General features: G+C 69.7%; 106 protein-coding genes and 4 tRNA genes (1 of these 110 cut by a window edge). 91 read left to right on the top strand and 19 right to left on the bottom strand.

Annotation, left to right across the window (positions count from 1 at the left end; genetic code table 11):
- Positions 1-165 precede the first annotated feature (165 nt).
- From BL254_RS09040 to BL254_RS08985, 12 genes are all read left to right on the top strand, one after another.
- Entirely contained in the window at positions 166-1,665 is a 1,500-nt protein-coding gene (locus BL254_RS09040) for an NADH-quinone oxidoreductase subunit D (protein ID WP_076843053.1), read from the top strand.
- Positions 1,665-2,462 carry an NADH-quinone oxidoreductase subunit NuoE gene (gene nuoE, locus BL254_RS09035; RefSeq protein ID WP_076843052.1) on the top strand — a complete coding sequence of 266 codons (798 nt, stop codon included), beginning with the start codon at positions 1,665-1,667 and terminating at the stop codon, positions 2,460-2,462. Before BL254_RS09040 ends, nuoE begins: the two co-directional genes overlap by 1 nt.
- Before the next feature lie 2 nt (positions 2,463-2,464).
- Complete coding sequence (gene nuoF / locus BL254_RS09030; protein ID WP_047221545.1) at positions 2,465-3,775, top strand: NADH-quinone oxidoreductase subunit NuoF; 1,311 nt, start codon at positions 2,465-2,467, stop codon at positions 3,773-3,775.
- Positions 3,776-3,780: 5 nt separating this feature from the next.
- Positions 3,781-6,303, top strand: a complete 2,523-nt coding sequence (locus BL254_RS09025; protein WP_047221546.1) for an NADH-quinone oxidoreductase subunit G — start codon at positions 3,781-3,783, stop codon at positions 6,301-6,303.
- Positions 6,300-7,655 carry an NADH-quinone oxidoreductase subunit NuoH gene (gene nuoH / locus BL254_RS09020; protein WP_076843051.1) on the top strand — a complete coding sequence of 452 codons (1,356 nt, stop codon included), beginning with the start codon at positions 6,300-6,302 and terminating at the stop codon, positions 7,653-7,655. Before BL254_RS09025 ends, nuoH begins: the two co-directional genes overlap by 4 nt.
- A 3-nt stretch (positions 7,656-7,658) precedes the next feature.
- Positions 7,659-8,273, top strand: a complete 615-nt coding sequence (gene nuoI, locus BL254_RS09015; protein WP_047221547.1) for an NADH-quinone oxidoreductase subunit NuoI — start codon at positions 7,659-7,661, stop codon at positions 8,271-8,273.
- A complete protein-coding gene (locus BL254_RS09010) occupies positions 8,270-9,103 on the top strand; it encodes an NADH-quinone oxidoreductase subunit J (RefSeq protein WP_047221548.1) in 834 nt (277 codons plus the stop codon). Before nuoI ends, BL254_RS09010 begins: the two co-directional genes overlap by 4 nt.
- Complete coding sequence (nuoK, locus tag BL254_RS09005) at positions 9,100-9,399, top strand: NADH-quinone oxidoreductase subunit NuoK (RefSeq protein WP_013875148.1); 300 nt, start codon at positions 9,100-9,102, stop codon at positions 9,397-9,399. Before BL254_RS09010 ends, nuoK begins: the two co-directional genes overlap by 4 nt.
- A gap of 320 nt (positions 9,400-9,719) precedes the next feature.
- Entirely contained in the window at positions 9,720-11,681 is a 1,962-nt protein-coding gene (gene nuoL, locus BL254_RS09000) for an NADH-quinone oxidoreductase subunit L (RefSeq protein ID WP_305775648.1), read from the top strand.
- Position 11,682: 1 nt separating this feature from the next.
- Entirely contained in the window at positions 11,683-13,269 is a 1,587-nt protein-coding gene (locus tag BL254_RS08995; protein WP_076843050.1) for an NADH-quinone oxidoreductase subunit M, read from the top strand.
- A gap of 17 nt (positions 13,270-13,286) precedes the next feature.
- Positions 13,287-14,861 (top strand): NADH-quinone oxidoreductase subunit NuoN, encoded by a 1,575-nt coding sequence (gene nuoN, locus BL254_RS08990; protein WP_047221682.1) that lies wholly within the window; start codon positions 13,287-13,289, stop codon positions 14,859-14,861.
- 19 nt (positions 14,862-14,880) lie between these two features.
- On the top strand, positions 14,881-15,882 hold the full coding sequence (locus tag BL254_RS08985) for a polyprenyl synthetase family protein (RefSeq protein WP_047221550.1): 1,002 nt from the start codon (positions 14,881-14,883) through the stop codon (positions 15,880-15,882).
- A 216-nt stretch (positions 15,883-16,098) separates the two neighbouring features.
- On the opposite strand, the gene BL254_RS08980 is transcribed toward BL254_RS08985, so the two are convergent.
- The 3 genes from BL254_RS08980 to BL254_RS08970 form a co-directional block, all read right to left on the bottom strand.
- Positions 16,099-17,394, bottom strand: coding sequence for a hypothetical protein (locus tag BL254_RS08980; protein ID WP_076843049.1), 1,296 nt, complete (start codon positions 17,392-17,394; stop codon positions 16,099-16,101).
- A gap of 638 nt (positions 17,395-18,032) precedes the next feature.
- Positions 18,033-19,094: a 2-oxoacid:ferredoxin oxidoreductase subunit beta gene (locus BL254_RS08975; protein WP_076843048.1), complete on the bottom strand. Its 1,062-nt coding sequence runs from the start codon at positions 19,092-19,094 to the stop codon at positions 18,033-18,035.
- Positions 19,091-20,977 carry a 2-oxoacid:acceptor oxidoreductase subunit alpha gene (locus BL254_RS08970; protein WP_076843047.1) on the bottom strand — a complete coding sequence of 629 codons (1,887 nt, stop codon included), beginning with the start codon at positions 20,975-20,977 and terminating at the stop codon, positions 19,091-19,093. Before BL254_RS08970 ends, BL254_RS08975 begins: the two co-directional genes overlap by 4 nt.
- Positions 20,978-21,568: 591 nt before the next feature.
- Between BL254_RS08970 and BL254_RS08965 the strand changes: the two genes are divergently transcribed.
- On the top strand, positions 21,569-22,669 hold the full coding sequence (locus BL254_RS08965) for a Rossmann-like and DUF2520 domain-containing protein (protein ID WP_076843046.1): 1,101 nt from the start codon (positions 21,569-21,571) through the stop codon (positions 22,667-22,669).
- Between the two features lie 130 nt (positions 22,670-22,799).
- On the top strand, positions 22,800-23,678 hold the full coding sequence (gene htpX, locus BL254_RS08960; protein ID WP_076843045.1) for a zinc metalloprotease HtpX: 879 nt from the start codon (positions 22,800-22,802) through the stop codon (positions 23,676-23,678).
- A 241-nt stretch (positions 23,679-23,919) separates the two neighbouring features.
- Here the strand turns inward: htpX and BL254_RS08955 are convergent, their stop codons facing one another.
- Positions 23,920-24,408: a YajQ family cyclic di-GMP-binding protein gene (locus tag BL254_RS08955; protein ID WP_047221554.1), complete on the bottom strand. Its 489-nt coding sequence runs from the start codon at positions 24,406-24,408 to the stop codon at positions 23,920-23,922.
- Between the two features lie 403 nt (positions 24,409-24,811).
- Here BL254_RS08955 and BL254_RS08950 point away from each other — a divergent pair.
- From BL254_RS08950 to BL254_RS08935, 4 genes are all read left to right on the top strand, one after another.
- Positions 24,812-24,896 (top strand) — tRNA-Tyr (locus tag BL254_RS08950).
- Positions 24,897-25,143: 247 nt separating this feature from the next.
- Positions 25,144-25,455 carry a guanosine polyphosphate pyrophosphohydrolase gene (locus tag BL254_RS08945; protein WP_047221555.1) on the top strand — a complete coding sequence of 104 codons (312 nt, stop codon included), beginning with the start codon at positions 25,144-25,146 and terminating at the stop codon, positions 25,453-25,455.
- Positions 25,456-25,605: 150 nt separating this feature from the next.
- Positions 25,606-26,133, top strand: coding sequence for an orotate phosphoribosyltransferase (pyrE, locus tag BL254_RS08940; protein WP_076843044.1), 528 nt, complete (start codon positions 25,606-25,608; stop codon positions 26,131-26,133).
- A 144-nt stretch (positions 26,134-26,277) separates the two neighbouring features.
- Positions 26,278-26,679 carry a gamma-glutamylcyclotransferase family protein gene (locus BL254_RS08935; RefSeq protein ID WP_047221556.1) on the top strand — a complete coding sequence of 134 codons (402 nt, stop codon included), beginning with the start codon at positions 26,278-26,280 and terminating at the stop codon, positions 26,677-26,679.
- A gap of 401 nt (positions 26,680-27,080) precedes the next feature.
- On the opposite strand, the gene BL254_RS08930 is transcribed toward BL254_RS08935, so the two are convergent.
- The 3 genes from BL254_RS08930 to BL254_RS26925 form a co-directional block, all read right to left on the bottom strand.
- Entirely contained in the window at positions 27,081-27,617 is a 537-nt protein-coding gene (locus BL254_RS08930) for a hypothetical protein (protein WP_076843043.1), read from the bottom strand.
- Positions 27,618-27,971: 354 nt separating this feature from the next.
- The gene (locus BL254_RS08925) at positions 27,972-29,162 is read right to left on the bottom strand and encodes a GH25 family lysozyme (RefSeq protein WP_254857925.1); all 1,191 of its coding nucleotides are present in this window, start codon (positions 29,160-29,162) and stop codon (positions 27,972-27,974) included.
- A 519-nt stretch (positions 29,163-29,681) separates the two neighbouring features.
- Positions 29,682-29,840: a hypothetical protein gene (locus BL254_RS26925; RefSeq protein WP_157180365.1), complete on the bottom strand. Its 159-nt coding sequence runs from the start codon at positions 29,838-29,840 to the stop codon at positions 29,682-29,684.
- A 217-nt stretch (positions 29,841-30,057) separates the two neighbouring features.
- On the opposite strand from BL254_RS26925, the gene BL254_RS08920 reads away from it, so the two are divergent.
- From BL254_RS08920 to BL254_RS08900, 5 genes are all read left to right on the top strand, one after another.
- Positions 30,058-30,130 (top strand) — tRNA-Thr (locus BL254_RS08920).
- An 83-nt stretch (positions 30,131-30,213) separates the two neighbouring features.
- A tRNA-Met gene (locus tag BL254_RS08915) sits at positions 30,214-30,287 on the top strand.
- Between the two features lie 99 nt (positions 30,288-30,386).
- Positions 30,387-30,551, top strand: a complete 165-nt coding sequence (rpmG, locus tag BL254_RS08910; protein ID WP_076843041.1) for a 50S ribosomal protein L33 — start codon at positions 30,387-30,389, stop codon at positions 30,549-30,551.
- 311 nt (positions 30,552-30,862) lie between these two features.
- Positions 30,863-31,312: a MaoC family dehydratase N-terminal domain-containing protein gene (locus BL254_RS08905; RefSeq protein ID WP_013875131.1), complete on the top strand. Its 450-nt coding sequence runs from the start codon at positions 30,863-30,865 to the stop codon at positions 31,310-31,312.
- 187 nt (positions 31,313-31,499) lie between these two features.
- Positions 31,500-31,928: a MaoC family dehydratase gene (locus BL254_RS08900; protein WP_043604055.1), complete on the top strand. Its 429-nt coding sequence runs from the start codon at positions 31,500-31,502 to the stop codon at positions 31,926-31,928.
- A 240-nt stretch (positions 31,929-32,168) separates the two neighbouring features.
- Here the strand turns inward: BL254_RS08900 and BL254_RS08895 are convergent, their stop codons facing one another.
- Complete coding sequence (locus BL254_RS08895) at positions 32,169-33,377, bottom strand: pyridoxal phosphate-dependent aminotransferase (RefSeq protein WP_076843040.1); 1,209 nt, start codon at positions 33,375-33,377, stop codon at positions 32,169-32,171.
- A 476-nt stretch (positions 33,378-33,853) separates the two neighbouring features.
- Here BL254_RS08895 and BL254_RS08890 point away from each other — a divergent pair.
- From BL254_RS08890 to rplL, 7 genes are all read left to right on the top strand, one after another.
- Positions 33,854-33,926 (top strand) — tRNA-Trp (locus tag BL254_RS08890).
- Between the two features lie 30 nt (positions 33,927-33,956).
- On the top strand, positions 33,957-34,205 hold the full coding sequence (gene secE, locus BL254_RS08885; RefSeq protein WP_047221559.1) for a preprotein translocase subunit SecE: 249 nt from the start codon (positions 33,957-33,959) through the stop codon (positions 34,203-34,205).
- Between the two features lie 82 nt (positions 34,206-34,287).
- Positions 34,288-35,097, top strand: a complete 810-nt coding sequence (nusG, locus tag BL254_RS08880; protein ID WP_076843039.1) for a transcription termination/antitermination protein NusG — start codon at positions 34,288-34,290, stop codon at positions 35,095-35,097.
- A gap of 39 nt (positions 35,098-35,136) precedes the next feature.
- Positions 35,137-35,568 carry a 50S ribosomal protein L11 gene (rplK, locus tag BL254_RS08875; RefSeq protein WP_076843038.1) on the top strand — a complete coding sequence of 144 codons (432 nt, stop codon included), beginning with the start codon at positions 35,137-35,139 and terminating at the stop codon, positions 35,566-35,568.
- 152 nt (positions 35,569-35,720) lie between these two features.
- Positions 35,721-36,437, top strand: coding sequence for a 50S ribosomal protein L1 (gene rplA, locus BL254_RS08870; protein WP_013875125.1), 717 nt, complete (start codon positions 35,721-35,723; stop codon positions 36,435-36,437).
- A gap of 401 nt (positions 36,438-36,838) precedes the next feature.
- A complete protein-coding gene (gene rplJ, locus BL254_RS08865; protein ID WP_047221560.1) occupies positions 36,839-37,411 on the top strand; it encodes a 50S ribosomal protein L10 in 573 nt (190 codons plus the stop codon).
- Positions 37,412-37,651: 240 nt separating this feature from the next.
- A complete protein-coding gene (gene rplL / locus BL254_RS08860) occupies positions 37,652-38,041 on the top strand; it encodes a 50S ribosomal protein L7/L12 (protein ID WP_047221561.1) in 390 nt (129 codons plus the stop codon).
- Between the two features lie 86 nt (positions 38,042-38,127).
- Here rplL and BL254_RS25845 read toward each other — a convergent pair whose 3' ends face one another.
- Positions 38,128-38,427: a hypothetical protein gene (locus tag BL254_RS25845; protein WP_139342223.1), complete on the bottom strand. Its 300-nt coding sequence runs from the start codon at positions 38,425-38,427 to the stop codon at positions 38,128-38,130.
- A 672-nt stretch (positions 38,428-39,099) separates the two neighbouring features.
- Between BL254_RS25845 and rpoB the strand changes: the two genes are divergently transcribed.
- The 3 genes from rpoB (at position 39,100) to BL254_RS08845 (ending at position 47,614) form a co-directional block, all read left to right on the top strand.
- On the top strand, positions 39,100-42,522 hold the full coding sequence (gene rpoB, locus BL254_RS08855) for a DNA-directed RNA polymerase subunit beta (protein ID WP_076843064.1): 3,423 nt from the start codon (positions 39,100-39,102) through the stop codon (positions 42,520-42,522).
- Between the two features lie 281 nt (positions 42,523-42,803).
- Positions 42,804-46,697: a DNA-directed RNA polymerase subunit beta' gene (locus tag BL254_RS08850; RefSeq protein WP_076843037.1), complete on the top strand. Its 3,894-nt coding sequence runs from the start codon at positions 42,804-42,806 to the stop codon at positions 46,695-46,697.
- A 287-nt stretch (positions 46,698-46,984) separates the two neighbouring features.
- On the top strand, positions 46,985-47,614 hold the full coding sequence (locus BL254_RS08845; RefSeq protein WP_047221684.1) for a Uma2 family endonuclease: 630 nt from the start codon (positions 46,985-46,987) through the stop codon (positions 47,612-47,614).
- 15 nt (positions 47,615-47,629) lie between these two features.
- Here BL254_RS08845 and BL254_RS08840 read toward each other — a convergent pair whose 3' ends face one another.
- Positions 47,630-49,639, bottom strand: a complete 2,010-nt coding sequence (locus BL254_RS08840) for an ABC transporter ATP-binding protein (RefSeq protein ID WP_083730933.1) — start codon at positions 49,637-49,639, stop codon at positions 47,630-47,632.
- A 32-nt stretch (positions 49,640-49,671) separates the two neighbouring features.
- Entirely contained in the window at positions 49,672-49,959 is a 288-nt protein-coding gene (locus BL254_RS08835; protein WP_076843035.1) for a hypothetical protein, read from the bottom strand.
- A 452-nt stretch (positions 49,960-50,411) separates the two neighbouring features.
- Between BL254_RS08835 and BL254_RS08830 the strand changes: the two genes are divergently transcribed.
- The 37 genes from BL254_RS08830 to truA all read left to right on the top strand — a co-directional run bounded on the left by BL254_RS08830 (position 50,412) and on the right by truA (position 76,949).
- Positions 50,412-51,461: an RsmB/NOP family class I SAM-dependent RNA methyltransferase gene (locus BL254_RS08830; RefSeq protein ID WP_047221563.1), complete on the top strand. Its 1,050-nt coding sequence runs from the start codon at positions 50,412-50,414 to the stop codon at positions 51,459-51,461.
- Positions 51,462-51,966: 505 nt separating this feature from the next.
- Positions 51,967-52,341: a 30S ribosomal protein S12 gene (gene rpsL, locus BL254_RS08825; protein ID WP_047221564.1), complete on the top strand. Its 375-nt coding sequence runs from the start codon at positions 51,967-51,969 to the stop codon at positions 52,339-52,341.
- A complete protein-coding gene (gene rpsG / locus BL254_RS08820) occupies positions 52,341-52,811 on the top strand; it encodes a 30S ribosomal protein S7 (protein ID WP_076843034.1) in 471 nt (156 codons plus the stop codon). The genes rpsL and rpsG overlap by 1 nt, the downstream gene beginning before the upstream one ends.
- Positions 52,812-52,817: 6 nt before the next feature.
- Positions 52,818-54,914, top strand: coding sequence for an elongation factor G (fusA, locus tag BL254_RS08815; protein WP_076843033.1), 2,097 nt, complete (start codon positions 52,818-52,820; stop codon positions 54,912-54,914).
- 173 nt (positions 54,915-55,087) lie between these two features.
- Entirely contained in the window at positions 55,088-56,281 is a 1,194-nt protein-coding gene (gene tuf, locus BL254_RS08810) for an elongation factor Tu (protein ID WP_076843032.1), read from the top strand.
- Positions 56,282-56,449: 168 nt separating this feature from the next.
- Entirely contained in the window at positions 56,450-56,758 is a 309-nt protein-coding gene (gene rpsJ / locus BL254_RS08805) for a 30S ribosomal protein S10 (RefSeq protein ID WP_013875113.1), read from the top strand.
- A gap of 16 nt (positions 56,759-56,774) precedes the next feature.
- Positions 56,775-57,509 carry a 50S ribosomal protein L3 gene (gene rplC / locus BL254_RS08800; RefSeq protein WP_047221567.1) on the top strand — a complete coding sequence of 245 codons (735 nt, stop codon included), beginning with the start codon at positions 56,775-56,777 and terminating at the stop codon, positions 57,507-57,509.
- Positions 57,506-58,297 (top strand): 50S ribosomal protein L4, encoded by a 792-nt coding sequence (rplD, locus tag BL254_RS08795; protein WP_076843031.1) that lies wholly within the window; start codon positions 57,506-57,508, stop codon positions 58,295-58,297. Before rplC ends, rplD begins: the two co-directional genes overlap by 4 nt.
- On the top strand, positions 58,294-58,590 hold the full coding sequence (gene rplW / locus BL254_RS08790; protein ID WP_013875110.1) for a 50S ribosomal protein L23: 297 nt from the start codon (positions 58,294-58,296) through the stop codon (positions 58,588-58,590). The genes rplD and rplW overlap by 4 nt, the downstream gene beginning before the upstream one ends.
- Before the next feature lie 84 nt (positions 58,591-58,674).
- The gene (rplB, locus tag BL254_RS08785) at positions 58,675-59,508 is read left to right on the top strand and encodes a 50S ribosomal protein L2 (protein WP_076843030.1); all 834 of its coding nucleotides are present in this window, start codon (positions 58,675-58,677) and stop codon (positions 59,506-59,508) included.
- A gap of 73 nt (positions 59,509-59,581) precedes the next feature.
- Positions 59,582-59,863: a 30S ribosomal protein S19 gene (gene rpsS / locus BL254_RS08780; RefSeq protein ID WP_013875108.1), complete on the top strand. Its 282-nt coding sequence runs from the start codon at positions 59,582-59,584 to the stop codon at positions 59,861-59,863.
- Positions 59,856-60,278 carry a 50S ribosomal protein L22 gene (gene rplV / locus BL254_RS08775; RefSeq protein WP_047221569.1) on the top strand — a complete coding sequence of 141 codons (423 nt, stop codon included), beginning with the start codon at positions 59,856-59,858 and terminating at the stop codon, positions 60,276-60,278. The genes rpsS and rplV overlap by 8 nt, the downstream gene beginning before the upstream one ends.
- Positions 60,278-61,228: a 30S ribosomal protein S3 gene (gene rpsC / locus BL254_RS08770; RefSeq protein ID WP_076843029.1), complete on the top strand. Its 951-nt coding sequence runs from the start codon at positions 60,278-60,280 to the stop codon at positions 61,226-61,228. The genes rplV and rpsC overlap by 1 nt, the downstream gene beginning before the upstream one ends.
- A 4-nt stretch (positions 61,229-61,232) precedes the next feature.
- On the top strand, positions 61,233-61,649 hold the full coding sequence (gene rplP / locus BL254_RS08765) for a 50S ribosomal protein L16 (RefSeq protein ID WP_047221571.1): 417 nt from the start codon (positions 61,233-61,235) through the stop codon (positions 61,647-61,649).
- Positions 61,649-61,960: a 50S ribosomal protein L29 gene (gene rpmC / locus BL254_RS08760; protein ID WP_076843028.1), complete on the top strand. Its 312-nt coding sequence runs from the start codon at positions 61,649-61,651 to the stop codon at positions 61,958-61,960. Before rplP ends, rpmC begins: the two co-directional genes overlap by 1 nt.
- Positions 61,961-61,965: 5 nt before the next feature.
- A complete protein-coding gene (gene rpsQ / locus BL254_RS28960; protein ID WP_043604042.1) occupies positions 61,966-62,292 on the top strand; it encodes a 30S ribosomal protein S17 in 327 nt (108 codons plus the stop codon).
- A 174-nt stretch (positions 62,293-62,466) separates the two neighbouring features.
- Positions 62,467-62,835, top strand: coding sequence for a 50S ribosomal protein L14 (gene rplN, locus BL254_RS08750; RefSeq protein ID WP_013875102.1), 369 nt, complete (start codon positions 62,467-62,469; stop codon positions 62,833-62,835).
- A gap of 11 nt (positions 62,836-62,846) precedes the next feature.
- On the top strand, positions 62,847-63,164 hold the full coding sequence (rplX, locus tag BL254_RS08745; protein WP_076843063.1) for a 50S ribosomal protein L24: 318 nt from the start codon (positions 62,847-62,849) through the stop codon (positions 63,162-63,164).
- Positions 63,165-63,331: 167 nt separating this feature from the next.
- The gene (gene rplE / locus BL254_RS08740; RefSeq protein WP_047221573.1) at positions 63,332-63,901 is read left to right on the top strand and encodes a 50S ribosomal protein L5; all 570 of its coding nucleotides are present in this window, start codon (positions 63,332-63,334) and stop codon (positions 63,899-63,901) included.
- 197 nt (positions 63,902-64,098) lie between these two features.
- Positions 64,099-64,284 (top strand): type Z 30S ribosomal protein S14, encoded by a 186-nt coding sequence (locus BL254_RS08735; protein WP_013875099.1) that lies wholly within the window; start codon positions 64,099-64,101, stop codon positions 64,282-64,284.
- A gap of 188 nt (positions 64,285-64,472) precedes the next feature.
- Positions 64,473-64,880 carry a 30S ribosomal protein S8 gene (gene rpsH / locus BL254_RS08730; protein WP_013875098.1) on the top strand — a complete coding sequence of 136 codons (408 nt, stop codon included), beginning with the start codon at positions 64,473-64,475 and terminating at the stop codon, positions 64,878-64,880.
- Positions 64,881-64,891: 11 nt separating this feature from the next.
- Positions 64,892-65,428: a 50S ribosomal protein L6 gene (rplF, locus tag BL254_RS08725; RefSeq protein ID WP_047221574.1), complete on the top strand. Its 537-nt coding sequence runs from the start codon at positions 64,892-64,894 to the stop codon at positions 65,426-65,428.
- A gap of 11 nt (positions 65,429-65,439) precedes the next feature.
- Positions 65,440-65,808 (top strand): 50S ribosomal protein L18, encoded by a 369-nt coding sequence (gene rplR / locus BL254_RS08720; protein ID WP_076843027.1) that lies wholly within the window; start codon positions 65,440-65,442, stop codon positions 65,806-65,808.
- 49 nt (positions 65,809-65,857) lie between these two features.
- Positions 65,858-66,466: a 30S ribosomal protein S5 gene (gene rpsE / locus BL254_RS08715; RefSeq protein WP_013875095.1), complete on the top strand. Its 609-nt coding sequence runs from the start codon at positions 65,858-65,860 to the stop codon at positions 66,464-66,466.
- On the top strand, positions 66,466-66,651 hold the full coding sequence (gene rpmD, locus BL254_RS08710) for a 50S ribosomal protein L30 (RefSeq protein WP_047221576.1): 186 nt from the start codon (positions 66,466-66,468) through the stop codon (positions 66,649-66,651). The genes rpsE and rpmD overlap by 1 nt, the downstream gene beginning before the upstream one ends.
- Complete coding sequence (rplO, locus tag BL254_RS08705; protein ID WP_047221577.1) at positions 66,648-67,142, top strand: 50S ribosomal protein L15; 495 nt, start codon at positions 66,648-66,650, stop codon at positions 67,140-67,142. Before rpmD ends, rplO begins: the two co-directional genes overlap by 4 nt.
- A 484-nt stretch (positions 67,143-67,626) precedes the next feature.
- Complete coding sequence (secY, locus tag BL254_RS08700; RefSeq protein WP_047221578.1) at positions 67,627-68,919, top strand: preprotein translocase subunit SecY; 1,293 nt, start codon at positions 67,627-67,629, stop codon at positions 68,917-68,919.
- The gene (locus BL254_RS08695) at positions 68,919-69,572 is read left to right on the top strand and encodes an adenylate kinase (RefSeq protein WP_076843026.1); all 654 of its coding nucleotides are present in this window, start codon (positions 68,919-68,921) and stop codon (positions 69,570-69,572) included. Before secY ends, BL254_RS08695 begins: the two co-directional genes overlap by 1 nt.
- Before the next feature lie 361 nt (positions 69,573-69,933).
- Positions 69,934-70,773, top strand: coding sequence for a type I methionyl aminopeptidase (gene map / locus BL254_RS08690; protein ID WP_076843025.1), 840 nt, complete (start codon positions 69,934-69,936; stop codon positions 70,771-70,773).
- Positions 70,774-71,053: 280 nt separating this feature from the next.
- Complete coding sequence (infA, locus tag BL254_RS08685) at positions 71,054-71,275, top strand: translation initiation factor IF-1 (protein ID WP_006541558.1); 222 nt, start codon at positions 71,054-71,056, stop codon at positions 71,273-71,275.
- Between the two features lie 114 nt (positions 71,276-71,389).
- The gene (rpmJ, locus tag BL254_RS08680; protein WP_003956441.1) at positions 71,390-71,503 is read left to right on the top strand and encodes a 50S ribosomal protein L36; all 114 of its coding nucleotides are present in this window, start codon (positions 71,390-71,392) and stop codon (positions 71,501-71,503) included.
- A 196-nt stretch (positions 71,504-71,699) separates the two neighbouring features.
- Complete coding sequence (gene rpsM, locus BL254_RS08675) at positions 71,700-72,080, top strand: 30S ribosomal protein S13 (RefSeq protein ID WP_047221580.1); 381 nt, start codon at positions 71,700-71,702, stop codon at positions 72,078-72,080.
- A 92-nt stretch (positions 72,081-72,172) separates the two neighbouring features.
- Positions 72,173-72,577 carry a 30S ribosomal protein S11 gene (gene rpsK, locus BL254_RS08670; protein ID WP_013875088.1) on the top strand — a complete coding sequence of 135 codons (405 nt, stop codon included), beginning with the start codon at positions 72,173-72,175 and terminating at the stop codon, positions 72,575-72,577.
- A 189-nt stretch (positions 72,578-72,766) separates the two neighbouring features.
- Positions 72,767-73,393, top strand: a complete 627-nt coding sequence (gene rpsD / locus BL254_RS08665; protein WP_047221581.1) for a 30S ribosomal protein S4 — start codon at positions 72,767-72,769, stop codon at positions 73,391-73,393.
- A 177-nt stretch (positions 73,394-73,570) separates the two neighbouring features.
- On the top strand, positions 73,571-74,623 hold the full coding sequence (locus tag BL254_RS08660; RefSeq protein ID WP_047221582.1) for a DNA-directed RNA polymerase subunit alpha: 1,053 nt from the start codon (positions 73,571-73,573) through the stop codon (positions 74,621-74,623).
- A 247-nt stretch (positions 74,624-74,870) separates the two neighbouring features.
- Complete coding sequence (gene rplQ, locus BL254_RS08655; protein WP_047221583.1) at positions 74,871-75,515, top strand: 50S ribosomal protein L17; 645 nt, start codon at positions 74,871-74,873, stop codon at positions 75,513-75,515.
- A gap of 594 nt (positions 75,516-76,109) precedes the next feature.
- Positions 76,110-76,949, top strand: a complete 840-nt coding sequence (truA, locus tag BL254_RS08650; RefSeq protein ID WP_013875084.1) for a tRNA pseudouridine(38-40) synthase TruA — start codon at positions 76,110-76,112, stop codon at positions 76,947-76,949.
- A gap of 92 nt (positions 76,950-77,041) precedes the next feature.
- Here truA and BL254_RS08645 read toward each other — a convergent pair whose 3' ends face one another.
- Positions 77,042-78,580, bottom strand: a complete 1,539-nt coding sequence (locus tag BL254_RS08645) for a hypothetical protein (RefSeq protein WP_139342222.1) — start codon at positions 78,578-78,580, stop codon at positions 77,042-77,044.
- A 343-nt stretch (positions 78,581-78,923) separates the two neighbouring features.
- Between BL254_RS08645 and rplM the strand changes: the two genes are divergently transcribed.
- The 4 genes from rplM (at position 78,924) to glmS (ending at position 83,662) form a co-directional block, all read left to right on the top strand.
- The gene (gene rplM, locus BL254_RS08640; protein ID WP_076843022.1) at positions 78,924-79,367 is read left to right on the top strand and encodes a 50S ribosomal protein L13; all 444 of its coding nucleotides are present in this window, start codon (positions 78,924-78,926) and stop codon (positions 79,365-79,367) included.
- 34 nt (positions 79,368-79,401) lie between these two features.
- Positions 79,402-79,809 carry a 30S ribosomal protein S9 gene (rpsI, locus tag BL254_RS08635; protein ID WP_047221584.1) on the top strand — a complete coding sequence of 136 codons (408 nt, stop codon included), beginning with the start codon at positions 79,402-79,404 and terminating at the stop codon, positions 79,807-79,809.
- A gap of 404 nt (positions 79,810-80,213) precedes the next feature.
- Positions 80,214-81,560, top strand: coding sequence for a phosphoglucosamine mutase (glmM, locus tag BL254_RS08630; RefSeq protein WP_076843021.1), 1,347 nt, complete (start codon positions 80,214-80,216; stop codon positions 81,558-81,560).
- A 173-nt stretch (positions 81,561-81,733) separates the two neighbouring features.
- Positions 81,734-83,662 carry a glutamine--fructose-6-phosphate transaminase (isomerizing) gene (gene glmS / locus BL254_RS08625; protein ID WP_076843020.1) on the top strand — a complete coding sequence of 643 codons (1,929 nt, stop codon included), beginning with the start codon at positions 81,734-81,736 and terminating at the stop codon, positions 83,660-83,662.
- 1,094 nt (positions 83,663-84,756) lie between these two features.
- Here glmS and BL254_RS08620 read toward each other — a convergent pair.
- Positions 84,757-85,296, bottom strand: coding sequence for an SWIM zinc finger domain-containing protein (locus BL254_RS08620; protein ID WP_047221587.1), 540 nt, complete (start codon positions 85,294-85,296; stop codon positions 84,757-84,759).
- A 371-nt stretch (positions 85,297-85,667) separates the two neighbouring features.
- On the opposite strand from BL254_RS08620, the gene BL254_RS08615 reads away from it, so the two are divergent.
- The 11 genes from BL254_RS08615 (at position 85,668) to groL (ending at position 98,368) form a co-directional block, all read left to right on the top strand.
- On the top strand, positions 85,668-87,191 hold the full coding sequence (locus tag BL254_RS08615; RefSeq protein ID WP_076843019.1) for an NAD(P)H-hydrate dehydratase: 1,524 nt from the start codon (positions 85,668-85,670) through the stop codon (positions 87,189-87,191).
- A gap of 572 nt (positions 87,192-87,763) precedes the next feature.
- Positions 87,764-89,107, top strand: coding sequence for an alanine racemase (gene alr, locus BL254_RS08610; protein WP_076843018.1), 1,344 nt, complete (start codon positions 87,764-87,766; stop codon positions 89,105-89,107).
- Positions 89,104-90,330 (top strand): alpha/beta fold hydrolase, encoded by a 1,227-nt coding sequence (locus BL254_RS08605; RefSeq protein WP_047221590.1) that lies wholly within the window; start codon positions 89,104-89,106, stop codon positions 90,328-90,330. The genes alr and BL254_RS08605 overlap by 4 nt, the downstream gene beginning before the upstream one ends.
- Before the next feature lie 320 nt (positions 90,331-90,650).
- Positions 90,651-91,349, top strand: coding sequence for a tRNA (adenosine(37)-N6)-threonylcarbamoyltransferase complex ATPase subunit type 1 TsaE (tsaE, locus tag BL254_RS29315; protein WP_371390261.1), 699 nt, complete (start codon positions 90,651-90,653; stop codon positions 91,347-91,349).
- A gap of 119 nt (positions 91,350-91,468) precedes the next feature.
- The gene (tsaB, locus tag BL254_RS08595) at positions 91,469-92,380 is read left to right on the top strand and encodes a tRNA (adenosine(37)-N6)-threonylcarbamoyltransferase complex dimerization subunit type 1 TsaB (protein WP_047221592.1); all 912 of its coding nucleotides are present in this window, start codon (positions 91,469-91,471) and stop codon (positions 92,378-92,380) included.
- A 406-nt stretch (positions 92,381-92,786) separates the two neighbouring features.
- The gene (gene rimI, locus BL254_RS08590) at positions 92,787-93,281 is read left to right on the top strand and encodes a ribosomal protein S18-alanine N-acetyltransferase (RefSeq protein WP_047221690.1); all 495 of its coding nucleotides are present in this window, start codon (positions 92,787-92,789) and stop codon (positions 93,279-93,281) included.
- Between the two features lie 79 nt (positions 93,282-93,360).
- Positions 93,361-94,392, top strand: coding sequence for a tRNA (adenosine(37)-N6)-threonylcarbamoyltransferase complex transferase subunit TsaD (gene tsaD / locus BL254_RS08585; protein WP_076843017.1), 1,032 nt, complete (start codon positions 93,361-93,363; stop codon positions 94,390-94,392).
- Between the two features lie 168 nt (positions 94,393-94,560).
- The gene (locus tag BL254_RS08580) at positions 94,561-94,893 is read left to right on the top strand and encodes a hypothetical protein (protein WP_235433264.1); all 333 of its coding nucleotides are present in this window, start codon (positions 94,561-94,563) and stop codon (positions 94,891-94,893) included.
- Positions 94,890-95,855: a UDP-glucuronic acid decarboxylase family protein gene (locus BL254_RS08575; protein ID WP_076843016.1), complete on the top strand. Its 966-nt coding sequence runs from the start codon at positions 94,890-94,892 to the stop codon at positions 95,853-95,855. Before BL254_RS08580 ends, BL254_RS08575 begins: the two co-directional genes overlap by 4 nt.
- A gap of 218 nt (positions 95,856-96,073) precedes the next feature.
- Positions 96,074-96,382: a co-chaperone GroES gene (gene groES / locus BL254_RS08570; RefSeq protein WP_076843015.1), complete on the top strand. Its 309-nt coding sequence runs from the start codon at positions 96,074-96,076 to the stop codon at positions 96,380-96,382.
- 342 nt (positions 96,383-96,724) lie between these two features.
- A complete protein-coding gene (gene groL, locus BL254_RS08565) occupies positions 96,725-98,368 on the top strand; it encodes a chaperonin GroEL (RefSeq protein WP_076843014.1) in 1,644 nt (547 codons plus the stop codon).
- Between the two features lie 525 nt (positions 98,369-98,893).
- Here groL and BL254_RS08560 read toward each other — a convergent pair.
- On the bottom strand, positions 98,894-99,226 hold the full coding sequence (locus BL254_RS08560) for a WhiB family transcriptional regulator (protein WP_047221597.1): 333 nt from the start codon (positions 99,224-99,226) through the stop codon (positions 98,894-98,896).
- A 153-nt stretch (positions 99,227-99,379) separates the two neighbouring features.
- Between BL254_RS08560 and BL254_RS27635 the strand changes: the two genes are divergently transcribed.
- Positions 99,380-100,585, top strand: a complete 1,206-nt coding sequence (locus tag BL254_RS27635; RefSeq protein ID WP_047221598.1) for a MerR family transcriptional regulator — start codon at positions 99,380-99,382, stop codon at positions 100,583-100,585.
- A 289-nt stretch (positions 100,586-100,874) separates the two neighbouring features.
- Here the strand turns inward: BL254_RS27635 and BL254_RS08550 are convergent, their stop codons facing one another.
- The gene (locus BL254_RS08550) at positions 100,875-101,291 is read right to left on the bottom strand and encodes a DUF5319 domain-containing protein (RefSeq protein ID WP_076843013.1); all 417 of its coding nucleotides are present in this window, start codon (positions 101,289-101,291) and stop codon (positions 100,875-100,877) included.
- Positions 101,292-101,937: 646 nt separating this feature from the next.
- Between BL254_RS08550 and guaB the strand changes: the two genes are divergently transcribed.
- The 5 genes from guaB (at position 101,938) to BL254_RS08525 (ending at position 111,279) form a co-directional block, all read left to right on the top strand.
- On the top strand, positions 101,938-103,488 hold the full coding sequence (gene guaB, locus BL254_RS08545; RefSeq protein ID WP_047221599.1) for an IMP dehydrogenase: 1,551 nt from the start codon (positions 101,938-101,940) through the stop codon (positions 103,486-103,488).
- A gap of 186 nt (positions 103,489-103,674) precedes the next feature.
- On the top strand, positions 103,675-104,793 hold the full coding sequence (locus tag BL254_RS08540) for a GuaB3 family IMP dehydrogenase-related protein (protein WP_047221600.1): 1,119 nt from the start codon (positions 103,675-103,677) through the stop codon (positions 104,791-104,793).
- Between the two features lie 221 nt (positions 104,794-105,014).
- Positions 105,015-106,220 carry a hypothetical protein gene (locus BL254_RS08535; RefSeq protein WP_047221601.1) on the top strand — a complete coding sequence of 402 codons (1,206 nt, stop codon included), beginning with the start codon at positions 105,015-105,017 and terminating at the stop codon, positions 106,218-106,220.
- A 362-nt stretch (positions 106,221-106,582) separates the two neighbouring features.
- Positions 106,583-109,438, top strand: a complete 2,856-nt coding sequence (locus BL254_RS08530; RefSeq protein ID WP_076843012.1) for a hypothetical protein — start codon at positions 106,583-106,585, stop codon at positions 109,436-109,438.
- A 554-nt stretch (positions 109,439-109,992) separates the two neighbouring features.
- Positions 109,993-111,279 carry an ABC transporter substrate-binding protein gene (locus tag BL254_RS08525; RefSeq protein WP_371390300.1) on the top strand — a complete coding sequence of 429 codons (1,287 nt, stop codon included), beginning with the start codon at positions 109,993-109,995 and terminating at the stop codon, positions 111,277-111,279.
- A 149-nt stretch (positions 111,280-111,428) separates the two neighbouring features.
- Here the strand turns inward: BL254_RS08525 and BL254_RS08520 are convergent, their stop codons facing one another.
- The 4 genes in view from BL254_RS08520 to BL254_RS08505 are tightly spaced (at most 25 nt apart) and all read right to left on the bottom strand, a layout consistent with a single transcriptional unit that may run on beyond the window.
- Positions 111,429-112,025, bottom strand: coding sequence for an ATP/GTP-binding protein (locus BL254_RS08520; protein WP_076843011.1), 597 nt, complete (start codon positions 112,023-112,025; stop codon positions 111,429-111,431).
- Positions 112,006-112,365, bottom strand: a complete 360-nt coding sequence (locus BL254_RS08515; RefSeq protein WP_013875056.1) for a DUF742 domain-containing protein — start codon at positions 112,363-112,365, stop codon at positions 112,006-112,008. Before BL254_RS08515 ends, BL254_RS08520 begins: the two co-directional genes overlap by 20 nt.
- A gap of 25 nt (positions 112,366-112,390) precedes the next feature.
- On the bottom strand, positions 112,391-112,813 hold the full coding sequence (locus tag BL254_RS08510; RefSeq protein WP_013875055.1) for a roadblock/LC7 domain-containing protein: 423 nt from the start codon (positions 112,811-112,813) through the stop codon (positions 112,391-112,393).
- A protein-coding gene (locus BL254_RS08505; RefSeq protein WP_076843010.1) for a nitrate- and nitrite sensing domain-containing protein crosses the window boundary here: on the bottom strand, positions 112,810-114,443 show its 3' portion. It continues 2,110 nt past the right edge of the window; only the last 1,634 of its 3,744 coding nucleotides appear in the window; its start codon lies beyond the right edge, outside the window; the stop codon is at positions 112,810-112,812. The genes BL254_RS08510 and BL254_RS08505 overlap by 4 nt, the downstream gene beginning before the upstream one ends.

Here is a 114,443-nt window from a genome sequence, read left to right as displayed (position 1 = left end):
CGGTACGGCAGATCTGTTCGGTACGGCAGATCTGTTCGGTACGGCAGATCTGTTCGGTGCAGCAGATATGGCCGGTACGAGTGCGCTGTCCGGCACGAGCGCCGTGGCCGGTGGCTCGCGGCGGCGTCGTTCCACCCCGTGTCGTCTTTGTCTACGAGGTTCGTTATGACCCACACGTTCGACACGTCAGCCGCGTTCACCTCCGCGGCCGGCTCCACCACATCCGCCGGACCGCCCGTCGACGACGCTCCCGGATACGACAGCACTTCCGGGCGCGACAGCGCCTCTGAGCGCGGGGGCGCTCCTGGACAGAACAACGCTCCTGGGTACGACGACGCTCCCGGATACGGCGACGCCTACGAGGCCGGCTTCACCGAGTCGGCGGGGGAGCGGGTCTACACCGTCACCGGCGGTGACTGGGAGCAGGTGATCGGCGGCGAGGACTACTCCGAGCGCCTCACCGTCAACATGGGTCCCCAGCACCCGTCCACGCACGGGGTGCTGCGGCTCGTCCTGGAGATCGAGGGCGAGACGGTCACCCGGACCCAGGTCGTCATCGGCTACCTGCACACCGGGATCGAGAAGAGCTGCGAGTTCCGCACCTGGACGCAGGCGGTCACCTTCCTCACCCGCGCCGACTATCTCGCGCCGCTGTTCAACGAGACGGCCTACTGCCTGGCGGTGGAGAAGCTGCTCGRCATCACCGACGAGGTCCCCGAGCGGGCCACGGTCATCCGGGTGCTGGTGATGGAGCTGCAGCGGATCGCCTCGCATCTGGTGTGGCTGGCCACCGGCGCCATGGAGATTGGGGCCACCACTGGGATGATCTTTGGTTTCCGGGAGCGGGAGAAGATCCTCGACCTCCTGGAGACGATCACCGGGCTGCGGATGAACCACGCCTACGTCCGTCCCGGCGGGCTGGCCCAGGATCTTCCAAACGACGTCGTGCGCGACATCCAGGCCTTCCTCGTCGACATGCCCAAGCGGATCAAGGAATRTCACGCCCTGCTGTCGGGGCAGCCGATCTGGAAGGGCCGCATGGTCGACGTCAACTACATCGACGCGGCCAGCTGCATCGCGCTCGGCGTGACCGGCCCGGTGCTGCGTGCCGCCGGGCTGGAGTGGGACCTGCGCAAGACCATCCCGTACTGCGGCTACGAGACCTACGAATTCGACGTCCCCACCTCGCTGGATGGCGACTCCTACGCCCGCTACCTGTTGCGGCTGGAGGAGATGGGCGAGTCGTTGAAGATCGTTGAGCAGTGCCTCGACCGGCTGAAGCCCGGTCCGGTGATGGTCGCGGACAAGAAGATCGCCTGGCCGGCCCAGCTGTCGATCGGCACCGACGGGATGGGTAACTCCCTCGACCACATCCGCACGATCATGGGTACCTCGATGGAAGCCCTGATCCACCACTTCAAGCTGGTCACCGAGGGTTTCCGGGTGCCGGCCGGGCAGGTGTACACGGCCGTGGAGTCGCCTCGCGGCGAACTGGGCTACCACGTGGTCAGCGACGGCGGCACCAGGCCGTACCGCGTCCACGTCCGGGAACCAAGCTTCGTCAACCTGCAGGCRGTCCCGGCGATGACCGAAGGCGGACAGGTCGSGGACGTGATCGTCGGCGTGGCCTCCGTCGACCCAGTCCTGGGGGGAGTTGACCGGTAGTGCCGCTCACCGAAGAAACCCGCGCCGCGGCAGCGGACATCATCGCACGGTACCCGTCCGGGCACTCCCGGTCGGCACTGCTGCCCCTGCTGCACCTCGTGCAGGCCGAGGACGGCTGTGTCACCTCCGAGGGGGTGGAGTTCTGCGCCTCCCTGCTCGGCATCACCCAGGCCGAGGTGAGCGCGGTCGCCACCTTCTACACGATGTACAAGCGCCGGCCCGTCGGCGACTGGCTGGTGTCGGTGTGCACCAACCTCTCCTGCGCGCTRCTCGGCGGCGAGGAGGTCTACGCCCGTCTCTCGCAGGAGCTCGGGGTCGGGCACGACCAGACCACCGCGGACGGCACGATCACCCTTGAGCACGCCGAGTGCCTGGCCGCGTGCGACTACGCGCCGGTGCTGACCGTCAACTACGAGTTCTTCGACCAGGTCGACCCGCAGTCCGCGAGCGAGATCGTGGAGGCGCTGCGACGCGGCGAGCGGCCGGCCCCGACCCGGGGCGCGCCGCTGTGCACGTTCGCCGAAGCGTCCCGGCAGCTCGCAGGCCTCCCCGACCCGCGGCCCGAGGCGGTCGCCGGTCCGGGCGTGGGCGAGCCGTCCGTGGCCGGGCTGTTGGTCACGGGCACCGCCGACGCCACGGCCGCCGGCCTGGCCGGCAGCACCGCTGCCAGGGGCGCTCCGGCCAACGGCACCCCCGCCAAGGCTGCCCCGGCCAGAGCCGCCGCGACCAAGGCCGCTTCGGGTAAGGCCACGCCGGCCGGCGCCGCGCGGACCGACGATTCGACGAAGGGGAGCTGACCATGCCGGTCACCCCGGTCCTCACCGGACGCTGGAACACCCCCGAGTCCTGGACGCTGGCCGTCTACGAGAGCACCGACGGCTACCAGGCGCTGCGGCAGGCCCTGGAGCTCGGCCCGGACGACATCATCAAGATTGTCAAGGACTCCGGACTGCGCGGCCGCGGCGGCGCGGGCTTCCCCACCGGGATGAAGTGGAGCTTCATCCCGCAGGGCGACGACAGGCCGCACTACCTGGTCATCAACGCGGACGAGGGCGAGCCCGGCACCTGCAAGGACGCGCCGCTGATGACGGCCGACCCGCACTCGCTGGTGGAGGGCATCATCATCGCCGCCTATGCGGTGCGGGCCCACCGCGCCTTCATCTACCTGCGCGGGGAGCTGGTGCACTGCGGACGCCGGCTGCGCGCCGCGGTCGCCGAGGCGTACCGGGCCGGCTATCTCGGCCGCGACATCCTCGGCAGCGGCTTCGACCTGGACCTGGTCGTCCACTCCGGGGCCGGCGCCTACATCTGCGGTGAGGAGACCGCGCTGCTCGACTCGCTGGAGGGCCGCCGCGGCCAGCCCCGGCTGCGCCCGCCGTTCCCGGCGACCCACGGGCTGTACGCGTCCCCGACCGTGGTCAACAATGTGGAGACCATCGCCACCGTTCCGTTCGTCATCCGGCGCGGGGTGGAGTGGTTCCGCTCGATGGGCCGGGAGCGCTCGCCGGGGCCGAAGATCTACAGCCTGTCCGGGCACGTGACCCGCCCGGGCCAGTACGAGGCGCCGATGGGGACCACTCTCGCCGAGCTGCTGGAGCTCGCCGGCGGCATCCGCGGTGGACGGCGGCTGAAGGCGTGGACGCCCGGCGGTTCCTCGACGCCGATGCTCACCGCGGACCATCTCGACGTCCCACTGGACTTCGAGGGGGTCGTCGAGGCCGGCTCCCTGCTCGGCACCGCCGCCATCATGATCATGGATGAGACCGTGGACATGCTGAAGGTCGTCCGGCGGCTCACCCAGTTCTACGCGCACGAGTCCTGCGGCAAGTGCACGCCGTGCCGCGAGGGCACCACCTGGATGGTCCAGATCCTCTCCCGGCTCGAACGTGGCCAGGGCGACGCCGAGGACGTCGACACCCTCGTCGACGCCTGCGACAACATCTTCGGCCGGGCCTTCTGCGCGCTCGCCGACGGCGCCACCTCGCCGATCGTCTCCGGGATCAAGTTCTTCCGGGACGAGTTCGTCCCGGCCACCCCCACCGGCGCCACCGGACCCACCGCCACCGACCGCGTCGCCGGCACACCGGACGCCCTCGCGGGAGCTCACTGATCACTATGACAACCGTGTCGAAGAGCAGCGCCTCGCAGCCGCCGGCCGAGCCCGCGCCGCCGGATCTCGTCACCCTGACCATCGACGGCATCGCGGTCAGCGTCCCGAAGGGGACACTGATCATCCGGGCGGCCGAACTGCTCGGGATCGAGATCCCGCGGTTCTGCGACCATCCGCTGCTCGACCCCGTCGGCGCCTGCCGGCAGTGCATCGTCGAGGTCGAGGGTCAGCGCAAGCCGGTCGCCTCCTGCACGACCACGGTCGCGGCCGACATGGTCGTGCGCACCCAGCTCACCTCGCCGGTGGCGCAGAAGGCGCAGGCGGGGACGCTGGAGTTCCTGCTGCTCAACCATCCGCTGGACTGCCCGGTCTGTGACAAGGGCGGCGAGTGCCCGCTGCAGAACCAGTCGATGGCGGGCGGCGGCGCCGTCTCACGGTTCCGGGAGGCCAAGCGGACCTACCCGAAGCCGGTCGCCATCTCCAGCGAGATCCTGCTCGACCGGGAGCGCTGCGTGCTGTGCGCGCGCTGCACCCGGTTCTCCGCGCAGATCGCCGGCGACCCCTTCATCGAGCTGTTCGAGCGGGGCGCCAACGAACAGGTCGCGATCAGCGAGGACGAGCCGTTCCAGTCCTACTTCTCCGGCAACACCGTGCAGATCTGCCCGGTGGGCGCGCTGACCAGCGCGGCCTACCGGTTCCGGGCCCGGCCGTTCGACCTGGTGTCCACCCCGACCGCGTGTGAGCACTGCGCGGCCGGCTGCGCGCTGCGCACCGACCACCGCCGCGGCAAGGTCCGGCGCCGGCTCGCCGCCGACGACCCGGCCGTCAACGAGGAGTGGAACTGCGACAAGGGCCGGTTCGCCTTCACCTACGCCGACGGCGCCGACCGGCTGCGCACCCCGCTGGTCCGTGACGACGCCACCGGGGAGCTGGTCGAGGCGTCGTGGAGCGAGGCGCTGGCCTTCGCCGCCCGCGGGCTGGCCGAGTGCCGGGACCGCCACGGCGTCGGCGTGCTCGCCGGCGGCCGGCTCACCCGTGAGGACGCCTACGCCTACGCCAAGTTCGCCCGCGTCGCCCTGCGCACCAACGACGTGGACTTCCGGGCCCGGCCGCACTCGGCCGAGGAGGAGGCGTTCCTCGCCCACGCGGTCGCCGGCACCGGCATCGGGGTCACCCACGCCGACCTGGAAGCCGCGCCCGGCGTCCTGCTGGTCGCGCTCGAGCCCGAGGAGGAGGCGCCGACGATCTTCCTGCGGCTGCGCAAGGCCGCGCGGAAGCAGACCGCGGCGATCTTCTCGCTGGCCCCGCTGGCCACCCGCGGGCTGTCGAAGATCTCCGGGACGCTGCTGCCGGTCGTCCCCGGAGCCGAAGCCGCCGCCCTGGCCGCCCTGGCCGGGCCGGTCAACAGGATTCAGGACGGGACCCAGTCCGCGGCGGCCGCCGCGCTGCGCGCCGACGGGGCGGTGATCCTGGTGGGGGAGCGTGCCGCGCAGGCCCCCGGGACGCTGACCGCGGCGCTGCGGCTGGCCGAGGCGACCGGTGCGCGGCTGGCCTGGGTGCCGCGCCGGGCCGGGGAGCGCGGCGCGCTCGCCGCCGGCGCCCTGCCGTCGCTGCTGCCCGGCGGGCGCCCGGTGGCGGATCCGGTGGCCCGCGCCGAGGCCGAGGAGATCTGGGGCGCCGCCGTCCCGGCTGGGCCCGGCCGGGACACTGCGGCGATCCTCGCCGCCGCTGCCGCCGGTGCGCTCGACGGGCTCGTCGTCGCCGGGGTGGACGTCCACGACCTGCCCGACCCGGCCGCAGCCCTGGAGGTGATCGCCTCCGTGCCGTTCTGCGTGTCCCTGGAGGTGCGCGCGTCCGCGGTGACCGAGGTCGCCGACGTGGTCCTGCCGGTCGCGCCGGTGGCGGAGAAGGCGGGCTCGTTCGTCAACTGGGAGGGACGCCTGCGCGCGTTCCAGCGGGCCCTGGACACCACCGCGCTGCCGGACCTGCGGGTGCTGCACATCCTGGCCGCCCGGATGGGGATCGCCCTCGGTGTGGACGACCCCGGGGTGGCCGCGCGCGAGCTGGCGAGGTTCGGCCGTGCCGGCGCCGGGATCAACCGCGTTCCAGCGCCGGCGGCCGAGCAGCCCGCGCTGCCCGAGCCGGCACCGGGCCAGGCGGTGCTCGCCAGCTGGCACCATCTGATCGACGACGGCCGGCTGCTCGACGGCGAGCCCTACCTCGCCGGGACGGCCCGCCCGCCGCGGGTCAGGCTGTCCGCGGTGACGGCCGGTGCGATCGGCGCGGTCGACGGCGCGTCCGTCAGTGTCAGCACCGGCCGCGGCACCATCACCCTCCCCCTGGAGATCACTTCGATGCCCGACCGGGTGGTGTGGCTGCCGGCCTTCTCGCCGGGCTCCCACGTCCGTGCCTCGCTCGCCGGGCGCGCCGGCGAAGTGGTGAACATCAGTGTGGCCGCCGGCGCCCCGGACGACGGCCATGATCTTGTCGACGCCGTCGCGGGCAGCGGCGCGGAAGGCCGGTCATGAGCTACTCACCCTCGTTCGCGCCGGTGCTGGCGGCCGGTGCCACCGACCCGGACCTGGCCGTCTTCGGCGACGACCCGTTCTGGCTGATCCTGCTCAAGGCCGTGGCGGTCTTCGCCTTCCTGCTGCTGACAACGCTGTTCGCGATCGTGTTCGAGCGCAAGGTCGTGGCCCGGATGCAGCAGCGTGTCGGCCCCAACCGGCACGGCCCCAAGGGCTGGCTGCAGAGCCTCGCCGACGGCGTGAAGCTCATGCTCAAAGAGGACATCATCCCGGTCCTCGCCGACCGGCCGGTCTTCATCCTCGCCCCGATCGTCTCGGCGATCCCGGCGTTCCTCGCGTTCGCGGTGATCCCGTTCGGGCCCGAGGTGTCGATCTTCGGTGAGCACACCAACCTGCAGCTCGCGGACCTGCCGGTGGCCGTCCTGTTCGTGCTGGCCGCCTCGTCGCTGGGCGTGTACGGGCTGATCCTCTCCGGCTGGGCGAGCGGGTCGACCTACCCGCTGCTGGGGTCGCTGCGCTCGGCGGCACAGATCATCTCCTACGAGGTCGCGATGGGGCTGTCCTTCGTCGCGGTCTTCCTCAACTCCGGGACGCTGTCCACCTCGGGCATCGTGGAGGGCCAGAGCCACTGGTGGAACGTGGTGCTGGTGCCGTCCTTCATCATCTACTGCATCGCGATGGTGGGTGAGACGAACCGGACGCCGTTCGACCTGCCCGAGGCCGAAGGCGRGCTGGTCGGCGGTTTCCACACCGAATACAGCTCGATCAAGTTCGCGTTCTTCTTCCTCGCCGAGTACATCAACACCGTGACCGTGTCCGCGGTGGCGACGACGCTGTTCCTCGGCGGGTGGCAGCCGCCGCCGATCCCGTACTTCTCGCACTTCGACACCGGCTGGTTCCCGGTGATCTGGTTCGTGCTGAAGCTGCTGGCGTTCCTGTTCCTGTTCATCTGGCTGCGCGGCACGCTGCCCCGGCTGCGCTACGACCAGTTCATGGCGTTCGGCTGGAAGGTCCTGATCCCGGTCGGGCTGGTGTGGCTGCTCGCCGTGGCGACCTTCAAGGTCTACCGGGAGAACGTCACTGACCGGACGCCGTGGCTGATCGGCTTCGGGATCGCCACCGGCATCCTGCTCATCATCACGATCATCGATCCCGGTGCGCGCAAACACCGGGAACGCCTTGAGGCCGCCGAACAGGAGCGCATCCGTAACGCGCCCAGTCTGGACCGGATCCCGTGGCCGCCGCCCGCCGGTACGGCCGGCGCGGCCGGCCGGCCGCCGTCCGTCACCGGTCCGGACCGATCGTCGTCCGCCACCGTCATCGTCGCGGGTGGACCGCGGCAGGAGAGCTGAGCCATGGGGATCCTCGACCCGTACAAGGGATTCGGCGTCACCTTCTCGACCATGTTCAAGAAGCCGACGACCGAGCAGTATCCGGAGGAGAAGAAGCCGACCGCGCCTCGTTTCCACGGCCGCCACCAGCTCAACCGGCATCCCGACGGGCTGGAGAAGTGTGTCGGCTGCGAGCTGTGCGCGTGGGCCTGCCCGGCCGACGCGATCTACGTGGAGGGCGCGGACAACACCGACGAGGAGCGTTACTCCCCCGGGGAGCGGTACGGGCGCGTCTACCAGATCAACTATCTGCGCTGCATCCTGTGCGGTCTGTGCATCGAGGCGTGCCCGACCCGGGCGCTGACCATGACCAACGACTACGAGCTCGCCGACGACAGCCGGTCGGATCTCATCTTCACCAAGGAGCAACTGCTCGCCCCGCTGGGCGAGGGGATGACAGCGCCGCCGCATCCGATGTACCTCGGTGACAGCGAGACGGACTACTACCGGTTCGACCCGAACCGCAGCGGCCCCTTCGACGCATCCGGCCTTGCCGCTACGGGTGCCGGCAAGGCTGCGGGCAAGGCCGCCGACGCCGACGTGGCCGGTCGGGACAGCGAACCGGAGCCGGTCCGATGAGCGCGCAGATCCTGGCGCAGGCGGCGGGGGAGATCACCCGGACGTCCACCGGCGAGGCCGCGACGTTCTGGGTGCTCGCCCCGGTGGCGGTGCTCGCGGCACTGGGCATGGTGCTCGCCCGCAACGCCGTGCACGGGGCGTTGCTGCTGGTGACGAACTTCTTCTGTCTGGCCGTCTTCTACCTGTTGCAGGACGCCCCGTTCCTCGGCTTCGTGCAGATCGTCGTGTACACCGGGGCGATCATGGTGCTGTTCCTGTTCGTGCTGATGCTGGTCGGGGTGGACTCCTCCGACTCCCTGGTGGAGACCCTGCGCGGTCAGCGGGTGGCCGCGATCGTCCTGGGAGTCGGGTTCGCCGGGCTGCTGGTGTTCCCGATCGGCGGAGTGATCAACAACGGCACCACCGCGGCCGGGCTCACGGCCGCCAACGACGGCGGCAACATCCAGGCGATCGCCCGCCTGCTGTTCACCGACTACGTGCTCGCGTTCGAGATCGTTTCCGCGCTGCTCATCATCGCCGCGGTCGGCGCCATGATCCTCGGGCACCGGGAACGGGTCGACGGCAAGGTGACGCAGCGGGAGATGCTGCGGCGTCGGTTCGCCGAGGGAGGCCGAGTCACGCCGATTCCCGGACCGGCCGTCTATGCCCGGCCCGAGGGCACCCGGCTGCCGGCGGGCCTGCCCGGCGGTGGCACCGATCCCGGCGCGGGCCAGGGCGCCAGGGAGGGCTGCGGGGACATCGAGGGCAACGGCGACGGCGACAACGGCGCCGGGGCACACGCCCGCGGGAATCCACGTCCGGTYGGGGCCGGGAAAGGGACGGACCGGTGAACCCCTCGAACTATCTGATCCTCGCCGCACTGCTGTTCACCATTGGCGCGGTCGGCGTCCTGCTGCGCCGTAACGCGATCGTCGTCTTCATGTGCGTCGAGCTGATGCTGAACGCGGCGAACCTGACCCTGGTCACCTTCTCCAGGATCAACGGCACCCTGGACGGCCAGATCATGGCGTTCTTCGTGATGGTGGTGGCCGCGGCCGAGGTGGTCATCGGCCTGGCAATCATCCTCACGATCTTCCGAACCCGCCGGTCCGCCTCGGTGGACGACGTGAACCTGCTCAAGTACTAGCCAGTTCCCCAGGTGTGCCACCGGTGACGACCTCACCAGGCGCCGGTGGGACGTGGTGGCCGGAACCCCGGTCACGGCAGAACGGACGATGAGTGCAGTGACGCATACACCCCACGGCTATACGCACCGTGTCGTCACATGTGGTGTCACATGTGGTGCCGGCGCGTCTGGCGGCAGGGCATCCGATGGCCGTGCATCCGACGGCCACCTGCCAGACGAGCACCTTCCTGGTGGCCACCTGCCTGACGGCCGCCTCTTCGATGAGTATCTCTCCGCTGACCACCTCCTCAGTGACCACCTCTCCGATGACGAGGTACGCCATGCCGCATGAGGTGGGACACGAGGTGGGCTACGCGGCGGCCAGCGGCGTGTTCTCGGCGACGTGGCTGCTGCTGGTGCTGCCGCTGGCGGGGGCGCTGATCCTGCTGCTCGGCGGGCGGAGGACCGACCGCTGGGGACATCTGCTGGGCACCGCGGCCTCCGCGGCGAGCTTTGTCGTGGGGCTGGTGCTGTTCTTCGAGCTGCGCGGCCGTGGCGCCGAGGACCGGCAGGTCGCCCAGCACCTGTTCTCCTGGATTCCGGTCAACGGCTTCCAGGTGGACGCCGGTCTGCTCTTCGACCAGCTGTCCGCGGTCTTCGTGCTGCTGATCACCGGCGTGGGGACGCTGATCCACGTCTACTCGATCGGTTACATGGCGCACGATCCCGGGCGGCGCAGGTTCTTCGCCTACATGAACCTGTTCCTGGCGTCCATGCTGCTGCTCGTCCTCGGGGACAACTTCCTCGTCCTGTACGCGGGCTGGGAACTGGTCGGCCTGTCGTCCTTCCTGCTGATCAAGTTCTGGGAGTACAAGCCGGCCGCGGCGACCGCGGCCAACAAGGCCTTCTACATGAACCGGGTCGGCGACGTGGGGCTCGCCCTGGCCATCATGCTGATGTTCGCCACGGTGGGCAGCACGAACTACGACTCGGTGCTCGGCGCCGCCGCGGCCGACATCATCGGGTACGGCACACTGACCGCGATCGCCCTGCTGCTGCTGCTCGGCGCCTGCGGGAAGTCCGGCCAGTTCCCGTTGCAGGCATGGCTGCCGGACGCGATGGAGGGCCCGACCCCGATCTCCGCGCTCATCCACGCCGCCACCATGGTGACCGCCGGGGTCTACCTCATCGCCCGCGCCAGTCCGATCTTCACCGAGACCCAGGCCGCCCGGACGGTGGTCGTCATCATCGGCGCCGTAACGATCGTCATCGGCTGCGTCATCGGCTGCGCCTACGACGACATCAAGAAGGTGCTCGCCTACTCGACGGTGAGCCAGATCGGGTACATGTTCCTCGCCGTGGGGCTGGGCCCGGCCGGTTACGCGCTCGGCATCGCGCACCTGCTGGCACACGGCTTCTTCAAGGCCGGCCTGTTCCTCGGATCCGGCTCGGTGATCCACGCGATGGACGACGAGCAGGACATGCGGAAATACGGTGGCCTGTGGCGGCTGATGCCGGTCACCTGGGTCACCTTCGGTCTCGGCTACCTGGCCATCATCGGCCTTCCCCCGCTGTCCGGGTTCTTCACCAAGGACAAGATCATTGAGGCCGCCTTCGACAAGGGCGGCACCAGCGGGTACCTGCTCGGCCTGACCGCGCTGCTCGGCGCGGGCATCACCGCCTTCTACATGACCCGGCTGTTCCTGCTGACCTTCCACGGGGAGCGCCGCTGGTCGTCCTCGGGCGAGCGGGCCAAGCATCCCCACGAGTCCCCCACGGTGATGACCGGGCCGATGGCGCTGCTGGCCGTGGGCTCGGTGTTCGCCGGTGGGCTGTTCATCGTCGGCGGCACCCTGCAGGACTGGCTGGCACCGGTGCTCGGCGAGAGCCACGAGGAGGGCGCGCACACGCTCTCCCCGGCGGTGGTCACGGCGCTGACCCTGCTGGTCGCCGCCGGTGGCTTCGCCGGGGCCTACCTGCGATACCAGGTACGTCCGGTGGAGGCCGTTGCCCGCCCCGACTCCGAGGTTGGGCTGGTCACCGTGGCCGCCCGGCACGATCTTTACGCCAACACGTTCAACGAGACCGTGTTCATGCGCCCGGGGCAGTACCTCACCCGTTTCCTGGTCTGGCTGGACACGGTCGGGGTGGACGGGCTGGTCCGGGGCACCGCCGCCGGGATCGGCGGCCTGTCCGGGCGGCTGCGCCGCACCCAGACCGGGTTCGTCCGCTCCTACGCGCTGTCGATGTTGGGAGGTGCTGTCCTCGTGGTCGTGGCAGCGCTGCTGGTAAGGACCGGATGACGTGAACAGTTTCCCGTGGTTGACCCTCCTGCTGATCATCCCGGCCGCCGCGGCGGTCGTCGTCGCGGTCGTCCCGCGGCGGCTGGGCACGCTGGCCAAGCAGATCACCCTGGCGGTCACGCTGGTGGAGTTCGTGCTGGCGCTGCTGGCGACCATCGCGTACGAGCCGGCGCGGGCCGGCTTCCAGTTCGCCCAGAAGTACTCCTGGATCAAGCAGTTCGGCATCTCCTACTCGGTGGGTGCCGACGGGATCTCGCTGGTGCTGATCCTGCTCGCGACGCTGCTGGTGCCGATTGTCGTCCTCGCCTCCTGGGACGAGGTCGACGCCGCATCCCCGGACGGCACGCCCGTGGTGGGCAGGCGCAGCGTCCCGGCGTTCTTCGCGCTGTTGCTCGCGCTCGAGGCGGGGATGGTCGGGGTGTTCGCCGCCACCGACGTCTTCCTGTTCTACGTCTTCTTCGAGGCGATGCTGATCCCGATGTACTTCCTGATCGGGAGCTACGGGCCGGTCAAAGAGCAGGCGCAGCGGTCCTACGCGGCGGTGAAGTTCCTGCTGTACAGCCTGCTCGGCGGGCTGCTCATGCTCGCCGCGGTGATCGGCCTCTACGTCGTCTCGGCCGACCAGCTCGGCACCGGCACCTTCGACTTCGCCACCCTGCGCCAACTGGACATCACCCCTGGTGTGCAGAAGCTGCTCTTCCTGGGCTTCTTCGTAGCCTTCGCCATCAAGGCGCCGTTGTTCCCCTTCCACACCTGGCTGCCGGACGCGGGCGCGCAGTCGCCGACCGGCGGCGCGATCCTGCTGGTGGGCGTCCTGGACAAGGTCGGGACCTTCGGGCTGATCCGCTACTGCATCCCGCTGTTCCCGGAGGCGTCGTCCTACTTCGCGCCCATGGTGCTCGCGCTGGCGGTGATCGGGATCTTCTACGGGGCGTTGCTCGCCATCGGCCAGCGGGACATGAAACGCCTGGTGGCGTATACCTCGCTGGCCCACTTCGGCTTCATCGCGATGGGTACCTTCGCGCTGACGTCGCAGGCGGGCACCGGCGCCGTCCTCTACATGGTCAACCACGGGCTGTCGACGGGCCTGYTCTTCCTCGTCGTCGGCTTCCTGGTGGCCCGGCGCGGCAGCCGGGACGTGGGGGCCTACCGTGGCATGGCGCAGGTCACACCGACGCTGGCCGGCGTCTTCCTCATCGCGGGGCTGTCGTCGCTGGCGCTGCCCGGCCTGAACAGCTTCGTCAGCGAGTTCCTGGTGCTGGCCGGGACGTTCACCCGGTACCGGGCGCTGGCCATCGTGGCCACTGTCGGCATCGTGCTCGCCGCGATCTACATCCTCTATCTCTACCAACGGACGATGACAGGACCGTTGGTATCCGAGGATGCTCGTGGAGTGCTCGATCTCAGTGTCCGGGAGAAGATCGTGGTCGCGCCGGTGGTCGCCCTGATCATCGCCCTCGGCATCTACCCGAAGCCGCTCATCGACATCRTCCGGCCGACCGTCACGGCGACGTTCGAGGACGCCGGGCACACCGATCCCGCACCAACCGCCCCCGTGAACGCAAGCCAGACCGGAGGCCACTCGTGAGTGCCACAGCATCCGCCATCGCCGGCCCGCAGGTGCTGGCCCAGGGCGCGCAGGGGACGATCGACGTCCCGGCGATCCAGTACAGCGCGCTGAGCCCGATCCTCATCGTCTTCGGGGTGGCGCTGGCGGGTGTGCTCGTCGACGCGTTCGTGCCGGCGAAGGCCCGCCGGGTCATCCAGCCGTTGCTGGCCGCGGCCGGGTTCGTGGCCGCGTTCGTGGCGGTCGTCCTGCTGCACGCTCGGCGGCAGGTGCTCGCGGCCGGGGCGCTGGCCATCGACGGCCCGACCCTCTTCCTGGAAGGCGCCATCCTGCTCTTCGCCCTGCTGGCGGTGCTGCTGGTCGCCGAGCGGCGGCTGGACTCCTCCGGCGGGGCGATCGTGGCGTCGGCGGCGATCACACCGGGGTCACCGGGCGCGACCGCCCAGCGTTCCTCCGCGGAGGTGCAGACCGAGGCGTACCCGCTGATGGCGTTCTCGGCGGCCGGGATGCTGCTGTTCGTCTCCTCCAACACGCTTCTGATCATGTTCGTCGCGTTGGAGATCCTCTCCCTGCCGCTGTACCTGCTCACCGGCCTGGCCCGCCGCCGTCGTCTGCTCTCCCAGGAGGCGGCGATGAAGTACTTCCTGCTCGGCGCCTTCTCCTCGGCGTTCTTCATCTACGGCCTGGCCTTCGTCTACGGCTACGCCGGCAGCGTCAACCTCGGCCGGATCGCCGATGCCGCGGGCACGGTCGGCGCGAACGACACCTACCTCTACCTGGGGATGGCCCTGCTCGGCATCGGCCTGTTCTTCAAGATCGGCGCCGTGCCGTTCCACTCCTGGACACCGGATGTCTACCAGGGGGCCCCGACCCCGATCACGGCCTTCATGGCCGCGGGCACAAAAGTGGCGGCGTTCGGCGCGCTGCTGCGGCTGTTCTACGTCTCCTTCGGCGGGCTGCGCTGGGACTGGCGGCCGATAGTCTGGATCATCGCGATCCTGACCATGGTTGTCGGTGCGGTGTTGGCACTGACCCAGCGTGACATCAAGCGGATGCTCGCCTACTCGGCGATCGCCCACGCCGGCTTCCTGCTCACCGGGCTTGCCGCGGCCAACAGCGACGGGCTGAGCGGCTCCCTGTTCTACCTGGTCGCCTACGGCTTCACCACGATCGCCGCTTTCGGTCTGGTCACCCTGGTGCGGACGGGGGACGGCGAGGCGAGCGACCTGTCCCAGTGGCAGGGGCTCGGGCGGCGCTCCCCGGTGCTCGCGGGGATCTTCGCCTTCCTGCTCCTCGCCCTGGCCGGCATCCCGCTCACCAGCGGATTCACCGGGAAGTTCGCCGTCTTCGAGGCCGCGATCGCCGGTGACGCGACACCGTTGGTGGTCGTTGCCCTGGTCACCAGCGCGATCGCCGCGTTCTTCTACGTCCGAGTGATCGTTCTGATGTTCTTCCAGGAACCGGGTGCGGACGGCCCCATAATTGTCACTCGTCCGACACTMACCTACGCGGCCGTCGGCATCGGCGCGGTCGTGACGCTCCTGCTGGGAGTCGCACCACAGCCCCTGCTCGATCTCGCCGGCACCGCGGCCACTTCCGGCTTCGTACGCTGAGGCCCCAGGGAACCTACATATGAGCGCAACGGGGTTGGATCTTGTAGGGATCAGGGCTGACCCTGATCTGGAGCAGGCTGTCCGTCGCGGCCTCTACGAGGTCGAACGGATGCTGCGCGACGCCGTTCGCAGCGACGTGCCGTTCGTCACCGAGACGTCCCGGCATCTGGTGGACGCCGGTGGCAAGCGTTTCCGGCCGATGGTCGTGCTGCTCGCGGCCCACTTCGGTGACCCGGACGCCATCGGTGTGCTGCCGGCCGCGGTGGCCATCGAGCTCACCCACCTGTCGACGCTGTATCACGACGACGTCATGGACGAGGCGCCGCTGCGGCGGGGAGCGGCGTCGGCGAACGTCCGCTGGACCAACACGATCGCGATCCTCACCGGCGACTTCCTCTTCGCCCGGGCCTCGGACATCACCGCCGACCTGGGGCCGGAGGCCACCCGCATCCTGGCCCGCACGATCGCGACCCTGTGCGAGGGGCAGATCCGGGAAACCGTCGGGTCGCTACCGGGGCAGGATCCAGTCGAGCACTACCTGCGCGTGATCAGGGAGAAGACCGCGTCACTGATCGCCACCTCCGGCCGGCTCGGCGCGATGCTCGCCGGGGCCGATCCGATCACCGTGGATGCTCTGGCCGCTTTCGGTGACTACTTCGGGGTGGCCTTTCAGCTTTCCGACGATCTCATCGATGTCGCCTCTGACCAGGCCGCATCCGGTAAGACACCCGGGACGGATCTGCGGGAGGGGATTCCCACGCTGCCGGTGCTCTACGCGCTGGAGGATGACGATGCCGCCGCGGCCCGGCTGCGCAGCCTGATGAAGGACGGCTTCGCCGTGGAAGGCGCGCTCGCCGAGGCGCTGGACCTGCTGCGCGGYCATCCGGCCATGGGACGTGCCCGCCGTGAGGTGGCGCGCTGGGCAGGCCAGGCACGTGACTGCCTGGCCGTGTTGGAGAAGGGGCCGGCCAGAACCGCGTTGGAGACGCTCGCCGACTACGTGATCGACCGCACTGGCTGACCCGTCCACAATCGTGCCTGAACCGCACTCGAACCGCACCGGGCGGTCTGCACGCGTCGGGTGTGAGCGGCGGGCGCGCCCGGATGACCTCGGGTGTAGCGGATGCTCCTCGGGCGTGCCGGACGGTCCTCGGGTGTACCGGATGGTCGTTGTGGGAGCCGCGCGGGCGCTGCGGCCCCCACTCCGTGGGATCTGATCGTTTCTGCTTTATCTGCTTTATCTGCTCAGTGGCGAGAACGGCGGAGGATCGTAGAACTCGATCAGTTTGGTGGCCTTGTCGCGCAGTGACCCGTTCTCCCCGGCCGAGGATGGCTGCGGGGCTGCCTGGGCAGCCGGCGCCGCGGCGCCCGTTACCGCGGCGGAGGATGCCGGCGGCTGGCTGGCCGCGGCGCTGCTCCCGGTGGTTGCCGGCAGCGCCGTCGGGGACAGAGCCGCCGACGGGGCGGGTGTGGGGGAGACGCCCGCCGAGGTGGCTGTCGGGATGGGTGTCCCAGCCAGCGGCGTCTGACCTGTTTCGAAACCGCGCAGTGTGGTCGTGGTCGGCTGGCCAGTTGGTTCGCTGCTCCCGCCGACGTCGATCGGACCTGTTACCGCCCCGCTCGGGAAGGCCGGCTGCTCGGTGGCGGACTGTGCTGTTGGCGCGGGCGTCCCGGCCAGCAGGCCGGACCCGTCGKGGATGGCGCCGGAATAGTACGAATACGTGGGATACGGGGACTCGGGATAGGTGGCGACAGCCTGTGGGAGATCCGCACCAGCGGAGCTGGGAGCACCGGCTGCCAACAGCGAGTCGTGCCCGGTGGAGCCTGTGCCAGGTAGGCCAGGGCCAGGGGTGGTGACGGTCTGCGGTGGCGGGGCAACCGGCCRTGCCACCGGCCTGTGCACACTGCGAGGAGTTCTGTCCGCCGTCCTCTGCAGGACCGATGGTGAGCTTCCCAGCCCGACCGATGGTGCTGTGGCGGCTGCCCCGAGATCGACGACCTGTTCGTCCTGGGCGCCGGCCAGGGCTATACCGGTGAGCAGGGCGGAGATCCCGGCAAGAGAAGCGGTACCGGTGGCGACCAGCCGGTTGCGGCTCAGCCTGGGCTGCCCGGCTGCGGGCTGTCTGACGGGGACATCCCGGTGCGCGCCGCGACGTGTGCCGCGTGCCTGCCTGTCAGCCGGCCGTGCCCTGCCCGCGCCGAACGGGGACGGCCCGCTCAGCGTGTCCGGTTCGCCGGAGCCCGTCAGTTGCTGGCGGGGGATGAACATCGCTCCCGGGCGTGCCGGCAACACCGTGGGGAACACCGGTGCGCCCGGTTGCGGCCGAGCGCCCAGGCCGGCGTCGCGTTTCCGGAAGATCCGTGGTGATCTGACGGGTTCGGCTGCGCCCAGGCCGTCGGTGACGGTCGCGCTGACAGCGGTCTTCGTGTCGCTCGACGTGCCGGTGGCCGCGGGCGTACGGGTGGAACCGGCCCGGTGAGGGGCGTCCGCTGCCTGCTTCCGTGAGTGTCGGGCAGCGGAGTGGTTACCCACGGCTCACCTCGCCCGCCACGGGAAGCGATACCCGAGGAGAACGAGGAGAACGCTGTCGGGCCTGCCGGCAACGGGACGATCTGTCCTGCACTGTTCCTCCGGATCGGTAGCTTACCGTAGCCCCCCGAGCTGTAGCCCCCGAGCCCCACCACCCGCCAACTGTTATGAAGATCCAGAAAAGCGGATTCGGGATGCCGAACGGATCACAATGCTAGCCGACGGATCGCGGATGTTTCGACGCCATATGAACAACGGTCCATCAAAGGTGTTATTTGCTCCGTTGAGCGACCTGCCGGTGACCGGCAACCCGAAGCGGTCCAACGTCCGAGGTGGCTCAGGGGAGCCAGCCCGGTTCGGCCGGGACCTCGGAGGTGAAAATCGTAGCCGCGTTCTTCGGCGGCCCAGGTTTTTCAGGACTGGCTGGTACGTAAAAAATCGCACCACAAAAACCACACAAAAAGAAGATTTTACGTTCTGCCAGTCGGCCGGTACACGCCAGGCCCGGCGAGTGTGCGCAGAACCTGTGGCCGGGTGCCCTTCGACGCCTGTCGTCAGGAGCCGACCGGCCGGACCGCTCCCCGGTGGATCCCGGTCTGACACGACCGCGGACCCACCGGAGACGATCCCAGGAACGATCGCTAGGAAACCGTCCAGGTGTCGCCGCTGCCCAGCAGCTGTATCAGGTCGCCCTCGCCCTGGCGGGCCCGGGCATCGGAGATCTGGCCGTTGAGCTGCTCATCGTAGGTGGGCAGGTCGATGTCCCGGAAGACCCCGATCGGCGTGACCCCGGCCGAATCGCCCGTCAGCCGGGACAGCTCGAACGCCAAGCCCGGCTCGGCCGCGTGGGCGTCGTGGACCAGCACGCCGTCGTCGGTCGCGGCRCACACCTCCAGCTCGCCGCCAGGAGCACGGCGGATGCCCTTGTCGCGCTCCACGCCGAACACCAGCGGCTCGCCGTGAACCAGCCGCAGGGTCGCGTCGTCCTTGGACGAGCGGTCCTTCAGAGTGTCGAACGCCCCGTCGTTGAAGATGTTGCAGTTCTGGAAGATCTCCACGAAGGCCGAGCCGGGGTGGGTGGCGGCCGCGCGCAGCACCGAGGTCAGGTGCGCGCGTTCGGAGTCGATCGACCGGGCCACGAAGGACGCCTCGGCGCCGAGCACCAGCGAGATCGGGTTGTAGGGCCGGTCCAGCGAGCCGTACGGAGTCGACTTCGTGATCTTCCCTACTTCTGACGTGGGCGAGTACTGGCCCTTGGTCAGCCCGTAGATCCGGTTGTTGAACATCAGGATCTTGATGTTGACGTTGCGGCGCAGCGCGTGGAGCAGGTGGTTGCCACCGATGGACAGCGCGTCGCCGTCACCGGTGACGACCCAGACCGACAGGTCCGGCCGCGAGACCGCGAGACCGGTCGCGATGGCCGGCGCCCGGCCGTGGATGGAGTGCATCCCGTAGGTCTTCAGGTAGTACGGGAAGCGCGAGGAGCAGCCGATGCCGGAGATGAACGCGATGTTCWCGCGGGCGATCCCGAGTTCCGGCAGGAAGCCCTGGACAGTGGCCAGGATGGCGTAGTCACCGCAGCCGGGGCACCAGCGGACCTCCTGGTCGGAGGTGTAGTCCTTGCGGGTCTGCGGCTGGCTGGCGGCGGGTATGAGGTCGAGCAGCCGGTTGGTGATACCGGTCTGGTTCGTCGTGACGGTCACTGCTTGATCACGTCCTCCAGGACACCCGCCAGTTCGGCGGCCTTGAACGGAAGCCCACGGACCTGGTTGTAGCCGATGGCGTCGACCAGGAACTCCGCTCGGATCATGGCCCTGAGCTGGCCGAGGTTCATCTCGGGGACGAGGATCCGGTCGTAGGCGCGCACCACGTCGCCGGTGTTCTCGGGGAACGGGAACAGGTGGCGCAGGTGGGCGTGGGCGACCTGGAGCCCGTTCGCGCGGACCCGCCGGCACGCGGCCGCGATCGGCCCGTAGGTCGAGCCCCAGCCGAGGACGAGCACCCGGGCCTGGCCGGAGGGGTCGTCCACATCGAGGGCGGGGATGTCGCGCGCGATACCGTCGATCTTCGCCTGGCGCAGGCGCACCATGCGGTCGTGGTTCGCCGGGTCGTAGGAGATCCCACCGGAGCCGTCGGCCTTCTCCAGGCCGCCGATGCGGTGCTCCAGCCCGGGGGTGCCGGGCACGGCCCACGGCCGGGCGAGCGTCTCGTTGTCGCGAAGGTACGGCCAGAACTCCGGGCCGTTGTCGCCGGTGTGGTTCGGCCCGGTCGTGAACGTCACCCGCAGGTCGGGCAGGTCGGCCCGGTCGGGCAGCAGCCACGGCTCCGAGCCGTTGGCGAGGTAGCCGTCCGAGAGCAGGATGACGGGCGTGCGGTACTTCGTCGCCAGCCGGGCGGCCTCGATGGCGGCGTCGAAGCAGTCCGCCGGGGAGCGCGGGGCGATCACCGGCAGCGGCGCCTCGCCATTGCGGCCGTGTACGGCCATGCTGAGGTCGGCCTGCTCGGTCTTGGTGGGCAGCCCGGTGGACGGCCCGCCCCGCTGGATGTCGACGACGAGCAGCGGGAGCTCGAGGGTCACCGCGAGGCCGATGGTCTCGGTCTTCAGGGCCAGGCCGGGCCCGGACGTCGTGGTGACGCCGAGCGAGCCGCCGAAGGACGCACCGAGAGCGGCACCGACACCGGCGATCTCGTCCTCGGCCTGGAAGGTCCGTATCCCGAACCGCTTGTGCCTGCTCAGCTCGTGCAGGATGTCGGAGGCCGGGGTGATCGGGTAGGAGCCCAGGAACAGCGGCAGCCCGGTGAGCTCGGCGGCGGCGATCAGCCCGTAGGACAGCGCGAGGTTCCCGGAGACGCGGCGGTAACGGCCGGGCTTCATCCGGGCCGGGGCGACCTCGTAGACGACGGCGAAGGCCTCGGTCGTCTCACCGTAGTTGTAGCCGGCACGCAGCGCCGCGATGTTCGCGGCGGCRATCTCGGGGCGTTTCGCGAATTTTTTCTCAAGAAACGCGACGACACCGTCGGTGGGCCGTTGGTAGAGCCAGCTCATCAGACCGAGCGCGAACATGTTCTTCGCCCGCTCGGCCTCTTTCTTGTTGACGGTGCCGGTRCTGCTTTCCAACGCGTTCACCGCGTCGATGGTCATCGACGACAGGGGTACCCGGTGCACCCGGTATCCATCGAGGGTGCCGTCGGTGAGCGGGTCGGAGGAGTATCCGGCCTTCTTCAGGTTGGCGCTGGTGAAGGCGTCGGTGTTGACGACGAGGTCGGCGCCGGCCGGCAGGTCCTTCAGATTCGATTTCAGCGCCGCGGGGTTCATCGCCACCAGCATGTTCGGGGCGTCCCCGGGCGTCAGAATGWCGTGATCGGAAAAATGAAGCTGAAATCCTGACACGCCGGCCGGGGTGCCGGCTGGGGCGCGAATTTCGGCCGGGAAGTCCGGTAGGGTGGACAAGTCGTTGCCGAACGCCGCCGTCTCACTGGTGAACTGTTCTCCAGTGAGCTGCATCCCGTCGCCCGAGTCGCCCGCGAAGCGGATGACGACCCGGTCGAGTCGATGGATTTGACGATCCCTGACCTGGCCTGACACGTTGTGTAACCTCCTCGGGTACCACTTGAGCGTACCGGTCGGACTATTGGCGTGGGGCGCAACGTCCCGACGGGGTCAGGTCCGTGTGATGAATATGACACATCCCGATGGGAGCGGCGCGTCGGCCAACTGGCGGGATGTCTGCAATGAAATAATCTGCGGCTTTCTGGCACGAATGACAAAAATTTGAATTTTGTCAGAATATCCGCAAATTTTGTGTAAAAATTGTGTGATTAGACGTGCCGACTAGTCTCCTCCATGCTAACAGGCAACCGCCTCGTACCTGTGTCGGTACCTGTGTCGGTACCTGTGTCGCACCTGCTTGTGAGGAGACGCGGGGAACGCGCGGGTGAGCGAACCCCGTGTCCGGCGAGGTGGGCCCGACGGGGTTGGTGGAGCCGTGCCAGCCGTGCCGCCCGCGGCATCACTCCCTATGGCGCCCGATGGGGCCTACGGCCCCATACACTCCTTTTACGGGGCCTACGGCCCCACGCGCGGGACCCACGGCCAGCGGGGCGCGCGGCCGTGCCGCGGACGGGAATCCCCTGGCCCGGTGCGCCCGGGCGCGGTATCCGGTGGGAGCATGACCAGGTGAGCGGGCAGGCGGATGCCGCCAGCGGCGATGTTGTCAGCAGCGGTGCCGCCAGCAGCCGTGCCGCCAGCGGCGTCGACACCGCCGCGCGGCCCGCGGGCCGGCCGGTGCCCACCGCGGCGGGGCCGCGGGTCGGGATCGTCGGCCTCGGCCGGGCAGGCAGCGCGCTCGGGACGGCGCTGTCGGGCGCCAACTGGCCGGTGGTCGCGGTGCACGCGCGTTCCGCGGCGGCCCTGGAACGGGCCCGGCTCCGCTTTCCGACGGCGTCGATCGGGACGCCGGCATCGGTGGTCGAGGCGTCAGATGTGGTTATTCTCACAGTCTCTGACGACGCCATCGAAGATGTCGCCAGAAGCGTCGCCGCCGCCGGTGTCCTGCGGGCCGGGCAGGTCGTCGCGCACGCCAGCGGACGGCACGGCACGGGCATCCTGCACCCCGTGCTCGCCCACGGGGCGTTCCGCGCGGCGGTRCATCCGATCATGACTTTGAGCGGCGCCGACGACGACGCGGGCCGGCTGGTGGGCGCCGGGTTCGGGGTGACCGCGGACCCGGGTGCCCAGTCGGTCGCGAACGCGCTGGTGACCGCTGTCGGCGGCCGGGTCGTCCCGGTGCCCGAGCGGGCCCGCACGGCCTACCACGCCGCCATCGTCCTGGGCGCCAACTACCTGGCGACGCTGGTCACAGCCACGCTGGAGCTACTGGCGGCCCTCGGCGTCGACCAACCGGCGGGCGCTGTCGCGCCGCTGCTGGAGCAGTCGCTGCGCGGCGCCGTCGAGCGTGGCCCGGCGGCGCTGACCGGCCCGGTCCGGCGTGGGGACGCCGGGACGGTGCGGGCGCACCTGGACGCCCTCGCGGCGCATGACCAGGCGGTGGCATCGGTGTACGCGGCCCTGGCCGCCCTCACCGTGGACCAGCTCGAGCGGGCGGGGCTGGCCGGTGGCGAACCGGCCAGCGGCATCCGCGACGTCCTCCGCGCGGCCGGCGGACAGGGCCCCGCCGCACCGGGCCCAGGCACACCGGGCCCAGGCACACCGAGCCCAGGCACACCGGGCCCGGTCACACAGGACATGGATTCGGGTCGCCAGTTGGACAATCAGTGAATCGTTGGCGCTTGATTGTTCTCTCGGTGAGAGTAGTGTTGCGATTGGTGACCACGTGTGGCGGGAACGCTCCTGGTCGATCCGGGCGTTGCTATGGACGCAACCCTCGAGACGACAGGACACCGACGCCATGTCCCACCGCCACTTCAACGGGCTGAAGACCGCCGTCCTGCTGGGCGTACTGTCCGCGGTGATTCTGCTTGTCGGTTCCCTGTTCGGGAACCGTGGCCTGCTGATCGCTCTCATTTTCGCCCTCGGCGTCAACGGCGTCTCGTACTTCTTTTCGGACAAGCTGGCCCTGCGCGCGATGCGGGCCCAYCCCGTCAGCCAGATCCAGCAGCCACGCCTGTAYGCGATCGTCCACGAGCTCGCGACCAGGGCGCGGATGCCCATGCCGCGGCTCTACATCAGCCCGACTGCGGCGCCCAACGCATTCKCGACCGGCCGTAACCCACGCAACGCAGCGGTCTGCTGCACCACGGGAATCCTGGAAATCATGGACGACCGCGAGCTGCGCGGGGTCCTGGGCCACGARCTCAGCCACGTCCACAACCGGGACATCCTCATCGCCTCCGTCGCCGGGGCGCTCGCGAGCGTCATCGTCTACCTGGCGCATTTCGCGCAGTTCGCGGCACTCTTCGGGCTGGGTCGTGGGGACGACGAGGACGGTCCGGGCATCCTGGAGATCATGCTGTTCATCGTGCTGGGGCCGATCGCGGCGGCGGTCATCCAGCTCGCGATCGGCCGGGCTCGGGAATATCAGGCCGATGCCTCCGGCGCAACGTTGACCGGTGATCCGCTGGGCCTCGCGCTCGCGCTGCGCAAACTGCAGGTCGCAGCGGCCGCCCGGCCGCTGCCGCAGAGCTCGGAGCTGGCGCCGGTGTCCTCGCTCATGATTGCCAACCCGTTCCGGGGTGGTGGCCTCGRCCAGATGTTCAGCACGCACCCGCCGATGGAGCGCCGGATCGAGCGGCTGGAGGAGATGGCCCGGATCGACCCTTACCGTTGAATCCGCGCGAGGAGGGGTCGTATTCTGAAAAGGCCTGAGCCACAGGTCCGGAACCTCTCTGGGCTACCRGTCAGGAACCTCAGGGTCCAGACCCCGTAGGCGCGCAACCGCGGACTCGCGGCGAGGCAAACCCCCAGGCCTCGCCGTGCGGCACCCCGCCCGAAACCCCCCATCGGGCGGGGTGCATCCTTATTTGCGAAATATGCTCAGCTATCGATCATCCGGCCGGTGTTTCAGCAGGCTAGCGGTAGTTGACGAACTGGAGCGGCACTCCGAAGTCGGTCTCCTTGAGCAACTGGATAACCCGCTGAAGGTCATCCCGCTTCTTGCCGGTGACGCGGAGCTGGTCACCCTGGATCTGGGCCTGTACCCCCTTCGGGCCGTCGGTCCGGATCTTCTTGGAGATCGCCTTGGCCTTGTCGTCGGCGATGCCCTGCTGGACGGTCACGACCAGCCTGTGCTCCTTGCCGGACTGCGTGGGCTCGCCGTGCTCCAGGGCCTTGAGCGAGATGCCGCGCTTCACCCACTTCTCCTGCAGGACGTCCAGCACCGCCTTGACCCGTTCCTCGGTGGTCGCGGTGAGCAGGATGGACTCACCCGACCACGCCGCCGACGCGGCCGTGTCGCGGAAGTCGAAACGGGTCCGCACCTCCTTGGCGGTCTGGTTGATCGCGTTGTCGATCTCCTGACGGTCGACCTTGCTCACGATGTCGAACGACGGGTCCGCCACGACGAAGCGCCTCCTCGGTGTCTGCGGTTGTCTGCCACTGTCTGGCACTGTCTGCCGTTGCCTGCTCTGCCAGATTGCCTGCTCTGCCAGGCCGCCTGCTTGTCCGGCCGTGTCGGTTGCCGGCACGGATCCTCGTACCCGGGTGCCGCGCGGGCACGAGGCACACGGGCACGGGCACGAGGCATCCGACACGAGTCTRCCCAGACTCCAGCATGGCGGGACGGCCGCGGTCGGYGGGAGTCAGAGCCGGCCTGCTCATGCTTTGTCGCGGCTTCGTTGCGCAGGCCCGGCRCTGGCCTCGTGACGGGCTTGGCGCGTCCGGGCGTCGGACGACCGGGGGCGGCGTCCGCGGCCGGAGGGGGGCGTCGAACCGCCTGCCGCATCCCGTATGCTGTCCACCAACGGCAGGTTGCCCGAGTGGCCAAAGGGAGCGGTCTGTAAAACCGCCGGCTCAGCCTACGTTGGTTCGAACCCAACACCTGCCACCAACACCCCCAGCGGTACCCAGAACGTGCTGTACTCCAGGCCCTGGAGAGGTCTCCGGGGCCTTTCCCGTGTCCGCGGCCGATTGTCCGCGGCCGATCCCGACTGATCATGGCTGTTGCCGGTAGCTCGGGCACGGTACGTGTACACGATCAACATTCCTCTTCCAGGCGGCGCGCCGCTTCGATCCGCTCGCGGGCCGCGATGCCGTCGCCGCCGGCGTGCGGCGTCGCTCGGGCCGAAAATGCGGCGATGGCGACGTTTGCGATCAGCCTTCTGGTGATCTATACCGCTGACCTGGCTGCCTGCGAGGAGTTCTACCGTGGGCTCGGGCTGTGTCTGGTGCGGGAACGCCACGGCTCGGGGCCCGAGCATCTGGCCGCGACCCTCGCGGACGGCACCGTGCTGGAGCTGTACCCCGCTCGGTCGGGGCTGCCGACCGGCCGGCTGCGGCTGGGCCTCACGGTGGACGCGGATACGGCCGATCTCCCGCTGCCGCCCGGCCGCCATCTCCTGCGGGACCCTGACGGGCGCACGGTTGACCTCCAGGTGGGCGTTCGGTAGTCGATCAAATCCTTATCGCGACATTTCTGCGCTGTCCCTGCATGGTCGCTGTCCCGGCGTGGCCGTCGTCCCGGGGCAGGCGTTCTTCCGGCGCGGAGCGCCGAGTTTCCATCCCTGCTGYCGGCGCCGGGATGGATAGAGTCCGCAGGCATGGGTGATACCGGCACGCTTGCCGCCCGCGTCCGGGCCGCGTCCCATCTGACCGGGCAGTTCCGGCTGCGCTCCGGCCGGACCAGCGGGGAGTACTTCGACAAGTACCTGTTCGAGGCCGACCCGGTGCTGCTCGCCGACGTCGTCGACGCGATGCGTCCGCTGCTGCCCGCGGCCACCGACGTGCTGGCCGGCCTCGAGCTCGGTGGGATTCCGCTGGTCACGTTGCTGTCCCAGYGCACGGGGCTGCCGGCCCGGTTCGTCCGCAAGAAGGCCAAGGAGTACGGCACCTGCCGCACCGCCGAGGGCGGTGACGTCGCGGGCCTGCGGGTCGTCCTGGTGGAGGACGTGGTGACCAGCGGTGGCGCCGTCGTGGAGGCCGCCCGGGTGCTGCGGGAGCAGGGCGCTCTCGTCGAGGACGTCCTGTGCGTGATCGACCGTCAGGAGGGTGGCCGGGACGGCCTCGCCGCGCTCGGCCTCACCCTGCGCCCGGTCCTCACCCGCGCCGAACTGGACGCGGTCGCCTGAGCGGGACGCGGGGCCGCCCGAGCCCGGCCTCGCCGCCGTCCTCGCGGTCGTCATCAGGCACTGCGTCTCGCGGCTGCCCGCTCTCCGGCAGGGCTCTGGGAAAGCCCGGGCCCCTGGCGGTCTGCCGTGGGATCCTGAGCCGTCATGTCGTCGCTGTTCGTTTACGGCACCCTGTGCTTTCCGGAGGTTGCCCTGGCCCTGCTCGGCCGGCTGCCGCGCTCGCGGCCGGCAGCGGTCGCCGGGTGGCGGGCGGCGGCGCTGCCCGGTCGGGTCTACCCGGGTCTGGTGCCGGCCGCCGTGCCGACGGCGTTGGTGGCCGGCCGCGTACTGTCCGGCCTCAGCCCGCGGGAGCGGGCCGTCCTCGACGCGTTCGAGGGTGACGAGTACGAGGCGCGGCGTGTCGTACTCGTCGACGGCCGGTCGGCATCGGTCTATGTCTGGCGTGACGTCACGGCCGCCCTGGACCAGACGTGGGACGCCGACGCGTTCGCCGCCGCCCAGCTGCCGGCGTTCGTGTCGCGTATATCGCGCCGCCCCCGTTCCTGACCCCCGTTTCTGACCCCCGCTGCTGGCTGCCGCGGTCGCGGGTGGCCGCCGTTCCTGACCGCTGTCGGCCGCGGACTGCCGTCGCCGCGAGCCGGACATGAGGGCCCGGCCCATGCGGTGTGGTGCCTCCTGCCGGCTCGTCCTTCTGGCGTCATCCCGTTCGGGCTCGTTTCTTTCTGAATCTCTTTATTTCTTTGTTTCTTTTTCCGGAAATTTTCGGATGGTACGCGTTCCCGGTCGACGTGGACTCCGGGTTCAGCGGCGGCCGGTGGGACGCACGGCCGCGGGGCGAACGGCTTTTCCGGGGCCCGGGCGCACACGCTCGACGCCGACGTTCCACGGCCCGCGGGAGGGCTGGAACGCCGGCGTCGAGCGGGTTCCCGCTGTTCGCTGCCGGGTGTTCAGCGGGTGGGTGTATCAGGACCGGACCGGCTGCCTCGCGTGGTGGAGCGGGACGGTTCGGTGTACTCCCGGCGGCCTGTGCCGTATTCCCCGCGGCCTGTGCGGGCCTCCACCCGGTCGGCTTCGGGGTAGGGCTCGTAGGACCCGCGCGGCTGTGTGTCAGGCCTGGTCACCRCATAGATCACGAGTACGTCGAGCGCGATGAGGATGACTGCCCACACCGGGAAGACCGCGAGGAAGGCAAGGTGCGCGATCACGTTGACCGCGCAGATCGCGATTGCCGCCCAGCGGGCCCACCGCTGGCCCGTCAGCAGGCCCGCCGCGACGACGACCTCGACGATGCCCATGGCTATCAGCAGCCAGCCCCAGAAGTTCAGATCCTGGTAGATGATCGTACCGCTGTCACTGACGAGATAGGTATATCTGTCGAGAGCGGCAACTCCATAGATGATGTTGTGAAATCCTGCGATGAAGATGATGACCGTGGCAAATACCAGCCATCCGGTGGTGCGTGCCGCTGACCGTGCCGGTTGCATGGAATCCTCCCTGGAGCGTGGCGGGACGCCTGGCGACCCGGGGCCCGGTGGCCGCTGGYGGCGCGGAAGGGCCGTGGCCGCGTCACCTTCGGTGTCACTTTCGGGTCGGTTTGACGGCCCCGGGGCCGCGAGGTCTCCGGCGGCGCGGAAAGAGCATGACAGCGTCACCGGCGGCCGGCTGGCCCACATGGCCATGCCCTCCGTGTGCCCTCCGGGCGCCCTGCGCATGCCTGCGCATGCCTGCGCATGCCCCGGACATGCCCGGTTGCCCGACATTCCGGTCTGGAGACCCGTCGCGCGCAGTCATGTCCGGGTGATCGAAAATCCGTGTGGCGTGGTCTGGCCAGGCACGGCCTACGGGCGGGTGACGGCGACCGTGCCAGAGTCCGCGTCCCAACGCAGCCAGCCGTACTGGAAGGCGCTCTGGTGTCCTCCCCCGACCGGGTACTCGTCGCTGATCGGCAGCCCGAGGTCCGAACCGGCGCCACCGAGTGACAGGTAGTGGTTGAGGATCGCTCCGTGGACCTCGTGGGCGTCCGTGGCGGCGCTCCAGTAGATCCGGCCGCCCTGGAACACCGACTGCCTGCTGCCTGTCGTCTCCGCGTCCACCTCGTCGCTGGTCGGCCGTCCCAGGAAGCTGTTGCTGCCGCCCAGGTTCAGATATTTCGCGCCGATCCCACCGTGCGCCTCGTGGACGCCGGTCGCCACCGACCAGAAGAGCAGCCCCTGCTCGAACTGCCGCCACCGTCCGCCGCCACCGGCGGGTTCCTCGTCGCGGATGGCGGTCCCCAGCGCCGAGCGCACGCGGGAGTCGGAGCCGTACCGCCGGTCGATCTCGCTGATCCGCCCGTCGGCACTGGCGGCCAGCGCGTCGACGCCACAGCAGACGGCGTTCATGTCGACGTTCCCGGTGATGCCGGGAACGCTCCCGGAGGAGGTGAACTGCCACATCGCCCACTTCTGCCAGCCGCCGGGCAGGGAACCCGATGACGAGCTCCCGTTGTAAATGGCGAACCACAGTGGGTAGCGGGAGAATGACGTGGTGTTCTTCATCGTGTCGGTCCAGAACGACCGGTAGGTGTACAGGATGGGAGTGCGTCCGGTTCTCGTCTCGATCTCCTCCAGGAAGGCGCGGGTCCAGGCGGTGAGCTGGTCGGCCGACAGGCTTCCGTCGGCCTCGAGATCGAGGATGGGGGCCAGATGACCGTTGGACCGGGTGAGACCGGTGGTGGCGAGGAATCGGTCGGCCTGTTCGACCGCGGTCGTGATCGGCAGGACGGGCCGGGCGTAGTGGTACGCGCCGACGACCAGGCCCGTCTGGAGGGCACGCAGGCGGTCGAGGGCGAAATACGGATTGGTGTAGGTCATGCCCTCGGTCGCCTTGACGATGGCGAAGGTGACGCCGGCCGAGCGGACCGCGTTCCAGTCGATCTGTGCGCCAGCGGGATGTTGCCATGACGAGATGTCGATACCTCGCGGCCACTCAGCCGGGATTGTCTGCGCGGACTGGTCCGCGATGGGTACGGCCGCACCGGATACGGCCACGGCTGTGTCCGCCGTCCTGGGGGCGGCGGCCGTGGTCCCCGCCGCCAGGACAGGCAGGTCGAATGTGGCGGCCACGTTACGAATAGCCTGTACGTCACGAACAGCCTGATCATGAATGCTGGACGCCGCTACAGGCTGGCTCGCCCGAAGGCTGCCCGCGGTCATGGCTGTGACGGTGGTGGCTGTGATGAACGCTACTGCCGCTACGACGACGGCCCCGCGTGTGCCGCCCCGTCGGTGGCGGGCTGTCCGGCGCCGGTGGGGCCGGACAGCCCGGCCTGGCCCGGCGCCGGTCTGGCAGGCGGGCGTGAGTGCGATGCGCATGGGAGCTCCCTGGCGTGTTCGGGGGGGCTGGCCGACGGGTGATCCCAGAGGCAGGTTTGCTCGACCAACTACTACGCTAAGCAAAGTAACAACTACTTACAGCTATGTAAGCAGTGCGTGAGTCGACTTTGTCGTTACTCACAGTTGCGATCTTTGCGATCGGGCCCATTTTCGTGACATGGAGTGGTGTCTGTGTCAGGGCAGATCGCGCCGGGCGACGAAGATCCGTTCACCCCGGGTCGCGGGCTCCCGAGCGCCGTCGCGCACGCGCCCCGGGACGTCAGGTGACCGGGCGTCCGCGGTGGCCGTGGTCGTCGCGGTGGCCGCAGCGGCCGTGGATGCCACGCGGGTCATGGGGGCAGCAGCCGTGGACGGGYGCGGCTGGGATCGTGCGCCTGGGCCAGGCGGGCCGTGGGAGATCCGGGCGGAGCCACCGGGTGGCTGTGTCGACGCCGGGTGGGTGGGGCGCCCGCGGGCGCCGAGCGTCGGCGACGGCCGCGGACGGCGTCACTGCGATCGGGCCCGCGACACGCACTGCCCCGTCGTCGTGTAACCTAAGGCCCGCGTACTCGCCCCTTTAGCTCAGTCGGCAGAGCGTCTCCATGGTAAGGAGAAGGTCTACGGTTCGATTCCGTAAAGGGGCTCTGTGGAACCGGTCGGTAGCCAGGTGAGCGGTTGCCGGCCATCACCCCGTCGGCTGGGCCAGTTGACGGGGTGGGTCCACCCAGGCGGTGTAGCTCAGCCAGGCAGAGCAAGCGGCTCATAATCGCTGTGTCGCCGGTTCAAATCCGGCCACCGCTACCGGTCGGGTCGCGTCCCGCCATGGACGGCGCCGTAGTCGTCCGGCACGTCCAAGCTCTGGTTCGTTCTTGTCCCACCTGCAGGAAGAGGCACAGCACCGTGGCCGCCACCGACGTCCGTCCGAAGATCACCCTGGCGTGTCAGGTGTGCAAGCACCGCAACTACATCACGCGCAAGAACCGCCGCAACGATCCGGACCGTCTGGAGCTGCGCAAGTTCTGCTCGAACTGCCGGCATCACACCGAGCACCGAGAGACCCRCTGACCCGGTCGCGGACATCCTCCGGATGCTCGCCGGCCTCCAGGTGACGTCGTCTTCCAGGTTGCCTTCCGAAGGTTCTTCCAGGGGCCCGCGGGTTCCCCCACGATGATGTCGGGCCGCCACGGCCTGTCGGTACGGTGGCCGGGGGGCGCGGGGCTAGTGTTCAGTCCGTTGGATTGATCTCTTCACTGTTGGTGATCGCCGCGTCGTGTCCTGGAACCGTCTGTCCTCGCTGGCTGTCGCGTGGGAGTGTTGTAGTTCCCCGGTGCTGCGGGGTGGTTCCAACCGCGGGGACGGCGAGATCGGAGCATGCGGTGCCGCTCAATCGGGACTTTGTCGGACGCAGGTTTGTCGCGGACACTCCCTTCCTGGTCGGTCGCGAACACATCCGGCAGTTCGCGACCGCGATCCAGGATGACAGTCCGCTCTCGCACGATCTTGAGGCCGCCAAGGCGGCCGGCTATATCGATCTTGTAGCGCCGCCCACCTTCCTGACGGCGGTGGCCCTCTGGCGGCCCGTGGTGCCGGTGCACGACCCGCAGCTCGGTCTCGACTACTCGCTGGTGGTGCACGTCGAGCAGCGCTACTCGCTGCGCCGGCCGGTCGTCGCCGGTGACGAGCTCGTCGTCTCCGCCACCATCGCCGACATCCGCAAGGCCGGGCGCAACGAGCTGCTGATCAGCGAGTACGAGTTCGTCACGACCGGCGGCGAGCCGGTCGCGACCGCCCGGACGGCGCTGGCCTCGCGCGGCACCGCGGCCTGACGCCCCCAAACGCGCCGCACTGCCGGTAGGCCGATCCCCAGGGCACACTGCCAGCCTGTTGGCTTCAAGGGGACAACGGGGACGCTGCCGGGCTACCGGCTTCAAGGGGGACGCTACCGGCCTGCCGGCCCCCAGGACACCGCCGGCCTGACGGCCTCAAGGATCAGGAAGGGTGCTGAGCGCTCACATGCCTGCCATCATCGACTACGACGACGTCGAGGTCGGTACCCGGATTCCCGAGCGGGAGTTCCGGATCCGCCGGGAGGACCTTGTCCGCTACTGCGGGGCCTCCGGCGACTTCAACGTGATCCACTGGAACGAGCGGGCGGCGCAGGGCGTCGGCCTGCCCGGTGTGATCGCGCATGGGATGTACACCATGGCCACGGCCGCCCGGCTCGTCACCGACTGGGCGGGGGACCCCGGCAGCGTGGTCGACTACGGCGTCCGGTTCTCCTCCCCGGTGCCGGTGCCGGACGACGACGCCGGTGCCACGCTCGTGGTCAGCGGCGTCGTCGAGAAGAAGCTCGAGGACAACCGGGTGGTCGTCAACCTGACCGTGCGGTTCGACGGCAGCAAGGTGCTGCTGGCCTCCCGGGCCACCGTCCAACTCGCCTGAGGCCCCGCTCGCCCAGCCCGTTTTCGGGCCCGCTCGCGCCTGCCTGCCTGCGGCCTGCCGGGCAGGCACGGCGGGGCAGGCACGGCGGGGCAGGCACGGGGCGGACAGGTGTGGTGACGGTGTGTCCGCCGGCCGCAGCCTGCGGATGCCCGGCCGTGCCTGCCGGACACACCGTCGGGTGGGTGCCGGCCGAACGCCGTGCCGGCCGGGTTCGGGCGGGCGACGCGGCCCGCCCGTCGATCAGCGTGCCTCGGCCAGCAGGTCGGACAGCCGCTGGACGCCCGTGACCAGGTCCTCGTCGCCGAGCGCGTAGGACAGCCGGGTGTAGCCCGGGGTCCCGAACGCCTCACCCGGCACGATCGCCACCCCCGCTTCCTCGAGGATGAGCGAGGCCAGTTCCGCCGAGGTGGCCGGGGTCTTCCCCCGCAGCGTGCGGCCGAGGACGCCGGCCACCGACGCGTAGCAGTAGAACGCCCCGTCGGGCAGCGGGCAGACCACCCCGGGCGTGCTGGAGAGCATCCGGTGCATGGTCAGCCGTCGCCGGTCGAAGGCCTTGCGCATCTCCACGACGGCGTCCAGCGGCCCGGTCACCGCTGCCAGCGCCGCGGCCTGCGCGACGTTGGAGACATTGGACGTGGCGTGGGACTGCAGGTTGGTGGCGGCCTGCACCACGTCCGGCGGGCCGATCAGCCAGCCGACCCGCCAGCCGGTCATGGCGTAGGTCTTGGCCACCCCGTTGACCACGATGGTGCGGTCGGCGATCTCCGGCACCTCGACCGGCAGGGAGGCGAACCGGGCGTCGCCGTACACCAGATGCTCGTAGATCTCGTCGGCGATCACCCACAGGCCGGCGTCGGCCGCCCAGCGCCCGATCGCCCGGACCTCCTCGGGGGTGTGTACCGCCCCGGTGGGGTTGGACGGCGAACAGAACAGCAGCACCTTGGTGCGGGGGGTGCGGGCCGCCTCCAGCTGCTCGACCGTCACCCGGTAACCCTGTTCCGGGGTGGTGACGACGTCCACCGGGACGCCGCCGGCGAGCCGGATCGACTCCGGGTAGGTCGTCCAGTAGGGAGCGGGCAGCAGGACCTCGTCACCGGGGTCGAGCAGGGTGGCGAACGCCTGGTAGACCGCCTGCTTGCCGCCGTTGGTGATGATCACAGAGCTGGCGGGGACGTCGAAACCGGAGTCGCGGCGGGTCTTGTCCGCCACCGCCTCCCGGAGCTCGGGCAGGCCGGCGGCGGGTGTGTACCGGTGCATCTTCGGGTCGCTACAGGCCTTCTCGGCGGCTGCGACGACGTGGTCGGGGGTGGGGAAGTCCGGTTCGCCGGCACCAAAGCCGATCACGTCCCGGCCGGCTGCACGCAGCGCCTTCGCGGTCGCGTCCACGGCGAGCGTCGCGGAGGGGGCGATGCTGCCGATGCGGTGAGAGATCCGGGTCATGACCGTCATGCTGCCACGTATCAGGGGTTGGCCGCCCGATCATTGCCGGGGCCGTTCGGATTCCACGGGACGCCACAAGGGTCGGTGCGCGGGCAGTCCGGCAGCGGTTTCRGTCGGTATCCGCCTCGTCTGGAGGAAGACCTTCGGCACCCACCCTCCGTCTGACCCCCGGTTCCGGCACCCGGCTCGGTGCCGGCTTCGTGCCGGTTCTGTACCGGTTCCGCGGGGATGCGGGACGTCGAATCCGCGTCACAGGATCGCTCCCCGGCGGGCATCCGCGGATCCCCGCCGGGGCCGGGGCCGGGTGGCCAGGTAAGCGGGCCTGCGTAGGAGTATGGTGGATGCGCTTGGGCTGTCGTCCCGGTATGTAGTGCTGCTGATGGTCATCAGGGGTTGATGGTCATCAGGGGCGGCCATCAAGATTGATCTTTTGATGGATTCGATCTTGTTCGGCGGCTGCTGCTTCGAGGACGACCGCAGTGCAAAGGGGCGTGGCTCAATTGGTAGAGCACCGGTCTCCAAAACCGGCGGTTGCAGGTTCGAGTCCTGTCGCCCCTGCGGTATCCGACGACCAGGTAGGTGGAGTGAGTGGCGACCGACACACGTGACGCGGCACCGCGGGCCGGCCGGCCGACCAGGCCCGCGGGCCGGCGTCGCACGACGCCACTGCGGTTCTACCGCGAGGTTGTCGCCGAGCTTCGGAAGGTTGTCTATCCGGGCCGGAGCGAGCTGGTCACTTATGTGATCGTCGTGCTCGTGTTCTGCTCGATCACGGTGGCCTTCGTCGCCTCGTTGGACTTCGGTCTCACCAAGGCGGTGTTGGCCATCTTCGGTTGATGTGACCGGATTCCGCGGATTCATGTCGCCCCGAGGCCCACACAGCTCACAGAGCACGGTCATAGAGAGAAGGAACGTCCGCGTGTCCCAGTTTCCCGAGCACGTCTCCTCCGAACAGGGGGAGGCCCTCGACGGTCTCGATCCGCTGGCGGCACTGGCGCGCGACGAGGTGGCGAGTACGGAGGCCGGCGCCCTGCCGCAGGCCGGCGAGAGCGGCGACGGCACCACGGGCACCGACACGTCTCCCGGCTACCTCGCGACGGACCAGGCGGACGTGACCGGTCCGGCAGGGGCGGACCAGCCCGCTGCCGACGACGAGGACGACGCCGAGGACATCCGGCGGGCACTGGAGGACGCTCCGGGCGAGTGGTACGTCATACATTCGTATGCCGGATAYGAGAACAAGGTCAAGACGAACCTTGAGACCCGGATCTCCAGCCTCAACATGGAGGACTACATCTTCCAGATCGAGGTGCCGACCGAGGAGGTCCCGGTCATCAAGAACGGCAAGCGGCAACTGGTGCAGCAGAAGAAGTACCCCGGCTACATCTACGTGCGGATGGACCTCACCGACCAGTCGTGGTCGGCGGTCCGCAACACCCCGGGCGTGACCGGCTTCGTGGGGCTGACCAACAAGCCGTCGCCGTTGCGCACGGAGGAGGTCCTCTCGATCCTCGCGCCGCCGGCGCCGCGCGAGAAGAAGGTCGAGACGGTCCGGGTACAGGAGTTCGAGGTCGGGGAGTCGGTGACCGTCATGGACGGCCCGTTCGCGACCCTGCCGGCCACCATCAGCGAGATCAACCTCGACGCACAGCGGCTCAAGGTGCTGGTGTCCATCTTCGGCCGCGAGACGCCGGTCGAACTTCAGTTCAACCAGGTCGCGAAGATCTGAACCCGCCCCACCAGCAGCAACTCGGAGAGAAACGACACCATGCCTCCCAAGAAGAAGATCRCCGCCATCATCAAGCTCCAGATCAATGCCGGTGTGGCGACGCCGGCACCTCCGGTGGGGCCGGCACTCGGCCAGCACGGCGTGAACATCATGGAGTTCTGCAAGCAGTACAACGCCGCCACCGAGTCCCAGCGCGGGAACGTGGTGCCGGTCGAGATCACCGTGTACGACGACCGCTCGTTCACCTTCGTCACCAAGACACCGCCGGCGGCGCGGCTGATCCTCAAGGCCGCCGGGGTGGAGAAGGGCAGCGGCGTTCCGCACCGGACGAAGGTGGCCAACCTGACCGCCGAGCAGGTCCGTCAGATCGCCCAGACCAAACTGCCGGACCTCAACGCCACCACCCTGGAAGCCGCCGAGAAGATCATCGCCGGGACCGCCCGGTCGATGGGCATCACCGTCAGCGGGTGACGACCAGTCCGGCCGCGAGGTTGCGACGGCCGTGACCGCGACAACTGTGGGAGGGCGCCCGATCACGCCCGACCCGTCCTGGAAGGTGCCTGCAACCAGGATGGGCGGGTGGTGCAGCGGCTCCGGCCCGTCATCACCACGAGGAGACACACATGACGAAGCGCAGCAAGGCGTACCGGGCCGCGATCGAGAAGATCGAGCCGGACCGCCTGTACACCCCGCTGGAAGCCGTCCAGCTGGCCCGTGAGACCTCCACGACCAAGTACGCCGCCACCGTCGAGGTCGCGCTGCGTCTCGGGGTGGATCCGCGCAAGGCCGACCAGATGGTCCGGGGAACCGTGAACCTGCCGCACGGCACCGGGAAGTCCCCGCGGGTGGCGGTCTTCGCCGCCGGGGAGAAGGCGGCCGAGGCCACCGCAGCCGGTGCCGACATCGTCGGCAGCGACGATCTCGTGCAGCGGATCCAGGAGGGCTTCCTCGACTTCGACGCGACCGTCGCGACCCCCGACCAGATGGCCAAGGTCGGCCGCATCGCCCGCATCCTGGGGCCGCGCGGGCTCATGCCCAACCCCAAGACCGGCACGGTCACCCTCGACATCGCCAAGGCCGTCCGCGACATCAAGGGCGGAAAGATCAATTTTCGGGTCGACAAGCAGGGCAACCTGCACATCGTCATCGGGAAGACGGCCTTCACCGACGAGCAGCTGATCGAGAACTACAGCGTCGCACTGGACGAGATCGTCCGGGTCAAGCCGGCCGCGGCCAAGGGTCGCTACCTGAAGAAGATCACTTTTACGACCACGATGGGCCCCGGAATTCTGGTCGACCCGGGTCGTACCCGCAACCTCCTCGAGGATGTCGTCGCCTGATCCGGGCGGTACCGGCTTCGGTCGGTACCGGTCCTCGCGGGCCGCGGTCGGACGGGGTGCGCATGGCGCTCCCTGGCCGGCCGCGGTTTCCAGGCCGTGTACCATTTTGACGCGAAGGCCGAAAGCGGAACGATCATATTTTTCGTATCGCGGTAGGCCCGAGTATTCTGCTCACTGAGAACCAACTGTTCACTGAGAACCAAACCGAAGACCGCTGGTCGTCGTCCCCTCGTGGGGCGGCCGAAGGTTCCGGAGCCACCGGACGGCCCGCGCAGGTGAGGGAGCATTGTCCGGGGTTGGCATCGTTTTGTCCCGGTCGGTACGCCCCGCGCGCCTGCGCCGGGGCGTTCGTCGTCTGCGGCACCTTTCGGACGACTGGCCAGACCCCATGAAGGAGCCCGATGGCGAAGCCGGAAAAGGTCGCCGCGGTAACGGAGATCGCAGACTCGTTCCGGGGCGCGTCCGCGGCGGTGCTGACCGAGTATCGCGGGCTGACGGTGAGCCAGCTCACCGAACTGCGTCGTTCGCTCGGCGAGGGCACACAGTACGCGGTGGTCAAGAACACCCTCACCAAGATTGCCGCTGGGCAGGTCGGCATCAACGGCCTGGACGATCTGCTGGTCGGCCCCACCGCGGTCGCGTTCGTCACTGGCGACCCGGTCGAGGCGGCCAAGGGCCTGCGTGACTTCGCCCGAGCCAACCCGGCTCTGGTGGTCAAGGGCGGCGTCGTCGAGGGCAGGCCGGTGTCGGCGGACGACATCCGCAAGCTGGCCGATCTCGAGTCGCGCGAGGTGTTGCTCGCCAAGCTCGCGGGTGCGCTCAACGGTTCGCTGGCCAAGGCGGTCGGCCTGTTCGCGGCGCCGTTGTCTCAGACGGCCCGCCTGGCCGAGGCGCTGCGGGCCAAGCGGGAGGCGGAGGCGTCCGCGGTTCCCGAGCCGGCGGCCGACGCGTCCCCGGCCGAAGCGGGCGCCTAGCGCACCGGCCGCCCGTGGCCCGACACGTCCCGCTATCCGGCCAGCTGGCCGGTAGCCGATGTCGACGGGCGCCGGCCGTCCCGGTCCCCGGGATCCGTGAACCAGGCAGTCCGAAGTAGCCCCAAGTAACAACAAGTAGCCACAGGTAACCCGACGGGCGGTAGTCGCGGTGCTTTCGGCCCGCTGACGCGGTACGCCCGACCGGACTTTCTGATCCACCACGATGAAAGGACCGCCATCATGGCGAAGCTGTCGACTGACGAGTTGCTGGACGCGTTCAAGGAAATGACGCTGCTGGAGCTGTCGGAGTTCGTGAAGCAGTTCGAGGACACCTTCGGTGTGACCGCGGCCGCGCCGATCGCGGTTGCCGCGCCGAACGCCGCGGGGCCGGCCGCCGAGGCGCCGGCCGTCGAGGAGCAGGACGAGTTCGACGTCATCCTCGAGTCCGTCGGCGACAAGAAGATCCAGGTCATCAAGGAGGTCCGCGCGCTGACCAGCCTCGGGCTGAAGGAGGCCAAGGACCTCGTCGACGGAGCGCCCAAGCCGGTGCTGGAGAAGGCGACCAAGGAAGCCGCGGAGAAGGCCAAGGCCGCCCTGGAGGGCGCCGGCGCCACGGTCACCGTCAAGTAACCATGACACCGCGGGCCGTTGCCCTCTCCCTCCGTGGAGACGAGAGGGCAACGGCCCGCGTCGTTGGCTCAGGCCGTCCTGACGCTTCAGACAGCCCGGCGCTTCAGGCCGTCCTGACGCTTCAGGCTGCCCTGGTGGGTCAGGCTGCCTCGACAACAAAGCCGAGGCTGCCGGTGCCCGTCGAACGGGCTGCCGAGCGTCTGCCCGAGCCGGTTGCCACCGGGCCGGTCGTCGCGGCTGTCGGCCCGGTCGCGGGCGGACGGATCGGGTGGGGGAGCCCCGCCGCGCCGCCTCGCGCGGCCGGACGGCCTGCCCGGGCGCGCGGGCTGCTCACGCAGGCCCGGCCGGGGCGTGCCGCGGGCTTTCTCGCGCTCATTACCTCGCAACCGGTTGACGACCTTACCCGGGACGGAGTTCCATCATCTCCGAAGCGGTGACCCACACCCGTCGGACGGCGTCGGTCAGCTGGCATCGRCTGACCAGCTTCCGTCGGGCGGCCCCCGTCGGCCAGCCTCGAGCTCAGCCTTGCGGCCAGCCTTGTCAGCAGTGCAGCCATCGGCTACACTGCTCGTTTGGGCTGTCCTTTCGTCGTGCGCTCACTGCTCCTCGAGGTATGCGACGGTGTCAGCCCGCGTACGGCTTTCAGTCCCTGTGCAGCCGCGTCCACCGGGCGCGACCGTCCAGACAGACGTCACGACCGAGGTAACCCGAGCGAGACCGTTGATCRCAATCCGCCACCGAAGCGCCGCCACGTCACCAGTACAGGACGACCATCCCACGCGGAGGTCCCCGTCCGAAAGCTGTCGTGACGGACTACTCGCTGACGCCCGTGTCGCGTCTGCCTGCATTCGTGAGTCACCCGTRCACCCTGTTGGACTACCCCCGCCGACAGTCACCACAACCGTAGCGAGACACTGATCACCCGACCACCCCTCCGTCGGATTGTTCTCGAGCAGGCCGAAGGCGACGCGATCATGAATCCTCCCGTGTTGCCGGAGGCCRCATCAAGGAAGCCGCAGCGCCACCAGCCCGACGATCAGGCCACCGGAAGGACCACCTTGGCCGCCTCGCCTACCTCCTCCCGCATCTCGTTCGCAAAGATCATCGAGCCTCTCGAGGTCCCCGATCTTCTCGCCCTGCAGACCCAGTCCTTCGACTGGCTGATCGGCAGTGATGCGTGGGCGGAAYGGGTCCAGGAAGCCATCGACGCCGGTCGTGACGACGTACCCGTCACGTCGGGTCTCGAAGAGGTCTTCRAGGAGATATCCCCGATCGAGGACTTCTCCGGTTCGATKTCACTGTCGTTCCGGGACCACCGTTTCGAACCGCCGAAGTACTCCGTCGAGGAGTGCAAGGACAAGGATATGACCTACTCGGCCCCGATGTTCGTGACGRCCGAGTTCACCAACAACACCACCGGTGAGATCAAGAGCCAGACGGTTTTCATGGGCGATTTCCCGCTCATGACCCCGAAGGGCACATTCGTCATAAACGGGACCGAGCGGGTCGTCGTCAGCCAGYTGGTGCGTTCCCCCGGGGTGTACTTCGAGAAGACCATCGACAAGGTCTCCGACAAGGATCTGTTCTCCTGCAAGGTGATTCCGTCCCGGGGCGCCTGGCTGGAGTTCGAGGTCGACAAGCGGGACACCGTCGGCGTCCGTATCGACCGCAAGCGCCGCCAGTCCGTGACCGTGCTGCTCAAGGCGCTCGGCTGGGACGAGGCGCGCATTCTGGAGCGGTTCGGTGATTTCCCGTCGATGCGGGTGACCCTGGAGAAGGACCACACCTCCAGCCAGGACGACGCGCTGCTCGACATCTACCGCAAGCTGCGCCCGGGCGAGCCGCCGACCCGCGAGTCCGCGCAGACGCTGCTGGAGAACCTCTTCTTCAACCCGAAGCGCTACGACCTGGCCAAGGTCGGCCGCTACAAGGTGAACAAGAAGCTCGAGGTGGACGTCCCGCACGACGTCGGAGTGCTCACCGAGGACGACATCGTCCGCACGATCGAGTACGTCGTCCAGCTGCACGCCGGCAGGGACTCGTCCTACGACGTGGACGACATCGACCACTTCGGCAACAGGCGGCTGCGCACGGTCGGTGAGCTGATCCAGAACCAGGTGCGCCTGGGCCTGGCCYGGATGGAGCGGGTCGTCCGGGAGCGGATGACCACCCAGGACGTCGAGGCGATCACGCCGCAGACGCTGATCAACATCCGGCCGGTGGTCGCCTCCATCAAGGAGTTCTTCGGCACCAGCCAGCTCTCCCAGTTCATGGACCAGACCAACCCGCTGGCGGGCCTCACCCACAAGCGGCGCCTGTCCGCGCTCGGCCCGGGTGGTCTCTCCCGGGAGCGGGCCGGTTTCGAGGTCCGGGACGTCCACCCCAGCCACTACGGCCGGATGTGCCCGATCGAGACGCCGGAAGGGCCGAACATCGGTCTGATCGGCTCGCTGTCGACGTTCGCGCGGGTCAACCCGTTCGGCTTCGTCGAGACGCCCTACCGCAAGGTCGTGGCCGGGCGGGTCACCGACCAGATCGACTACCTCACCGCGGACGAGGAGGACCGGCACGTCATCGCGCAGGCGAACGCGCCGCTGAGCTCCGACGGGTCGTTCGCCGAGCACCGGGTCCTGGTCCGCCGCAAGGGCGGCGAGGTCGAGTTCATCCCGCCCGACGAGGTCGACTACATGGACGTCTCGCCGCGGCAGATGGTGTCGGTCGCCACCGCGATGATCCCCTTCCTYGAGCACGACGACGCCAACCGGGCCCTGATGGGCTCGAACATGCAGCGCCAGTCCGTCCCACTGCTGCGCAGTGAGGCGCCGCTGGTCGGCACCGGCATGGAGGCCCGCGCGGCCAAGGACGCCGGCGACGTCGTCGTCTGCGCGCAGGCCGGCGTGGTCGAGGACCTCTCCGCCGACTACATCACCGTCATGCACGACGACGGCACCCGGCGCACCTACCGGATGGCGAAGTTCCGCCGGTCCAACCAGGGCACCTGCATCAACCAGAAGCCCATCGTGGACGAGGGGGACCGGGTCGAGGCAGGCCAGGTCATCGCGGACGGCCCCTGCACGGACAACGGCGAGATGGCGCTGGGCAAGAACCTGCTGGTCGCCTTCATGCCGTGGGAGGGCCACAACTACGAGGACGCGATCATCCTCTCCCAGCGGCTGGTCCAGGACGACGTGCTGTCCTCGATCCACATCGAGGAGCACGAGGTCGACGCCCGGGACACCAAGCTCGGGCCGGAGGAGATCACCCGGGACATCCCCAACGTCGCCGAGGAGGTCCTCGCCGACCTCGACGAGCGCGGCATCATCCGTATCGGCGCCGAGGTCTCGCCCGGTGACGTGCTGGTCGGGAAGGTCACGCCCAAGGGCGAGACCGAGCTGACCCCGGAGGAGCGGCTGCTGCGTGCGATCTTCGGTGAGAAGGCCCGGGAGGTCCGCGACACCTCGCTGAAGGTGCCGCACGGGGAGTCCGGCAAGGTCATCGGGGTCCGGGTGTTCTCCCGGGAGGACGGCGACGAGCTGCCACCCGGCGTGAACGAGCTGGTCCGAGTGTACGTCGCCCAGAAGCGCAAGATCACCGATGGCGACAAGCTCGCCGGGCGGCACGGGAACAAGGGCGTCATCGCGAAGATCCTCCCGGCCGAGGACATGCCCTTCCTCTCCGACGGCACCCCGGTGGACGTCGTGCTCAACCCGCACGGTGTGCCCCGCCGGATGAACATCGGCCAGATCCTGGAGACCCACCTCGGCTGGGTGGCCAAGACCGGGTGGCAGGTCGACGGCGGTGCCGAGGACTGGAAGGAGCGGCTGCGCGGCATCCGGGCGGACCAGGCGCCGCCGAACACCAACGTGGCCACGCCGGTCTTCGACGGCGCCCGTGAGGAGGAGATCACCGGCCTGCTCGCCTCGACGCTGCCCAACCGGGACGGCGTCCAGCTCATCGGGGCCAGCGGCAAGGCCGAGCTCTTCGACGGCCGGACCGGCGAGCCCTACCCGTATCCGGTGGCGGTCGGTTACATCTACATCCTCAAGTTGCTGCACCTGGTCGACGACAAGATCCACGCTCGTTCGACCGGCCCCTACTCGATGATCACCCAGCAGCCGCTGGGTGGTAAGGCGCAGTTCGGTGGGCAGCGTTTCGGCGAGATGGAGGTGTGGGCGCTGGAGGCCTACGGTGCCGCCTACGCCCTGCAGGAACTGCTCACCATCAAGTCGGACGACGTCCTCGGGCGCGTCAAGGTCTACGAGGCCATCGTCAAGGGCGAGAACATTCCTGAACCCGGTATCCCGGAGTCCTTCAAGGTGCTCATCAAGGAAATGCAGTCGCTGTGCCTGAACGTCGAGGTTCTCTCCAGCGACGGCGTTTCCATCGAAATGCGTGACACCGACGAGGACGTCTTCCGCGCCGCGGAGGAACTCGGTATTGACCTGTCCCGGCGGGAGCCGAGCAGCGTTGAGGAGGTCTGACGAGTAGTGGTCTGCGGCCGGGTGACCGCCAGCGGCCGGAGGCGGCGCGACCAGGGGGCTGTGGGGGATCACGATGATCTTCCTGGAGTCGCCGCCCTCGCGCCGCCGCGGCCGCGGACCACACGGCCAGGACACGGCAACCGGTAGCCCCCGGGCACTGGCCGTGTCGCGGCACCCCCGCCGACCTTGGACAAACTGACGGCCCACGCCCCCCGCCGCCGCCATCCGCACGAACACCTGCCGGCGACAGCGGGCAGCCAGACGGCAGAGAGAGAAGACACGTGCTCGACGTCAACTTCTTCGACGAGCTGCGCATCGGCCTCGCCACGGCGGACGACATCCGCCAGTGGTCACACGGCGAGGTCAAGAAGCCGGAAACGATCAACTACCGTACCCTCAAGCCGGAGAAGGACGGGCTCTTCTGCGAGAAGATCTTCGGTCCGACCCGGGACTGGGAATGCTACTGCGGTAAGTACAAGCGCGTTCGTTTCAAGGGCATCATCTGCGAGCGCTGCGGTGTCGAGGTCACCCGCGCCAAGGTGCGTCGGGAACGGATGGGCCACATCGAGCTGGCCGCGCCGGTCACCCACATCTGGTACTTCAAGGGTGTCCCGAGCCGGCTCGGCTACCTGCTCGACCTGGCGCCGAAGGACCTTGAGAAGGTTATCTACTTCGCYGCCTACATGATCACAAGTGTGGACACGGACGCGCGCCACCGCGACCTGCCCACCCTCGAAGCCCGGATCTCCGTCGAGAAGCAGCACCTCGAGGACAAGAAGAACGCCGACGTCGAGACCCGGCAGAAGAAGCTGGAAGCCGACCTCGCCCAGCTGGAGGCCGAGGGTGCCAAGGGTGACGTCCGGCGCAAGGTGCGGGAGGCGGCCGAGCGCGAGATGCGCCAGATCCGCGACCGCGCGCAGCGGAAGATCGACGATCTGGACCGGGTGTTCGACCGTTTCAAGAGCCTGAAGGTCCAGGACCTCGAGCCGGACGAGCTGCTCTACCGCGAGCTGCGGGACCGCTTCGGCCAGTACTTCGAGGGCGGCATGGGGGCCGAGGCCCTGCAGCGCCGGCTCGTCGACTTCGACCTGGCGGCGGAGGCCGAGTCGCTGCGGGAGACCATCCGCAGCGGCAAGGGACAGAAGAAGGCCCGGGCGCTGAAGCGTCTCAAGGTCGTCTCGGCCTTCCTCAACACCCGCAACTCCCCGAACGGGATGGYGCTCGACTGCGTCCCGGTGATCCCGCCGGACCTGCGCCCGATGGTGCAGCTCGACGGTGGCCGGTTCGCCACGTCCGACCTCAACGACCTCTACCGCCGGGTGATCAACCGGAACAACCGGCTCAAGAGGCTGCTCGACCTCGGTGCGCCCGAGATCATCGTCAACAACGAGAAGCGGATGCTGCAGGAGGCCGTCGACGCGCTGTTCGACAACGGCCGCCGCGGCCGGCCGGTGACCGGGCCGGGCAACCGTCCGCTGAAGTCGCTGTCGGACATGCTCAAGGGCAAGCAGGGCCGGTTCCGCCAGAACCTGCTGGGCAAGCGCGTCGACTACTCCGGCCGTTCGGTCATCGTCGTCGGCCCGCAGCTCAAGCTGCACCAGTGCGGTCTGCCCAAGCAGATGGCACTCGAGCTGTTCAAGCCGTTCGTGATGAAGCGGCTGGTCGACCTCAACCACGCGCAGAACATCAAGTCGGCCAAGCGCATGGTGGAGCGGGCCCGCCCGGTCGTCTGGGACGTGCTCGAAGAGGTCATCACCGAGCACCCCGTGCTGCTCAACCGCGCGCCGACCCTGCACCGGCTGGGTATCCAGGCGTTCGAGCCGCAGCTCGTCGAGGGCAAGGCCATCCAGATCCACCCGCTGGTCTGCACCGCGTTCAACGCGGACTTCGACGGGGACCAGATGGCCGTGCACCTGCCGCTGTCCGCGGAGGCGCAGGCCGAGGCCCGCATCCTGATGCTGTCGAGCAACAACATCCTCTCGCCGGCGTCCGGGCGTCCGCTGGCCATGCCGAGCCTGGACATGGTGACCGGGGTGTTCCACCTCAGTCGGCTGGCCGTGGGCGCCCGCGGCGAGGGGCGGGCGTTCTCCAGCGTGGCCGAGGCGYAGATGGCCTTCGACGCCCGGGAGATCGAGCTACAGGCGAAGATCAAAGTCCGGCTGCGCGACACCACGCCGCCGCTGGACTGGACCCCGCCGCCGGGCTGGGCCAGCGGCGACCCGTTCACCCTGGAGACCACCTTCGGTCGCTGCCTGCTCAACCAGGCGCTCCCCGAGGGCTACCCGTTCCTGAACTACCTGATGAACAAGAAGGCCCAGGCCGCGATCGTCAACGACCTGGCGGAGCGCTACCCGAAGATCCAGGTGGCCGCGACGCTGGACGCGCTGAAGAGCGCCGGCTTCTACTGGGCCACCCGCTCGGGGGTGACCGTCGCGATCGAGGACGTTGTCGCGCCGCCGAACAAGGCGCAGATCCTCGACGAGTACGAGCAGCGGGCCGAACGGGTACAGAAGCAGTTCGACCGCGGCTTCCTCTCCGACGACGAGCGCCGCGCCGAGCTGGTCCAGATCTGGAACGAGGCGACGAACAAGGTCGCCGAGGCCATGGAGGCCAACTTCCCGGAGACCAACCCGGTCGCTGTGCTGGTCAACTCCGGGGCCGCCGGAAACATGATGCAGATCCGGCAGCTCGCCGGGATGCGCGGACTGGTCGCCAACCCCAAGGGCGAGATCATCCCGCGTCCGATCAAGGCGAACTTCCGCGAGGGGCTGAGCGTGGTGGAGTACTTCATCTCCACGCACGGCGCCCGCAAGGGTCTGGCCGACACGGCGCTGCGGACCRCGGACTCCGGGTACCTCACCCGGCGTCTGGTCGACGTCAGCCAGGACGTCATCGTCCGTGAGGACGACTGCGGCACCGAGCGCGGCATCGCCACCCGCATCGCGCGCAAGGGAGCGGAYGGCGTGCTCGTCCGCGACCGTTACGCCGAGACCGCGGCCTACGCGCGCACGCTCGCCTCGGACGCGGCGAACGCCGCCGGTGACGTGGTGGTACCGGCCGGCACCGACCTCGGCGACGTGGTCATCAGCAAGATCATCGATGCCGGGATCGAGTCGGTGAAGGTGCGTTCCGCCCTCACCTGCGCGGCCCGGATGGGTGTCTGCGCACAGTGCTACGGCCGGTCGCTGGCCACGGGCAAGCTCGTGGACGTCGGCGAGGCCGTCGGTATCGTCGCCGCCCAGTCCATCGGTGAGCCCGGCACCCAGCTGACGATGCGTACCTTCCACAGCGGTGGCGTCGCCGGCGACGACATCACCCAGGGTCTGCCCCGTGTCGTGGAGCTGTTCGAGGCTCGTTCCCCCAAGGGCAAGGCCCCGATCAGCGAGGTCTCCGGGCGGGTGCGCATCGAGGAGACCGAGAAGACCGTCAAGGTCGTGGTCATCCCCGACGACGGCAGCGAGGAGATCTCCTACCCGGTCTCCCGCCGGTCGCGGCTGAAGGTCGAGGAGGGCCAGCGCATCGCAGTCGGTCAGAAGATCGTCGACGGCGCGGTCGACCCGCACGAGGTGCTGCGCATCCTCGGCCCGCGTCAGGTGCAGCTCCACCTGGTCGACCAGGTGCAGGAGGTGTACCGCTCGCAGGGCGTGTCGATCCACGACAAGCACATCGAGATCATCATCCGGCAGATGCTCAAGCGGGTGAACGTGCTGGAGTCGGGGGAGACCACGCTCCTGCCGGGCGAACTGGTCGAGCGGGCCCGGTTCGAGGAGGAGAACCGTCGGGTGGTCGAGACCGGCGGCCAGCCGGCTTCGGCCCGTCCGGTCCTGATGGGGATCACCAAGGCGTCCCTGGCGACCGAGTCGTGGCTGTCGGCGGCCTCCTTCCAGGAGACGACCCGGGTGCTCACCGACGCCGCGATCAACGCCCGGTCGGACTCACTGGTCGGCCTGAAGGAGAACGTCATCATCGGCAAGCTCATCCCGGCGGGTACCGGCATCTCGCGGTACCGCAACATCCGGGTCGAGCCGACCGAGGAGGCACGGGCGTCGGTGTACTCGGTCAGCGGCTACGACGAGGGCGCGACCGTGGAGTACGGCGCGTTCGGCACCGGCAGCGGCCAGGCCGTCCCGTTGGACGACTTCGACTACCGCAGCACCGGCGGCGACTACCGGTAGTTCTCGCTACCCGGTAGTTCCTGCCACGCAAGTGCCCCAGGCGGCCCGGGTGGGCGTCCCTGTCGGACGTTCACCCGGGCCGCCTTGCTGTGTGGATCTGGCCTCGCGCCTGGCCATCGGTCAACAGGGCAGACGTTGCCTGGTACGGCACTACGCTGGACAGTGCCGGGTAGATCTGCCGGCATGCACCAGGGAACACCGCATCGGCACGATGCCGAGGGGAACACCGCATCGGCACGATGCCGAGGGGAACACCGCATCGGCACGATGCCGAGGAGGAGACGGCGATGACGACGGCACTGCCGGAGGACAGCTGGCTGCTCCGTATCCAACCGCAGCCCGCGCGGGTGACCGCCGCGGAGTACGAGGCGCTGCCTGAGGAGATCGCCAGGGCGATCGAGATCGTCGACGGCTACGTCGTCTTCTGTGAGGCGCCGACTCCGGATCATCAGACCGCCGGCCGTCGCCTCGCCAACCTGCTGGAACGGCATGCACGGCGCGCGATGGCCCGCGGCCACGGATGCCTGACCGTCAACAATGACGTCGATCTCCGGCTGCGTGACATCCCGCTGCTCAACCGCAGCCCGGATGTGATCCTCTACCGCTGTCTCGACCGCGCGGCCGGCGAACGTCTCCGCGCGGAGCACGCCCTGCTCGTCATCGAGATCGTGTCGCCGGGTTCAGAGACCCAGGACACCACCGACAAGCTCGGTGAATACGCCAGGGCCGGCATCGCGCACTACTGGATCGCCCGGCTCGACAACGACGGCGTCACGAGCATCGAACGCTACGCGCTCGACCGGGCAACCCTGCTCTACAAGCACCTGGGCACGTTCATGAAGGACGAGGCCGGCGGAGCGCCTGAGGTCACCAACCCGATCCCGATCACCATCGACTGGGACGACCTGCTCTTCTGACCACCGGCGGTGCCCTTACCGGCCGCCGTTCCTGCTCTTTCGCAGAGCCCGCTCGGCCGGGCCGCGGGCCAGCCGGGCGTAGATACCGCCGCTGCGGACGAGTCGGTCGTGTGGCCCGGCCTCCATCACCGTGCCGTTCTCCAGCACGTAGATGCGGTCGGCAGCGACGGTCATCGTCGCCCGGTGGGCCACGACGAGACAGCTTCTCTCGGCGAGCAGACGTTCCAGGGAGGCGCGCAACAGCTCCTCGGTCAGGGTGTCGAGGTTCGACGTGGCCTCGTCGAGGACGACGGTCCGCGGGTTCTGGACCAGTACGCGGGCGATGGACAGCCGTTGCCGTTCCCCGCCGGAGATCTGGTGGCCGTTGTGCCCCAGCGGGGTGTGAATCCCCTCCGGCAGCGAACGCACGAGCGTGACCAGCCCGGTCGCCTCCAGAGCGGCCCACAGTTCGTCGGTCGTCGCGGCCGGATTCCCGAAGCGGAGGTTCTCCGCGACGCTACGACGCTGGACGAACGGCTCCTGCGACACCAGACCGACCGCAGCCCGGGCCGCGGCGGGGGAGAGCCCGCCGGCGTCGCAGCCGCCGAGCAGGACACGCCCACTGGTGGGGGTGAGCAGGCCGCTGGCGAGATGGCACAGCGTGGTCTTCCCGGCGCCGCTGAACCCGACGACGGCCACCATCTCGCCGCGGCCCACGGCGATGTCGACGCAGCGCAGCGCCCACCTGGGAGCGGGCACGTCAGGCGCGTAGGAGTAGGAGACGTTCTCCAGGACGAGATCGCCATGGGCCGGCGGACGCTGGGCGTCCTCGGGGCCGGAAGCCACCGGGCCCGCCGGTGGCGTGGCGCCCGCGGGCGGATGCGGCCGGTCGGCCGTGGTCAGTGGCCTGACATTGCTGCGGTCGCCGGCAGGCGTCGTCCCCAGCGGGATGTCGAGAAAATCCAGGATGCGGACGAGGGAGGCCTCGCCGTCGAAAAGCTGGGTACGCAGGTCGGCGAAGCCGGCAATGGAACGGAACGCCAGCAGGAGCACGCTGAGAAAGGCCACGAAGGTGCCAACCGTCATCGTCTGGTTCAGGGTGAGCCACACCCCGAACCCGATCACGGTCATGGTCGCCAGCACCGAACTGGCCGCGGCGATGAGCTGCAGGCGGGCGAAGACCTGCACGCGGGTGCGGGCGGCCGTCGAAATGGCCGCGCCCAGCCGGTCGAACTCCTCCTGACCGGTGTGCTGCGCGCGGAAGGCGCGCAGGTGCAGCGCTCCCGCCGGCCCGGTCAGCTCGATGAGATGATCGGCCAGCCGGCTGAGCCGTTCGCTTTCCACCCTGGAGATGGCCCGGACGCGTCCGCGCACCAGGCGCAGCAGGACGAGCGGGACCACGCCGATCGCGGCCACGGCGAACGCGAGACGCCACTGGAGCAGGTAGGCGACCACCCCGGCCACGACGAGTTCGACCGCCATGGTCGCGATGGCCGGCAGACAGAAGGCGGCGGCGGTGCGCACCCTGGCGGTGTCGATGGTGAACAGGGTGATGACATCGCCGTGCCGGGCCCGGGCGATGTGGGGGAACGGCAGCGCGATCGCGTGCTGGTAGAGGTCACGCCGGATCCGCAACGCGAGTTTCTCACTGAAATAGCCGACCAGTATGTATCGCAGGGTCGACACCACGGCGCTGAGCACAAAGGCGCCGAGGWTGAGGAGGACCGGCAGGAGTATGCCGTTCGTCCGCAGTCGCAGCAGCCAGCCGTCGATCAGGTTCCGAATCGCGAACGGCGCGGCCACCAGGGTCGACACGCCCAGCAGGGAAAGCGCGGCGTGCATGGCGGCTGCCCTGTTCTGGTCCCGGATGAAATATTCGACGCGGGCGGCCGCGGGATTTCCGGTGAGCCAGGCGAACAGGCGCCCGTAGAGCCAGGACACACCGGCGGTGGTCTTCGGGAATGTCGTCCCCGCCGAGGTCTGTTGGTGGGTCGGCTGCCCGATCCACCTGTTGGTCCCGGTGGACGACCGGCGAGATGTCGTCATTGTGAGCCGCCTGCCTGGTGCCGGTCCGGAGGTCAGTCGTCGCGGTGCGCGGTGCTGGATGYGTCCACCGCGCTGTCGACGGCCGTTTCCGGACCGGCGATCGCGTGGGGGATGGTGGTGGGAGCGGCGTCGGGAGTCGCTTCGACAGTGGCCTCGGGGGTCGCTTCGACGGCTGTGCCCAGGCCGGGGCGGGCGGTCACGGACTGGCTGCCGTGGTCTTCGTCCCGCTGCTCGGCGCGGGCGTCCGGCAATTTCGGAAGCGTTTTTCTGGGAATTTCCTCGGTGCTGCGGAAAACGGATATCTCGACATCGTCGGACACCTCTATAACCAGCCCGATGGTGCTTGACGGACTAATTTCCGCGTGGCCGGGGAGGGGGAAGTGAGTAGACATTTGTCCTCCATCGAGGTCGGCCGGACGGGACGGTAGCAAAACCGAAGTTATCGGGACGCCGATTACCGGGCAAGGATCCAACATCATGACTCGGCTCACAGCTTTCGTGGTACCCGAGTATTTGGTCTCGAACGCGACATGTGCGCTACGACAAACGTTGTGACGTGCCGACGGATTCTTTTGACGACCGGACGGTCCGCGGTGTTTTCGCAGGTGACGGGGGTGCCGGCGGAGCGGGTCCGGGCCGGTGGCACCGGCCCGGGAAAGCGGTTCGTCGGCCGCGGTACACCGCCGCGGTCGGCAATCGGACGGCCGGGGTACGCACGCCGCGGTCGGGTGTGCGGCGGCTGGGCGGGGCCCGGCCACGATGGTGGTGCGCGGTGGGTATTTTGGCGGCGGCGGCGGTGTTGCCGGGCCGCGGTGTCGCCGGGCTGGCGTACCCGTGGTGGCGGCGCGAGCAGGATGTGGCGGGGGGCTGGGTGAACCGGAAGCGGGCGCTGTTCGTACGGCGGCTGTCCGAGATCCTTCAGCTCGCCGAGTCCGAGGTGGTCGACCGCCTCTGCCTGGACCGCCGCCCCGGCGTCCGGGTCAACCGGCTCTCACCACTGGGCGTGGCGGCGATCCACCACGCCATCGCGGATCTCGGGCTCACCCTCGACCCGCTCGACTGGTGTCCCGACGGCTATCTCCTGCGCGGCGACAAGCGGGTGCTGTCGCGCTCGGAGGTGTTCGGCGGCGGTCACGCCTACATCCAGAACATCTCCAGCCTGGTGCCGGCGCTGGCTCTCGCGCCCGCGCCGGATGAGTCGATCATCGATCTGTGCGCGGCGCCGGGCGGCAAGACGGCGCACATCGCGGCGCTGGTCGGTAACGAGGCGCGCCTGTGGGCCAACGACGGCATCGCGCCCCGGCTGGAGAAACTGCGCGCGGTCACCCGGCAGTTCCACGTCCGCCTGGCCGAGACGAGCTGTCACCCGGCGCAGTATGCCGACAAGTTCATAACGGAGCGTTTCGACCGGGTGCTGCTGGACGCCCAGTGCAGCGGTGAGGGCCTGGTCGACCTGCGGTCGTCCGCGGCGCTGCGGTACTGGACCGAGCAGCGGGTGATCGACTATGGCTGGCTGCAGCGCAAGATGCTGGTGGCGGCCTGCCGGCTGCTGCGTCCCGGCGGCGTCCTGGTGTACTCCACCTGCACGTTCGGCCCGGAGGAGAACGAGGCGCCGCTGAGCTACCTGCTGCGTCACCATCCCGTCGAGGTGTGCCCGATCGAGGTCGACATCGACGGCTTCGCGCCGGACGCGTGGCGGCCGGGCCTGCGCCACTGGCGGACCGAGACCTTCCATCCGGCGCTCGCCGACGCCCGGCGCATCCTGCCGGGCCCGGCGTTCGAGGGCTTCTTCGTCTGCAAGCTGCGGAAGCTGCCGGGCTGAAGCTGCCGGGCTGGCCGGGCCTTCCTCGCAACGCCGCCACCCTGGAAACACTCTGTTATCACAACATTCCATCACTGTGACGTCGTCGGCGCCGGGAGGCGCGCGCGCTTCCCACTGGCGCCGCGGGTTCCGGCGGCCCTGCCTGCCCCGCCGGTGYGGGGGAGACGGCTACCAGTGGCACGTGGGGTACCCCGATTCGACACAGCCGTCGGCGGGTCTGTAGTCTCGCTTTCTGCGGCGCTGTGCGTTGCAAGGTTGACCTGTGTCCTGCGCCATCCCATGGCCATTCCGTGACACTGTGGCCCGTCCTGCCGGGCCTGTGGTGTCAGGGGTGGCCCGGCCTTCACCAAGGCGGGCGGGCGTACTCCCATGGCAGACCGTCCCGGTTGTCGGGCTGTTCTCAGGGGTCGCGACACGCCCGACCGCGTGGGTCGGACAGCGTGGGCCGGGCACAGACGAGATGACGGCAGGTACCGGCAGGAACGGAACAGGAACGGGAGCGGCGTTGCCGACGATCCAGCAGTTGGTCCGCAAGGGCCGGCAGGACAAGGTCGAGAAGACCAAGACCCCGGCGCTCAAGGGGAGCCCGCAGCGTCGTGGCGTGTGCACCCGCGTCTACACGACCACGCCCAAGAAGCCGAACTCGGCGCTGCGCAAGGTTGCCCGGGTCCGGCTCCACAGCGGGATAGAGGTCACCGCCTATATCCCGGGGGTGGGGCACAACCTGCAGGAGCACTCGATCGTCCTGGTTCGCGGCGGCCGGGTGAAGGACCTTCCGGGCGTCCGCTACAAGATCGTTCGCGGGACGCTGGACACGCAGGGTGTCCGCAACCGCAAGCAGGCGCGCAGCAAGTACGGAGCAAAGAAGGAGAAGGCCTGATGCCACGCAAGGGCCCGGCTCCCAAGCACGTCGTCGTCGTCGATCCGGTCTACGGCTCACCGCTGGTGACAGCGCTGGTCAACAAGGTTCTGCTCAGCGGTAAGAAGTCGCTGGCCGAACGGATCGTCTACGGGGCGCTCGAGGGCGCTCGGGAGAAGACCGGCAACGACCCCGWGGTCACGCTCAAGCGCGCTCTCGACAACGTCAAGCCGACGCTGGAGGTGCGCAGCCGCCGGGTCGGTGGCGCCACCTACCAGGTGCCGGTCGAGGTACGCGCGAGCCGGAGCACCACCCTCGCGCTGCGCTGGCTGGTCGGCTACGCCCGGCAGCGCCGCGAGAAGACCATGACCGAGCGCCTCATGAACGAGCTGATCGACGCCAGTAACGGTCTCGGCGCGAGCGTGAAGCGGCGCGAGGACACCCACAAGATGGCGGAGTCCAACAGGGCCTTMGCCCACTACCGCTGGTAACCGACAATGTCTGCTGACGTACGTGCCGCGCTGGCCGCGACCCGCAACATCGGGATCATGGCCCACATCGACGCGGGCAAGACCACGACCACCGAGCGGATCCTGTTCTACACCGGCGTCAACTACAAGATCGGTGAAGTCCACGACGGCGGCGCCACGATGGACTGGATGGAGCAGGAGCAGGAGCGGGGGATCACCATCACCTCCGCGGCCACCACCTGTACCTGGCGCGACCACACCATCAACATCATCGACACTCCGGGGCACGTCGACTTCACCGTCGAGGTGGAGCGGTCGCTGCGGGTGCTCGACGRTGCGGTCGCCGTCTTCGACGCCGTGGCCGGTGTGGAGCCCCAGAGCGAGACCGTCTGGCGCCAGGCCGACCGTTACAACGTCCCGCGGATCGCGTTCGTCAACAAGATGGACCGGGTCGGCGCGGAGTTCCACCGGTGCGTGGAGATGATGGTCGACCGGCTCGCCGCGACCCCGGCCGTCATCCAGCTGCCGTGGGGCGTCGAGGCCGACTTCAAGGGCATCATCGATCTGATCCGGATGAAGGGCCTGCTCTGGCACACCGAGGACAAGGGCGCCTCCTACGAGACCGTCGACATCCCGCGTGACCACCTGGAGGCCGCGCAGGAGTGGCGGGACAAGCTCATCGAGACCGTCGCCGAGAACGACGACATCCTGATGGAGCTCTACCTCGAGGGTGAGGAGCCGACCGAGGAGCAGCTGCGGGCGGCGCTGCGCCGGGGCACGCTGGCCGGAGCGCTCAACCCGGTGCTGTGCGGGTCGGCGTTCAAGAACAAGGGCGTGCAGCCCATGCTCGACGCCGTCGTCGACTTCCTCCCGAGCCCGCTGGACATCGGCGCCACCGTCGGTCACGCCATCGGCCGTGAGGACACCGAGGTCTCCCGCGAGCCGGACGAGAGCGAGCCGTTCGCCGCGCTCGCCTTCAAGATCATGACGGATCCCTACGTCGGGAAGCTGACCTACATCCGGGTCTACTCCGGCCGGCTCACCTCGGGCTCCCCGGTGCTGAACTCCACCAAGGACCGCAAGGAGCGCATCGGCCGCATCCTCCAGATGCACGCCAACCACCGGGAGGACCGCGAGGGTGTCGGCGCGGGTCAGATCGTCGCGGTCGTCGGTCTGAAGAACACCACGACCGGTGACACGCTGTGCGACCCGAACGCCCCGGTCATCCTGGAGTCGATGACCTTCCCGGCCCCGGTCATCAGCGTCGCGATCGAGCCGAAGACCAAGGCCGACCAGCAGAAGCTGGGCACGGCCATCGGCCGGCTGGCCGAGGAGGACCCGACCTTCCAGGTCCGCACCGACGACGAGACCGGCCAGACGATCATCGCCGGCATGGGCGAGCTGCACCTGGACGTGCTCGTCGACCGGATGYGCCGCGAGTTCGGTGTCGCCGCCAACGTCGGCAAGCCGCAGGTCGCCTACCGGGAGACCATCCGGCGCAAGGTCGAGAAGGTCGACTACACGCACAAGAAGCAGACCGGTGGCTCCGGGCAGTACGCACGCGTGATCATCGATCTCGAGCCCTCCGGCGGCGACGGCGGCGGCTACGAGTTCGAGAACAAGGTCACCGGTGGCCGTATCCCGCGTGAGTACATCCCCTCGGTCGACGCCGGCTGCCAGGAGGCGATGGAGTTCGGCGTGCTCGCCGGCTACCCCCTCGTCGACGTGAAGGTCACCCTGCTCGACGGCCAGTACCACGACGTCGACTCGTCCGAGCTCGCTTTCAAGATCGCCGGCTCGATGGCGTTCAAGGAGGCGGCGCGGCGGGCCGACCCGGTGCTGCTCGAACCGATGATGGCGGTCGAGGTCACCACCCCCGAGGACTACATGGGTGACGTGATCGGCGACCTGAACTCGCGGCGCGGGCAGATCCAGGCCATGGACGAACGGTCCGGCGCGCGCATCGTGAAGGCGATCGTCCCGCTGTCGGAGATGTTCGGCTACGTCGGGGACCTGCGCTCGAAGACCTCGGGGCGGGCGGTCTATTCGATGCAGTTCGACTCCTACGCCGAGGTTCCAGCGGGGGTCGCGAAGGAGATCATCGCGAAGGCGCGCGGAGAGTGACCGGTGGCCGGGCGTGGTGGCCCCGTCCGGGGGCCGCTCGCGGATCCGGCACCACTATTGATCATTAGCAGGCTACAAGTGGCCGGCAGGCGGCGCGATCACTTCTCTCGCGCCGCCGGCGGTCCCAGGACCACCAGCACGGCACGACACCACCCGTCCTTGGAGGGACACCCGTGGCGAAGCAGAAGTTCGAGCGGAACAAGCCGCATGTCAACATCGGGACCATCGGTCACATCGACCACGGCAAGACCACGCTGACCGCGGCCATCACCAAGGTCCTGCACGACGCGCACCCGGACCTGAACCCCTTCACGCCGTTCGACCAGATCGACAAGGCGCCGGAGGAGAAGGCCCGCGGCATCACGATCTCGATCGCCCACGTCGAGTACCAGACCGACAACCGGCACTACGCTCACGTCGACTGCCCCGGCCACGCCGACTACATCAAGAACATGATCACCGGCGCGGCGCAGATGGACGGCGCGATCCTCGTCGTCTCGGCGACCGACGGCCCGATGCCGCAGACCAAGGAGCACGTGCTGYTCGCCCGCCAGGTCGGCGTGCCCTACATCGTCGTGGCGCTGAACAAGGCCGACATGGTCGACGACGAGGAGATCCTCGAGCTCGTCGAGCTGGAGGTCCGGGAGCTGCTGAGCTCGTACGAGTTCCCCGGCGACGACGTGCCGGTGATCCGGGTCTCGGCGCTCAAGGCGCTGGAGGGTGACAAGGAGTGGGGAGCCAAGCTCCTCGAGCTCATGCAGGCCGTCGACGACTCCATCCCGGAGCCGGAGCGCGACATCGACAAGCCCTTCCTGATGCCGATCGAGGACGTCTTCACGATCACCGGTCGTGGCACCGTCGTCACCGGTCGCGTGGAGCGCGGTGTCGTCAAGGTCAACGAAGTGGTCGAGATCGTCGGCATCCGGCCGGAGGTCACCACGACGACCGTCACCGGTGTGGAGATGTTCCGCAAGCTGCTCGACGAGGGGCGCGCCGGTGACAACGTCGGCCTGCTCCTGCGYGGTGTCAAGCGCGAGGACGTCGAGCGCGGCCAGGTCGTCACCAAGCCGAAGTCGATCACCCCGCACACCAACTTCGAGGCGCAGGTCTACATCCTTAGCAAGGATGAGGGTGGCCGCCACACCCCGTTCTTCAACAACTACCGCCCGCAGTTCTACTTCCGTACCACCGACGTGACCGGCGTGGTGACCCTCCCCGAGGGCACCGAGATGGTCATGCCGGGTGACAACACGGAGATGACGGTCGAGCTCATCCAGCCGATCGCCATGGAGGAAGGCCTGCGGTTCGCCATCCGCGAGGGCGGTCGTACCGTCGGTGCCGGTCGCGTCACCAAGATCCTGAAGTAGTCGCTGCGGCGGCGGGCCCGCTATGCCCCATCCAGGGCATATGGCCCGCCGCTTGCGCAGTGTACGCACCTGACAACAAGCGGTACATCCGGCGGCAGCTCCGGCCAAGGAACGGACCCTGCGGGGCCTGCCAGCCGGACGAGACAGACAGGACAGGCGAAGCCCACCATGGCGGCACAGAAGATCCGCATCCGGCTCAAGGCCTACGACCACGAGATCATCGACAGCTCGGCCCGCAAGATCGTCGAGACGGTGACGCGGACTGGTGCGCAGGTCGCGGGACCGGTGCCGCTGCCGACGGAGAAGAACGTCTACTGCGTGATCCGGTCGCCGCACAAGTACAAGGACAGCCGCGAGCACTTCGAGATGCGCACGCACAAGCGGCTGATCGACATTCTTGACCCGACGCCGAAGACGGTCGACTCGCTGATGCGCCTCGACCTTCCCGCCGGTGTCGACATCGAGATCAAGCTTTAAAGGGGCCGGCGCAGTCATGCTCAATCGCAACTACAGGGGGCTCCTGGGCACCAAGCTCGGGATGACCCAGGTATGGGACGCGAACAACCGCGTCATCCCGGTCACGGTGATCAAAGCCGGGCCGAACGTGGTGACGCAGGTCAGGACATCCGACCGGGACGGCTACTCGGCGGTCCAGCTCGGCTACGGCGAGATCGACCCCCGCCGGGTGACCCAGCCGCTGCGCGGCCACTTCGCGCGCGCCGGGGTCCCGCCGCGGCGGCATCTGGTGGAGCTGCGCACCGCGGACGCCACCAACTACCGCCCCGGCCAGGAGCTGACCGGCGAGATCTTCTCCGCGGGCAGCATCGTGGACGTGACCGGCACATCCAAGGGCAAGGGCTTCGCCGGTGTGATGAAGCGGCACGGCTTCAAGGGCCTCGGCGCCGGCCACGGCGTCGAGCGCAAGCACCGCTCGCCCGGATCGGTCGGCGGGTGCGCCACCCCCGGCCGCGTCTTCAAGGGCCTGCGGATGGCCGGGCGGATGGGGCACGAACGGGTCACCACCGCCGGCCTGACCATCCACGCCGTCGACACCGAGCGCGGCTTCCTGCTGGTCAAGGGCGCGGTTCCCGGCCCGGACGGCGGTCTGGTGCTCGTCCGCAGCGCGGCCAAGCGGCCCGCACCGGCGGACTTCGAGCCCATCGCCGAGCCGGCCACGGCATCCGCCACCGGTGACGTCGCGACGTCCAGCGAGGAGGTATCGGCATGAGCGCAGTGACGGCGTCGGCGCGCCGGCGGCCACTGGCCGCCGACGACGAGCGGAGCGCGCCGCCACAGACCCGCACGGTCGTCGTCCACGCCCCCGCCGGTGGCGAGGCCGGCAGCGTCGACCTGCCGGGTGAGATCTTCGACGTGGCCCTGAACGTGCCGCTCATCCACCAGGTGGTGGTGGCGCAGCTCGCCGCGGCCCGGCAGGGGACCCACTCCACCCGCACCCGCGGCGAGGTCCGCGGCGGTGGGCGCAAGCCGTACCGGCAGAAGGGCACCGGCCGGGCCCGGCAGGGCTCGCTGCGCGCCCCGCAGTTCACCGGCGGTGGCGTCGTGCACGGCCCCAAGCCGCGTTCCTACGACCAGCGGACGCCGAAGAAGATGAAGGCCGCCGCGCTGCGCGGGGCCCTGTCCGACCGGGCGCGCAACGACCGGGTGCACATCGTGTCGTCGTTCGTCAGCGGCGACACGCCGTCGACGAAGGCCGCGCTCACCGCGCTGCGGACGATCGCGGACGTCCGACGGGTGCTGGTGGTGGTCGACCACGCCGACGAGCTCACCTGGAAGAGCCTGCGCAACATCCCCAGCGTGCACCTGCTCGACCCCGGCCAGCTCAACACCTACGACGTGCTGGTCAGCGACGACGTGGTGTTCACCCGCGACGCTCTGGCCACGTTCGTGGAGCGGGCGCTGGCGCCGATCTCCCGTGGTGCGCGGACCGCTTCCGACGAGCCGGCGGCACCGGCCGGTGCCGACGAGGACGCGGCAGCCGAGGAGGAGGCCAAGTGAGCGCCGACCCGCGCGACGTGATCATCAAGCCGGTCGTCTCCGAGAAGAGCTACGGCCTGCTGGACGAGAACGTCTACACCTTCATCGTCCATCCGGACGCGAACAAGACCGAGATCAAGCTTGCGGTCCAGCGGATATTCAACGTCCGGGTTCTCAGCGTCAACACCAGCAACCGGGCGGGCAAGCGCAAGCGCACCCGCACCGGCTGGGGGCAGCGCAAGTCCACCAAGCGGGCCATGGTCGCGCTGGCGCCGGGGGACTCCATCGAGATCTTCGGGGGTCCCGGTGCGTGACATGCAGGCCGACGAGTACGCAGCCGTCCGCGGCCAGTGCCCCACCGGGCCTGGCCCGCGGGGACGAGGACACGGTGGGTGACGATGGGGATTCGTAGGTACAAGCCGACGACGCCGGGGCGCCGCGGCGCGAGCGTGTCCGACTTCGTCGAGATCACTCGTGACCACCCGGAGAAGTCGCTGGTCCGCCCGCTGCACTCCAAGGGTGGCCGCAACGTCCACGGGCGCATCACCACCCGGCACCAGGGCGGTGGCCACAAGCGCGCCTACCGCCTGATCGACTTCCGGCGGGACAAGGACGGCGTGCCGRCCAAGGTCGCCCACATCGAGTACGACCCGAACCGCACCGCCCGGATCGCCCTGCTGCACTACGCCGACGGGGAGAAGCGCTACATCCTCGCCCCGGTGAAGCTCCGGCAGGGTGACGTGGTCAGCTCGGGCCCCACCGCCGACATCAAGCCCGGCAACGCCCTCCCACTGCGCAACATCCCCACCGGCACGGTGGTGCACGCCATCGAGCTGCGTCCCGGCGGCGGTGCGAAGATCGCGCGCAGCGCGGGGGCGAGCGTCCAGCTGGTCGCCAAGGACGGTCCCTTCGCCCAGCTGCGGATGCCGTCCGGGGAGATCCGCAACGTCGACGTCCGCTGCCGGGCCACGGTCGGGGAGGTCGGCAACGCCGAGCAGAGCAACATCAACTGGGGCAAGGCCGGCCGGATGCGCTGGAAGGGCCGCCGCCCCACCGTCCGTGGTGTGGCGATGAACCCGGTCGACCACCCGCACGGTGGTGGTGAGGGCAAGACCTCCGGTGGCCGCCACCCGGTGAACCCGAAGGGCCGTCCGGAGGGACGCACCCGCAGGACCCGCAAGGAGAGCGACGCGCTGATCGTCCGTCGTCGGAAGCAGAACAGGCGGCGGTGATCACGATGACGCACACCCGGCGGCACCCAACGCACGACCACCGATTCTGAGCGGGAAGGAGGAGACACACGCCATGCCACGCAGTCTGAAGAAGGGCCCGTTCGTCGACGACCACCTGCTCAAGAAGGTGGACCTRCAGAACGCCAAGGGCACGAAGAACGTCATCAAGACCTGGTCGCGGCGCTCGACGGTGATCCCGGACATGCTCGGTCACACGATCGCCGTGCACGACGGTCGCAAGCATGTCCCGGTGTTCATCACCGAGGGAATGGTCGGCCACAAGCTCGGCGAGTTCGCACCGACGCGGACCTTCCGCGGCCACGTCAAGGAGGACCGGAGGTCACGCCGTGGCTGACGCTCTTGTCGACGGGGTGACCCGCTCCGGGCTGGCGGGCGCCCGCGCGTCGGCCCGTTACGTCCGGGTGTCGCCGACGAAGGCCCGCCGGGTCATCGACCTGGTGCGTGGCCGCTCGGCCAGCGAGGCCCTCGACATCCTCCGGTTCGCCCCGCAGGCGGCCAGCGAGGACGTCTACAAGGTGGTCGCGAGCGCGGTGGCCAACGCCGAGCACAACCACGGCCTCGACCCGGCCACACTCTGGGTCGGCGAGGCCTTTGTCGACGAGGGCCCGACCCTCAAGCGCATCCGTCCGCGGGCCCAGGGCCGTGCCTACCGGATCCGCAAGCGGACCAGCCACATCACGATTGTCGTGGAGAGCCGGCCGCCGGTCGCGGGAACCCGCGGYGCGAAGAGCACAGGGAGGGCCCGGTAGTGGGTCAGAAAGTCAACCCGCACGGGTTCCGGCTGGGTATCACCTCGGAGTTCACCTCCCGCTGGTACGCCGACAAGCAGTACAAGGCGTACGTCGGCGAGGACGTGAAGATCCGGAAGATGATGTCCCGGGGCATGGAGCGCGCGGRTATCAGCCGGGTCGACATCGAGCGCACCCAGGGCCGGCTGCGGGTGGACATCCACACCGCCCGCCCAGGGATCGTCATCGGACGCCGCGGCGCCGAGGCCGACCGCATCCGCGGCGACCTGGAGAAGCTGACCGGCAAGCAGGTCCAGCTCAACATCCTCGAGGTGAAGAACCCCGAGGTGGACGCCCAGCTCGTCGCGCAGGGCGTGGCCGAGCAGCTCTCCAGCCGGGTCAGCTTCCGGCGGGCGATGCGCAAGGCCATGCAGTCGGCGATGAAGGGCGGCGCCAAGGGCATCCGAGTGCAGTGCTCGGGACGCCTCGGCGGTGCCGAGATGAGCCGCTCGGAGTTCTACCGTGAGGGCCGGGTGCCGCTGCACACGCTGCGCGCCAACATCGACTACGGGTTCTACGAGGCCCGGACCACCTTCGGGCGCATCGGCGTGAAGGTCTGGATCTACAAGGGTGACGTCGTGCAGAGCCGGGCGGAGCGGGAGGCTCAGGAGGCGCTGCAGCGGCAGCACCGCCGGGAGCGTCCGCGCCGCGGGCCGCGGTCGGGCTCGTCCGGTACCACCACTGGCGGTACCGACGCCGGCCGGGCGGCGGCCCGTCAGGGTGAGCGCCGTGGCCGTGGTGGCGCTGGCGCGGGTGCGGGTGGCGCGAGCGGCGCGGCTGAGGCCACGCCGGCCCCGGCCCCGGCGGCCCCGGCGAGCTCCGAGGCCGCGGCCTCCACGGCACCGGCCGCGTCTCCGGYCGACACCGCTGGGCCCGCCGCTGGCGCGGCCACCCAGGAGACGGAGGGCTAGAACGATGCTGATTCCCCGTAAGGTCGCACATCGTAAGCAGCATCACCCTAGCCGTGACGGCGCGGCCAAGGGTGGGACCAGACTTGCGTTCGGCGAGTTCGGCATCCAGGCGCTCGAGTCGGCCTACGTGACGAACCGGCAGATCGAGTCGGCGCGTATCGCGATGACCCGCCACATCCGTCGTGGTGGCAAGGTCTGGATCAACATCTACCCGGACCGTCCGCTGACGAAGAAGCCGGCCGAGACCCGGATGGGTTCCGGTAAGGGCTCGCCCGAGTGGTGGGTCTCCAACGTCAAACCCGGGCGCGTGCTGTTCGAGCTGTCCGGTGTCGCCGAGCCGGTGGCTCGGGAGGCGATGCGGCGCGCCATTCACAAGCTGCCGATGAAGTGCCGGTTCGTCACCCGTGAGGGAGGTGCGTGATGGCGACCGCGACCGCGACCGSTGACGAGCTGCGGGCCCTGTCCCGGCAGGATCTGGCGGACAAGCTGCGGGAGGCCAAGGAGGAGCTGTTCAACCTCCGTTTCCAGGCCGCGACCGGCCAGCTCAGCAGCAATCACCGGCTGCGGGTCGTCCGGCGTGACATCGCGCGTATCTACACGGTGCTGCGCGAGCGTGAGCTGGGTCTTTCCGAGGACCCGGGGCTGGTGGAAACCGGCGTGGCGGTCGCGGCTGACCTCGACCAGGCGCAGGCCGAGCAGGCACAGACGGCTACCCAGGCGGAACGGGCGTGAGTGGGATGACAACAGACGACACCCCGACGACGGACGGCGCGGCGACGGACGCGGGGCACGACGCGTCGGCGGCAAAGGTCGACCGTGGCTTCCGCAAGGTCCGCGAGGGCCTGGTGGTCAGCGACAAGATGGCCAAGACAGTGGTCGTCGCCGTCGAGGACCGGGTGCAGCACCCGCTCTACGGTAAGACGATCAGGCGCACCAAGAAGATCAAGGCACACGACGAGAACAGCACCAGCGGCGTCGGCGACCGGGTCCTGCTGATGGAGACCCGGCCGCTGTCGGCGACGAAGCGCTGGCGTGTGGTGGAAATTCTGGAGAAAGCCAAGTAGGTCGACCCGCTGACGGCGACGCGACGATGGCCGGCGCGTCGCCTGGGCAGCGGCAGGCCCGGATAGATGGCCCGACGGCGACGTGACGAGTCCGGCGCGTCGCAGCGGGCCGCACAGTAGGTCCAGCGAGCCGGCCGCCGGCAGGCGGGCGCCGACGCAGTTCGGGAGCGGGAAGTGATCCAGCAGGAGTCGCGACTTCGGGTCGCCGACAACACGGGTGCCAGGGAGTTGCTGTGCATCCGCGTACTCGGTGGTTCGGGGCGTCGTTATGCCGGCATCGGCGACATCATCGTCGGGACCGTGAAGGACGCCCTGCCCGGGGCTGGCGTCAAGCGTGGTGACGTGGTCAAGGCGGTCGTCGTACGCACTACCAAGGAGCGTCGTCGCCCTGACGGCTCCTACATCCGGTTCGACGAGAACGCCGCCGTGCTCATCAAGGACGGCGGGGATCCCCGAGGCACGCGTATCTTCGGGCCGGTTGGTCGCGAGTTGCGTGACAAGAAGTTCATGAAGATCATTTCACTGGCGCCGGAGGTGCTGTGACCGTGGCCGGAATGAAGATCAGAAAAGGCGACACGGTCCAGATCATCACGGGCAAGGACCGGGGTCTGCGGGGGAAGGTCATCAGAGCCTTCCCGGCCGACAACAAGGTGCTCGTCGAGGKAGCCAACCGGGTCACCCGGCACACCCGGGTGAACACCTCGGCCCGCGGTTCGCAGTCCGGGGGGATCATCACCCAGGAGGCGCCCATCCACATCAGCAACGTCATGATCGTGGATCCCTCCGACAACCGTCCCACCCGGATCGGCTACCGCGTCAACGACGACGGTACGAAGGTGCGGATCTCCCGCCGTACCGGCACCGAGCTGTAGCCAGCCATGGCTGGTGTGATCGAAGGGGCCGTCGCCGGCGTCCGGGTGGCCGCCGCTGGCGTTCCTGCCGGCCTGCGTGCCCTCCGGGCACGTGGCGCCTCCCGCGTTCCCGCCGGATCGCGGTGGGGATCGCCGTCCGTTGGGCCGAGGCTGCAAGGAAACGAGAGATGACAACTACCACTGAAGCCCGTCCGCTGCCGCGGCTGAAGCAGCGGTATCGCGAGGAGATCGCGACGGGCCTGCGCGAGCAGTTCCAGTACGCGAACGTGATGCAGATCCCGACCGTGGTCAAGGTCGTGGTCAACATGGGCGTCGGGGACGCCGCCCGGGACGCCAAGCTCATCGACGGCGCGCTGCGGGACCTTGCTTCGATCACCGGCCAGAAGCCGGCCGTCCGGCGGGCGAAGAAGTCCATCGCGCAGTTCAAGCTGCGCGAGGGCATGCCCATCGGTGCGAAGGTGACCCTGCGTGGCGACCGGATGTGGGAGTTCCTGGACCGGCTGGTCTCGATCGCCCTGCCGCGTATCCGTGACTTCCGGGGGCTGTCGCCGAAGCAGTTCGACGGTGCCGGCAACTACACCTTCGGCGTCATCGAGCAGTCGATCTTCCACGAGATCGACATCGACCGGATCGACCGGGTCCGCGGGATGGACATCACGGTTGTCACGAGCGCGACCACCGACGACGAGGGCCGCGCGCTGCTGAGGGCGCTGGGCTTCCCGTTCCGCGAGAGCTAGCCGACGGCCCTGGGTGTAATGCCACCGGCCAAAGGCCATGCGAAGATTTTTTCGCATGGCCGGCGGCCCGGAGGGGCTACTGGCCAAAGGCTGTGCGAAGATTTTTTCGTACAGCCCGCGGCCCTGGAAGAAGTGCCGGCCAAAGGCTGTGCGAAGATTTTTTCGCACAGCCGGCGGCCCTGGAAGAAACAGGTCAGATGGCGAAGAAAGCACTGGTTGAGAAGGCGATCCGCAAGCCGAAGTTCGGCGTGCGGGGCTATACCCGTTGCCAGCGGTGCGGGCGTCCGCGGTCGGTCTACCGCGCATTCGGCCTCTGCCGGGTCTGCCTGCGGCAGATGGCGCACCGCGGCGAGCTTCCCGGAGTCACCAAGAGCTCGTGGTAGGAGCTCCTGGTGACGGCCGCCCGGCACGCCGTGTCGGGGCGACGACGGGTCCGCCGGTCGTCGCGCCCGGCGGATCGCGCCGGCGCTGGCCGCGCGGGCCACGGAAGCTGACGCACACCACCCACCGTTCGCGGTAGGCCCCACGACCCTGTGTCGCGGGGAACCCTCGCGAGGAAGGTTCCAGCCCCATGACGATGACAGACCCGATTGCGGACATGCTGACCCGTGTCCGCAACGCCAACCGGGCATACCACGACCGAGTGGTGATGCCGAGCAGCAAGATCAAGACGCATATCGCCGAGATCCTCCAGCAGGAGGGCTACATCGCCGGGTGGCACGTTGAGGAGCCCCCGGACGGGGCTGTCGGCGCGTCCCTCGTCGTGGAGCTGAAGTACGGCCCGAACCGGGAGCGCTCCATCGCCGGCGTGAAGCGCATCAGCAAGCCGGGCCTGCGGGTCTACGCCAAGGCGACCAACCTTCCCAAGGTGCTCGGTGGGCTCGGTGTGGCGATCATTTCCACGTCGTCGGGCCTGCTGACCGACAAGCAGGCGAACAAGCGCAGAGTGGGCGGGGAAGTCCTCGCCTACGTCTGGTAAGGAGTCGCGCGATGTCACGTATCGGACGTCTACCGATTCCGGTGCCAAGCGGTGTGGATGTCTCCGTCGACGGCGCGGATGTCGTGATCAAGGGCCCGAAGGGCACGCTCAGCCACTCGGTGGCGGAGCCGATCACCGTCAGTGCGCAGGACGGGCAGTTGCTCGTCGCCCGTCCGGACGACGAGCGCCGCTCGCGTGCCCTGCACGGGCTGACCCGCACCCTGGTGGCGAACATGGTGACCGGCGTCACCGCCGGATACTCCAAGACGCTTGAGATCGTCGGTGTCGGCTACCGCGTGCAGGCTCGGGGCTCGGATCTGGAGTTCGCGCTGGGTTTCAGTCACCCGGTCGCGGTGAAGGCCCCCGAGGGCATCAGGTTCGAGGTACAGACGCCGACCCGTTTCGTTATTCACGGGATCGACAAGCAGCAGGTCGGCGAGGTGGCAGCCAAGATCCGGCGGTTGCGCAAGCCCGACCCGTACAAGGGCAAGGGCGTGCGGTACCAGGGCGAGGTCGTCCGCCGCAAGGTCGGCAAGTCCGGGAAGTAGAGGAACGGATCATGGCTGTCAGTGTCAGCGCCCAGCGGCGTACGGCGAAGTTCCGCCGGCACGCGCGGATACGCAAGAAGGTCTCGGGCACGCCTACCCGCCCGCGCCTCGTGGTCACCCGCTCGACCCGTCACATCTACGCCCAGGTCATCGACGACGTCGCCGGCCACACCCTGGCTTCGGCGTCCACGCTGGACGTGGMGCTGCGTACCGTGGATGGCGACAAGACCGAGCTGGCGAAGGCTGTCGGCCAACTGGTCGCCGAGCGCGCTCGCAAGGCCGGCGTCACCGCGGTGGTCTTCGACCGCGGCGGGCGGACCTACCACGGGCGGATCGCCGCCCTGGCGGACGCCGCCCGGGAAAGCGGGCTGGAGTTCTGATGCCTCGGGCCTGCATGCGCGGACATTCAACGAACAGGGAGATTCACTGATGCCAGGCCAGCAGCGCCGCGGAGGCGGCTCCGGCGGCTCTGACCGTCGGGAACGCCGCGACCGCCAGGGCGGCGGTCCGGCCCAGGACAAGAACGCATACGTCGAACGAGTGGTCGCCATCAACCGGGTGGCGAAGGTCGTCAAGGGTGGTAGGCGGTTCAGCTTCACCGCTCTGGTCGTGGTCGGGGACGCCGACGGCACCGTCGGCGTCGGCTACGGCAAGGCCAAGGAGGTGCCGGCCGCCATCGCCAAGGGCGTGGAGGAGGCCAAGAAGCACTTCTTCAAGGTGCCGCGGATCGGCTCGACGATCCCGCACCCGATCCAGGGCGAGGCCGCCGCGGGGATCGTGTTGCTCAAGCCGGCTTCCCCCGGTACCGGTGTCATCGCCGGCGGCCCGGTCCGCGCGGTGCTGGAGTGCGCGGGCGTCCACGACGTGCTGTCGAAGTCGCTCGGCTCGTCGAACCCCATCAACATCGTGCACGCCACTGTCGCGGCGCTGCGGGGCCTGATGCGCCCCGAGGAGATCGCCGCCCGGCGTGGCCTGCCCATCGAGGACGTGGCGCCGCCGGCGATGCTGCGCGCCCGCACGGTCGGGGCCGGTGCCTGATGGCCCGCCTGAAGATCACGCAGATTCGTTCGGAGATCGGGGGGACCCGCAACCAGCGTGAGACGCTGCGGACCCTCGGCCTGCGCCGGATCAACGCGACGACCGAACGGGACGACCGGCCGGAAGTGCGCGGGATGATCGATACTGTGAGTCATCTCGTCAGGGTCGAGGAGGTGGACGCATGAGCGAGCTGACCAAGGCAACCGAGCCGGAGACCGCCGATGCCCGGCGGGAGTCCGGTCTGAAGATCCACCACCTGCGGCCCGCGCCGGGTGCCCACAAGGCAAAGACCCGGGTCGGCCGTGGTGAGGCCTCCAAGGGCAAGACCGCCGGTCGCGGCACCAAGGGCTCCAAGGCCCGCAAGCAGGTCCCGGCCCGTTTCGAGGGCGGCCAGATGCCGCTGCACATGCGGGTGCCCAAGCTCAAGGGGTTCCGCAACCGCTTCCGCACCGAGTACCAGGTCGTCAACGTCGCGACGCTCGCCGAGCTGTTCCCCGACGGGGGCGAGATCGGCGTGGACGATCTTGTCCGGGCCGGTGCCGTCCGTCGCAACAGCCTGGTCAAGGTGCTCGGTGACGGGGAGATCGGGATCGCACTGAGTGTGCGCGCCCACGCTTTCTCCGCGTCCGCCAAAGAAAAGATCACCGCTGTCGGCGGCAGCGTCACCGAGATCTAGGGTCACCTGGATCCAGGGTCACCGAGATCTAGGCCACATCCGGTGGGTGCTGGTCGGCGTGGGCACCGCCCGCGCGATCGGAGATCCACCGGATACGACCTGGTCCACCGGGGCCTCGGAGGCACTGGACGACTGCCCTCCGGCGTCCCGGTGTTCCGGCTGGCCATGGTCGCCGGGGGCTGGCGAGAGCCGTCGCGTCGTCTGGGTCCGCTGGCTTCGGGCGGCGCGCTGCCGTTACCCTTACCCCAAACGCCTCGAACGCCGAGGTTGATGCCTGATGTCGCCGGYTACCGGAGGTGGAAGACAGTTCCACACCCTTCCGCTTCCGCGGCTACCGGGCAGGATGGACCTGCCGCAGGCCCATGTCGGGACGAGTGGACCGTCTCTACTGTTACAGTCGGCACACCGCGCACCGCCGGTCCTATCTTCGGTCGGGGCAGTCGTCCACCGCGTGCGTTTGCCGTGACGATCAGCAGGAGGAGTCGTGCTCACCGCCTTCACACGGGCTTTCCGCACGCCTGACCTGCGCAAGAAGCTGTTTTTCACCCTCGGGATCATCATCCTGTTCCGGTTCGGCAGCGTACTGCCTTCCCCCGGGGTGTCGACCAGGGCGATCAACTCCTGCCTGTCCTCGGCGAGCGCCGACAGCAGCAACGTCTACTCGCTGATCAACCTGTTCAGCGGTGGCGCTCTGCTGCAACTGTCCATCTTCGCCCTCGGGATCATGCCGTACATCACGGCGAGCATCATCATTCAGTTGCTGGTCGTAGTGATCCCCAGGCTTGAGCAGCTCAAGAAGGAAGGCAGTTCGGGTGAGCAGAAACTCACCCAGTACACCCGTTATCTGACGATCGCGCTGGCCGTCCTACAGGCAACCGGCATCGTCGCCCTCGCCCGCAGCGGCAACCTGTTCCCCGGCTGCGCCGCGCCGATCATTCCGGACACCAGCCTGTTCCGGATCTCGGTCATCGTGGTCACGATGACCGCCGGCACCGCGCTGATCATGTGGCTGGGTGAGCTGATCACCGCCCGCGGGGTGGGCAACGGGATGTCTCTTCTGATCTTCACGTCGATCGCGGCGGCGCTGCCCTCCCAGGGCAGCCGGATCCTCCAGGTGGCCGGTGGCGTGGTCTTCGCCCTCGTCTGTCTGCTGGGGCTGGTGATCGTCGTGTTCGTCGTGTTCGTCGAGCAGTCGCAGCGCCGCATCCCGGTGCAGTACGCCAAGCGCCTCATCGGGCGTCGGATGTACGGCGGCACCTCGACCTACCTGCCCATCAAGGTCAACCAGGCCGGCATCATCCCGGTGATCTTCGCATCCGCGCTGCTGCAGCTGCCGCAACTGCTCGGGCAGGTCTGGAACAACCAGACCTTCCAGGACTTCGAGCAGCGCTATCTGGCTCGTGGYGACCACCCGTTGTATCTCGTCAGCTATGCCGCACTGATCATTTTCTTCACTTACTTCTACGTGGCCATCACTTTCAACCCGACCGAGGTGGCGGACAACATGAAGAAGTACGGCGGTTTCATCCCCGGCATCCGGCCAGGACGACCCACCGCGGAGTACCTCGATCGCGTGTTGTCCAGGATCACGCTCCCGGGCTCGCTCTTCCTCGGTGCCATCACGGTCCTTCCGCTGGCCCTGTTGAACCTCACCAAACAGCAGCCCTTCCCGTTCGCCGGGACATCAGTACTGATCATTGTCGGAGTGGGGCTGGAGACGGTGAAACAGATCGAAAGCCAGCTCATGCTCCGCAATTACGAAGGCTTCCTGCGGTAGTGCGCCTCGTACTGGTCGGACCGCCGGGCGCCGGCAAGGGCACCCAGGCCGCCTTCGTCGCCCAGGCACGGTCGATTCCCAAGATTTCCACGGGCGACATCTTTCGGGCGAACGTCCGGGAGGGCACCGAGCTGGGGGTGCTCGCCAAGCAGTACATGGACGCTGGCGACCTCGTCCCCGACGAGATCACGATCGGYATGGTCCGCAACAGGCTGGCCGAGGACGACGCGGCCAAGGGGTTCCTGCTCGACGGTTTCCCCCGCAACGTGCCCCAGGCCGAGGTGCTGGGGCAGCTGCTCGAGGAGATGGGGACACGCCTGGACGTCGTCCTGGAACTTGTCGTCGACGACGACGAGGTGGTGCGGCGCCTGTCCGGGCGGCGGACGTGTCGTAACTGTGGTCACATCTGGCACATCGACTTCGACCCACCCGCGGTGGAAGGTGTCTGCGACCGCTGCAACGGCGAGCTGTTCCAGCGGGACGACGACCGTTCCGAGACGGTACGCCACCGGCTGGAGGTCTACGCCGAGYAGACCGCGCCGCTGGTCGCCTACTACGCGGCAAAGGGTCTGCTGATCGGTATCGACGCGACCGGCCCGGTGGACAACGTCACCGACCGCGCTCTCGACGCCCTGCGCCACTACACGAGCTGATGCCCGCCGACGCCTGTGTCGGCCCGCTGTCGCCGGCCCGCCCGGCCGGCTTGGTGCCACCCGCCCCGGTGTGAGCCTGGCCGCGCTGTGACCAGCACTGTGGAGCCGGCATGTGGAGCCGGCATCGCGGGGCGTTAGGGGTGGCTGGCTGTGGTGCTACCGACAACGCGGCAGGCACACTAGGGCGGGGTGGGGTACCGATGGCAAGCTCACGGACACGCCACCAGGTGGCTCCGATAGCGTGTCCTCACTGTTCGCGCCACCGGAGGCGTACGGGACGGCCGCCATCACAGGCGGACGGAACCACAGAGTTACGAGCGGTACCACAGGGTTACTAGGGATACGGACCGGGGCGACGAGCGTGGCGCGACGAGAACATGTCCAGATCAAGACCGCGGGCGAGATCGCGAAGATGCGGGTGGCGGGACTCGTCGTCGCGCGCGCCCTGGAAAAGCTGCGAGCGGCGGTCGAGCCGGGGATCACCACCGGTGATCTTGACGCGATCGCGGAGAAGTCGATCCGCGGCGACGGCGGAACTCCCTCCTTCAAGGGGTATGGCCGGCCGCCCTTTCCCGCGTCGATCTGCGCGTCCATCAACGACGAGGTCGTCCACGGGATACCGCGCCGCAGGCGGGCGCTGCGCGAGGGGGACATCATCTCCATCGACTGCGGCGCGATCGTGGACGGCTGGCACGGAGACTCCGCGATCACGGTGCCGGTCGGGACGGTACCCCAGCAGTTCCTCGACCTGATCGAGGTGTGCGAGCAGTCGCTGTGGCAGGGCCTGGCGGCCGCGCAGCTCGGCGGCAAGCTGACCGACATCTCGGCGGCGGTCGAGCACCACGTCCGCCCCCGGGGATACGGCATCGTGGACCACTACGGCGGCCACGGCATCGGGACCGAGATGCACCAGCCGCCGCACGTGCTCAACCACGGGCGGCCGGGCCGGGGGATCCGCCTGGTCGAGGGAATCGCGCTGGCGATCGAGCCCATGATCACGATAGGGCGGCCGGACACCCGAGTGCTCGGCGACGAGTGGACCGTCGCCACCACGGACGGCTCCTGGGCCGCGCACACCGAGCACACGGTCGCGGTGACCCCACGCGGCCCCTGGGTGCTGACAGCCCTCGACGGTGGCGCGGCGAAGTTCGCCGAACTGGGAGTCGCCTGCGGCCAGCCGGTCGAAACGCCCGCGTCCTGACRCCATCTCCTGTTATTCATCCTCCCGTTACTCATCATGATCTATCGCTGACACGCTCGCTGTCATTCGGCCACCGTCGGTCCGGTAGCCGGTCGCTGCTGGTAGCGGGCCGGCCCGGCAGCCCGCGGTTGCCGGCGGGGGTCGGGCTGCCAACGGCAGTGAGGGAGCCAGATTGGCCCTTGACGGGTGGGCCACGTACACTTGAAAGCCGACGGTTAGCGGGGCATTGATGTTCGTCTGTGTCCACCGTCGGACACCCGAAGGTAGGACAGCGGAGGACATGCCGAAGAAGGACGGGGCCATCGAGATCGAGGGCCGAGTTGTGGAGCCACTCCCGAACGCGATGTTCCGGGTCGAGCTCCAGAACGGTCATCGAGTACTCGCCCACATCAGTGGCAAGATGCGTCAGCACTACATCCGGATCCTTCCAGAGGACCGGGTCGTCGTGGAGCTGTCGCCCTACGACCTGTCCCGTGGCCGGATCGTCTACCGCTACAAGTAAGCTCTCTGGCGACCGACGGCGTGCTCTGCTTCTCGGGCGCCGTCGGTAGCCTGGTGACACCCCAGACATTCGCAGGCGCACCTCAGCGGCTGCGCAAGGGAGGTTCGTGCAGCCGTGAAGGTCAAGCCGAGCGTCAAGAAGATATGTGACAAGTGCAAGGTGATCCGTCGCCATGGCCGCGTGATGGTCATCTGTGACAACCTGCGCCACAAGCAGCGCCAGGGCTGACAGCCCCGTCGGGTGACCCCAGGCCGGTGTCCGCGGTCACCGGTCACCTGCACTGGGCGACGCCCCTCCAAGCGTCACCAGGCCGCGGTACGCGGTATCCACCCCCGGTCGGAGGCCGGGGCCCGAGCCGGCACCCACGTCGCCGGTACGGGACGGAGACGCTCAAGACCTCCGGTAAAGGAAGGAAACACCTGGCATGGCACGCCTTTCCGGCGTAGACCTCCCGCGTGACAAGCGGGTGGAGATCGCTCTGACCTACATATTCGGGATCGGCCGCAGCCGTTCCCTGGAGACTCTTGCCGCCACCGGCGTCAACCCCGACACGCGCGTCCGGGACCTGACCGACGAGGAGATCGTCCGGCTCAGGGAATGGATCGACGCGAACTACCGGGTCGAGGGCGACCTGCACCGGGAGGTACGTCAGGACATCCGCCGGAAGATGGAGATCGGCTGCTACCAGGGCCTGCGGCACCGGCGCAACCTTCCCGTCCACGGCCAGCGGACGCACACCAACGCGCGTACCCGCAAGGGCCCGCGCCGCGCCATCGCCGGTAAGAAGAAGGCCGGCAAGAAGTAAGCCAGTAGTCAGCCGCCCCGGCCGACATCCGTCGACGGTGGCCATGGCCGGGCGCTGACCGACGACCTCGTAAACGGAGATCACGAAAGCATATGCCGCCAAAGACGCGTGCCGCCGGCATCAAGAAGGTCCGGCGCAAGGAGAAGAAGAACGTCGCGCACGGCCACGCCCACATCAAGAGCACCTTCAACAACACGATCGTGTCGATCACCGATCCCAGCGGGAACGTGATCTCCTGGGCGAGCGCCGGCCACGTCGGATTCAAGGGATCGCGCAAGTCGACCCCCTTCGCCGCCCAGATGGCTGCGGAGAACGCCGCCCGCAAGGCGCAGGAACACGGAATGCGCAAGGTGGACGTCTTCGTCAAGGGCCCCGGCTCGGGACGAGAGACCGCGATCCGCTCCCTGCAGGCGGCCGGTCTCGAGGTCGGCGCGATTCAGGACGTCACCCCGACCCCGCACAACGGCTGCCGGCCGCCCAAGCGGCGCAGGGTCTGACCAGCGGGATCCGACGACACAGGATCTGACGACAGCAGTATCGCGGCTGCCGGTGGCGCGACACGGAGCATGACTGCGCCACCTCCGATCTGGTTCGCGCCAGCAGCACCAGGGCCTCGAAGGCCTCCGATGGCGCGAAGAAGCACATCCTCGCGCCACCTCTGGCCGAAAAAGGAGAGAAGGACAAGCATGGCCCGCTATACCGGCGCGGACTGCAAGCGCTGCCGCCGTGAGAAGACGAAACTGTTCCTCAAGGGCAGCAAGTGCGAATCGCCCAAGTGCCCGATCGAGATCCGTCCCTACCCGCCGGGCGAGCACGGCCGTGGCCGCACCAAGGACTCCGAGTACCTGCTGCAGAAGCGTGAGAAGCAGAAGTGCGCGCGCATCTACGGCGTCCTGGAGAAGCAGTTCCGCGGCTACTACGACGAGGCCAACCGGCGCACCGGCAAGACCGGTGACGAGCTGCTGAAGATCCTTGAGTCGCGGCTGGACAACGTCGTGTACCGCGCCGGCTTCGCTCCTTCCCGGGACGCCGCGCGCCAGGCTGTCCGCCACGGCCATGTCGTGGTCAACGGCGGCAAGGTCGACATCCCCAGCTATCGGGTCAGCGAGAACGACATCGTCGAGATCGCACCCAAGGCGCGCGAGCTGACCCCGTTCATCATCGCTCGGGAGACCGCCGGCCAGCGCACCCCGCCGCCCTGGCTGGAGGTCATTCCCAGCCAGCTGCGGGTGCTGGTGCACTCGCTGCCGGCCCGTCAGGTGATCGACACCCAGGTGCAGGAGCAGCTCATCGTCGAGCTCTACTCCAAGTAGGCCGCGCCCGTCCGGGGCCCGTCGTCGGGCCCCGGTGCGGACGTCGCGTTCCAGATGGTCCACACTGGAACGAGTACGACGTGGACGGGACGGACAGAGGCCCCGTCCACGGGCTCCGACCGGAGCCACAGGTCACGGCGTCATATAGCGGTCGCCGTGTACGGAAGGACGTACCCCATGCTTATCGCCCAGCGTCCGACGCTGATCGAGGAGTCGATCTCGGAGTTCCGCTCGCGGTTCGTCATCGAGCCGCTTGAGCCGGGTTTCGGCTACACCCTCGGCAACTCGCTGCGCCGGACCCTGCTGTCCTCCATCCCCGGCGCGGCGGTGACCAGCATCCGTATCGACGGGGTGCTGCACGAGTTCTCCACCGTCCCCGGTGTGAAGGAGGACGTCACCGACCTGATCCTGAACCTGAAGGAACTGGTCGTCAGCTCGGAGAACGACGAGCCGACCGTGATGTACCTGCGCAAGCAGGGCCCGGGAGTGGTGACCGCGGCGGACATCGCCCCGCCGGCCGGCGTCGAGGTCCACAGCCTCGACCTGGCGCTGGCCACCCTCAACGACAAGGGCAAGCTCGAGATCGAGTTGACCGTCGAGCGCGGTCGCGGCTACGTCAGCGCGGCCCAGAACAAGCAGCCGGGGCAGGAGATCGGCCGGATCCCGGTGGACTCCATCTACTCCCCGGTGCTCAAGGTCACCTACAAGGTCGAGGCGACCCGTGTCGAGCAGCGCACCGACTTCGACCGGCTCATCGTGGACGTCGAGACGAAGCAGTCGATCTCGCCGCGGGACGCGATGGCCAGCGCCGGCAAGACGCTCGTCGGCCTCTTCGGCCTCGCRCAGGAGCTGAACGCCGAGGCGGAGGGCGTCGACATCGGCCCGTCCGCCGCGGACGCCGCGCTTGCCGCAGATCTGGCGCTGCCGATCGAGGAGATGGATCTCACCGTCCGTTCCTACAACTGCCTCAAGCGCGAGGGCATCCACACCATCGGTGAGCTGGTGTCCCGCAGCGAGGCGGATCTGCTCGACATCCGCAACTTCGGGCAGAAGTCGATCGACGAGGTCAAGACGAAGCTCGCCGCGATGGCTCTCCAGCTCAAGGACTCCCCGCCCGGGTTCGACCCGCGGCACGCGGTGGACACCTACGGCACCGACACCTACTCGGCGGCTCCGTTCAGCGACCCCGCTGACGACAGCTCTGAGTTCGTCGAAACCGAACAGTACTGACGAACAGGCACCCAGAGAACAACAGCACCCAGCAGGCAGCACCGAAGAGGCAGTAGAGCTCAGCCCGAAGGCGGCGCGGTATCATTGCCGCGCCGCCCGATGGTCTGCATCTACTGATCTTCGTTTTTGCGTGATCGTCGACGGCGGTTGCGTGCCCCCAGGCGGTGGCCCGCCCACGAGCTCGGGGTCTTCCTAAGGATTCCGGCGAAGCCATCCGGCGGGATAGAAGGATCGAGGAGTACCTGTCATGCCCACGCCTACCAAGGGCCCCCGGCTCGGTGGCAGCCCCGCACACGAGCGGCTGTTGCTGGCCAACCTCGCCACCGCGTTGTTCGAGCACGGCGGCATTACCACGACCGAGGCCAAGGCGAGGCGGCTGCGCCCGTACGCCGAGAGACTGGTCACCTTCGCCAAGCGCGGCGACCTGCACGCCCGCCGACGTGTGCTCAGGTTCGTCCGCGACAAGTCCGTGGTGCACGTCCTGTTCACCGAAATCGGCCCACGCTACGCGGACCGCAACGGTGGCTACACCCGCATCGTCAAACTCGGGCCCCGCAGGGGGGACAACGCCCCGCTGGCCCGTATCGAGCTGGTCGAGGCCCTGACGGTCGCCCAGCAGGCGATCCAGGAGGCCGAGCAGGCCCGAGGCACCCGCTTCGCTCCCCGTCGCCGCCCCACCGGCGCGACGGCCGAGGCCGCGGCCGATCTGGCGAAGGAGTCGCCCACCGCGGCAGCGGTTGCGGCCGAGGCCGAGGCAGCCGCCGAGGCGGAGGCGACCCTCACCGAGGCTGTCGCCACGCCCGCTGACACCGATGCCGGTGCCGAGTCGGTGCAGGCGCTGTCGGTGGAGGAGAGCGCCGACGATACGCCGCAGACCCCCAAGGCCGACTGAGTCCGCAGGGGCGGCTGAGCTGTCAGGGGCGGCTACGCCTTCAGAGGCGACCGGGCCTGGCCGGCAGGCCGAAACCAGCTGAAGTCAGACGAGCGGTCGGGGGTCCGTCCCCTGGCCGCTCGTCTGATTTGGCCGCCGTCAGGCGCTGGCCCGCAAGGCGGCCTCCAGGTGTCAGTCGGACGGCACGGACTCCGTCCACGATCGTCCTACGGGTCCTGGCCCAGGACGGGGCCTGATCCGGGCGACCGCGTCACCGAGTGCGTTTCCTGGCCGCATGGGCGCGTATCCGGCGGCAGACCTTTAATGATCTTCATGGTGCTGTGTGCGCCCCTCCCGTCGATTCGCACGTCCCAACGTCCGCGCAGTGCTTCGGCAGATGACGCCTGGTCGCACGACGGTTGCGCTGGCCGCTTCGACGGGACCCGCGTCGCACCGGCCTACCATCCGGCGGAGGATGATGGGCCTCATGTTTCGCGCGCCACCGTGATTCCGGTGATACCCGATGTGCCTACATCATCATCTTCTTTGTATCCTGCGGGACGATACGACCCGAAGTATGATCGACGACCGTGTAACCCGAATCGTCAGGAAGCGGTGAGCGCTGTCGACGGCCTGCTCCGGCTACGCCTCGATCTCGCGTATGACGGGACCCCGTTCGCGGGGTGGGCGCGTCAGCCCGGGCAGCGCACCGTGCAGGGTGACGTCGAGGACGCGCTGATGCGGGTGGCACGGCTGCCAGCGGTCCGCCTCACCGTGGCCGGGCGTACCGATGCCGGCGTCCACGCCCGCGGCCAGGTGGCCCATGTGGACATTCCCGACGACGTCCCGCTCGGCGGGCTTGCGCGCCGGCTCAACGGCGTACTCGACCGCGCTGTGCGGATCACGGCCCTGGCGCCGGCCCCGCCGGGTTTCGACGCCCGCTTCTCCGCGCTGTCCCGCCGCTACGTCTACCGGATCGGTGACGCGCCGTACGGGGTTGATCCGCTGCGCCGGCACGACACGCTGGCCTGGCCGCGTCCCCTGGACGCCGAGCGGATGGCCGACGCGGCCCTGGCCCTGGTGGGGGAGCGCGACTTCGCCGCCTTCTGCCGGCGCCGGGAGGGCGCGACCACGGTGCGCACGTTGCTGCGCCTGGACGTGGCCCGGGTACCCGACGGCCACGACGGTGTGGTCGTCGCGGACGTGGAGGCGGACGCCTTCTGCCACTCCATGGTGCGGGCCCTGGTCGGGGCGCTGCTGGCGGTGGGGGAGGGGCGCCGCCCCCACCACTGGCCGGCGGACGTCCTCGCCCGCGGCGTCCGCGACCCGGCGGTGACGGTGGCCGCGCCCCACGGGCTGACCCTCGTCGAGGTCCGCTACCCACCGGACGCGGAGCTGGCGGCCCGGGCGGCGGTGACCCGGGCGGTGCGGGTGCCCACGAGCCCGTCCGGATAGCCGTCAGGGCAGCGGCGCCGCTCTCGGCCGGCCGTGCCGTGCCCGGCGGCGGGGAACCGGCTTCGGGGGGCGGGGAACTCCGGGGTGGGGAATCAGCGCGGCCCGTGGCCGGCCAGGACCCGCTGCGAGATCGGCTGGCTGGCCAGCAGGGCGAGGTCACGACGTGCCGTGGTCAGCGCCGGGTCGGCCGGGGCGCCCTCGGCCCCGTCCGTGTAGGCCAGCTGGATCACGATCAGATAGTGCCCGCTCACGGGGGCGGTCCGCCAGGAGTTGTCACCGGCCGGGTTCGTCACCGTCGCGCCGGGAAGCGACTCGGCCGGCACCGGCAGGGCCGGTACACCGCCCCGGCCCTCGGTGACGGCCCTGGCCGCGTTCACGGCGGTGCTCGCGTCGTCCAGGACGAGTACCGAGGTGGCCGCGAGCACCCGACGTCCGGAGGTGTCCGGCTCGGACAGGTACACCGCCCGGACGAGCTGCCGGCACCGGTCACCCGAGAGCGTGTTGGTGAGCTCGCCGGTCAGGTTTGGGCAGCCCGCGTCCAGCTTGTGCGCCAGCCGGGTGTAGCTGTGCAGGTTGAGGGTGACCCGGGGGGAGCCGAAGAACTCGGCGGCCGTGACCGGATCGGAGTCCGTCCGGGCGCTGTTGATGAAGTTGGGGTTGGCCGCCGGCGCGGTGCTGGCCGTGGCCGACGGGCCTTTGGCGTCGTCCCGGTCGTGACCCGCCAGGACGGCGACGGCCGCGAGGACCACGACCGCGACGGCACCGATGATCACGATCGGTCTGGTAAGGCGGCCGATGGACAGGCGCCGCCCAGGGGGAGCCGTACCACTGGCGGGGCCACGGCCGGCGTCGTCGGCGTCGGGCGCGGCTGCCCGTGGGACGAACGGGACCGTCTGGTTGCGCTGGTCGCGCGTGTCCCCCCCAACGGAGGGCACGCTTGCGGGGCTTTCGGGCGACGCCGGGGTGGCCAGCGCTGCCGCGGTTTCCGTCGAGGTCTCCGAATCTCCCGGCGGTGCCGGGGCTTTCAAGGGGTTCGGGACCGTCGGTAGCGCTGAGATCTTCGAGGGGGACTTCGAGGGGGACGAGGCCGCTGACGGTGCCGAGGCCCGTGGTGGGACCGGGGCCTCGGAGGGCTCCGGGGCCTCGGCTGGCAGCCGGGTCGTGGCGGGTGCTGGAGAGCCGGCTGTCGGCTTGCCAGCGGCGCCGTCCTTCCTGCCCACTGGCACCGTGTCCCTGCTTGGCGTCACGCCGCCTCCGTCGCCGCCTGGCGCCTCCGGCGCTGTGTCGCTGGTGGGCGCCTTCGGCGCTGTGCCGCCGCCTGGTGTCTCCGGCGAGCCGCTGGCGCTGGTCGACGGTGCGTCGTCCGCCGGCTGGTCGGCCGCTGGTCGTTCGCCCGCTGGCTGTTCCGCTGGTTGCCCGTCCGCCGGCTGGTTGTCCCGCGGTGCGGAGCCGGTCTCGCGGGTCGTGGGCGGGGTGGCGGCTGGCATGAGCGCACTGTCCAGCGGCTGGACCGCGACCGTCCTGTCGAAGATCCCGACGTCGGACGTCCACACGGGTCTGCGGATGGARGCCGGCAACGTGTTCAGCGGGCCGAACAGCGGGTCGTCCGCCGGTGGGACCCATGGATCCACTGGATCCACAGCCTCGGCTGGATCCAGTGGATCCACTGGATCCACAGCCTCGACGGCGTCTCCCGAGGCGCCTGGTGGYTGCTCTGGCTTCTCGTCCATCCCCCGTAGACTACGATGTCCGACAGATCTTCGTAATGTTGGATGATCATTATATGGATGATCAGTGCGTGGGGGTCTCCGGTCGGTCGTACCGATCGCCTGGTAGCCTCAAAGACTGCCGCTCATGGCAGGTAGCGGGGTCCGTATTCGGTCGCGCATCCTGACGCAGCCGGCGGCTTCCGAGCCACTCACCTGAGCGACTCGAAGGCACGACACGCATCCGCTGACAAGAAAAGGCAGACCTGTGCGCACGTACCAGCCCAAGCCCACAGACGTCCAGCGTGCCTGGCATGTCATCGATGCCACGGACGTGGTGCTCGGCAGGCTGGCCAGCCAGGCCGCCCATCTGCTGCGTGGCAAGCACAAGCCGACCTTCGCCCCGCACATCGACACCGGCGACTTCGTCATCATCGTGAACGCCGGCAAGGTGGCCCTCAGCGGCAACAAGCGCGAGCAGRCCAAATACCATCGCCACTCCGGCTATCCCGGCGGTCTGCGCAGCGTCTCCTACGGGTTGCTGCTGGACACCCGGCCGCAGCTCRTCATCGAGAAAGCCGTCAAGGGCATGCTGCCGAAGAACAAGCTGGGCCGGGCGCAGGGCACCAAGCTGAAGGTCTACGCCGGGCCGACGCATCCGCACCAGGCCCAGCAGCCCCAGCCGTTTGAAATCACCCAGGTCGCGCAGTAAGCCGCGGACCATCTGACCAGGAAGGACAGACGACGTGGCTGTCGTGACCGACACCCAGGGCAATCCCCGCGCCACCGGCCGGCGCAAGGAGGCCGTTGTCCGGGTACGCCTGCTGCCAGGCAGCGGCAAGTGGATTCTCAACGGGCGCTCCCTGGAGGCCTACTTCCCCAACAAGGTGCACCAGCAGCTGGTCAACGAGCCGCTCAAGGCGGTGGACCGGGCCGAGTCCTACGACGTGGTCGCGCGGCTACACGGCGGTGGGGTCTCCGGCCAGGCCGGCGCGCTGCGGCTCGCGCTCGCCCGGGCGCTGATCACCGCCGACGAGGAATCCCGCCCGGTGCTGAAGAAGGCCGGTTTCCTGACCCGGGACGCCCGGGTCAAGGAACGGAAGAAGTACGGCCTGAAGAAGGCCCGGAAGGCACCCCAGTACAGCAAGCGCTGACGTTCCGGGATCGCCCCCGCTTCGTCCTGCTCGTTCGGACCGTCCGTTCGGAATATCGTTTGCGCGCTCCGTAGCCCGCGTGGCATCCACCTGGGCTACGGAGCGCGCGTCTATGCTTCTCCTTGCGTGTTCGCATACCCCAGGCGCGTCCTGGGGTGACGAGCGTGTGATCGAGCTTCTTCGCACGCGTCCGGAAGCTCCCAGGGCATTCGCCGGGCCGAGGACCGTGTACGAAGAGCGCGTTCGCGCTTTCCCTCGCGCGCCCGCGGGCCGTCACGATGCCGGTGGCCTGGCGAGCGTGCGGCCATGGTCTTCTTCATGCCCTCGACAGGTCCCGGGGAATCCGGCGGGACCGCGGTCCGCGGGTGATGTCCGACACGGGATGAGCTGACGGCGGTGACCACATGGTGAGGCTTTTCGGTACCGACGGCGTTCGCGGGGTCGCCAACGTCGATCTCACGGCCGAACTGGCGCTGGGGCTGTCGGCGGCGGCCGTGGGGGTGCTCACCGAGCATCGTCCGGCCGGCTCCGGGCGCCCGACCGTGGTGGTTGGGCGGGACACCCGTCCCTCGGGGGAGTTCCTGGAGGCGGCGGTCGTCGCCGGGCTCGCCTCGGCCGGCGCGGACGTGCTGCGCATCGGGGTGGTTCCCACGCCCACGGTGGCACACGCGGTCATCAGTTCGGGGGCGGACCTCGGCGTGATGCTCTCGGCAAGCCACAACCCGATGCCGGACAACGGCATCAAACTGTTCGCCGCGGGCGGGCAGAAGCTGCCGGACGAAATCGAGGACGAGATCGCCGAACGCCTCGCCGCGCCGGTGCCCAACCGTCCCACCGGTGCGGCCATCGGCCGGGTCCGCGACGATCAGGCCCTTGTCGAAGGGTACGCACGGTTCCTGCTGGCGACCGTTCCCGCCGCGCTGACCGGCCTGCGAGTCGTGGTCGACTGCGCGCAGGGAGCCGCGTACATGCTGGCGCCGCGCGTGCTGCGGGACGCCGGGGCCGACGTGATCGCCCTGCACGCGGACGGCGACGGCACCCGGATCAACGACGGTTGCGGCGCCACCCATCTTCAGGCCCTCCAGGCGGCGGTGCTCGAACACGGCGCCGACGTCGGTRTCGCGCACGACGGCGACGCTGACCGGTGCCTGGCCGTGGACGCCAACGGCGAGATCGTCGACGGCGACCAGATCCTCGCCCTGTCCGCTCTGGGGCTGCGCGAGCATGGCGAGYTCACCGACGACACGGTCGTGGTGACGGTGATGTCGAACCTGGGCTTCCACCACGCGATGCGGGACGCCGGGATCAACGTGGTCGCGACCCCGGTCGGCGACCGCTACGTCCTGGAGGCCATGCGCGAACGAGGGCTTGCCCTCGGCGGGGAACAGAGCGGGCACGTCCTCTTCCTCCAGCATGCGACGACCGGGGACGGGCTGCTGACCGCCCTGCAGGTGCTCGGCCGGATGGCCGAGACGCAGCGTCCGCTCGCGGAGCTCGCCAAGGTCATGACGAGGCTGCCGCAGGTGCTCGTCAACGTCTCGGGTGTGGACCGGTCGAAGGTGTCCACGTCGCCGGAGCTTGCCGCCGCGGTCGCCGCGGCCGAGGCCGAACTCGGGGACGACGGCCGGGTCCTGCTGCGTCCGTCCGGCACGGAACCGCTGGTCCGGGTCATGGTGGAGGCGCCGACCGGGGAGCAGGCCCAGGCGGTCGCCACCCGCCTGGCCGCGGTCGTCCGCGACGCCCTGGGCTGAGGAGTCCTGGTTGAGGGGAGTCCTGGTTGAGGCGCCCACCGCGGTGCCCACGGGCTCGCGCGTCCGAAGCGCTATTACCAGCGGCGAACGCGGCTATTACCGTCAGCGAACGCAAAGGCACGTAATGAGTCCTCTCCGGTGGGCCCGGGCCGCTGATTGCGTACGCTGACCGCATGTGTGGGATCATCGGGTACATCGGGGGACAGCCCGCGCTCGAGGTGGCTCTGGCCGGGCTTCGCCGGTTGGAATACCGGGGCTACGACTCGGCGGGCGTGGCCGTGGTCGTCGACGGCGGGCTGCGTACTCTGCGCAGAGCGGGCAAACTGGCCAACCTGGAAAAGGCGCTGGCCGAATCGGAGACYAGCCCGCGGGGAACCGTCGGTATCGGTCATACCCGCTGGGCGACGCACGGCGGGCCGACGGACACCAACGCGCATCCGCACACCGACTGCACCGGCGCCATCGCCGTGATCCACAATGGGATCATCGAGAATTTCGCGAGCCTGCGGGCCGGCCTCGAGCGCGACGGGCACGAACTCGCCAGCGAGACCGACACCGAGATCGTCGCGCACCTGCTGGAGGACGAACTCGCCGCGGTGAGCGCTCCGGACGGGACCGCTGGGGCTGGCGCGGCTGGGGCTGCCAGGACTGCTGAGGGAGCCGAGACGGCCGGGGCGAGCCGGCTGACCGAGGCCTTCCGCCGGGTGTGCCGCCGTCTGGAAGGCGCCTTCACGCTGGTCGTGGTGCACCGGGACCATCCCGACGTGGTGGTCKGGGCGCGGCGCAACAGCCCGCTCGTGGTCGGCGTCGGCGCCGACGAGACCTTCCTGGCCAGTGACGTCGCGGCCTTCATCGCGCACACCCGCAGCGCCGTGGAGATCGGCCAGGACCAGATCGTCGAGGCCCGCCGCGACGGCGTGACCATCACCGACTTCGCCGGCAACCCGGTCGAGGGCCGTCCGTACCACGTCGACTGGGACGCCAGCGCCGCGGAGAAGGGCGGCCACCCCTACTTCATGCTCAAGGAGATCAGCGAGCAGCCGACCGCCCTCGCCGACACCCTGCGCGGACGTCTCTCCAACGACGCCGAGATCGTCCTCGACGAGGAACGCCTGTCCGCCCAGGACTTCCGTGACGTGGACAAGGTGTTCATCGTCGCCTGCGGCACGGCCTACCACGCCGGACTCATCGCCAAATACGCCATCGAACACTGGACGCGGCTGCCCTGCGAGGTGGAGATGGCCTCGGAGTTCCGCTACCGCGACCCGGTCCTGGACCGTTCCACGCTCGTCGTGGCCATCAGCCAGAGCGGTGAGACGCTCGACACCCTGATGGCGGTCAAGCACGCCCGGGAGCAGAAGGCCCGGGTGCTGGCGATCTGCAACACGAACGGGTCGACGATCCCGCGGGAGTCCGACGCCGTCCTGTACACCCGCTGCGGCCCCGAGGTCGGGGTGRCCTCGACGAAGACCTTCCTCGGCCAGGTGGCCGCGTGCCTGCTGGTCGGGCTGTACCTGGCGCAGGTCCGGGGGGTGCTCTACGGCGACGAGGTCGCCCGGTACGTCGAGAAGCTGCAGGCCATGCCCGCCCTGGTGCGCCAGACCCTGGCCACGATCGAACCGATGCGGGCGCTTGCCCGCACCCTCGCCGACGCCAGGGCCGTGYTCTTCCTCGGCCGGCACGTCGGCTATCCGGTCGCTCTGGAGGGCGCTCTCAAGCTCAAGGAGCTCGCCTACATGCACGCCGAGGGCTTCCCGGCCGGGGAGCTCAAACACGGCCCGATCGCGCTCGTCGAGGAGGGGCTGCCGGTCGTCGTCGTGGTGCCGTCTCCGCGGGGGCGTTCGCACCTGCACAGCAAGATTGTTTCCAACATCCAGGAGGTTCGGGCCCGCGGTGCGCGGACCATCGTCATCGCGGAGGAGGGCGACACCGTTGTGGAGCCCTACGCCGAACATCTGATCCGGGTGCCGGCGACGCCGACCTTGTTCGCCCCGCTGGTGACGACGCTGCCGTTGCAGGTCTTCGCCTGCGAGCTGGCTCTCGCCCGCGGCCTCGATGTCGACCAGCCGCGAAATCTCGCCAAGTCCGTCACCGTCGAGTAGCCACCGCGGGCGGGTCGTCGCGAGGCCGGTGCCGACCGGATCCGGCACAGGACGGCTGGGGCCGGTGCCGACGAGGACGGGACCGTCTGTCCCAGCTTCCGTTCCCAACTCGTCGCGTATCCGCGCTGACCGGGCTTTGTTCGTACCGGCCGGGCCTGTCGCCCGATGGTGGGCGGATGCGGTGGTGGGGCGGATGTGCCGGCCCTGGTTCATCCAGGTGGTGAACGGTATATCTCCGTTGGGCTCGCTGCGTCGGGGTCGCTGCGCCGAGGCCTCGCCACCGATCTGTTCCACGGATCTGTTCCACGGATCCGCTCCGCTGATCTATGGGGTCCTGTTGAGGATTCATCAAGGGATCGTCGGGAGCGGCACGACAAGTTGTCGGATATTTTGTTTTTGGAGTGAAGTCGGCGACAAATCCGGCTGACTGGCGTTCTTCTGTTGACCTGAGTCAATGCCGGCTAAGAAACTTTCTCCAGGCTCACGGGCGGGCCGGTCGGCTCCCGGGCATGAGGAGCGCCGCCCGAGGGCCGTAAGGGGAACAGAACCGGAACAGAATCAGATGCACCGGCCCCCGCGAGCGATTCGGGCGGCCCAGCTCCCGCGGATTCCCGCGGATGACTGGACTGGTTCCCGAGCCCGCCCGGCCGGTAAAGCCGATCCGACGGGCTCGCCGGGCGCGGGAAGAACGTGATCGCGCCGCTGCTGGCCCGCCGACCGTGGTCAGCCGTGGGCGCGTGGCCCACGGCTGACCACCGGCCGCTGTCGCCGTCCGTGCCACGGGCGTGTCCACGGGTGGTCCGGCCAGCCGATGATCATCGGGATCGTACGGCTGGATCGTCCGCCCGTTCGCGCACGCCCCGCCCTGGCGGTCCAGGTCCCGTATCCGACGGGACTGTCGACCGTCGCCGCGGGCGCCGTGACCCCGCGTCCGCGGCGACAGGCCGCCACCGGCGGCGGTGAGCTGTCGGGAGGAAACATCCCTTCTGGTCGTCTGGTAGGCCTCCCGCGTGGATGTCTCTGTCGGTGGACGTCGATGGACGCACTACAGCCGTGGYTGCTGGGCTCGGTTCAGGCCGGGTCGGGACCGGGGCTCATCCGATCGGATGCGGACGCCGCCAGCGTGCCGCGGCCTCGCGTAGATCCATGGCCAGGACGTCGTTGACGGCGGCAAGGTCGACCACCAGGTCGACCAGTGCCGGCCCGTCCAGGCTCTCGAGGAAGTCACGCAGGTCGATGGGCTGGCCGTCGGCGTCGTAGAAGCCGTCGTCGCCGTGGTCGACGTCGTCGCTGTCCTCGTCGGGGTCGATGGCGCCCGTGGCCACCAGCGCCAGCGCGACGGCATGCGCGCAGAACTGTTCGACGGCGCCGGTCGGACAGGTGCAGGTCGAGCCCGGTGTTCCGTCGATCACCGAGAGCTGGGTGTGGGTGAGCTGGTCGCCGTCCACGGTGCCGGACGCGCTGCTCGGCCGGATTCTCAGGTCGCCGACCCGTCCCTGCAACGCGAGGGCGACGCCGCGGGTGAACTCGCCCAGGCCCGCAAGGCGCGCGCACTCGTCCTCGTCGAAGACTGCATGCAACGGTGTGATGGCGATGTCGTCATGTCCGTTTGGCCCCGACTGGTTGACGATCATCGGGTAATTCTACGAGACATGCCGTCTGCGGGTACGCGGCCCTGGCGGTCGGCCACAGCTCACGGCCCTGGTGCGCGGCCCGGTCCACGGTCGCGGCGCACGGACGACGTGATCCCGCGACGGCCGTACGCTCGCGCCACAGCCGCGACCGGTGACCGGCCGTCGCACGAGCCGCCGCCGTGCCCGTGCCTGGCAGGCTCGGGCGCACGGCCGTGGCGCCCGTTGCCGCGGAAAGCTGACCACAGGCGCTGGGACGCGGCCACTGGCCGTCTGCCGAGGACCATCGTCTCCGCGTGGGTACCGGCCGGTTGTCCGTGGGCATCGACGGGACGGGCGGGACGGCCCGCCGGGAAAGACGAGAGCATGGCGGCATGAGGTCTGCGCACACCGTCGCTCAGGTCCGTCAGGCCGAGGCGCGGCTGCTCGCCAGCCTGCCCCCGGGCCTGCTGATGCAGCGGGCCGTGCACGGGCTGCTGTCCCACGCGGCCCGCCGGCTCGGGCGGGTGTACGGCGCCCGGGTCGTCGTGCTGGCCGGTGGCGGCGACAACGGCGGCGACGCGCTGTGGGCGGGCGCGCGGCTGGCTGCCCGGGGCGCCCGGGTGGACGCGCTCGCCCCGGGCCGGACGCATCCCGCCGGGACGGCGGCACTGCTCGCCGCGGGTGGCCGCCTGCACACGGTGTCCGGCCCCGAGCCGGCTGACGGGCAGCCGCCGGGGCCTGGGACACTGGCCGGTGACGACACGGCCGCACGGCTGCTCGCCATGGCCGACCTCGTCCTTGACGGTCTGCTCGGTATCGGTGGCAAGGGCGGTCTGCGGCCGGAGTACGCCCGGCTGGCGGTACGCGCCCCCCGGGAACGGACCGTCGCCGTGGACGTCCCGAGCGGGGTGGACAGCGACACCGGGGCGGTGGTCGGCCCGGCGGTCCGCGCGAGCAGCACGGTGACCTTCGGCACCTACAAGCGTGGCCTGCTGGTCGGGGCCGGGGCGGAGCACGCGGGCGAGGTGGAGCTGGTCGACATTGGTCTCACCCTCCCGGCCGCGGATCTTGTCGCGCTGGACGACGCCGACGCGGACCTCCTCCTGCCCGTCCCCGTGTCGACGGACTCCAAGTACACCCGCGGGGTGCTGGGCCTGGTCGCGGGCAGTAACAGCTACCCGGGTGCGGCCGTGCTCGCCACCGGCGGGGCGCTGCGCGCGGCCGCGGGCTACCTGCGGGTGGTCAGCACCCGGGTGGCCGCCGACCACGTACGCCGGRCACATCCCGAAGCGGTCGTCACCGAGATCGACCCTGGTGACGCCGACGCCGTCCTCGCGGCCGGGCGGGTACAGGCGTGGGCCGTTGGTTCGGRGCTGCCCGCGGACGGGCACACCGCCCGGATCGTGGCCGCCCTGCTGACCGCCGACGTTCCCCTGCTGCTCGACGCCGGCGCTCTGGGCGTGCTGGCCCAGGATGCCGGATACGCTCGCGCGCTGCGGGAGCGCGCCGCGCCGACCCTGCTCACACCGCACGAAGGCGAGTTCGTCCGGCTCGTGGCGGCACTCGGCTGGGACACGGAGACGACCGTGGGCGAACTGGCCGCGGACCGGCTCGCGGTGGTGCGCCGCTGCGCTGCCGAACTCGGCGTGACCGTTCTGCTGAAGGGCAATCGCACCCTGATCGTCGACCGGGACGGGCTGGCACGGGTGAACACCACGGGCACGCCATGGCTTGCCACGGCCGGCAGCGGGGACGTCCTGACCGGCCTGTGCGGCTCGTTGCTCGCCGGTGGCCTCGATGCGCTGGACGCTGGCAGCGTGGGCGCTCACCTGCACGGCCGAGCGGCCTCGCGCGCGGGCCGTCCGCTGGCGGCGTCCGACCTGCCCGCGCTGCTGCGGCAGCGCCGGACGCGGTGACGGCCGGGGGTCGACATCGACAGTCGTGGCTCCTTGCGTCCGTCGTCCTGTCTGTCGCACGAGTCCTCCTGTTAGTGATCAGCGGCTTCCGGTTGCCCGGGCCTCGTGGCCTGGCTTCCGCGGCGTGACGGACCGGCCGCCGGAGCACCGGGAGGCAGCCTGCGGCCGCGGGGATCCCGGACGCGGAAAAGCGTGATCGTGCTGTCTGTTGTCGCCGGGGTGAGCAGCCCAGGGCGATACCCCGACGGTGCGCTCCGTGTCCCTGGTGCGCCAGCCCCGCGGCGCACCTGTGGACAACCGGCTGTTGTCCACAGCCCCGGCCGGCGGCCTCGGCAGGGCACCGTCGGCTGTGCTGTCATCGACATCCCGGCGCTGATATCCCGGCCGGGCCCGRCCGTCGCAGCACGCCACGGTCCGCCGGCCGTGACGAGGTGAGGTGAGGTGAAATGATCTCAGGGTCTCCCGCTCGGACACCGGCGACCCCGACGATCTTGTTACCGTCGAAGCGCGGCGCGCCACGACATCCCGACACGGGTCGACACAACTGGCCGAACAGGTCAGGAAGGCTCCGGATGACAACGCAGAGTGAAGGTTTGCGCGCCTGCGCCATCGTGGACCTGGACGCGGTCCGTGCGTCGGTGGCGACCCTGGTCGCCCGCGCCGGGAACGCCGCGACCATGGCGGTGGTGAAAAGCGACGGCTACGGGCACGGGATGTCCGCGTGCGCACGCGCCGCTGTGGAGGCGGGCGCGAGTTGGCTCGGGGTCGCCGTCATCGAAGAGGGGCTCGCGTTGCGTGCCGCCGGTTTCACCGTCCCGGTCTTCGCCTGGCTCACCGCCCCGGGAGAACCGCTCGCCGACGCGCTCGCCGCCGACATCGATCTCTCCGCGTCGGCTCCCTGGATGCTGGCGGAGATCGCCGCGGCTGCCCGACACACCGGCCGGCGAGCCCGCGTCCACCTCAAGGCCGACACCGGCCTGGGTCGAGGCGGCGCCACCGAGGCGGACTGGCCATCTCTGTGCGACGCGGCGGCGGCGCTGGCCGCCGAGGACCTGATCGAGGTGACTGGAGTGTGGAGCCATCTGGCCTTCGCCGACTCGCCCGGCCATCCGACCGTCCGCGGCCAGATCGGGCGTTTCGCCGACGCGGTCACCATCGCCGAGAAGACCGGTCTGCGTCCGCAGGTGCGTCATCTGGCCAATTCGGCGGCGACGCTGGTCAGCCCGGACGCCCATTTCGACATGGTCCGTCCGGGAATATCCGTGTACGGGCTGTCACCAGGGCCGCAGGTCGGTTCGCCCGCGGCCCTGGGCCTGCGTCCGGCCATGACGTTGACCGCCCGGCTCGCGCTGGCCAAACGGGTACCGGCGGGCAGCGGCGTGTCCTACGCCCACCGGTACACCACCGCCGTGGCGTCGACCCTTGGACTGGTACCGCTCGGGTACGCCGACGGCGTCCCGCGGGCGGCCGGCAACACCGCCGAGGTGCTGCTCGCGGGCCGACGCCGGCGGATAGCCGGAACCGTCTGCATGGACCAGTTCGTGGTCGACGTCGGCGATGATCCGGTCCAGGCCGGCGACCAGGTGATCCTGTTCGGGCCGGGGGAGCACRGCGAACCCACCGCACAGGACTGGGCGGACGCCCTCGGCACGATCAACTACGAGATCGTCACCAGGGTCGGTGTCCGGGTGCCCCGCGTCCATCTGAACGCCTCCGACGGGCTGCGGGGTACCGGCCGGCAGGCCACAGGCGGGCCGGGTGCCGCCCGGCGCGCTCCCGGGGTGGCCAGCAGCGCGCCGGCCGCTGTCGGCCCGTCTGATGCCGGTCTGTCCGGCAGTGGTTCGTCCGGCGCTGGTTCGTCCGGTCCAGGCCTTCCCGGTGCCGGCCCGTCAGCGCCAGGATGGCTCCCGTCATGAGGGCGTCCCTGGAAACAGACGGTGTGAAAGCGGGCGGTGCGGGCGGCGCCGCACGGGCCACGGTGGCCGGTCGGCTCCTCGGTATCGGCGGCGGTGTCGTCCGGGCGAGCCGTGCCATCACCTGGACGCGGGCGGCCCGGGCGGCGGGGGTCACGGGCCTGGTCACGGCGGCCGTCATAGGCACGGCGGCGGAACGGCGGCTGGCGCGTATCCGTGCCGAGCGGGCCGGCGCGGCCGAGGAGGAGCCGGTCGACCCGGTCGGCGGACGGCCGACCACGGTGATCACCTCTGACGGGGTGCCGTTACACGTGGAGATCGTCGGCGACGCCGACGCGCCGCTCACCATCGTGTTCGTGCACGGCTTCTGTGTCAGCCTCGACTGCTGGACGTTCCAACGCCGGGACTTAGCCGACTGCGGTCGGCTGGTGTTCTACGACCAGCGGGCGCACGGTGCCTCGGGCCCCTCGGAGCTCGCGGGATGCACGATCGACCAGCTTGGTGACGATCTGTACCGGGTGCTCGGCGAGGTGGTGCCGACCGGCCCGGTGGTGCTCGTCGGGCACTCGATGGGCGGGATGACGATCCTCGCGTTGGCCGACGCCCACCCGGAACTGTTCGAGGACCGGATCGTCGGGGTTGCCCTCGTGTCGACCAGCGCCGGTAGCCTGGCGACGGTCACCTTCGGTCTGCCCGCGACGGCCACGCTGGCGCTGCGCGCCTGCCTGCCCGGCCTCGCGATCGGCATGCGCTACGCCCCGTCGCTGCTGGAACGGGGCCGCCGCCACAGCGGTGACCTGGCCTGGGTCATCACCCGCCGGGTCGGCTTCGGCTCGAGCGAGGTGGAACCGGCCGTGGTGTCGCTCCTGGAGAAGATGGTGACCGCCACGCCGCTGCACGTGGTCGCGGCCTTCTTACCCGCGCTGGTCTCTCACGACAAGCTGCTTGCCGCGGCGGTGCTGGTGACGACGCCGACACTGATCCTCGTCGGTGACGCCGACGTGATGACCCCGCTGGAACACAGCCGCACGCTCGCCGCGGCGCTCCCCGAGGCGGACCTGGTGGTCGTGCCCAACGCCGGCCACAGCGTCCTCCTGGAGCGCCCGGACGAGGTCAACGCGGCGCTGCGTACCCTCATCCAGCGGGCGAGGGTACGTCGGCCGCACCCGGACAACCCGATCGTGCCCGCTCCCCGGGACCACGGGACAGACGACATCCGCGCATGAGTACTCCGCGGCGAACGCCCGTGGGTACGACAGCGGCGACGCCGTCCGGGCGGCCCTGACCAGCCCTTGATGTCGACGCCTGTGCGTCATGGGGCGTGAGCGGGACGGGACACGGACCCGCCGCGGCGGGGACACCACCGGTGCGACAGCCTCTGGTGTGAACGGAGCCGGACGGGACACGGACGGCAGGTATCGCCCACCAGCGTCCGTGGGGGCGAAGTTGTGGCCCGGGGGCGCGAACATGACGGCCTGAACATGATGGCCTGGATGTGACGGCATGCGTGCGACAGGTGTGAGCGTGATCTCGTGAGGTGGATGTTGTGAGTGGCCCGGATACACCCCTACCCCCTCGTGCCTCCCCGCGCGCCGGCGTTGTTGTGGCCAGGGCCGGGGGCGGCGGGCTGGTGGTCGAGGCCGAGGACGCCGATGACACCCGCGAGGTCGGCAGGCGGCTGGCCGCCGTGCTGCGCGCGGGCGACCTCGTGATCCTCGCCGGGCCGCTCGGCGCCGGCAAGACCGTGTTCGTCCAAGGTGTTGCCGCAGGCCTGGGCGTTGCCGGGGCGGTCACCTCCCCAACCTTCGTGATCGCCCGGGTGCACCGGGGCGGCCGGGTGCCCCTGGTGCATGTGGACGCCTACCGCCTGGGCGGGCTCGCCGAGGTCGAGGACATCGATCTCGATGCCGACGTCGAACGGTCCGTGACCGTGGTCGAATGGGGCTCGGGCCTGGTGGAGGGGCTGGCCGGCACACATCTACGGGTGGAGATCGCCCGTCCCGAGGACGCGGCACCGGCGCCTCCCACCGCCACGGACACCTCCGTCAGTGACGCCTCCATCAGCGCGGACGCCGGTGACAGCGTGGGTGCCCCGGCCAGCGCGGAGGCCGCCGGCGCCGCTGATGCGGGTGGGGTGCCCGATGCCGGGGGACAGCGCGTGATCCGCATGGCCGGCAGCGGCGGGGACTGGCCGCGGCGCCTGTCGTTGTTGGTGCCGTTGCCATCGTCGGCGGGACGGCGGTGAGCCCGCCGGTTCCGCCGACTTCGTCGGCTCTGCCGGCCTCGCCGCACCGGCCGGAGCCGAGCCGTCCATGATGGATCATGGAGTGATTTCGCGGTTGGTGACCAGCTAGGCTGGCGGACGTGCTGCTCATCGCTCTTGACACGGCGACACCCGCCTGCTCCGTCGCGCTCGTCGACGTAGCTCACGGGTACCCGCCCGGCTTGTCGGACGCGGCAGCCACGCCGGCCACGGCCGGACAGCCCGCGGCGACCGCGGCCAACGGGTCCGAGGCGGGGGCGGTCGTGGGAGGGCAGGCCGTCGTCGTGACGGGCCGGGCGGCGCGCCAGGTCGTCGATCCGCGACGGCATGCCGAACTGCTCGTACCGCTGGTCCGGGAGGTTCTCGACGAGGCTGCGGTACGTCCCGCCGATCTCGACGGCGTGGTGGTGGGCCTCGGGCCCGGCCCGTTCACGAGCCTGCGGGTGGGGGTGGTGACCGCGGGAGCATTCGCGGACGCTCTCGGTAAGCCCGCCTATGGCATCTGTTCGCTCGACGGTGTCGGCGCCGGCCTCACGGGCCGGGTGGCCGTGGCGACCGACGCGCGACGCCGTGAGGTCTACTGGGCGGTCTACGCGGACGGCGCGCGCGTCGCCGGGCCCTTCGTGGACCGGCCGCGGGCCGTCGTCGACGCGCTGCGCGAGATGTCCGTCAGCCGGCTGGTCGGCCCGGGAGCGGCGCTGTACCCGGACGTGTTCGCCGACCTTGCAGGCCCCGGCCCGCATCCGTGGCCGGCCTCCGCAACGGGCGCACGGACCGGCGCGGGCCCGGATACACGCGCTGGTACAGGCTCCGGAACGCGGAGCGGCGCGGGCCCGGGCCAGACTTCCGGGCCGCCGCGAACAGCCGATCCCGGCTACCCCTCGCCGGTCGTTCTCGCCCGGTTGGCCGCCGCCGACGTTCTCGCCCGCCGGCCGCCAGCACCGCTGGTCCCGCTGTACCTGCGCCGGCCGGACGCGGCCGAGCCACACCCGCCAAAGACGGTCGCCGTATGAGTGCCCGGGCGAGGCATCCGAACGCCCGGATGAGGAGCGGCCGTGCGCGGTGGTCATGTGACATGAAGGGTCATCGAGCGTGTACGGCGGTCCTGACGCACCGGCTGTCCGATCATCGGCGTGCCCTCACCTGGGCCCCACCCGGAGAGCGATCGTGAATTCCCCCATTCCGCCGGATGACACGGACAACCTTCAGCAGACCGGGAACAACGTTCCCATCACCGACGATGTTCGTCTGGACGTGAGAAGCCCGCGAGACGTGGCCGTCCCCCGGGACGGAGACGGCGTTCCTGGGGATGTCTCCGCCCCCCGGGACGCAGACAGCGTTCCTGGGGATGTCTCCGTCCCCGGGAACGGCGCCGCTCCCGCCGCGGACGCTGTTCGGCGCGGTCAGGTCGGCCAGGTCGTGTTCGAGCCACTGCGCTGGTGGCATCTTGGCGACATCGTCGTCCTGGAACGGGAGATCTTCGCCGAGGACGCGTGGACGCCCGAGCTGTTCTGGTCCGAGCTGGCCCAGGGCGCGGCGCGGCACTATCTGACCGCCGTCCGCGACGACCAGATCATCGGTTATGGAGGGCTCGCGGTACATGACGACGAGTCCTACGTACAGACCCTCGGGGTCGCCGCGGACGCCCGTGGCCGCGGTGTCGCCACCCGGCTGCTGGTCGCGCTGCTGCGCCACGCCCGCACCCGGGGCGCCCGCCGCTGCGAGCTGGAGGTACGCACCGACAACGCCGTGGCCCAGTCCCTGTACCGGCGGCTGGGGTTCGTCGAGCTCGGGGTACGCAGGGGCTACTACCAGCCGTCCGGGGCCGACGCCTACGTGATGTCGGCCGACCGAATACACACCGGTGACTACGGCAGGATGCTGGACGCGGCCGAGCAGGCGGTGTCGAGGTGATGGCGATGTCGGAAGCGACAGCGGCGGTGGCGCTGGGAACGGCGCTGGGAACAGGGACGGCGACCACGGCGGTGTCGAGGTGAGCGGGCGCCGCGCCGGGGACGCGCCGCTGGTGCTGGGGATCGAGACCTCCTGCGACGAGACCGGGGTGGGCCTGGTCCGCGGCGGGGTGCTGCTCGCGGACACGCTCGCCTCCTCCGTTGACGAGCACGCCCGTTACGGCGGGGTCATCCCCGAGATCGCCGCCCGCGCGCATCTCGAGGCGATGGTGCCCACGGTGGACCGGGCACTGTCCCAGGCGGGGCTGCGCCACCGCGACGTGGACGCGGTCGCGGTCACCGCCGGTCCTGGCCTCGCCGGTGCGCTGCTGGTCGGGGTGGCGGCGGCCAAGGCGTACGCGCTCGCACTCGGCGTCCCGCTCCACGGCGTCCATCATCTGGCCGCGCACGTGGCGGTCGACACCCTTGAGCACGGGCCGCTGCCCGGGCCGTCGATCGCGCTGCTGGTCTCCGGCGGGCACTCGTCGCTGCTGCTCGTCCCGGATCTCGCCCGCGGCGAGGTGAGCCCGCTCGGAGCGACCGTCGACGACGCCGCCGGTGAGGCGTACGACAAGGTCGCCCGGCTGCTGGGCATGCCGTTCCCGGGTGGCCCGCCCATCGACCGGGCGGCCCGCGACGGCAGCCCGACGATCCCCTTCCCGCGTGCCAAGGCGGCCGACGGCACCTTCGACTTCTCCTTCAGCGGGCTGAAGACGGCGGTGGCCCGGTGGGTGGAGGCGCGGGGGCGGGCTGGTGAGCCGGTGCCCGTCGCCGACGTCGCCGCGTCCTTCCAGGAGGCGGTCGTGGACGTGCTGACCGCGAAGTCGGTCGCGGCCTGCCGGGCCCACGGCGTGGACACGCTGGTGATCGGCGGTGGGGTGGCGGCGAACAGCCGGCTGCGGGCCCTGGCGGAGGCCCGCTGCGAGGCCGCCGGCATCACGCTGCGGGTACCCCGGCCCGGGCTGTGCACCGACAACGGCGCGATGGTTGCGGCCCTCGKCTCCCTCCAGGTCGAGGCCGGTGTGCCCCCGTCCCCCCTGGACATCCCCGCCTCCTCGACCCTCCCGCTCTGACCGGGGCCGCTTCCCGCGTGACGTGACCGTTGCCCGCGGGAGAGGGGAGACACGGACGCCTGCCAGGGTYGCGGATTGGCGCGGACAGAGCGCGGACAGAGCATGATGGCGGACGGTTGCCTGGTTGGTGTTTTCGGTCACACGCCGCTCTGATCGAAGATGGATGCTGTGGCTGGTGTGACGCGTATGTGGGAGGCGCGGGCGGCGCCAGGGCGGGTGGACGAGCTGGTGGGCTGGCTCGGTCAGGCCCTGGCGGGCACCGCGGCGGAGATCTACCGGGGGGTCGGCGACAACAGCGACGTCGTGGTGGTCCTTTTCCACCCGTTCGGGACCGGGCCCTCGGCTGCTCCGGTGGAGGCCGGCGGCGCGACGCGGCGTGATCACGCGTCCGTTGTCGCGAACATTCCACCGGGGCTGCTCGCGCGTTCGGGACAGGCATGGGACTTTGAGCGCGTATCGTCGCCCGGACCGGATATCAGTGACCGGTGGGGAGACCGATGAAAAGAAGCGTTGTCACCGGCGGTGCCGGCTTTCTGGGGTCGCACCTGTGCGAACGGCTGCTCGACGAGGGTCATGCGGTCGTCTGCCTGGACAACTTCATCACCGGGACCCCGGCGAATGTCGCGCATCTGACCGGGCACGAGCACTTCCGGCTCGTCCGCTGTGATGTGACTGATTATGTTCATATTGCTGGTCCGGTCGACTATGTGCTGCATTTCGCGTCACCGGCGAGCCCCATCGACTACCTGAATCTACCGATTCACACCCTGAAGGTCGGTTCGATCGGCACCCTGCACGCTCTCGGTCTCGCCAAGGAGAAACGGGCGCGGTTCGTGCTGGCGTCCACCTCGGAGGTCTACGGGGATCCGCAGATCCATCCGCAGCCGGAGGGCTACTGGGGCCATGTCAACCCGGTGGGGCCGCGGGGCGTGTACGACKAGGCGAAAAGGTTCGGCGAGGCGCTCACCATGGCCTACCGGCGCAGTCACGGCGTGGACGCCGGAATCGTCCGGATCTTCAATACCCATGGGCCGCGGATGCGCCCCAACGACGGCCGGGCGATTCCCACCTTCGCGACCCAGGCACTGCGCGGTGAACCCATCACCGTTGCCGGTGACGGAAGTCAGACCCGGTCGATCATATATGTCGACGACCTGGTGGAGGGAATCGTGCGGATGACGTTTTCCGGTCATCCCGGCCCGATGAACATCGGTAATCCGCACGAGCTGTCCATTCTTGAGCTCGCGGAGCTGGTCCGCGAGGTGGCCAAGAGCGAGTCTCCCGTCACGTTCGTTCCTCGTCCCGAGGACGATCCGACGGTCCGTCAGCCCGACATCTCCCTGGCCCGGAGGATCCTGGGCTGGGAGCCCGCCGTCGACCTGCGCAGCGGGCTCGACAGCACGGTCTCCTGGTTCCGTGAGCATCCGGACGTCGCCCGCCCGGACGTCGAYCGACCAGGCTGACGGAACCCCGGCCAGGTTGGCGGGACCGCTGCCCCGCCGCTGCCCCGCCGTCGCGCGGGCCGCTCTTGACAGTTCTGACCGTGTTGGTTGACGTGGGCGGGGCGGGTGCTAAGTTGGCACTCGGCACGTGAGAGTGCCAGCGACGACAGGCGCCTGTTCACCCGCGACGGCAGGCCGCCAGGGTCGCTCTCTCATCCAGCGCAGGAAGGGGGAGGTCGATCGTGACGACCGCCACCAAGGTTGCGATCAAGCCGCTCGAAGATCRCATTGTCGTACAGCCGTCCGATGCCGAGCAGACCACCGCGTCGGGCATTGTGATCCCGGACACGGCCAAGGAGAAGCCGCAGGAGGGCACTGTCCTCGCGGTGGGCCCAGGCCGTTTCGAGGATGGCAAGCGGGTCCCGCTCGACGTCAAGGTCGGTGATGTCGTGCTGTACAGCAAGTATGGCGGCACCGAGGTCAAGTACGCCGGCGAGGAGTACCTGGTTCTCTCCGCTCGCGACGTTCTGGCGATCATCGAGAAGTAGGTATCCGGCAAGGATCCTCAAGGGCGTGTTTCGCCAGCCCGGACGGCACCCGGGCGATATTCGGACGATATGCACAGCTCCACCCGTCCGTACTCGTCCACATGCATCCGTATGCAGCTGTTCGTCCGGATCGGCGAAACACGCCCGCTCGCCATCGGGCCGTGCCCGGTGGGCATCGGTCGATGCGGACGGCTGTCGTCCAGGCGCCGATTCGCGCGATCTGACGATCCACCGGACCCGGCCCAGGGCCACCAGGGTGCACGATCACGGCTTTCCGCGCGTGCCCGGGGGCCCGAAGGGATTCCAGGGCACGCCCTGAGCCGGTTCGGGAGGACCACCTAAATGCCCAAGATCTTGTCGTTCGGCGAGGACGCCCGCCATGCCCTTGAACATGGTGTGGACGCCCTCGCGGACGCTGTGAAGGTGACGATCGGCCCGCGTGGCCGCAACGTCGTCATCGACAAGTCCTACGGCGCGCCGACGATCACCAATGACGGGGTGACGATCGCGCGTGAGGTCGAGCTGACCGACCCCAACGAGAACCTGGGTGCGCAGCTCGCCAAGGAAGTCGCCACCAAGACCAACGACGTCGCCGGCGACGGCACCACCACCGCCACCGTCCTCGCGCAGGCGCTGGTCCGCAGGGGTCTGCGCCAGGTGGTGGCCGGGGCGCCGCCGCTGGCGCTCAAGATCGGTATCGAGGCCGCTGTCGAGGCCGTCTCGAAGGCTCTGCTGGAGCAGGCCATCGAGGTCGACTCGAAAGAGGTCATCGCCCACGTCGCCGCCATCTCGGCGCAGGACACGAAGGTCGGCGAGCTGATCGCCGAGGCGATCGACCGGATCGGCAAGGACGGTGTGATCACCGTCGAGGAGAGCCAGACCCTGGGCCTGGAGCTCGAGCTCACCGAGGGGCTGCAGTTCGACAAGGGCTACATCTCCCCGTACTTCGTCAGTGACGCCGACCGCATGGAGGCCGTCCTCGAGGACGCCTACGTGCTGCTGCATCCCGGCAAGATCAGCGTGCTGAGCGACATCCTGCCGCTGCTCGAGAAGGTGGTGGAGGCCCGCAAGCCGCTGCTGATCATCGCCGAGGACGTCGAGGGTGAGGCGCTGTCGACCCTGGTCGTCAACGCCATCCGCAAGACCTTCCAGGTCGTCGCGGTCAAGGCCCCCGGTTTCGGCGACCGGCGCAAGGCGATCCTGCAGGACATCGCCGTGCTCACCGGCGGGCAGGTCGTCGCCTCCGAAGTGGGCCTGAAGGTCGACTCCGTCGGCCTGGACGACCTCGGCCGGGCTCGTCGGATCGTCGTCGACAAGGACAGCACGACCATCATCGACGGCTTCGGTGACGAGGCGAGCATTGCCGACCGGGTCCGCCAGCTCCACAGCGAGATCGAGACCACCGACTCGGACTGGGACCGCGAGAAGCTCCAGGAGCGGGTCGCCAAGCTCGCCGGCGGGGTCGCGGTGATCAGGGTCGGCGCRGCCACCGAGGTCGAGCTCAAGGAGAAGAAGCACCGTCTGGAGGACGCTGTCTCGGCTACCCGCGCCGCAGTGGAGGAGGGCATCGTCGCCGGTGGCGGGTCGGCTCTGGTGCACGCGGCCGCGGCGCTCGCCGACGGCCTGGGCCGCACCGGGGACGAACTGGCCGGGGTGCGCATCGTCCGGGACGCGCTCGACGCCCCGCTGACCTGGATCGCGCGCAACGCCGGTCACGAAGGTGCAGTGATCGTCTCCAAGGTCAAGGAGCAGCCGGTCGGCAGCGGTTTCAACGCCGCTCGCGGCGAGTTCACCAACCTGATCGCGGACGGCGTGGTCGACCCGGTGAAGGTGACCAGGTCAGCCGTGGTGAACGCCGCGTCGATCGCCGCGCTGCTCATTACGACCGAGAGCCTGGTCACGGAGAAGCCGGCCAAGYCCGAGGCGGAGGCCGGCCACGGCCACAGCCACGGTGGGCACTCGCACTCGCACGGACCGGCGTTCTGACCGTGCGGAACCGCCCACGGCCGTATGCCGCCTCCGCTGGGCACACGGCCTGAGCGATACGGGCAGCCGCCAGTACGAGCTCTGATCGATACAGGTCCCTTACCGGTAGGGAGTCACCGGCAAAGGAACCACAGGCAAAGACCTGTCGGTAAGGGGCCTGTCCCCCCAGGCTCCAGGGATCTTCTCCCAGGAGCCTGGACGCCCCGGCACCGTCTGTCTCCGGCGTACGGAACGCCGGAGACAGACGGCAACGCCGGAGGCGACGCCGCGAAGACAACATCGTGAAATACGCGTCAGAGGCCCGGTAGGACGACACTGACCGTCCTGCCGGGCCTCTGACGCGTTCGCCGTGGGTCCTCGCGGCGCCGCGGTCACACATCGCGGGTGGTCCACCCGGTGGGGTCGCCTTGTCCGTACATCTCGCTACGAGAGCGCGGACGCCGCGGGCACCGGCCCGGCCCGGCGATCATTGTGATCGTGGCCGCGCCGGCCGTGCCAGTTGTGATCACGGATGCCCCGGCACGCTCAGCACGCCGGGGCGAGCCCCGGGCGGGCCGGATTGTGCCGCCCCGCTCCGCGCCGTGTTCGGCCGGTCAGGATGGCCTCCCGCTCGGATTCGCTGAGCCCGCCCCACACCCCGTAGGGCTCGCGAGCCTGCAGGGCGTGCTCCGCGCATGCCTGGATCACGGGACACCGCGCGCAGACGGCCTTGGCGGCCGCCTCGCGGGCCGCGCGGGCCGGGCCTCGCTCTCCTTCCGGGTGGAAGAAGAGCTCGGTGCTCTCCCCACGGCAGGCGCCGTGAAGCTGCCACTCCCACTTCTCGGCACCGGGGCCTGGAAGTCGTCGGACGTCGGTCATCGGCCTGAGCCCCCCTCTCAACCATGGGCGGCTGGCGCCGCAGCTACACCGTAGTACCGCGCCATATGTTGTTCAACATTGAGAATCACTCGACGCGTAGTCGTTCGGAGCCGGTTCGTCGCCAAGTTGTGGGTACGGTCGCCGAGAGCCACCATGAGCGCTGTGACCCCCTCCCCGGACCCGGCGGAGCACAATCCGCGGTACACCGTCGCCGCGGTTGCCCGACGGCTGGGTATCGCGCCCGCGACCCTGCGTACCTGGAACCGCCGGTACGGGCTCGGTCCGGCCGACCATGTTTCCGGTACCCGTCGCAGGTACGACCCACACGACCTGGCCCGGCTGGAGTTCATGTGCCGTCTCACCCAGGCCGGGATCGCGCCGGCGGAGGCGGCCCGCATGGCCAGGAGCGCGCTTCCCGAGGATCTGCCGGAACCGCGGTGGCCGGCGCCACTGCGACAGGTCGAAAGTGAGACACGTTCCGTAGCCGGCGCCGATCAGCCGGACGGGCCTGACGTCCAGGAAGCCGGTCAGCCGCGTACCGGCCGGCCGGTCGTGATCTCGATCTCCTCCGGCGACGGCCGTGGCACCGCCGGGAACGTCTCCGCGCCCGCCGTCATCGCTGGGCCAGCTGGAAATGTTGCCGGYCCGGCGGCAGACGGCCCGGTGGCGGACCTGGTCGGGTCCGACCGCGTGGCCGAGGCGGGCGTGGCCGAGGCGAGAGGGTCGGGCGGCCGGGTGCTGTCGCTGGCGGGTGCCGGCATCGCAGCCCGCGGCCTCGCCCGCGCGGCCATGGCGCTCGACTCGTCCGCGGTGACCCGCATCCTGGCCCAGGCGGTCGAGACCGATGGTGTGGTCGCGGCCTGGCAGGACCTGGCGTGCCCGGTGCTCGCCGCCGTCGGCCGACGATGGGAGCTACGCGGTGACGCGGTCGACGTCGAGCATCTGCTCAGCGAGTGCGTCGCGACGGTTTTCCGCCGGGTGGCAGACCGTGACATGGACGCCCACGCCCGTCCGGTGCTGCTCGCGTGCACTCCGGACGAGCGGCACAGCCTTGCCCTCAACGCGGTCGCGGCCGGGCTGGCCGAACGGGGGATACCCGCCCGTGTCCTCGGTGCCGCTGTACCGGCCGCCGCGCTGCGGACCGCGGTCGTACGTACCGGCCCGGCCGCGGTGTTCCTCTGGTCCCAGCGCCGGGCCTCGGCGGACGCTCAGGTGTGGCGCGACTTACCGACGACCCGGCCGCCAACGTCGATCGTGGTGGGGGGCCCCGGCTGGCGCGGGGCGATCGTCGCGCCGCAGGTCCGCTGCGCGCAGTCCCTGCCCGAAGCGCTCGATCTCCTCACTCCTTCCCTGGGATGAAGAAGTGGCCCTGGGACGAACGACGTGGTTCTCTGGGTGAGGAAGTGCTTCCCCGGTGTGAAGAAGCAGAACGCCCACTGGTTCTGCCGCTGCCGCGTCATCTGATCGGCGGTTTTGGAGGGCGGGCCGGCTGCTGGCGGGCATGGCGGGCAGACGTGAGCACGGATGCGGATCCGATGCTGTTCCGGCAGCAACAGGCGCAGATCGTTGGGCTCAGATCGTTGCGAGCGTTCTCATGCCTGGGCAGAAGCGCGTCGGGGGAAGGCCAGGGGAGAAGGGGCGGGGGCGGTCAGCGGGAGTCGGCTTCCGATGCCTCGCTCGTCTCGTAGACACCGTCGGCGTAGCCGCGCGCGTAGTCCCAACTGACGTAGCAGGAGGGATCCGGGGCGTAGGCGGGTTCGTGCACCCGGGTGCGGCCCTCGTCGAGCAGATGGCGCAGATTGCCGGTGAGAAGATCCCAGCTGAAGAAGTGCGGTTCCGCGCATCCTTCGCAGTCGACGACGAGACCGCGGTAGCCGCGGGGTTCCAGCAGGGTCCGGAAAACGTCGAGATCGCCGAGTTCGGCGAGCACCTCCTCGCGTTCCTGCGGCGACAGAGGCTCCAGCAGATCGCTGTCCTCGACCGGGTCCAGGCGGGCGAGTTCTGCGGTCGGATCCTCGGGGTCGCCCGCGAAGGGGTCGAGAGGCTCGTTGCTCACGCCGACCACGCTACGCCGGACTGGGCCCCTTAGTGGTCCCGATCGGCGACTCCAGGCGCTGGTGTGTGCCCGTATCGCCTCTTTACCGCGGCTACGGACCGTTTCGGGTACGCCGTATCGCGAGCCGGTTCCGAAGAATGATCAGTGCGCTGTGTGGCAGCCCGCGGCCGTGCGGCCTTTGGCCGGCGCACGTTCCTGACGTCTTCGGACACGTGAAAAGTCATGATCGAGTATTCTTTGGCCTAGCATGTAGAGCTTGAAGCTCGTACTGATGGCCTGCCGCTCCGGGCGGCCCGCTGGTCGCGCCGGTCGCGGCGCTGTGGGTCGGCGCCGGTGGTTGGGGCGTGGCCTGGTGGGAGCCGGTCGGTACGCGCCGGCCATGGCAGGGTCGGTCCACGGAGCCGGGCTACGGAGCCGGGCCACAGCGGTTGGCGCCGCGGCCGAGCGGGCTGTCACGCCAGGGCCGGGAAGGCCAGGCCGAGAAGATGACGGCCGGGAGAGCTATGGCCGGGCGGACGGCGGCTGGGTGGGAAGGCAACGGCGGCCGAGAAGGCGGAACGGCAACGGCCGGGAAGGCCTGGGAAGGCGCGGTCGGGAAGTGCCGTGTGGGTGCGGTGCCGGCACGGCGAACAACAAAGCGTGAACGGAAGGTGTCATGAACAGTCCCATTGTCCGGCCGGCCGTGTCTGATCCGGAGTCGGTGCTGCCAACGAAGCTGGCCACGCTGGGGCTGACCTTCGACGACGTACTGCTGCTCCCGGCGGAATCGGACATCGTGCCGTCGGAGGCGGACACGTCCACGTGGTTGTCCCGCCATATCCGGCTTGCCATTCCGATGCTGTCCTCGGCGATGGACACCGTCACCGAGTCGCGGATGGCGATCGCGATGGCCCGCCAGGGCGGGGTGGGGGTGCTGCACCGGAATCTTTCCGTGGACGACCAGGCGCAGCAGGTCGACATGGTGAAGCGTTCCGAATCAGGAATGATCACCTCTCCGATCACCTGCGGCCCGGACGCCACCATTGACGAGGCCAACGAGCTGATGGCCCGTTACCGGATATCCGGCGTTCCGGTGACCGAGTCCGACGGCCGGCTCGTCGGCATCGTGACCAACCGTGACATCCGGTTCGAGCGGGACCATTCCCGGTCGGTGCGTGACGTGATGACGTCGATGCCGCTCGTCACGGCGCCGGTGGGTGTGTCGGCCGACGACGCACTGGCTCTGCTGCGGCGACACAAGATCGAAAAACTTCCCCTGGTGGACGACCGGGACCGCCTGCGCGGTCTGATCACCGTCAAGGACTTCACCAAGCGCGAGCAGTACCCGCGGGCGACCAAGGACGCCGACGGCCGGCTGGTGGTCGGCGCCGCCATCGGGGTGGGGGAGGACGCCTACAAGCGCGCCCAGGCCCTGGTGCGCGCGGCGGTCGACTTCCTGGTCGTCGACACCGCCCACGGCCATTCCCGGGCGGTGCTGGACATGGTGCGCCGCGTCAAGGCCGACCTGCCGACCAGGGCCGACGGCAGCCCCCTCGACGTCATCGCCGGCAACGTCGTGACCGCGGACGGCGCCCGCGCGCTGGTGGAGGCGGGCGCCGACGCCATCAAGGTGGGGGTCGGGCCCGGCTCGATCTGCACCACGCGGATGGTGGCCGGGGTCGGCGCGCCACAGATCACCGCGATCTACGAGTGCGCGCTGGTCGCCCGGGAGCAYGGCATCCCGGTGATCGGCGACGGTGGGATGCAGTACTCCGGGGACATCGCCAAGGCGATCGCGGTCGGGGCGGACACGGTGATGCTCGGCAGCCTGCTGGCCGGCGTCGACGAGAGCCCCGGCGAGCTGATCTTCATCAACGGCAAGCAGTACAAGGCATACCGCGGGATGGGGTCACTGGGCGCGATGCGCAGCCGGGGCACCACCACCTCCTACTCGAAGGACCGCTACTTCCAGGACGACGTCCTCTCCGACGACAAGCTCGTGCCGGAGGGCATCGAGGGGCAGGTCCCGTACCGGGGGCCGCTGGCCGCGGTGGCCCATCAGCTCGTCGGCGGCCTGCGGGCGGCCATGGGCTACACCGGCTCGCCGACGATCGCCGCCCTGCAACGGGACGCCCGGCTCGTGCGCATCACCGCCGCGGGCCTGAAGGAGAGCCACCCGCACGACATCCAGATGACCGTCGAGGCACCGAACTACAACTCGCGGTGACGCACGCGCCGTCCCGAGGGGTGGGCCGGTGGTCCCGCCCCTCGGGACGGGCCGGCTGCGCCCCGCTGGGAGGGCACCACCGGTGATGCCACTGGGAGGATGCCATCGATGACGCCGGTGGACCGATGACACCGGTGAGAGGATGTTGCCGGTGGAGGGACCCGGTGGCACCGGTGAGAGGACACAGTGGCTGAGGTCGAGATCGGTATCGGTAAGAGCGGTCGGGTCGGCTTCGGCCTGGACGCCCTGGGCATCGTGCCGTCGAGGCGCACGCGCGACCCCGCGGACGTCTCGCTGGCCTGGGAGATCGACGCCTACCGTTTCGACCTGCCGGTGGTGGGCGCGCCCGCGGACGCGGTGACCTCACCGGCCACCGCCGTCGAGCTGGGCAACATCGGCGGCCTCGGCATCGTCCACGTCGAGGGGCTGTGGAGCCGGCACGAGGAGCCGGAGCCGCTGCTGGCGGAGATCGCCACCCTCGGCCCGGACGCGGCCGGCCGGCGGCTGCGGGAACTCTACACCGCGCCGATCCGGCCCGAGCTGGTCGTCAAACGGCTGACGGAGATCCGGCACTCCGGTGTGGTCACGGCCGCCGCGCTGCGCCCCCAACGGGTCGACGCGCTGTACCCGTTCCTGCTCGAGGCCGGGGTCGACCTGCTCGTCATCCACGCGACGGCGGTCTCGGCCGAGCACCAGTCGAGACAGACCGAGCCGTTGAACCTCAAACGGTTCATCGGCGAGATCGACGTGCCCGTGCTGGTGGGTGGGTGTGCGTCCTTCTCGACCGCCCTGCACCTGATGCGCACCGGGGCCGCCGGCGTGATCGTCGGGGTCGGCCCCGGCGGCGCGGACACGACCAGGGCGGTGCTCGGGGTCGGCGTCCCGATGGCGACCGCGATCGCGGACGCGGCCGGCGCGCGCATGCGCTACCTGGACGAGTCCGGCGGCCGGTACGTCCACGTCATCGCGCACGGAGGTGTGCGCACCGGCGGGGACATCGCCAAGGCCATCGCCTGCGGGGCCGACGCGGTCATGCTCGACAAGCCGCTGGCCGCCGCCGCCGAGGCGCCCGGGCGCGGCGGCTACTGGTCCATGGACCTGCTGCACTCCCGCCTGCCGCGAGGAACCTGGGAGCCGGTCGCGGTCGCCGGAACGCTGCGGGAGATCCTGCTGGGCCCCGCGTCGGTGAACCCCGGCACGCTCAACCTCGCCGGGGCGCTGCGGACCGCGATGGCGACGACCGGCTACGCGACGCTCAAGGAACTGCAGAAGGCCGACGTGCTGGTCACCGCGTCACCCCGCTGATCCGCTGCCAGCCTCTCCCGCGTCCGTGGCGTCCACCGGTGGTCGGAACTATCGAACTACCATGGACATTTCGGACCGGTCCCGAATTCGGGTGAAGCCTGCTTCCGACGGCATGATGGCCGTCTTCGGGCCCACCTGGAAAATCCTCGCGACCTCCGGTGAAGCTCACTTCGGGCAGCATGGCACCCTGGAACCGTCTGTTCTGGTCCGAAGGATGACACATGCGCATCGACGAGCACGGTCGCTGGGTCAGCGATGATGGTTCGTACGTCTGGGACGAGGCAGCCCAGACGTGGCAGCTGTCAGCGGCGTATCCCACCGAGTCCACGACTACCGGTTCCGATACCGGTTCGGGCGATGCCGGTGTCACCGGTGGCACCGCCATCGGTGGCGATGCCGCGGTCACCACGACCGGGGAGTTCGCGCCGGGATATCTGGCACTGGACACGTCGGGCTGGTCCGTCCTGGACGGGACGCTGTTGCCGGGCGCGGCCCGCTCGGAGTCGGGGCCAGGGGAGTCGGGGCCAGGGCCGGTGCGGGACGGCACCCCGCAGAGCACGCAGACGGCCGTCGACCTCCCGCAGCCGGGTGGGTTGGACAGCTGGCCGCTTCCGGGCGATGACATCTCGTCGCAGGGCGCTGACATCCTGGCCAACACGGGTGGGCTGGACATCGCGGCCGCCCACGGGGCCGCCTGGCAGAGCTATCCGCTCGGGCCCGCCGACCCGGGAACGGGGCCGGTAACGGCCGTCGGCACCGTCGTCGCCCCGAGCACAGGGGAGATCGCGCCGTCCGGGGCCAGCGTCCGAGGGCTGTCCGAGCCGTTCGGTGTGGTGGACGTCATCGCGCTCGGGCCCGCCCGGGACGGCGCTCTGCCCGGCACCGACACCGGTGCCATCGCCCTGGGATCCCATTCGCGGGCCTCGACCGGCGCGCACCGGCAGCACCGCAAGCGCCGGGCCGGTGGCTGGGCGTCGACATCTCGGCCCGAGGCGGACGGTGACAGTGCCGTCCCGGGGTCGGACCGGCCGCTGACCCGGCGCCTGTCGTCCGTCGCGGCGTTACCGCGTCGCGTGTTGATCGCCGCCGCGGTGGTGGTGCTGCTCCTGGTCGGCGTCGGTGGCTACCTGGCCCTGGGCGGCGACGACGGGGACGCTGTGACCAACGCGCCCGTCAACACGGTCGAGGGCGCTTCGCCAGATACGGTGGCCGCCCGGCCCGCACAGTACAGCGAGGCGTTGCGCGCGGACTATCTGCGGGAGTGCATGCAGGTCAGCCATGGGCTGCAGGCCTACTGCACGTGCACGCTGGAGAAGCTGGAGGCCAACTATCCGCAGGATCAGTACGAGCAGTTCAACAAGAACGTGAACTCGCCGGAGACGACCAGGATCGTCCAGGAGATCTCCGACCAGTGCGTGAGCGCCTGATGACGGCAAGCTGTGGTGTAGGCTTGATTCGTCCATATTTCCGGTGTTTCATGGCGTGCGGGCTTTCGTGGGCACCTGACTCGTGGGTGCCTGGTTCGTGGGCACCTGGGCCGTCTCTGATGGATGTTGATCGATGCGGACGGTGATCCAGGTAGCCTCCGGCGGGGTGGAGAGCAGCGGTGTCCCTGCGGGGATCCCCGTGCGGCGCGAAACAGCGGATGGGGGGCGTGCAATAGCGGAGCTATTGGTGACGACGACAACACGGCGAGTGTTCGTCTGGGTGTCGCCCGTGCGGGCGAGCATCCATCGGGCACGGCCTACGCCCTTTACCCGGACGACTACCTGGACCTGGGGGGCAGGACATGCCCACCCACGGGCTCGGGGCGAGCGACGATGACGCGTGGGCGTGGGACGCCGTCGCCGGGGCGTGGCGTCCATCGGCGGCAGCCGGTGACGCGGGCGGCCTGGTGACCGGCGCCGCGGACCGTTCCGGCGCGTCGGGCCGGCGTGCGGACGACTTCTTCGCGGTCGAGCGGGTCGGGGAGGCTGACGACCGCTCCGAGCCGTCCTTCCCGCCGGTTCCGGACAGGTCCGGCGCCCAGGATCCAACCGGCCAGGGGTGGCGCGATCGTCCCTTCCCCGCTCCTGACCCGTTCGACGTCTCCGCCAGTCATGAGCGGCCGGCCCTGCCCGCCTACCCGTTCCAGCCGGCTTCTCCGTTCCAACCGCCCCCGCCCGACCCGCGGCCCGGCTGGCTGCCGGGCGGTGATGATTCCGCGACGGGCACGACGACCGGCGGCTACGGCGGTGGGCGCTGGGGGCTGTCCGTGGATGGCAGCGATCGTGCCGGCGCCGCCCAGCGCGACACTGGCTCGCCCGGCGCCGCGGACGGATTCGCCGGTTATGGCGGCCCCGCCGGCCAGGGCCAGAGCCCCGCCGGCCAGGGCCAGAGCCCCGCCGGCCAGGGCCAGAGCCCCGCCGGCCAGGGCCAGGGACCCGCCGGTCAGGGTCCGGTGGGCCAGAGCCCCGCGGGTCAGGGCGCCGGTCATCCCTGGCAGTCCGCTCCGGGGCCGGCGAACGGGAACGGCACCGGGCCGGACGGCTATCAGCCTGGCGTCCTGCGCGGTTTCGCTCCGCATTACCCCGATGTCCGTGGATCCACCGACGGTTATCGGACCCGTCCGCGTGACGACGGGCCCGCATCCCCGCCCGCGGGTGGCGCTTTTTCCTTCGGTGGTCAGCCCGACCAGCGTCTGTTCGACACGGGCGCCCCCGGGCCGGACGGCCGTCGGCCCAGTGGCCCGCAGCCGTTGTCCGGCCGGGCGTCACCGGCCGCCCTACCACCACCCGCCCTACCACCGGCCGCCCTACCACCGGCCGCCCTGCCGCCGGCGGGTATGCCGCCGGACGGCGGTTTCGGGGGGAGCACCGGTTCCCCGCCGGCCCGTGGCCCGGCCGGGTACGGCGCTCCCGCCTCCGCCGGTAACGGCGTGCCGAACCCCAACGGCGTTGGGGACCGTTACGGAAGCGACCGTCCGGTGAACGGTTACGGGTTGGCGGGCCACCAGGCCGGCTACCCACCGCTCATGGGCGCTGATCGTGAGCTTCCGGCCCGTCAACCGGACACCACCGGGCCGGGGGACGGATCGACTTCCTACCTGATGGGCGGCTCGTTCAGGGCGGCACAGCCCCGTGATCGCGGACGGGTACCTCCCGCCGGGCCGAACCCGCCGCCTCCCGATCGGGGCGGCCCTCTGGACGCAGGGCCGGCCGCGACAGCCGGCAGCCCGGCTCCGAGCGGCTACGGGACAGGCGGATATCCCGGTTCCGGGGCCGCCAGAGCCCTCGTCCGTGGTGCCGGCGTGAACGACGATGCGCCGGTTACTCCTGGCACATCCCGGCCAACTGCCGGGAGAGCGGACGGCGGCAACGACCGGGCCGTGCTTCTCCCGCCGACCTACCGAGGCCCGGCCGCGGCCACCACGGCCGAGCCGTCCGTTCCCGCCCGGCCGCACCCACGTACCGCCCCCAGGCCGCCGTCGGCGGTACCCGGGGCCAGGACGCCCGGGGGCGGTCTGCCGGGCGAGGCGGCCTTCGCGGACCCCGCCGCCGCGGCGTCCTCCGCCGCCGGACCGATGGAGCGCACCGACATCGTGCCACGGGTCACCGACGCCGCACGGCCGAGGACGTCGCGTGACGGTATGCCGTCATCTCCGGCCGTGCCGCCCGGGGTGCTCGGACAGTCGCTGGCGGAGATGACCGCGACGCTGTCGAGGATCGGGTCCACGCCGGACACCGGCTCCCGCGACACCGGCTCGCGTGATGCCGGCTCGCGTGGCACCGGTCCCGATGACGACGATGGGGGCTGGAAGCCGTCCAGTTCTGTCCGTAAGAAGGTAGGCCGGCCGGGTACGGCGGCGGCGCGGGTTTCCTCCCCGGATGGTGCTTCCACGGACACCGGGGCGCGGGGGCCGGAGCAGCGCTCGACGGCGTCCGGGGCCGCGAAACGGCCGGCCGTCCGACTGTCCAGCCAGCCGGACAGCCGGCGCGGTGGGCCGGATCCCGGTGACGACATCGACGATGTGGACGACGACGTCGACGACATCGACGACGACGGCAGCGGCGGCCCCGGCTCGGGGCTGCTGGCGCGTTATCGGCATGGGTGGACCGGCCCGTTGATTGTCGCGGTGTTGGTGTCCCTGGTCGCGGTCGGGCTGTACGCCCTGCTGTCGGGCGGGGCGGAGGATCTTCCCGTGGGGGCTCCGGAGGACCCGGTGGATCCCGGCGTCACCGCCGCGGCGTCCTCGGCCGGGGGCGCGCCGACGCCGGCCACGAGCAATCCGGACGCCGCGGCCGGTCGGGCGCTGGTCGACGGCACCTACCGCTGCTATCGGACGGCCGACGGCGACCAGCCGGCCGACGGGGCCGCCTCGGCCGACAACCGGAATTCCCAGGCGTCCGCGGCACTGCCGAACAAGCTCGTCGTGCCACGCGAGAGCGGTAGCTACCGCTGGGATGACCAGCAGGGTACCTACTCGATCACAAAGAACAGTCTGAGTACCGATACCGTGATTTTTACCGACGTCCAGTTCGCCGACGGTCCGCTCAAGGACATCAAGGCGCTGTTCATCAACCGGGTGGGCGCTGGCGACGCCGGGAAGGACGGCGGTTTCCTGACCTTCAAGGACGGATCGAACCGGTGGTGTGCGATCAATTAGGCTCCGAGCCCGGGAAAAATAGTGATCATGTGTTCGCCGACTGGCCAGGAGAACGCCGGCCGGCGTTCTCCGGCCGGTATCCCGGGCCGGCGGAGCCTGCTCCCGCCGGCTTCAGCCGGCGGGCCGAACAGGAACCTTCCGTTCCCGATCTGGTCTGCTGCGTGTCGACCGGGACCCAGTGCCCGGGTTTGAACCGGCGTGCGGCAGGATCAGGACCCATGCTCCACTCTGACCGCCCGACACGTACTGGACAGGGACGACCTGGCGCCGTGTCGGATACCGACGGCCCCGAAGCGACCGGCCCGGGCAGGCCGTTTCCCGCGGCTCGGGGATGCGAGCCTTCCGGGCCTGGTGAGTTTTCCGGGCCTTCCGGATCACTCGCCGGGCCTCCCGTACCGGTTCCGCTGCCGTGGCAGGAATCCCGGACGCGGGCGGCGGAGCCCGGCGCGGGGAAGAAACCGGACCAGATTGCCCCCCAGGTTCCCCAGCAGGTTCCTCCCGACGCCGCGGACCGTTCCGGTGATGCCGGTGGACGTTTCCTCAGCCGCCGCACACTGCTGACCCTGGCTGGCGTGGCGACCGCAGGGGTACCCCTTGCCGCCTGTGGCGGCTCCGGGAGCGGGTCGAAGGCGAACCGGGTCATCAGGATCGGCTATGTGAGCCCGCAGACGGGGGCGCTGTCCGCCTTCGGCGCCGCGGACAGGTACGTCACCGACACCATCCGGGCCTTCTTCGACCGCCAGGGCGGAATGACCATCGGCGCGCGCACCTATCCGGTTGAGATCATCGTCCGGGACAGCCAGTCCGACCAGAACCGTGCGGCCCAGGCCGCCGGCGACCTGATTTACACCGACCGGGTGGACATCATCCTCGTCGCCTCCACACCGGAGACCACCAACCCGGTCTCGGACCAGTGCGAGGCGAACGAGATGCCGTGCATTTCCACGGCCGCTCCCTGGCAGTCGTGGTTCAACGGACGTGGTGGCGACCCGGCCCGCCCGTTCAAGTGGACCTATCACTTCTTCTGGGGCCTTGAGGACGTGACCAGGGTCTACCGGAACATGTGGGGCCAGTTGCCCACCAACAAGAAGGTCGGTGCGCTCTGGCCGGACGACTCCGACGGCAGGACGTTCGCCGACGGCACCATCGGGTTTCCGCCCGCGATAGYCGCCGCGGGCTACACGCTCGTGAAGCCTCCCGTCTTTCCCACCGGGATGTCGGACTTCGGTCCCCAGTTGAACGTGTTCAAGCAGGCGGGCGTGGACATCCTGACCGGTGTGCTGACGCCGGACGACTTCCAGATCTTCTGGAAGCAGGCGGTGTCGATGGACTTCAGCCCGAAGATCGTCACGGTCGCCAAGGGGCTGCTGTTCCCGCGCTCGGTCCAGGCCCTCGGCCAGGACGGCAACAACCTCGGTACCGAGGTCTGGTGGTCGCCCTACCACCGGTTCAAAAGCTCGTTGACGGGGGCCACTCCGGAGACGCTCGCCAAGGACTTCACGGACAGGACCGGCACCCCCTGGGTGCAGACCCTCGGCTTCGTGCACGCCCTCTACGAACTCGCCACGGAGGCGTTGGCCCAGGTCGGCTCGCCCGACGACCGGGCGGGCCTGGCGGCGGCGATCGGGAAGCTGCGTACCAACACGATCGTGGGGGAGATCGGCTTCGGCGGCTCGGCCGACATCCCCAAGAACGTGGCGAAGACGCCGCTGGTCGGGGGACAGTGGCGGACGGAGGGCACCGGCTACAGCCTGGTCATCGTCGGCGACGATTCGATCAAGAATATTGCCGCGCAGCCAGGCAGGCTGCTGCCATACACCAGGGCCGTCCAGGKGACCTGAGAACAGCTCCCGTCCGCTCGATCCGCCTCCCGGCGGGGACAGCCAGACGCGGTGAACCGGGCCGATCGGTGAACCGGGCCGATACTGTCGGCTCGGTTCACCGCGAGGACGATATGCGCGCGTCGGGCCGGTGCCGCCCGAGCGGCGGATCAGGTCCTGGCCACCGCTCGTGACATCGTGTGCTCGACCACCGCGATCAGTGCGCTTTTCGTCGAGTGACGGTTACGCGCGTCGCAGGTGATGATCGGTATGMTCGGGTTGATCTGCAGAGCTTCCCGGACGTCGTCTATGGAATGCCGCAGGATTCCGTCGAAACAGTTCACTCCGACGACAAATGGCAACTGTCGCTGTTCGAAGTAGTCCACAGCCGCGAAACAGTCGGCTAGCCGCCGGGTGTCGGCGAGGACGATGGCACCGATAGCGCCCCGCACGATGTCGTCCCACATGAACCAGAACCGGTACTGTCCCGGCGTGCCGAACAGATAGAGGATAAGATCCTCGTCCAGGGAGACCCGGCCGAAGTCCATTGCGACCGTGGTCGTCGTCTTGTCGGCGAGGTGGGTCAGGTCGTCGACGTGTGCCCCGGCCTCGGTCATGACCGCCTCGGTCCGCAGGGGTACGATCTCGGACACCGAACCGACAAAAGTCGTCTTGCCGGCGCCGAAACCACCAGCAACGACGATCTTGACCGAAGTAGTGGCGACGGAGGAGTTGACCCGTCTGCGGTCAGAGCTTGCGAAGGCCACTGAGCACCCTTTCGAGCAGCGCGAGGTCCGGCGCCTCATCGCGGTCGGGTTGTTGGTGTACCCGGACGTAACCTTCGTCCGCCATGTCACCGACCAGCACCCTGGCGACTCCGAGGGGAACCCGCAGGCCGGCGGCGATCTCCGCRACTGATCGCACCTGCCGGCACATGGCGGCGATTGTCTGTTGTTCCAGGGCAAGTTGGATTGCCCGTTCCTCACCAAAGGACGTTGTGACGACAAGCGCCTCGATGGCGAGTTCGTATCGTGAACGCGTCCGACCACCGGTCATCGCGTAGGGACGGACAACCGGTCCCGGGGTATTCGCGGGATCGGTACTCACCCTGACCCCCTGTGCTCCTGTCGGTTCACCGCGGAAGGATCCCCTGTAGTTCGGCTCGTAGGGCAGGGGTGAGCACATCCGTGGTCCGGGTTACCAGCAGTGCCATCTCGTACCCCACAAGTCCGATGTCACACGACGGTGCGGCGAGAACCGCCATACTTGCCCCATCACTGATCGCCATGATGAACAGAAACCCATGTTCCATCTCGACGACCGTCTGTGTCACGTTGCCTGCTTCAAAAACCCGGGCGGCGCCCTGGGTCAGGCTGACCAGACCCGACGCGACAGCGGCCAGTTGGTCCGCCCGGTCGCGTGGGAAACCGTCCGAGACCGCCAGCAGCAGACCGTCCGCGGAAACCACCACGGTGTGCGCGACACCGGGAACTCTTTCGACGAAATTGTTGATCAACCAGTTGAGGTTCTGTGCGTCTGAGCTCATGGGCGTCACACTTCCTCCTGGGCGTTCCGACGAGAGCTGTGGGGGGTGTCCCTGGCGACATCACGGGCCTGTCGAACACCCTGGTAGAAGCTGGCAAGCCGGCCACCGACCGCTTCGGGGGAGCGGGACGACCCCTCCGGCTGACGCCGTGGCGTGGTTTCAGCGCTACCAGGTACCAGGTGTGTCATCGGGACACGCAATGGAAGACCGGCCCTGGTCGTCCCAGCGGGAGACGGCTGGCGGGCCGCTTCCGCGGCACGCCACCCGGCGTCAGCCGCGGACGACCATGATACGGATCCGGAATCCGGCGCGGCGGGCGCCGGACGGCTCGCCAACGGAACGGACTGGATGTCGGCGGGGCCGGCCGCGGCGGCCGGCAGCGGGGGTTCTCCCGGGGCGGGCGACCAGCCGGGCACAGGGATGTCGGCGGGTGCCGGGCCCTGAGGCCCGGGCCGGCCGGCCGGCGCCGGGTAGGGCGACGGCGGACGGCCGATGTCACCGCTGGCGCTGACGTCGACCGGCCGAGCGGGCCGGCCGGCTGGCTCCGGTGGCCGCAAGTCACCACGCAGGCTGGCCGGGCCGCGGTGCGGGGCCGGTCCGGGACGGCCCAGCGGGGCAGCCGCCCTCGGTCGGCTCGGCAGCGGGTGCGGGGATGTCGGGGCGTGGCGTTGGAACCACGCGGAGACCGAATCGAAGATCGGGGTCGTGTCGCTGTCCTCGCCGTCCCGATCGGCGGCTGCTTCCTCGGCCCCGTCGGTACGGGACGCCCGGTCGGCACCGTCGCCATAGGAGACGTCATCGCGGTAGGACACATCGTCGCGATAAGAAACGTCGTTGCGGTAGGACACGTCGTCGCGCGCGGTGGGCGCCCGTTCCGTTCTGAAGTCGGGACGGACGCCGCCGCCCGACGGGATGACCGTCGGCAGTTCCCCGGCCTGGCCGCCGCCSGCGGTGGGCTGGGAGTAGGCGGTGGGCGGGGGGGACAGCCGGCTGAACGGGGTCGTGTCGGGGCTGGGCGCGGCCGGTGCGCTGTCCGTGGCGGTCCGGCCTGTCGGTCCGGGCGGGGCCGCTCCGGTCAGGTCGATGCCGCCGGTGTCCAGGGAAGCCGAGCCGGCCGGATCCAGGTGCACCGGATCGGTGCGGCCGGCGAGGTCCAGGTAGGTCGCGCCGGCGTCCGGGCCGATGGGGCCCGCCGCGCCCGGTCCCCGGGGGATCTCGTAGCCGCCGGTCTGGGGCTCACTCCGGAAGGGCGGATCGGCATTCGGCTGGCGGGCCGTGGTTCTGGAGATCTCCAGTGGGCCGGTGCCGGTGCCGAAGCCGCCACCGACGTCCGGCTGCTCCAGCCCGAACTCGTCGGGGCTGGTGGACCGTTCGTCCGCCGCGGTGCGGCCCGGGCCGCTTCCGTTCATGCCCGGTACGGGCAGGGACGGAGGTGCTTCGGAGCCATTGCGCGAACCGGGCGGATACGAGCCGTTGCCCTTTGGCAGGCTGTTTCCGTCGACGAACGTGTGGCCGTTGGACTCGCCGCGTGACATGCCGTTCGCCAGGGACATCCCGTCGAACCCCACCGTGCGGCCGTTGGACAGCGCCGGTGGCAGACCGTTGTCGAGCGCGGACCGGCCGACCGGGGGACGTCCGG

The sequence above is a fragment of the Protofrankia sp. BMG5.30 genome, from assembly GCF_001983005.1.
Lineage (GTDB): Bacteria > Actinomycetota > Actinomycetes > Frankiales > Frankiaceae > Protofrankia > Protofrankia coriariae.
This window is presented reverse-complemented; position numbering and strand designations above follow the sequence as displayed.

Bases quoted from the DNA above. Each gene is read 5' to 3' on its own strand.
- nuoF (WP_047221545.1), top strand. From the start codon at position 2,465: ATGCCGGTCACCCCGGTCCTCACCGGACGCTGGAACACCCCCGAGTCC.
- BL254_RS09025 (WP_047221546.1), top strand. From the start codon at position 3,781: ATGACAACCGTGTCGAAGAGCAGCGCCTCGCAGCCGCCGGCCGAGCCC.
- nuoI (WP_047221547.1), top strand. From the start codon at position 7,659: ATGGGGATCCTCGACCCGTACAAGGGATTCGGCGTCACCTTCTCGACC.
- nuoL (WP_305775648.1), top strand. From the start codon at position 9,720: ATGCCGCATGAGGTGGGACACGAGGTGGGCTACGCGGCGGCCAGCGGC.
- BL254_RS08945 (WP_047221555.1), top strand. From the start codon at position 25,144: ATGGCGACGTTTGCGATCAGCCTTCTGGTGATCTATACCGCTGACCTG.
- BL254_RS08935 (WP_047221556.1), top strand. From the start codon at position 26,278: ATGTCGTCGCTGTTCGTTTACGGCACCCTGTGCTTTCCGGAGGTTGCC.
- BL254_RS26925 (WP_157180365.1), bottom strand. From the start codon at position 29,840: ATGACCCGCGTGGCATCCACGGCCGCTGCGGCCACCGCGACGACCACG.
- BL254_RS08900 (WP_043604055.1), top strand. From the start codon at position 31,500: ATGCCTGCCATCATCGACTACGACGACGTCGAGGTCGGTACCCGGATT.
- BL254_RS08895 (WP_076843040.1), bottom strand. From the start codon at position 33,377: ATGACGGTCATGACCCGGATCTCTCACCGCATCGGCAGCATCGCCCCC.
- rplA (WP_013875125.1), top strand. From the start codon at position 35,721: ATGACGAAGCGCAGCAAGGCGTACCGGGCCGCGATCGAGAAGATCGAG.
- rplJ (WP_047221560.1), top strand. From the start codon at position 36,839: ATGGCGAAGCCGGAAAAGGTCGCCGCGGTAACGGAGATCGCAGACTCG.
- rplL (WP_047221561.1), top strand. From the start codon at position 37,652: ATGGCGAAGCTGTCGACTGACGAGTTGCTGGACGCGTTCAAGGAAATG.
- BL254_RS08845 (WP_047221684.1), top strand. From the start codon at position 46,985: ATGACGACGGCACTGCCGGAGGACAGCTGGCTGCTCCGTATCCAACCG.
- rpsJ (WP_013875113.1), top strand. From the start codon at position 56,450: ATGGCGGCACAGAAGATCCGCATCCGGCTCAAGGCCTACGACCACGAG.
- rplC (WP_047221567.1), top strand. From the start codon at position 56,775: ATGCTCAATCGCAACTACAGGGGGCTCCTGGGCACCAAGCTCGGGATG.
- rplD (WP_076843031.1), top strand. From the start codon at position 57,506: ATGAGCGCAGTGACGGCGTCGGCGCGCCGGCGGCCACTGGCCGCCGAC.
- rplP (WP_047221571.1), top strand. From the start codon at position 61,233: ATGCTGATTCCCCGTAAGGTCGCACATCGTAAGCAGCATCACCCTAGC.
- rpsQ (WP_043604042.1), top strand. From the start codon at position 61,966: ATGACAACAGACGACACCCCGACGACGGACGGCGCGGCGACGGACGCG.
- rplE (WP_047221573.1), top strand. From the start codon at position 63,332: ATGACAACTACCACTGAAGCCCGTCCGCTGCCGCGGCTGAAGCAGCGG.
- BL254_RS08735 (WP_013875099.1), top strand. From the start codon at position 64,099: ATGGCGAAGAAAGCACTGGTTGAGAAGGCGATCCGCAAGCCGAAGTTC.
- rpsH (WP_013875098.1), top strand. From the start codon at position 64,473: ATGACGATGACAGACCCGATTGCGGACATGCTGACCCGTGTCCGCAAC.
- rplF (WP_047221574.1), top strand. From the start codon at position 64,892: ATGTCACGTATCGGACGTCTACCGATTCCGGTGCCAAGCGGTGTGGAT.
- rpsE (WP_013875095.1), top strand. From the start codon at position 65,858: ATGCCAGGCCAGCAGCGCCGCGGAGGCGGCTCCGGCGGCTCTGACCGT.
- rpmD (WP_047221576.1), top strand. From the start codon at position 66,466: ATGGCCCGCCTGAAGATCACGCAGATTCGTTCGGAGATCGGGGGGACC.
- rplO (WP_047221577.1), top strand. From the start codon at position 66,648: ATGAGCGAGCTGACCAAGGCAACCGAGCCGGAGACCGCCGATGCCCGG.
- infA (WP_006541558.1), top strand. From the start codon at position 71,054: ATGCCGAAGAAGGACGGGGCCATCGAGATCGAGGGCCGAGTTGTGGAG.
- rpsM (WP_047221580.1), top strand. From the start codon at position 71,700: ATGGCACGCCTTTCCGGCGTAGACCTCCCGCGTGACAAGCGGGTGGAG.
- rpsK (WP_013875088.1), top strand. From the start codon at position 72,173: ATGCCGCCAAAGACGCGTGCCGCCGGCATCAAGAAGGTCCGGCGCAAG.
- rpsD (WP_047221581.1), top strand. From the start codon at position 72,767: ATGGCCCGCTATACCGGCGCGGACTGCAAGCGCTGCCGCCGTGAGAAG.
- rplQ (WP_047221583.1), top strand. From the start codon at position 74,871: ATGCCCACGCCTACCAAGGGCCCCCGGCTCGGTGGCAGCCCCGCACAC.
- BL254_RS08620 (WP_047221587.1), bottom strand. From the start codon at position 85,296: ATGATCGTCAACCAGTCGGGGCCAAACGGACATGACGACATCGCCATC.
- BL254_RS08605 (WP_047221590.1), top strand. From the start codon at position 89,104: ATGAGGGCGTCCCTGGAAACAGACGGTGTGAAAGCGGGCGGTGCGGGC.
- BL254_RS08560 (WP_047221597.1), bottom strand. From the start codon at position 99,226: ATGACCGACGTCCGACGACTTCCAGGCCCCGGTGCCGAGAAGTGGGAG.
- BL254_RS08535 (WP_047221601.1), top strand. From the start codon at position 105,015: ATGCGCATCGACGAGCACGGTCGCTGGGTCAGCGATGATGGTTCGTAC.
- BL254_RS08530 (WP_076843012.1), top strand. From the start codon at position 106,583: ATGCCCACCCACGGGCTCGGGGCGAGCGACGATGACGCGTGGGCGTGG.